Origin of the sequence: Pontibacter korlensis (genome assembly GCF_000973725.1) — a bacterium.
In the GTDB taxonomy this organism is placed as follows: Bacteria; Bacteroidota; Bacteroidia; order Cytophagales; family Hymenobacteraceae; genus Pontibacter; species Pontibacter korlensis.
Window position 1 is genome coordinate 807401 of sequence record NZ_CP009621.1, and the last position, 115343, is coordinate 922743.

The following is a 115343-nucleotide window of genomic DNA, read 5'->3' on the forward strand; positions in this document are numbered from 1 at the left end:
CTTTTAAAGTCCATGGTCGGGTATTTTTCTACATTAAAAAAATCCGGGCTCTTCAGGTGAGCGTCACGGTCTCCTACTCTGGTGTCAATAGAGGCTGTTTTTGCGGTCAGCTCCACCACAGCATCACTGAAATCCGGCTTAGCGGAGGTAATTTTTACATCGAAGTCATTGAACGTGCCCGACACATCGGCAATGCCCAGGTGGTTCACCGTAAAGCCAAGCTGCGAGTGGGCGTCATCGTTCGTCCATACCCCGTTCAGGGTAGTGAAAGCCGACAGAGAAAAGAATGCGAATACAATTACTAATAACTTTTTCATTTTTGAATTGATCTTGGGTTTGTGATTTACTTTATAGTGTTTGAATAACTTATTGGTGCAGGATCTTCCAGCCGGCGAGCCAGTTATAACCGTACTTCATGTTCAGTTGAATAAGCAGCAGCTGCATGCGCTCCAATGTGCCGCTTACAGCCAGCCCTCCCGCAACAATCGGATTGAAACCCGCTGTGCTAACCAGTTCAGCAACGGTTTGGACGGCCGCTTCATCCTCTCCAGCGACAAAGGCGTCGGCTTGCTTGCCATCTATGACAGGTGTAGAGAAGTCGGCAGCAAAGGTGGTGTTGAATGCTTTTACCACTTTGGAGTTGGGCAGCAGCTTTTGCAGTTCTTCTGCCGCACTGGAGTCAGGCGCTGTCACCAAGCCGTCATATGTATCATTAAGCGGGTTGGCGATACTAATGACGATCTTCTGGTTGGCAACTTCCCTTATCTTTTCGGCTACTTCTTGTTCTGCTGCATAGGGAACAGCGGCAATGATAATGTCTGCTTCCCAAGAAGCTTCTCTGGTGCAATCTATTGCTTCTACTTCCGCAGCTGGATTGTTTACTTTGATTTCGTCTACTACAGCCTGTACTTTGTCTAATTCGTTTGCACAAAGAAGTAGTCTATAGTTGCCCTTCGCAAGGCTTTTCGATATAGCGGAGCCCATGTTACCGGATGCTCCTATAATGGCTATTGTTTGCATTGTCTTCATTGTTTTAAAAATGAACAATACAAAGGTACAGCCATGAAAAGCCCTGCGCATTGCGCCTTGTCAAGAAAAACCCTTGACATTTGTCAATGACATGAAGGATGTTTTACCTGCGGTCGGCTATCTTCTTACGGACCCGACTCAGGGTTTCAGGTGTCAGCCCCATATAAGAGGCGATCATGTGCTGCGGCACGCGCTGGGCAATGTCGGGGTAGGTTTCTGTAAAACGGGTGTAGCGTTCTTCGGCCGGAAGACTGATATTGGAGGTCAGTCGCCGTTGCAAAGCAATGTAAGCACCTGTAATGAGTAGGCGCATGTACGTTTCGTATTTAGGTTGAGTTTTCAAAAGCTCTTCATGCGCAGCCCGGGTTATCAGCACCAGCACGGCATCTTCCAGGGCTTCTATGTTATAGGTGGCGGGCTCAGCGGTCAGGAAGCTGAACAGATCTGAGATTGTCCAGCCTTCTATGGCAAACTGTACAATGTGCTCGTTGTTATTCTCGTCTACAGTATAGGCGCGTAATGCCCCTTCCTCTACAAAGGCAATGGATTTGCACACATCTCCCTCCTGTAAGAGGTACTGCCTTTTGCGCAGCTTTTTAGGTGTCAGGTATGCCTTTATTTGCTCCTGCTCTTCTGGAGTTAGTGGCACTTTCTCGTTGAATTTCTGAAAGAACAATTCGTACATTGTTGAAAGACACAAAAGCGGCTTCTTATGCATTTCTACTCTAGAAGCCGCTTTTGTGCAGTGCTGCTTTAGTATGTGAAACTCATTTATTTTTATTTCGCTATCCTTACAACAGGCTTAAGTGTTTCACCAGATTTTGATGCTTCAAAAGCTGCGTTGATGTCCTCAAAGTCATAGAATTTGACCAGCTTGTCGAAGGGGAACTTCCCCTCTTTATAGTACTGAATTAATTTAGGGATGTGTATCTGGGGAATGGAATCCCCCTGTACCGTGCCCATCACTTTTTTCCCTTCCATCAATAAGTCATTTGTGAAGTTTAGCGTCACATCGCCTCCCATACCTACGATGGAAACTATCCCTGAAACGCGTAGCGCATGGATCGATTGAATGATGACCGAGGTGGCACCCGTTGTTTCAATTCCATAGTGGACACCTCCCTCTGTAATCCTCTTAATTTCTTTTACAACATCTACTTCCTTGCCGTTCAAGGCATGCGTTGCACCGAGTTCCAAAGCAAGGTCTAACCGGTTTTGGTGTAAATCGACAACAATAATATGCTTCAAACCCATGATTTTGGCTGCCATCACCGCACTCAAACCCACTGCTCCACCTCCATAAATAGCAATTGAGCTACCTGGCTCAGGACGCAGCGTATTCATGACCGTGCCACTCCCCGTCTGGATGCCGCAACCTAACGGTCCTAATAGCGCCAAATCAACGTCCTTATCCACTTTAACAACATTATTTTTATTGGCCACAGCATACGTTGCGAAAGAAGATTGCCCAAAAAAAGTGGAAAGTGCGTGATTATGTTGGTGGATATGATGAGAACCATCTTTAGATTTACCACCGAAATTGAGTTCTACCGTTCTCTGGCATAGATTCTGGTGCCCCGTCAGGCACTGGGAGCACTCGCCGCAATAGGAATAAGAAAGGACAACGTGGTCGCCAGGCTGTATGTTTGTAATGCCAGCGCCAACTTTCTCTACTATACCGGCCCCCTCATGTCCTAATACGACTGGGAACGGAGCCCCTCTTCCTCTGATAGATTCTGCGTCAGTATGGCAGATACCTGTAGCCACTATTTTTACCAGTACTTCATCAGGCCCGGGTTCTGTTAACTCTACTTCTTCAATTTTCAATGCTTCGCCTACATCATGTGCGACTGCTGCTTTAATTTTCATAGCTGCTAGTGTTAGTAATAAACATTAAAACTATAATAATGGGAGATAACTCTAATCCTCTATACTTCACACGTAATGACCTTCCTATTACTCAACCCAATTCCTACATCTCTTACGATAACGTTGCCTACATTAATAATACTTACCTCAAAAGCCTGGTTAAAGTATGACCGCATGTAGGTTTTGTTAAAATTCTGATGTGTTGCAAAGTTTTGAATCCAGCTAGCACAGCGGAGTCCGTATCTTTACTATACTGTAAAACCCGTGTAGTGCATACAGTCCAAAACTCAGATGGGCAGTTTGTTGTTTTAGAGACAAACCGTCTGCTCCAGCACTGTCTGAGCCGTTGCATAATTCCGTTGCTAAACAAAAGCCAACTGCAAAGGAAGAATGCTCCCGGCTTTTGTTCAGAACTTTAACCTGCTAAAAAATTTGTTGAGTGATATAGATCTGCAACGGTTCAGCCAATAATGGCTGGATGCTGGAGGCAAACTTCTGGAAATGCTCCGATTGGCTATGCGCCTGGAAGTCTTCTTCAGATTGAAATTCTTCCATCATAATGAAAACAGCTGGATCGGAAGTTGTACGATGTACCTCATAACGATGACAGCCTGGCTCAAGCCGGGTGGCGGAAACTAAGGGTTCAAATAGGGCCAAGAGGGTCTCAATGGCTTCGGATTGTATTTTGATGATTCCTATGATATAAAGCATTTGTTTTGTATTTAAATTAGTTAATAGAGTAGGTCATAGACGACCTATATATAAGAAAATATATTAAGTCGTATTTTGGTTATTCTGCAAGCCTGATTCCGGTAAACTGCCATTGATGCTGCGGATGGAAAAAATTACGGTAGCTCTTGCGGCTGTGCCCTGCTGACGTAGCGACGGAGGCGCCACGGAGTACCATTTGGTTTACCATGAATTTTCCATTATACTCCCCCACCGCACCGGCTGCTCTTCTGTAGCCTGGATAAGGTAGGTAAGCACTATTGGTCCACTCCCAGCGGTCTCCCCAGTTTAAATGATCTGCCGCTACTTCCCACTCTGCCTCAGTCGGCAACCGCATTCCTTTCCATGCTGCAAAAGCTGCAGCTTCAAAAAAGCTGATGTGGCATACAGGCTCTGAAGGTTGAACCTCCTGTAAACCTGAGATAGTATAGTGCATCCATTTCCCGTCTATATGGTGCCAGTACAGTGGGCCTGAAACGCCTTTACTCTTTACCCAATCCCATCCCTCAGCATGCCAGTATCTGAAGTTCTTATAGCCACCGTCCTCCATGAACTGCAGGTATTCCTCGTTTGTGACCAGATTGTTCGATATGTTGAATTCATGCAGGTATACTTTATGCCTGCCCAGCTCATTGTCGAAGCAAAATTCTGTACCACCGTAACCGATCTCATAAACACCAGCAGGAACGGTAGCAACCCCTGCCGTCACCTGTTGTACAGGCTTTTCAACTGTCTGAAGGCTGTAAGCGGGAAAGAGCGGGTTATGTCCTAAAATGTATTTGATATCTGTATAAAGTAACTCCTGGTGCTGCTGCTCATGATTTAGGCCAAGCACCAGCAGTTCTTTTACCTCAGGCCCAGGATCGTCCTTCAGAAAACCCTCCATGGCATTGTCCACGTAGCTTCGGTACCGATAAACTTCCTCTACGGTTGGCCGGCTTAGGTTTCCCCTGTCCGTTCGGATCACGCGGGCACCTATGGTTTCATAATAGCTGTTAAAAACATAGTTATAGGCGGGATCGAATTCCCTGTAGCAGTGGGCATAAGGCTTTAGGATGAATGTTTCAAAAAACCAGGTGGTGTGACCCAGGTGCCATTTGGGGGGGCTTACATCCACCACCGGCTGTACGACATAATCCTCCGCTTTTATTGGCTTGCATATATCTTCTGATACTTGCCGAACCTTTTTATAAACTTTTACTAAACTAAGTTCAGTCATTTTGCTCGATATATTGTTTTAAATCAGTGATGGTTGTAAGGTTCAGGGCCTGCGCCTGTCTTCTGCGCATCATCAAAGCATAGGTGTTATTGAATCCTATCGGATCCATCCAAATGAGCCCGTATCGTTTTTCAAATTGTTCCTGGACGTACTGAAAAACCTTCTCCTTGGCGACAATCAGCGAATCTACTTTTTGGGGATCCGGTTGTAAGATGACCTGTAATCCTGTTCCGGTGTACTCCGGATACAGATCGATTTGTTTATGAAGCAGGGCATCAAAGCATATTTTGGTGCCCCCAAGGCCAGTCTTTGTTTCAACGCCCAGATTAGTATAGCCTCTGATCAACATACTGTAGATCTCGGCAAGGATATACTGCTCGCCAAAGATTTTCGAACCAATCCGGATCATGCCTTGATTTCCTTTTTGAGGAGCCCGCCAAAGTTTTTTTGATACTAAGAAGTCTTTTGCCACCTTTCCCGGTGACTGCTTTAATATATCCACTCGGTAGTTTAGATCGGTCATGGTAGCATCATCAATCATGCCTGTCAGCAAGCCAAGCGTTTTCCTGAGCTCCGGGTAGCGTTGCAAAACCTCGGCGCGAACGACAGGGGCAGCGTAATACGGAGGGAATATCATCTTGTCATCTTGGAGGATCGCCAGATCATACGCCTTTAGCCGGCCATCAGTGCTGTAGCCACCGATAATATCCAGCTTGTTTTCAAAGAGTGCTTTGTACATCACCGCATCACTTATCACCACGGTTGGAACACTCAACTCGTATTCTGACTTTAACCCCAGATACCCGTCCGTCCGGCCCATGAATTCTGGCTCAAATCCCGCCAGCAGTTTATTTCCGGCAGAAGGCATCAGATAAGCAGCAGATACCATTATCGTGACTATAGAGAACACCAGAGCAGCTTTATGGATGCGGGCGGGTTGCAACAGCTGTACCTTTCCAAGTAGAAAATCAAAAAGAACAGCCAGCAGAGACGCAGGTATGGCTCCTGCCAAAATCATGTTGGTGTTATTAAGCGCAATGCCACCGAAAATAAATTCGCCCAAGCCTCCACCTGCAATATAGGCAGCAAGGGTCGCCACCCCAACGTTGATGACAGTAGCGGTTCTGATACCAGCCATGATAACAGGCAGGGACAAGGGCAGCTCCACCTTGAAAAGTATTTGTCTACTCGTCATACCCATGCCTTTGGCGGCATCTTTTACTGCCTCATCCACGCCTATGATCCCGACGTAGGTGTTTCTGATTATAGGTAATAATGCGTACAGGAAAAGGACGATGATAGCTGGTAGGGTGCCGATGCCCAGTAGAGGAATCATAAACCCCAGCAAGGCAATGCTGGGAATCGTCTGAAACATTCCTGCTATACCCAAAACGGTACCGGAAAGCGTTCTTCTTTTTGCAATCAGTACTCCCATTGGCAACCCAAGCAGCATAGCCAGCAGCAGGGATGCAAAGGTAAGGCCGATATGGGTAATGGTCTGGCTGAGAATTTCGTCACTCTGCAATAGGAAGAACCCCCATAAGCTTTGCTGTTGATCCATACTATTGGGCTTGTTTATATTGTTGCAGCAGGCGCGGAATATCGGGGAACATAATTTTTCTTCGCTCGCCGGTTACTTCGTTATAGACAGCTACTGCTTGTGCACCTCCTGATTCTGAAAGACGTTCCATGGCTTCCCAAAGGCTTTGGGTCCCCTTCACGGAATCCAGTTCTACCGAACCAACCGCCGTGTCTGTTGCTAGCATGTCCCAAACATCTGAGAGGCGAACGGCTTTTAACTCTAATGAAAACCGCTCCCGACCTATAAAACTTTGCACAAAATCATTTGCAGGTCGGAACACCAAATCTGCAGGCGTTCCATTTTGCATCACCCTGCCTTTATCCATCAGGCATATCCGGTCACCCAGTTCAAACGCTTCCTGTATATCGTGCGTAACCAGGACAACGGTCTTTTTATTGAGTTCATCTAATTCCCTGAACTCTTTGCGAACGCTGGCTCTGGTAATAGGGTCCAGTGCTCCGAAAGGCTCATCCATTAGTAGTATGGGCGGGTTGGCAGCCAAAGCTCTAGCCAAGCCAACGCGTTGTTGTTGCCCACCACTCAAGCTGGAGGGCAACGCGTCCCAATAGTTTGCTGGTGACAAATGAAGCTTTTCAAGCAGCAGCCTCGTACGCTCCTTTATAAGTTCTTGGCTCCAACCAAGCAACTGCGGTACAAGTGCAATATTCTCAGCCACTGTATAGTGTGGAAAAAGTCCATTGTTTTGCAGGACGTAGCCAATGGACCTACGAAGAAGTTCGGCAGGCTCAGAAAACACACTTTTACCGTTGATATACACCTCCCCGGATGATGCTTCAGTCAGGCGATTAATCATCCGCAGGGTGGTTGTTTTTCCGCAGCCACTCGTACCTAGCAAAACAAGGGTTTCACCTTCCTTTACCTCGAAGGATACATCCTGTACAGCAATGTTATGGTTATAATGTTTAGATAAACTCTCAACAACAAGCATAGCGCATTTGGGAATGGGTGACAATGATGGTATTCTAGACCTGTCGGAACCTAAGCCGTAGGCGCAGAACGGGCCGAATATATTCTAGTACAAATCGACACACTGCCAGATGGTATCAAGAAACCAGTTCCTGCTATCCGTAAAATAACCAATGGGCATGAAACCTGCCTGTTTTGCCATGGAAGTGATCTCTTCCGGATCATACTTCTGAGAGATTTCCATCGAGATGATTTCATCCTGCCGAAAGTCTATAGGCTGGCCGGCTACAAGCACCTCCTGGTCAGTTTTACTTACAAGATAACTTCTGCAGGCACCGGTAAGCGGATCGTAGGACTGGTAATGCACGAACTGGTCCAAGTCAAAATCACCATTAAGCTCCCGGTTGATGCGTTGTAGCAGGTTCAGGTTAAACCTGCTGGTAATACCCGCCCTGTCGTTGTAGGCATCCCAAATAACCTGAGGGTGCTTTTTCAAATCGAAGCCTATCAATACCAGATCGCCCGTCTTCAGGTGTGTCCGTAGCTTTTTGCAGAAAACAGCGGCCTCCCGAGGTTCCATATTCCCGATGTTAGCCCCAAGAAGCATGACCACCTTCCGCCTAGGCGACAGCCTAGCGGCAATACCAAGCCTATCAAAATACTCCCCTTCCAGGCATGTAATATCTAAGCCTTTAATTTCCGCTTTCAGCCTCTTTTCCAGCACTGACAGGATGTTGCCAGATATATCGATCGGCATGTAGGAGAAATCAACCTTCTGGTCTGAAAGGTACCTGAGCAGGTACTGTGACTTGGTGGCGTCACCGGCCCCCAGTTCAATCAGATCAAAGTCTCCGTTAACGGAAGTGATGGTTTGAGCTAGTTCCGCAGCCTTGCTTTGAAATATCTCCAGTTCGCAATCCGTCAGATAGTATTCCGGGCAAGCCATGATCTGCTGAAACAGCTTATCTCCTGCCTTGTCATAAAAGTATTTCGACGGAAGCCTTTTTGGCTTGCTATGCAATCCTTCAAATACCTCCTCACGAAATTTCTCCAAAAGGGTATCAGTCTGCGCTAGTGTATCTAGTGGGCAGTTAGTTGAATTCATGATGTATAGTATAGTTAGACTATTAGGCTTTAATCCCCGGTAAGGACCACAATCTTTCCGCCTGCTGAATTGCTTTCCATAAACTGATGTGCCGCTGCAATTTCACTGAGTGTAAACGATTTGCTGATACTCAGCTGAATGGTACCTGCTTCCACATCGCGGATAAACTGCTGAAAATTTTGCTCCTCTACCCGGATCTGACCGCTGTCGTAGATTGTGAGGTGTACAGTGGCGGGAATGTACTCCATGGGTGCGAAATCTGCCAACGACCACTGCTCGGATAGCATACCCGTCATGCATACCGTGCCACCCGGAGCAGTACATCGCAGCGAGTCTTTCAGGGTATAAGTGCCGACCAGCTCCAGCACCTTATCCACCCCTTCGGGATAAATGGCCTTTACTTTTTCTGCCAGGTTGCCGTCATCGATGAGCACATGGTCAGCACCATTGTGCAAGAGCAGCTCTGCTTTGACGGGTTTCCTTGTGGTAGCCAGAACGGTAAGACTGCTCTTTTTAGCCAGCTGTGTTGCCAGCATCCCGATAGAGGAAGTGCCCCCTCTTATTAGCAGCGATTCACCTTGTTTTACTTTCAGCGCCAGGTGCAGTGAGCCATAAACAGTCTGGAACATCTCCGGGATAGCCCCCAGCTGTTCCCAGCTTAAATGGCTTTCAAAGGGATATAACAGGGTCTGTGGAAGCACCACATACTCCGCGTAACTCCCGTCAAAATCCCTGCCCATGCCGCCCATAAAGGCAGCTACTTTCTGTCCTAGTTTGAATTTCCCTGCCGGGTCATGCTCCACCTCCCCCACACACTCGATCCCCAATACCCTCGGGAAACGAACGTTTGGCGATAAGCCCTTGCGCGTCATCAGCTCGGAGCGGTTCAGGCCGAAGGCTTTTACCTTCACCAATACCTGTTCAGCGCCTGGAGTCGGAATGGGTTTATCCTCCAACACGAAGTTACCGGGACCACCAGGACGATAAAGTAATGCAGCTTTCAATGCTTATAGCTTAAATTTTGATAGGTAGGGCTATTCCCCAGACCAGTTGTTTCTTGGTTGAGGCAACCGACAGGATTAATTGGCCTGAATCTTCAAATCTTTAAAAAATCCTTCTGTGCCAATATCCACCCAAAGGCCAATGGCTCCTGCAGTATTTTCTCCGTGCTTCAAATCATTCACAATAAGTGAGGGCTGCTTATTGTCGTTCAAGAAGAGTTTAGCTTGGTTTCCCTTCACTACAATTTTCATCTTAATCCATTCATTCAACCCCATGTCCGCATATGATTCATATTCTTCCGGAGATTCCTTTCTAAGCCGATCAAATTTGAAGTCAGGGTAAGCATAGTACTGAATGGAATGATTCCGCCTCACCTGTTCATCAGCCCTGCCATTGGTCGGGCGAATGTAAATACACTCAAATTTTGAGTTTTCTTCGTTAATCCTGAAAGCAATGCCTATGAACCCTCGTGCAAACTCAGGAGCATCCTCCAATAGCCGGCTCAGTACCTTCACTTCTATGGTTCCGTCCTTGAAGTCAGTTCCATTCACTTTGGTAAAGGTAGCTTCATCAAACTCTTTCACTGCAGTGTCCTTTACTACTTTCACTACCTTACTGCCGCCCAACGTTTCAAGTGACATCGACACATTAACCGGTTCAAGTTCATTTCTATCAAACTTGAGTCTCTGGGAAAATAAATTGGTGGAAATGAGTAGAAAGCAACTCACTATTACCGCTGTGATACGTCTCATTTATTAGCTTAAATCATTCTAGCACTCATGCATGCGCTTGGATGAAAGGTTTGAAATATTGAATAGCTTATATCAGCAGTAACTCCATTACTGCACCTCTACATTGTTAAAGATGTAGCGAAAGATTTTCCACTCCTCCTGCTCTTTACGGAGAACAAAGAAGTCCCGGCTTACATGGGTCAATTCCCCACCCGTCGCTACATCACCAGATCTTGTCTGAGCCACTGCTTCTATGAAGGCAAATTGACCATCAATGGCGATGTCCTGCACGTCAAACTCGATGTGAAATTGGCCCTTCTCCAGATAGCTTTTACTTCTTTTAGATAGCTCTGCAGATGTCAACGCCCTGAACCCATTGGGCAAAAAACGTCCGTCCTCGGTATAGAAAGTAGGAATGGAGGCCGCATCCGCTGAACTCAATGCTTTAGCGTAGCTAGTAATCAGGCTTTCAGCCGCTGTTTTTCCGTTTTGAGTATTCATATGTATGTTCTGATTTGAAATAAATGAAAGGAGACAAAGTTTTATTCATTCAAACAACTTAATGCTCTAGCGAAGGGTCAATGAGTCCTGCCCCAAACTGAGGGTTCACCTTCTTATAAAGTGTGGTTGGTTCAACTGTAAGAAATACCTCCAGCGTAGGCCCGGTAATAAGTTCAAGCAAATGTCCTCCGCGTACTGTGCCATCTTCAGTAGCCACATTAGCATGAATGTGAACTACTGGTTTGTCATTCAACACTGCGATGTTGCCATTCAAAGAAGATACTTCAGAGGGCTCGCTGATGGGTATGACTTTAAACATTTTTCGGTCGTAATCAAAAAAGCCGAACCTGGCAGATGTTGCATCACCTATAGCGTTAAAGTGAGCGGTCTTTACATTATACTTTTGGGCAAATTCAGTTAAGCCAGACCGTACTTCATCTCCCTTTGCAAATATCAAAACATAGTTTTGGGTCTGCCCATTGGTACTTAGTAGCCTGACTTTTACGCCAGGGGCTCTACCTGTTTCTACAGGTTGCGTTGGCGAGCTGTATTCTTGCGAATATGCAGTCATAGACATACCAAATACTGCCAGAACAGTGGCTAGTATACAGCTGAAAAAAACCGCTTTTATCATCATAAGTACTTTGCCTCTTACTGTTATTTGATTATGCGGTGGTCAGCAACGGTATGGAACCTTATTTTATCCCCTTCCAAAAAGAAGGTGTCTGTTCCCATCGGGATTGTCGCAATCTCTGAATCACTGGCCCAAGCTACATAACCAACGTTATGAGTAACAGTCATTTGCTTCATTTCAAAGGCCGAGCCTGTCGGTATGGTCACAAAATAATCTGCAAAAAACTGTCTGATAGCAGTTAATCCTTTCAGCGACCCGCTTGGTGTCAACACCTCTGATTCTTCGGTGTAGTCTTTCATAATCTCATCCAGATCATTGTTACCGAAAGCGGTGAGATGATGGACCAATACTTCCTTTGTTAATGCTTCGTTGATTTCCATTTGGAAAAAGTATTTAAGTGAGAAATATATGTTATGGTAAACTGTTGAGAAAGCTACTGCCTCAGGAAAGGCACCAAACTTGTCCATACAGCCGGGAAATTTATCAGAAAGACCGGGTGCGGGGCATTGGGTATTATGCTTAGCTGCGCCTTAGGTATCATTTCATATGCGGCAATGACAGTCTTCAATGGAGCGTTCTGGTCAAGTTCACCCGCCATCACTAAAACAGGGCAACGGATGGCACCCAATGTTTCCTTACCTATGTCAACCGAGTTGTAGTATTTATTCAGGGTTACTAACCATTCGTCGAACCTTTTCGGCTCAGGCATCAACGCAAGTTGCTGTTTAAAGTAGAGGCTATCCATGCTGAAAAGTACTTTTCGGGTATTGTCGAAGGTCCGAAAACCCTGTTTCCACTCCCCGGCACCAATAGCAATCAGCTTCTTCACTTTTTCTGGGTGCTTTGCAGCTAGATAATATCCGGTGTAAGCGCCATCGCTGAAACCCAGTACAGTTACACTATCTTTAGTTACCGCATTTATAATGGCATTTACATCCTCTGCCTTACGCTCGTAAGTAGGCATCTGCGAACCCATTCCAGATTTGCCATGTCCTCTTGTGGAGACCGCGATTACTTGATAGTTCCTGGACAGGCTATCTATGAACTGCCCCATCTCCATAGTAGAACCTACAATACCGCCATGCAGGACCACTAAGGGCTTTCCTTCGCCATACACTTCATAATAAATTTTTGCATCACCGGATTTCAAGTAGTGGCCTGCCTTAGGGTTGTTCCCGTAGGGTATGGCATTGGCTGGTGAAGCTTCAGCCTGCATGAAGTATCTTAGTTGCTGCGCCTGGCCTTGATTAAAGGCTGCATTAACTATGAATATCATGACCAGAAGAAGCCGTAGATTTAAGAATTCTTGCATTGATAAGTAATTTTAAAGCAATGCAAAGGTCCGACATATGAGGTAGTTAGACCAATAAACTATCTTAAGAAATACCCTTAAACTAGTTTAAGAGTAGCACTTTATGCTGTTAGAGAGATTAAAATAAAAAAAGCGTTTCAAGCTTTGCCCGAAACGCTTTTCTACAAAGTGTATCTGTGAAGTTTACAAATGGTTTAATAGTTGCCTCTACAGATAATTGTTAGATTAGACTTGGACGTTGATTTAAAATAACTTTTCAGATGGAGGGTTTACCCCTTCCAGGCGAAGGTAAATAGTAGTTTGTCCGCGATGGTGTGTCTGATGCTCGAAAAGCTTGTCAAGAGCAGTGCCTTTGCTCATATCGAAACTTCCAAACAGCTTTACATTTTCATTAAGTTGTGCTGGCTTGATTTTTTTGATCCCATCAATAACATAATCGTAGCCTTCCATCACCAGCTTAGTTACATTTGCTTTCGATTTATCCTTTGTGTTTTTTTCAAGATCAGTAACTGGACTTTTTACGCCAGTTACGGCAGCAGCAAAGTTATAATTTGCGTCTGTTAAATGGAGCATCTGCTCAGCAAATGAACGTATCTCAGGAGTAGGCTTCGAGTCGTAGCCTGATTCAGGCATAGCATCCAAGTACTCTTTCGTGTATGCCTTGGCTCTTTCCCATTCTTTTACCAATTCATCGGTTTTAGTTTGAGCTTGCGCAAAGTTAAAAATACTGAGCAGCAAGCATAAGGATGTTAAAAGGGTGATAGCTTTCATTGATTGTCTGTTTATTTAGGAAAGCAAAGTTGGCGCATAGAAACCATATGATGCCTTAAACTACTTTAAGAAAATTGCTTAAAGTAGTTTAAGGCATCATGATTTTTTGATTAGGCCTTTCCGGATGTTGCTAAGAAACTCTGGTGTGATGCCAAGGTAGGAAGCGATCTGCGTGTTGGGCAAACGATTGGCTAACTTAGGGTATTGCTCCAGGAAAGACAGGTAACGTTCTTCGGCTGTGGAGCTGATGCTTTGCAGCATCCTGTTTTGCAGCTCAATGTATTTCTGCTCAATAATAATCCGAAAGTTGCGGTCGAATTTATGGTAGCGGATGTAAAGGTGAAGCAAGTCTGCGTGCTTGATTTGCAGTATAACTGAGGGTTCAATAGCCTCTATATAGGCACTGCTTGGCTTTTCAGAGTAAAAGCTGCCTAAATCGGTTATCCAGTCATTTTCCGCCGCAAACTGCAAGTTATGCTCCTTGCTGGCTTGGTCCATTGCATACATTTTGAGGCAGCCTGAGACCACAAAGGTAAAGTGACGGCATACATCGCCCTGTTGCAGGACAAAGCCGCGCCGTTTTAACCTACGCTCAGTGAATCGCCTTGATAGTTCCTCGATTTCCTCTTCGTTTAGCGGGAAATAGTTCTTAAAGTATTTAATTAAGGATTTAAAAGAGGTATCCATACGGTTAGCGGTTCAAAAACGGTAGGAGCTGTAGAACAATACAAGCAACAAGTAATAATAGTTATAAAAGCATGAAAATATAGCTTAAAAAAGGAAAGTCATCTAATTCATCATAAAACAAAAGGGGCTGATGTACAACAAGTACACCAGCCCCGCCCCAATATTGTGTTAAGTGTTATTTCGTTTTGTTGTACATATAGCGGGCTATCTTCCACTGTCCATTTTCTTTTTCAAAGACAAAAAGCTCCCGATTTTCGTCTGCCACGTTTTGTCCGCTCGCTTTTATCACAAAAGAACCTTTAGAGATTGACCTTGCAAATGCCGTGTTGCCTTTTACTTCTACTCCCAGAATATCGAACTGGAGGGTATATTTGAAGTTGTCGAAAACATATTGGTAGGTGCCCTTCACTTGCTCAGCACCTTGTGCTGTCGGGGCGGCGTTTGCCATTAAGACCCCACTGTTTGTGTAAAGTGATATCACCTTGTTTACATCTGAGGCATTTAGCGCGTCCTGATAAGCAAAGATCAATTTTTCAATGGCTGCTTTTTCTGTAGCTACTGTTGTCTCCACCTTTCTGCTCTTGGGAGTGCTAGATTGACTGTTTGCTTCCAGTTGAGAAGCAAACAGTGAGGTTATAATGGCTGTTGTAATATAATGAATAAACCCTCTGCAGCACAACCAGACCATAAACGTCCGGTTGTGTTGCCTTTGGAGGTGAAGTGATGCAAAACAGCATCTTTTGCAGAGGAACGTTTGCATATGAAAGAAGCCCAACTGCTCACCATCCATTGTTGAGGTAGAAATTTTCAGTTAAACGAGCGCCTAAACTCCAAAGGCGACATTTCGGTTTTGCTTTTAAACAACTTATTGAACGATTGCGAACGTTCAAAACCCAGATTATAAGCAATTTCGGAAACCGATAAATTGGTTGTTGTTAGGTACTATTTTGCTTTTTCAATTAATTTTTCATGGATAAGTTGCTGTGCACCTTGTCCAGTAAGCGAACGCAAGATATCGCTTAGGTAGTTTGGGGATAAGTTAAGTAGGTTTGCCAAATACTCTACGGTAAGAATACCTTTTTGCAAGCCCGTTTCAGTATTAAAATATTCATTGACCAAGTGTTCGGTTTTTGCAAGCAAAGTATCATTTACTGCCTTCCGAGTAATGAACTGTCTTTCGTAAAACCGGTTGCTGTAATTGAGCAATAATTCTATGTGTGCAAGAATAACGCCTTGTGTATGGTGGTCTATGTGTTGAAATTCCTCTTCTATATTCCTGAAAATGGCAATCACACTACTTTCTTCTTTTTCCGAAAGATGCAACGCCTCGCTTACTGCATAGGAAAAGAAACCGTAGTTTTTAATGTTTCCGGCTAATTGGTGTTTAACTAAAAAATCCGGATGAAACATCAGCACATAACCGGATCCTGTAGTTTCGTTGAACTTATTGGATAACTCAGCTTCAACAGACTGCACTTGTTTAGGTGCTGTAAAAATCATCGTGCCACTGTCGAAATCATAGTATTTCTGACCATATTTCACTTTGGACTGAATATTCTTTTTCAGTGAAATCGTGTAAAAGTTTGTGGCAAACTTTTTCCATACCTCAGAATCTACTACGTGTAATTCTGAAATCTGCACCACACTAATTAGCGGATGCAGCGGCGGAGCAAGGGATAACAACCGATGGAACTCAGATAAGGAATCAATGGTTTGCATACTGCCTCAATGTCATAAAAATTATTACTTCGGCTATTTTAGTATTTTTGCCGCCAGAATGAAAAAGAATAGGGTGAAAGCCGCCACTTCTATTCCCAACCACAAAAACTGCTTGGTGAATAAACCATCCAGCACAAAACCCAATAGCCTTGCCATGATGATGCCAAACGTTAAAGCCGTTAATAATGCTGCTGCGACCAATCCCCACGATGTCCAGTTGTGATGGTAAATCAGGAAAATTCCAGAACCTATCAAGAATCCCCACTTTACTCTTTTTTCTATCATCTGATAAGCATCTATAGGGGCCGAAAATTTACCGAATAAATCGGGCTTAAAGGCTAAGGCGAATCCAGCAAGAAGCAAAATGACACCTGATACTTTTAAAATTGTGTTCATGATAAATCAATAAATTTAACGAATTATTCGCAGATGTCATTTTGCCTGCCATCAGCTGAACGGCTTAGAGATTTTCCTGAAAGAAAGGAATGATTTGTTTCAATGCTTCTTCGGTAGCTTCCGGACGGTCATACAAATCATAATGGCTTGCGCCTTTTACAATATGGATTTTCTTATTGGTAGACCTGGCTTTGTTATACAACTCGAACCCATCCCGATACGAACCGAAGCCACCCACCTTATCGCCCACAATCACCAATAACGGTTGCGTGAGAAAATACTCTGCCAGGTGGAAAGCATCGAAAAGAATAAGGTTGGACATACTTTTAAAGAGTAGTTTATTACAGGAGTTCGGATGTTGCCCACGGGCTGTTCTGTAATAGTCGATGGCTTCCAATAAATCCATTTCTTCCTTACCTACCCCTTTGGCTTCTTCGGCAGAATTGGGTATCCAATTGTTGATGAGTTTTTCAGCACCATTGGCTTCGGAAGTTCGTTGTAACGCAACTGCTTTAAGTGTTTCCTCCGGATTTCCTTCCCTGAAAGCCCTGCTCGGATTGGTTCCTACCACACTTGCAATGGCTTTGATTCTTTTCTCCGAAATGGAAGCATTTGCAGCATACCCGCCACCTGCACAAACACCCATTGCTCCGATACGGTTATTGTCAACATACGCCAATGTTGTGAGAAAGTCTACCGCACAGCGGATATCTTCGACACGTGTTGCAGGGTCTTCCAAAAATCTCGGTTCGCCACTGCTTTCACCTTGGAAAGAAGCATCAAAGGCTAAAGCAATAAACCCATTTTCAGCCAACTGGGCCGCATATAAGCCTGCGGTTTGTTCTTTCACACTACTTCCCGGATGTACACAAACAACGGCAGGATATTGCTGCGTGTCATCAAAGTTTTCCGGAAGGTGTAAATGCCCAGCTAAATCCCAGGTTCTGTTTTTAAATCTTACTTTCTGCATTATTATTTGATTTTAAAGTTAACAATGCAAAATTCCACAAACCCTAAAGAGGGCATGTTTCCATATTACGGTTAGTTGTATCTAGATTGGAGCAAAGGCGAGTATATTTAGCATGTATCTGTACTCAGTTTATTCAGAAGGTGCAGATCCCATTCGGATAGTTCGTGAAACTGATCAGCAAGCCGCAAGCTGGCATGCCGGGAGGCAGGCAGTGAAGGCGCCTGAGCATGGGAGAGCGAAGAGAGTGCACCTAGTGCTGCATAAGAGGCAGGGGGTAAGTAGGTACATCATTGCAAAACACCAGAAGGGTAGATGCCCCTTGTGAAGATGTAACAGGTTATGTGGAATGGTAAGCGTCAAAACCGGGGGCTGGAATAGGCTCGGTTTTGTTTTCCCAATCCAACGAGGAGGTTAAATCTTTATAATTGGTTATCCTTACCCCGAGCTAAAGTGAGGGTACAACTGGTGTAAACAGCAGCGCCTTCGATTCGTGCAATCCGCTGAATTACTGCCCCGTACCCTCAGTAGTATGAGAGGGTGGAGTACTATAAGCTTCAACTTGATTAGCAGCAGTGTTCGCACTCAAACTGTGCGATTAGTTATCCTTTTCCGATGTGTCAGCCCCCATTCGGCGATCGTATTCGTTAAATTTTTAAGGGTTGAGCCGTACTCCGTTATCTCATATTCAACCGTCACGGGCTGAGTATTTAATACAGTTCTTGTGATAAGTTGATTCATCTCCAGTTCTTTCAAATCTCGCGCCAACATTTTCCCCGATATGCCTCTTACTTCTCTTAGCAGATCAGAATACCGCATTTTTTCAAAACAAAGGCAGGCGATAATCGATACTTTCCACTTGCCATTGAGTAAGTCCATCACATCATGAATTGCCATGATAGTTTGACCACATTCCTTTATCGGTTCTACTTTTCTTTCCATAACATGTCACTTGGTTACTCGAATGTCACTATTACTTTTTGATGCTAAGTTACAAAAGGTAACCCTCTATCCTTAGCTTTGCTCTATAATTCTTAAAAAGAAATGAAATTAATAGATGATCTAAAATGGCGTTACGCCACAAAAAAATTCAGTAACAGAAAAGTGTCGAACGAAGATCTGGAAAGAATAATTGAGGCAATTCGTCTTTCCGCGTCCTCTATTGGAATCCAGCCCTACAGACTTCTTATTATTGATAACCCGTCATTGAAAAAAACGCTGGGCGAAGGTTCATTTAATTGGCAGATTGCCGATGCCTCTCACCTTCTGGTATTTGCTGCCTTTGATTCAATCAGCCAGGAGAATATTGATGCTTACATCCAGTTAATTGCCCAAGAGAGAGAAACACCAATCGCAGAATTGTCTGGTTTTAAAACCACGATCAGTAGCCACCTCCTGGCACAGACCGACCATGATAACTTTATTTGGTCCACTAAGCAAGCATACATTGGCTTAGGAACCGGAATGATCGCTGCTGCAGCATTAAAAATAGATGCCACACCAATGGAAGGTTTCGATGCTGAAAAATTTGATAAACTCCTAGAATTGAAAGAAAGGAAGCTCAAAAGTGTTGTCCTTCTCGCATTAAGCTATCGTGATGAAGAAAACGATTTCTTCGCCAACCTTAAAAAGGTAAGAATATCGAAACAAGAGTTTGCTATTGTGGTAAATTGATGCCTACAGGTTGTAAGGGCTAAACGTGTTTCATCCCGCAGTTTGTAGCAGGGAGCTGTAGGTCATTTTGTTGAAGAGATAAGCCAGTGCCAGCCTCCTGTTTAGGGTAACTGTCCTGTATACGAAAAGCCCTGGGGCGTCCCATTCGATAGGGCGGGGGGCACTGCTTGGCGGCAAGCATCGTTCTTTAGCTTAGGCTTCCTATTCCCTTAATACGCAAGCGGCTTCCGCGATTGCGGTCATTCTGGCTATTGGTGAGGAACCGCTGTTTATAGTGACACCGGAGATCGATAGACACAGACACTATGAGAAAAATACTTTCTTTGCTGACCCTTTTCGCGGCTTTCTCGTGCGGGGAGAGCCCTCCGTCTGAATCTGCGGCTGGAGCTGCCGGCAAAGGTGTGGCCGACACTACGGCAGAGACACCCGATACAGCTTCCAGCGCACCACAAAGGCTGGAGAGCCTGGAGGACCTCAGAAGGGAGTACAGTGACATAGCCTCCGGAGCAGAAAGCGGCGGTATGGACTCCACCTTTTTCGATTACAACTGCCGCGGTGAGAAAGCGGGAAGGGTTGTGTACCTCTCGGATGAAGGAGGATTACGGCTGATAAGGCACACCTACAGCGAATATAGCCATTTCTCGGCGAAAGACGAGTATTTCATGAAAGACGGCACCGTATTCTTTGTCCTTTACAGGCACGTGTCGTGGCACTTCGAAGGAGAGGGCGAAACCAGAGACGAAGTGACGGAAAAACGGTTCTACCTGATCGACGGCAAGCCCCTCAGGTGCCTGGAGAAGAAGTACTCTTTCACACTGCCCGCCTCCGCGGACAGGCGGGCGCAGAAGGCGGCAAACAGGGAGACGGACTGCTCCTCGGCGGAGGCCGTGCTGGACAGGTTCAGGTTGCTTGCCAGGTACGGGAGCGGGGAAAAGAGCCCCGACTGCCTTGGGGAGTAGGCCGCGCCTGCTGCGGCCTACTCCCTAACCAGGCGCTGCCTCCGCGGTGCTTTAGCCAAAAAGGGGAGCGGCCGCGGCATGAATGGCTGTAACCGCCTGGTTCTCCTGTGAATGTGTGCTTTATAGGGAAAAGGCGGCGCACCGCCCTCCGCTGAACCGCGGTGTGCGCGGATGTTACGGCACGGATCACGCAGTTGTCACGGAAAACACCTGTGAAACCGTCGGTGTGTTCGGCTGCATGTATTTTGCCTTCACATTGCGTTGAAACACATCGTGTTGTGGCGATACAGAGTTCCCAAGCACTGCATTTGCAGGTCTCTGGACGAAAAAGCGAAGCCCCGCGCACTCCCGCATCGGCAGGAACCGCAGGCACGCGCTGTACGCCAGCCAGAGGAGCATTCTAGGTGCAGACAGTCCGTGGCAGTTTGCAACAGGTTGTTTACAGTTTGTCACAGCCTTGAAAGGCAGCCATGCACAGGGAAAGGTTCGGTCGGGTATCTGGAAGCACGGTCTTCACGCCAGCGCCACACTCACCGCTAAACAGGTTGGCACGGCTTGCCCGCGGAACGTACCGGGTGCGGCGAAAGACAGGACATGCAGTTGCAGGTTATGTTAATTTGGAGCCGGATTTGAAGTGAGTTTCGCTGCTGGAGCTTAGAGGCTTTTTTTATGCGCTCCTGATGGCCGTGGTAACCTGGAGCTGTCAGTTAAATGACTGTCGAAACTCCAGAGGTGACATTTGGGTTTTCTTCTTAAAAAGTGTACTGAATGACTGGGCATACTCAAAGCCCAAAGCATAAGCGATTTCGCTCACCGATAGATTGGTAGTGGATAGTTTTTCCTTTGCCTTTTCGATCAACTTCTCGTGGATATGTTGCTGGGTGTTTTGTCCGGTATGCAGGCGCAAGAGATCGCTTAGGTAGTTTGGCGATAGGTTCATCCGTTCCGCAACACCCTGTACCGTTAACAGTCCCTGTTGCACGGTAGCATCGGAATTAAAATACTCCTCAACAAGAAGTTCAAATTTCGTAAGCAGTTGATGGTTGTGGTTCTTGCGGGTAATGAACTGTCGCTCGTAAAAGCGGTTGGAATAGTTAAGCAGCAACTCGATTTGTGACAGGATGATTCCTTGTGTGTGTTTATCGATATACTGGCATTCCTTGTCGATCTTGCTGAGTATAGTGATAAGATCATCTTCTTCTTCAGCGGAAAGGTGCAGCGCCTCGTGGACCGCGTAAGAAAAGAAACCGTAACTGTTGATAGTGCTTGCCAAGGGATGGGTAAGCAGAAAATCCGGATGGAAGATGAGCAGATGGCCCGACCCGCATTCCATATGCTGCAGATCCAGGTACTGCACCTGATTGGGTGCAGTAAAACTCAACACACCGTTATCGTAATCGTAGTGTTGCTGGCCATACCTTATTTTACCTTTGACTTCTCTTTTTAGGGCTACGCAGTAGAACCGGTTAATAAAACCTTTCCAAACCTTGTCTTCCAAGAAGACGCTTTCTGCCAGGTTTATGACACTCACCAGCGGATGGCGGGGTTCGGGCAAAGACAACAGCCGGTGAAATTCCGAGACAGAATTAATGGAGTTCATAACACTGCTTTAAACAAAACAATTTAAAAAATAACGGCTGCATTGTCAAAAAATGCAGCCGCGGAGAGTTAATCAGTCAATAAGCCCCATGCTAAATTCATCGTACGGTTTACCGGTATCAGTCCCTAACGGCACAATGCTTTCCAGACCATCTAGGTCTGCTCCGCTTAATTGAATAGCGGTGGCCGCTATATTCTGCTCCAGGTATTTTCTCCGTTTGGTGCCCGGAATGGGTAAAATGCCCTTGCTCATGATCCAGGCCAGCGCCAACTGGGAAGGGGTAACGTTCTTTTCTCTCGCTAAGGCCTCAATAGCCTTGACCAACTCTAGGTTTTTAGAGAAGTGGGCTTCCTGAAAGCGGGGGATCGCGCGGCGGAAATCATTCTCCGGAAGATCGTCAATGGCACGAATCTGTCCGGACAAAAACCCGCGGCCCAGCGGTGAATAGGCCACGAAACCTATGCCCAGATCATGTAGGGTTTGCAGGATTCCCCGCTCTTCCACTGTACGCTCAAATAACGAGTATTCACTTTGTACGGCCGTAATCGGGTGAACCGCATGCGCTCTTTTTACCGTTTCCGAGGAAACTTCTGATAAGCCGATATAGCCTACTTTCCCCTCTTTTACCAGCTCGCTCATGGCGGCAACCGTTTCTTCAACGGGGGTGTTTTTATCAAGCCGGTGCAGGTAATACAGGTCTATGTAATCGGTGTTAAGGTTTTTAAGGGAACGCTCCAACGCTTTTTTCACGTATTCCCTTTTGCCATTGATGGCCCAGGTTACCTTGTTGTCATCGTCTATTTCCCAACCGAACTTGGTGGCGATAATGTAGCTGCTGCGATTGCCCTTGATAGCTTTCGCGATAAGCCGCTCATTTTTGAATGGGCCGTACAAGTCTGCCGTGTCTAGGAAGTTGCCGCCTAATTCGAGGGACCGGTGGATGGTGGCGATGGCTTCCTGCTCGTCTGCCTCCCCGTACATGTTTGCCTCTTCAAAGCCGGTCATACCCATACACCCTAAACCGATACCTGGTACAACCAAACCCTGGCTTCCCAATGCTATTTTCTTTATCTCCATAATGCTGATTTTTATAGGTCAAAGATCGCTAAGGTTATACTACTAGCTGTATGCAAAGCCCTGAACCTTGTATGCAAATCAAGGGTTGTGTTAAATGTGGGGATGAATGAGATCTAACAACGCCAAAGGTGAGCTGCAAGAGTCAAAGGTGGGCTGGTTCGTGGCAAGCCTCGTGCACGGCCTCAAAGGGTTTTTTAATGCTGTTGGGTTAGCCTGTCTCGATCAAAAGAATCCATCCTCGGTTTTTAGTAGACAGCTGTTGGCCACTCCCAGTAAAGCTATACATTTGGAATTAGGCGCGGTCATACATAACTGTTATTTATAAGACATCAATGAGTACTAGATGAAGCTTGCTTTATCATCCTTATTTTGGAAGTCATTATTTAATCCCAAATTATAGAATTTGCTAAAAAGTAGAAGTTAACTTTTCTCGTTTTATACTTGAGGTTAGTGTTTAAAAGAAGTAAATTTGATTACGATAGACACCATGAATCTCGGAGAGGAGGAAAATTCGGGTGCCCGTTGCATTTGAGAGTGATATACAATTGATAGTTAATAAGTTATGTAGGGAGTTCGAATCCCTGCATCGCATTGTTAATGTACAATAATCAGGATGTAAGTGACATTCTCTGGTAATGTAAGAATAGGGTTACTACTTACTATAGCTTTCTTCACACCTAGTGCAAACTAATTAAACAATCAGTTTGCCGTATCCGCTGCGGCAGATCCCGGTCAGTCCAGTTCATCAATGTAATTACCTCATAATACCTAAAGTTCCTGCAGATAGGCTCATTATGAGTTATAAGACTATGCAGGTTCCCTGCTAATGCAGTCCCGGTCCTTCCTCTCCCAGATAAAAATGCTGGTGAAGAAGCCGGCTTCTTTCTTTTATAGGCATTCTTCAAATCGACTTCGCAAGCTAACCATCCCTTGCTGTTGATCACTGCTTGAATCGCTCTCTGAGCAGGCGCATATCCTCCCCTACTTTCACATCCAGAATCTTGGCGTACTGCTGGGTAGTCCTTAGGCTGGTGTGGCCAAGCATTTTAGAGACACTTTCCATTGGCACCCCGTTTAGAAGCGTCACAGTGGTGGCAAAGGTATGTCGGGCAATATGAAAGGTAATAGGTTTTTCAATCCCGCATACGTCAGCTATTTCCTTCAGGTAGGCATTCATCTTTTGGTTGCTGAGCACAGGTAGCAATCTGCCGTCATACAGGTATTGTGGGTGATCCTGGTAACGCTCCAGAATCTGCAGTGCCAACGGCAGCAGGGGGATGCGGGACGGTGTGTCCGTCTTCTGCCTGTTCTTGAAGATCCACTGCTCCCCGTCAACTCCCTTCCCAATATCCGCTCGCTTCAGCTGCTGCACGTCCACGTAGGCAAGGCCGGTATAGCAGCTGAACAGGAAGATGTCCCGCACCTGCATCAGGCGCTCGCTTACGAACTTCTTTTCCGCCATCGCGTTTAACTCCTCCTCTGTGAGGAACACCCGGTCCACCTTCCGTGTCTTGGCTTTATAATTCCGAAAGGGATCAACTTTCAGCCAGCCGCTCGAAAGGCAGATGCGGATTACTTTGCCAAAGTTCTTGATGTATTTAACAGCTGAATTGTTGTTGCACTTGCGAACGCTCCTGAGGTAGAAGTCATAGTCAGCGACGAAGGCATGGTCCACTTTCCCGATATCAATATCCTCCACCACATATTTCCAGCGCAGAAAGTTAGCCGTATGCTTTAGCGAGGTTTTGTAACGCTTTGACGTACCTTCTGAATATTCAGAGCCTATAAGAGCCTCAACCTTCCGGTTATGCTCCTTAAAGATCTCGATGAGCATTCTGGGCTTGTCCTCCTTGCCCAAAAATTTCATCTTAATTCTATCTGCCGTTATTGACTCGCCAGCCTCTATCAGCTGTCGGTGCGCCTCATACACCTTTGCCTGAAGTTTATCCAGGTACATGTTCAGGGATTTTATTTCCTCCCTGTTGCCGGAGGCACGGCCTGCGGCAACATTCCACCGGCCAGGTTGGCACTCTCTTCCCGTAGTAAGCTCAGCGCGCTTTCCCGTAACGGTAATCCGGATATAGATCGGAACAGGCCCGGAGGTATAGTTCTTGGGCTTCTTGAGATAGAACAGGAGACTGAAATTGATGCTCATAAAAGTGACTTTTAAGGTTGAACAAAGTTAGCTTTGCAGTCACTTCCAGACAAGATGCACATCAATTGAACATCCTGTATATCAATACCTTACAACTAAGCTGGTGAGTTAGTCCTGTCGTCTAAGTTACTCACCGAATCACTCACTTAAAATGTATGAAAAGGTGTGAAAACTTAGTGTGCCCAAAACAAAAACAGCCTGTAAACTATTGATTTACAGGCTGTTTGCAAGTTATGATAAAAAAAATGTGGAGATGCAGGGATTCGAACCCTGGTCCAGACAAGGAAACCGTCGTGCCTTCTACATGCTTAGGTTTATTCGGATTGTCGGGAGCTTGCAAGTATAAACCAAACTTATGCGCACTCCTTAGGTGCTTAAGTTTCGCCTGTGCATCACACCTCTACACAGACTAGTAAAACGAGTCGAAGCCTCGTATGTGCAAGCAGTTTTACGAAACCTGCACGAGACTATGGCAATTGCTTAATACCTAGATTAAGCAGCCATGGCGTAATTAGATTCGCCAGTTATTGTTCGAACGAATTTTTGACAGGTGGTACGTTCATCACCCGACATGCTTACACGCAATTTGCTCAAGCTGTCAATTCCGGTCATCCCCAATAAATTAAAGAACGGTGTTCTTGTTGTTTATACTTCAAGAAGTATGCCACAAATGTAGTAAAATTTTATGGCATCTCCCATCCGTATCATTTTAATAAACATAGGTGCACGCTTATAGGTTTCATTAGAAAACATAAAACTGATTGATTCAGTTACAGCTCCTGCACTACACCGAAACGCTTGTTTTTGAAATCTACCACCACTACATTATTAACAAAGTATGCGTTACCGGTCAAGCCAATAATGCCTTCTTTTTTGTAGAAGTTGTCGAAGCTTTTGCTGTTTAGGATGGAGTATACCTTAGTAGAGGGCAACTTTGTTTTACCCAGATATACATCTACCTTGGAAGGAGCCCCATATATAAATACCTTCTGCCCCCACGATGTTACCTCGAGGGAATCCTTTTGGGTTGAATCAGCATACTTGTACCAATTCTCCGTGCCAACAGACAAAGGAAACAAACTAGCTCCGGTGTCGAACATAACGTGGTGAGTTTCCCCGTCAATTGACAGAGGCACTTTAATCCGGTTATCGGTGCCTACTTTAGCATTCACGAAGGATGTTCTGGCTGCCAGATTCGCAGGAATAGTATCCTGAACTGAAAGACGCTGGTTAGGGTAATCTATGATAAGGTATTTACCTTTAGCCAAGCCGGCACCCACAGTACCAACATGCCTTGCCCTGGAGCTCTTGATAGAATCCATAGGAATCTCAGTGCCATAGTCCTTATATAAGGTTGCTTGCTGGCCGCGAAACACCACATCGCCAAGTTCCAAATCTAGACCTTTCAGCACAGGATTCTTCTTGTTGTTAACGGTAACAACTACAGTCGTATCCAGCTTCTCCAGCATCGAAGGGTATAGTTTAAAGTAATTCGACAAGTTCTTCTCGTACAATATGGCCGTACCTGTCGCGCCTAAGTCAAACTGTGCCTCAAACGCATGTGGAATACCTTCTAACTGTATTGGCACGTTGATGGCAAGTTTGTCAAACTGCTTTCCACTTACACTGTCGCTAACCCAGGTAAAGGGTATCCATGCCATGCTATTAGTTGTTGACTCAGCTGTTCTGTTAGCACCTACACATGCAGCAGCGATTACTGCCAGTATAAGCACTAAGGTAGCGTTACTCTTACTCATATCTTTGTTTTAAACTTTTACTTTGACGCTAGCTTCTGGCCTTTCAAATGTTTTAAGGCACGATCCAGCACAGGATCTTTTTTCTGGATGTAGTCTTGCAGGGTCATCTTCACATCTATGTCTGGCTTCACGCCGTAGCCAACAAATTCACGGCCGTCTGGATAAGTATCTTTCTTAGTACAGATTCTGGCCCCTCCTCCCCCAGGAAGATCAAACATAAAAGGCTGGCCGGTACTACCGAATGAGTTCTCGCCAATCTTTGTCATGTGCCTCTGGTTATCGGCATAAATCAGAAAGTCTTCGGCGGCAGAGGCAGTGTTGTGCCCGATAAGTATAGCAGTTGGCACAATCACTTTCTGGTCGGCGCTTACAGAATTTCGGGCGGGGTTGTAGTCGAAAGTATAGTATAGCTTGTCCTGGTAAGCCAGCAGCGATTTAGCTGCCCAGGCATCGCCTGCGGTATCTTTAGGATTTTCAATGAACCTACCCCAAGCCTTGTAGCTAGCCAGGTGCTGGCGAGTAGAGTTCTTAGAGCCATACAGCAGCGTATCAGGCGATAGGTATTCCAGAATCTCACGGCCTATGTCTGTAGAGCCGCCGCCATTGTAGCGCAGGTCAATGATCAGCGCTTTGGCTTTGCGCAGTTCCGGTAGCTTTGCCAGAAACATCTCATTTATCTTCGGATCATGGAATCCGTTCAGGGCAAGGTATGCAGTTTGATTCGGGTACCACTTCAGCTCCAGCAACTCACGCTTCTCCTGGCTTGGGTATACTTCCTGCTCCGTAGTTTCAGCATGTGTAAGGGTAAGCGCTGCTACTTTGCCTTTTGGTGTTCTGTATTTGATGTTGTACTGCTCGCCCTCAGGCCCTGCAAACATATAACGAATAGCAATGTCCATCAGCACATAATCTGTAGACGACGAGACATAAGGCAGCACAAACTGCTTCAGGTATTCTACTGTTGGCAGGCCGTTCACCTCAACTATCTCGCTGCCCACAGGCACTTCGTCTTTTATGCTCAGGTTAGTTTTGGTCACAATGGCTCTGTTGTCGATATTGCTCAGAAATATCCTGTACTTCCCGAACATATCATTATGCAGCTTTTCCTGTATTTTCTTCGGGAAGTAGATGTTGGTGTGGCCGTCGTTAAGTAAGGCACAGAATTTTTGCAGCTCCCGGTAATACTCGTAGTCGTTTTTTGTCTGCTGCACCTTTGTAATCGCCTCACGATAAGCATTGTCCCACTTGGTTCGATCCACCTTATCGAGGTACACAAAGTTGTAGTTTACTTCCTGCCAGAACTTTGAGAGCCCATATACTTTGTCGGCCGGTGTCAGGGTATTTGAAATTTGCGCCTGCGCAACAGTTGTTAACAGTACAAGCAGGCTTAAGAGGAGCTTTTTCATGTTTTAAGTAGATTCTTATTGGCTGTATCGATAAAATGCTGTGTATGCTTGGTTTGCTTCAGAGCTAGCTCTACCTGCAGTGTATTCTTCTATGTCCTTATCAGATTAGGCAGAATACACTGCAGGTAAAGCTTATTCGGCTCTGAGTGAGTTTACAGGGTTTGCCACTGCGGTTTTAATGGCATGGAAGCTAAGGGTAACGACGGCAATGATAATGGTAGAGACAAAGGCCATGGCAAAGATCCACCAGCTTAGCTCTGTGCGGTCGGCGTAGTCATTAAGCCAGCCGTTCATAAAGTACCATCCTAATGGCAGGGCAATCAGGTTAGCAATAAGCACCAGTTTCAGGAAGTCTTTGGAGAGCATGAACACGATGCTTGCCACGGAGGCTCCCAGCACTTTGCGGATACCAATTTCTTTGGTACGTTGCTCGGCAGTGAACAGGGCCAGGCCAAACAAACCAAGGCAGGAGATGAAGATGGCAATGCCGGCAAAGTATTTAGTAAGCTGCCCCATCATTACCTCTGTTCTGTACATCCGCTCGAAGTCCTCATCCAGGAAGTGATATTCAAACGGGAAAGCCGGATTATGCTTTTTCAGGATCTTCTCTATGGCAGACAAAATCTCTGTTGTCTCTCCAGAAGTTATCCGCACAAAGATGGTGTTAGCTTCTCCCGGGTTCAGCATCATTACAAGAGGCTGCATAGATTCATGCATGGAGGCTGTCTGGAAATTCTTTACCACACCGATGATGGTAGCACGCTCGCCTCCACCTGCCAGCCACTGCCCTACTGGCTCTTTTAGCTGCATAAGTCTAGCTGCCTCCTCATTAATCACCACCTTCGTTTCTTCTGCACCATACTTTTTGGAAAAGCTTCTGCCCTCCTTCATCTGCACATCCAAGGTCTCCAGGAAGTCATAGTCAGTTTTAAGTATACTGAACAGAATGTCAGAATTTGGCTCTTTCCCCTCCCACTCAATACTACCTGTTGAGTTACCCACCATCAAAGGGTTTTGGTTTGCAGCCGTAACACCAGTTATGCCCGGCACCTTTAGCAGCTCTTCCTTCATCACATCGTAACGCTTATGCAGTTCACCCTCCAACGGAAGCAGCACCACATTCTCCCTGTTCAGGCCTATGTTTTTAGTGCGGATATAGTGCAGTTGCAGGTATACTACCAGAGTACTAATAATCAGCAGCGCAGACAGTACAAACTGGAACACTACCAGGCCTTTTCTGAAAACCGACACGCGCTTGCTTGATTTGGTAGTTCCTTTTAAAACTACTGCAGGATTGAAAGATGATAAGAACAGGGCAGGGTAACTTCCAGACACAACACCTGTTACTACAGCTACACCTACAAGCAGCAGAAGCAGCGACGGATCAGTTAAGTCCAGGTTTATGAACTTACCCGTGAGCTCGTTAAACTGCGGTAAGAGTATACCTGTTAGGTTTACTGATAAGAAGAGCGCCAGAAAAGCCACCAGTACCGACTCGATCATAAACTGGCTGATAAGTGCTGGTTTGTTTGCTCCGATAGCCTTTCTAACCCCTACCTCTTTGGCACGCTTGGCCGACCGTGCGGTTGCCAGGTTCATAAAGTTGATGCAGGCAATGATAAGGATAAACATAGCCACCACCGTAAACAGTCGCACATGTTTAATGGCTCCTGTCCCCTCCTGACTTCCGTTGCGGAACTCGCCGTACAGGTACATCTCACTTACAGGCTGCACAAAAAGGTCTATGTTTGATTCTTTTTGATACTGTTTTATGACAGGCTTTATCTTCTCATTAAAAGCATCTATGTCGGTGCCTGGCTGCAGCTTTACGAAAGTTCTTAGTGCATTACTTTCCCACCCCTTCAGCCACTCACTTCCCGGGCTGTTTATCCAATCATCCACAGGCATCACGTAGTCAAACTGCATAGTAGAATTCTTGGGCACATCCTGCATCACTCCTGTTACCTTATAGCTCTTGCTGTTATTGATCTTGAAGAGCTTACCCATGGCTTCTTCAGGAGAATCGAAAAACTGATTGGCTACCGTTTCTGAAATCACCACCGAATTTGGCTGCTTCAGCACCTGTGAGGCATCACCGTACAACAGCGGAAAGGTAAAGACTTGAAAAAACTCTGGATCGGTGTACCTGCCATTAACCTTAAGCACCTTATCGTTATAGGCGAAGAGCTGCTTCCAATCCCAGGTAGTGGTTCGCACTGCCTGTACTACCTCCGGCAGGTCCCGCTCCAAGGCTTCTGCCAAAGGTCCCGGGGTAGCATCTACTGTCAGGTCATCTGCACCAGGGTAGCTTTGCACCTCCATTACCCGGTATAGAGTGTCTACATCTTCATGAAAACGGTTGATGCTTAGCTCATCCTTTACCCACAGCAGAATCAGGATACTACAGGTCATGCCCAGCGCCAGGCCGGAGATATTGATGAGCGAGAAGACCTTGTGACGCATCAGGTTGCGATAGGCCATTTTGAGGTAGTTCTTATACATAGTTTTAGGCTTTGTGGTGTGAATGTGTGGCTTAGAAAAATTTTCAAAAGTTTTTCCTACTGTACACAAGGCCTCTAAGAAATTAAGATGCCAAAAACACAAAACACTGTTTTTAAGCATTTTAAACAACACTCCTCCAGTTTAAGTGTACGCTTTCGATACACCTGCACGCAGTACACCTGTGCGCTTCCGGTACAAGTATAAACACAGCCTATACTTAGGCAGAGTATAGCAATTACGCTATTTTTATTTTTATCAGATAGAATGGTTATATTCGGTTCTTCAACCAGAACCTCCTTACCTATGGCCACTGTAAAGAATGCTCGCGTGCTGGTGGTAGACGACGAGACGGACGTGCTGTTCGCCCTGAAGATGCTGCTAAAAACCGAGGTAAAAGAAGTAGTTACCGAAAAGAACCCTGACCTCCTGCCCGGCCTGCTGGAGCGACAGAAGTTTGATGTCATTTTCCTGGACATGAACTTTAAGAGTGCCTTGAATACAGGAAATGAGGGACTGTTCTGGCTGCGGCAGATCCTGGACAGAGACAAGGATGCTTCGGTTATACTTATCACGGCCTATGGCGATGTGGAGCTGGCTGTGCGCTCTTTAAAGGAGGGCGCTACAGATTTTATTGTAAAGCCCTGGCACAACGAGAAGCTGCTGGAAACTCTGCACCAGACACTAGAGAAAAGACAGCAGAAGACAAAGGGCGGCAGTGCAGGCGTAGCTACTTCTAAGAATACCAGCACTACTATTCTGGGCCAATCGGAGGCAATAAAAGAGGTGTTGTACAAGATAGAAAAGATAGCACCTACCGAGGCCAATGTACTTATACTTGGCGAGAACGGTACCGGTAAAGAATTGGTGGCTAGGGCGCTGCATGAGAAGTCTTTTCGTGCCGGAAAGCCTTTTGTAAGTGTGGATATGGGCGCGCTGACCGACAGCCTGTTTGAGAGTGAGTTGTTCGGCTCCAAGAAGGGAGCCTTTACCGATGCCCGTGAAGATCGGGCCGGACGCTTTGAGGCTGCCAACGGAGGCACTTTGTTTCTGGATGAGATAGGTAATATCTCACCGGCCATGCAGGCAAAGCTGCTTACAGTGCTACAGAACCGTCAGGTAACCCCACTAGGCTCCAACACACCCGTACCTGTTGACATCCGCTTGATCTCGGCCACTAACGAGCCTATTTACGAGCTGGCTGCACGTAACCAGTTCCGCAAAGACTTGATCTACCGCATCAACACCGTAGAAATCACCCTGCCACCACTTCGCCAGCGCCACGGCGATGTAGAGCTGCTGGCGCGCCATTTTGCTGCTATCTACGCTCAGAAGAATCATAAACCAGTGCCTGAGTTTGCAGAAGCCACCCTTCAGAAGCTAAAGCAACACAGCTGGCCAGGCAACGTGCGCGAGCTGCAGCACGCCGTAGAGCGCGCCATTATACTTGCCGAGAATAACATACTGCAGCCACAGGACTTCAGCTTCTCACCTATGGAGATGGCTCCTTCGGCCCCTGCCGCTGCCTACATACCCGAAACACCTGTGCCGCTAAGCGAAATTGAGCGCGAAACCATAATCCGGGTGCTGGAGAAGAATAAAGGCAATATCTCCAGAACTGCAAAAGAGCTTGGCCTTACCCGCACCGCCTTATACCGCCGATTAAATAAGCATGACATTTAACCGCATCGAATTCGGGTTGCTGATCCGGTTTGTACTGTTGCTGGGCATGATGTACCTGACGGTGCACTACCTCACGCAGTTCACCTGGCTGCAGGTAGGCTCCGGTATACTTGTTATGCTGGCGCAGGTGTGGGAGTTGGCTATGTATGTTACCCGCAGTAATAATGAGCTTGCCAAGTTTCTGCAGGCTGTAAAGCAGCGCGACTTTTCACAACGCTTTAACGAGCACACCACCAACAGTTCTCTGCGGCAACTGCACAAAGCCTTCAACCTCATCAATGATACTTACAAGCAACTGCATATAGAGAAGGAGGCGCAGTTTCAGTATATGCAGACTATCCTGCAGATGATCGACACAGGCATTATGGCGGTGGATGAAGAAACTGGAGATGTGGAATGGGTGAATGAGGCTTTCAAAAGTATACTGCACCTGCCCTACCTGAAAAGTATGGACAGCCTGGAGCCACGTTACCCATTGCTCTATGAAGCAGTGCAAAGTATAAAGCCTGGGGAGAACAAGCTCCTAAAACTCAAGCTACAGGACGGGCAGACACAATTGCTGTTAACCGCCACTGCCTTCACCATGCAACAGCGCAACCTGCTGCTATTTGCTTTGAAGAATGTGAGCGCCACCGTAGATGCCACCGAAACAGAGGCTTGGCAAAAGCTACTGCGCGTGATGACGCACGAGATCATGAACTCTGTGGCTCCTATCGCCTCGCTGGCCGATACACTTGGCCGCCACCTGCACATGGAGCGCGAGAAGATAGAGCAGGAGCCTGAAGCAAAACCTGACCCTGAACTGCTGCAGGATACGGAAGAAGGCATTACCATCATCAAGAAGCGCAGCGAAGGATTGCTCCGCTTCGCGCACTTTTACCGCAACCTGAGCAAATCGCAGGAACTGATGCTGACCACGGTGTATGTGCAGGAGCTGTTTAAAAGTATAAACGGCCTGATGCGTCCTCAACTGGAAGAGCAGGGCGTGAAGCTCAGCTGCCAGGTAACGCCTCCTAACCTAACCTTGTACGGTGATGTGAACCTACTCGAACAGGTTCTTATCAACCTTATACTTAATGCCAAGCGCGCCGTACAAGGTCGTCCTGATCCGCAGGTTATACTTACTGCAGGCCACGAAAACGGCAAAACTGTTATTGAGGTACAGGATAACGGTACCGGTATCCCGGAGGAGCTTCTGGAGAATATATTCATCCCGTTCTTCACCTCACACAAAGATGGCTCGGGCATTGGCCTTAGCCTAGCAAAGCACATTATGCTGTTGCACAAGGGTAGCATACAAGTAGCCTCCGAGGTTGGCGTTGGCACTGTTTTTAAACTGTACTTCTAACTAAAGCCACCTTAGCTTTTAGCTACGTACAAATTACTCTTGGCCTTTTCAGTTATTCTGTTACAGCGTTGGATGTGGTTTTGTAATTTTACTTTAAGTAATACACTATATAGCTTTTCCCTGTTACGGTATAGATAATATCTATAAACTAAACCGTTTGAGATAGAGTATAAAACAATAGTACAAAGTAAAATCTAATCGGTAACGTGCTATGAACGAAAACAAGAATAACGGCTCTGCGACCTCAGGTAACGGCCAGAATGGTTCAGAAAATAAAAGAATGCTGACCACCCGCCAAGGCCACCCTGTAACTGACAACCAGAACATCCGCACTGTAGGCAACCGTGGTCCTGCTACCATGGAGAACTACCACTTCTTAGAAAAGATGTCGCACTTTGACCGTGAGCGCGTACCGGAACGAGTGGTACATGCCAGAGGTGCAGGTGCACATGGGGTGTTTCAGGCTTACGGTACGGTTGGCGATGATCCGGTTGAGAAGTATACCCGTGCAAAGGTTTTCAAAAAAGGAAAAGAGACACCAGTTTTTGTGCGCTTCTCGACAGTTGGACACCCGTCTGGCTCACCTGAGACGTTACGCGACCCCCGTGGCTTTGCTGTAAAGTTCTATACTGAAGACGGCAACTGGGACCTTGTAGGAAACAACCTGAAGATCTTCTTCATTCGGGATGCGATGAAGTTCCCGGACTTGATCCACTCTCAAAAGCCAGACCCGGTAACTAACATCCAGAGCGCTGAGCGTATTTTCGACTTTTTCTCAGGTACACCAGAGGCAACCCACATGGTTACATTCCTGTACTCGCCATGGGGTATTCCGGCTAACTACCGCCAGATGCAGGGCTCAGGTGTAAACACATATAAGTGGGTAAATGCAGACGGTGAAGCAGTACTGGTTAAATATCACTGGGAGCCAGTAAAGCAAGGCATCCGCAACCTTACTCAAAAAGAAGCACAAGCCATACAGGCCAAAAACTTTAACCACGCCACTCAGGACCTTTACGAGGCTATCGAAAGAGGCGACTTCCCAGAGTGGGAGCTTAACGTTCAGATCATGAGCGATGACGAGCACCCAGAGCTGGACTTTGACCCATTGGATGATACCAAGCTGTGGCCAAGAGAGCAGTTCCCTTGGCACCCGGTAGGCAAGATGACCCTGAACAGAAACCCAGTGGACTACTTTAACGAGGTTGAGCTATCAGCTTTCGGTACAGGTGTACTGGTAGATGGGCTTGATTTCTCGGATGATAAGATGTTGCAGGGCCGTACGTTCTCTTATTCTGATACACAGCGTTATCGTGTAGGTGCCAACTACCTACAGTTGCCAATAAACGCACCTAAAAAGCAGGTAGCAACGAACCAGCGTGGTGGACGAATGGCCTTTAAAACTGACTTTGCGGAAGGGCAGAACATTCACGTAAACTACGAGCCTTCTATTTTGGGTGGCCTGGAAGAAGCACCAAAAGCAGGTAAAGATCATACGCCACGTTATGAGGCAAACCTGGTGCGCCAGCACATCGACCGTACCAATCACTTTGGACAGGCTGGTGAAACGTACCGCAACTTTGAAGACTGGGAGCGTGATGAACTGATCATGAACCTGGGCAACGATTTAGCTAAGTGCGATAAGCGCATTCAGGATAAGATGCTGGAATACTTTACGCAGGCCGACGAAGATTATGGCCGACGTGTAAGAGAAAGCATCGACAGAGCTACGCAGGAGCTGATGAAGATGAAGCATGATAAAATTGCCGGTACGGATGGCCCTGAGGGCAACATAACCGGTGAGGAAGGGGTGCAGGAGGCCCAGGAAAAATCTCATCCTAGCAAACCATACTAAACAGCTATAAAGTATAAAATTCATACTTGCTGCGTAAAACCAAAGGCAGTTGCTAGTAGCGGCTGCCTTTGGTGCTTTTTAAAGTATAACAAAAAAGCCTGACTGCAGATATCGTTGCAGACAGGCTTTCTTAATCAGGTATCGCAGTATAAAGCTACTGTTACTTCATCAATAACATGGTGCCGGAACGGGTGGTACTACCATTGGTAATTCTATAGATGTACATGCCATTTTTCATGCCTGTGCCTTTGAAGCTGTGCTCATAGGTTACACCACGCTCCACCTCTCCTTCGAACAGTGTTTCTACCACACGGCCGGTAATATCATAAACCTTCAGCACTGTATGACCATCTTCCTGAGCCGTAAAGCGGATGTTAGTGCTCTCAGTGAACGGGTTAGGATAGCTCACAGCCACATCACTACCCATAGCGTCAAACTTGGCCGTACCAACTGATCCTGGCACATGGAAGGTAAAAGTTGCTGGCAAATCGAAGGCTTCTTCCTGGTCGAACCTGTTATAGCTCAAGCCTTGGTTGGCACTGTAACCTAGGCCTCTTCTGGCAAAAGCTTTCCAGATCAGTTCTTGGTTAGCTCCACCGTAATTAATTTGGTCAGCCATAAGTATAGCATCACGACCGTCTACAAAACCAGGGTAGCATGGCTGTAGTTTTAAGCCATCTATTACCAGTTGCATAGCTATGTTATTGCCGCCGTTGCCGTTGTACAGGTCCTCATCAAAGCCGTACTTCTCAATCAAATCCCAGGTCATCTCCCAAAGTATGGTAGACCAAACAAAGCCGACACCATGCGGAGCTGTTAAGCTCGGGTTATTAGTTGCATTGTAAGTATAGCTGTTAATACTGAAATCAGTAGAGTATGGCGCAGGTCTGATACCTCGCCCATTTGTTGGCTCACCTGATGCGTACGTACCCATGCCTCTTATTTTCTCACGGGTGTCGCCTTTCTTCATGGTCATCATCAGGCCAAACCAGTCACTCCAGCCTTCTCCCATTTGCTCAGTTGTATAAATCTGAGTACCCACACGAACCTGGGTTGGAAGGCATGAAGTGGTATTTGGTCCACCAGTAAGGCGGTTAGATATACCATGGCCATACTCATGCACGATGATACCGTTGTCGAAGTCTCCATCGATTTCTGGTCCCGAACCATCGTCTTTCAGGCTTACAATCACTTCCTGGTTGCTATCCAGCAAAGCTCTTATTTTAGCGCCTGCCTCATCTGTTATCATTAAAGAGGAGATAGTAATCAGACTCGGGTTTGTGGCTCCTACACCCATAGCAGTTGGAGTGCCCGGCGCATTATTTATTACTACAACCGCAATGGCTCCAGCATTTTGCGCATTCAATACTTTTACACCAAACTCACAGGAGCCTCTGTATACTACGGCTATGTTTCCGGCAATTGCGGCCGCATTAGAGATAGCCCCACAAGCCAAAAGACCATCAGCCAACACAAGCTTTCCGGTAATTGGCGTAGAGCTAAGTCTCGGACCAAAGGTTGCCTGTATCGCCAGATAGCTTCCTGCAATGGCAGCAGGCGATGTTACCCTGAACATATCCCCATCCGGGATACCACTCCAAAGGTACATCTGCATTCTCGGCCTGAAACCATCGACTGGAGTGGCGAAATTAGCGTTGTTGCGTGTAGTAGAAATATTTCTGCTGTCCTGAGCCTCTGCCATTACATGGTCTGCTCCTAAGCCGCCTTTATCAAAGTTAAATGACTGAAAGTTGCCACTTTCCTCATCAAAGCCATACTTGTACCATACATCGTGTATGATGTTGTTCCAGTAAAAGAGGTTCGTGATAGCTGCATCTTTATAGGCAGAAGGTTGCTGAGAAAAATCAACCGGATATTTGAACACACGTTCTGTTCCGCCATCTGGGCTATAGCCGTACATGTCTTCAGGGCCACCTATATAACCGGTATTGTCCGGATCTTCATACGCGTACACGTTATTGCCTCGGGTAATAGTATACTTGGTCTGGCCAGCAGTATGCCACCCAGTCGGGGAAGCAACACGATCTGCAGATTTGGCATTAACTGGTTTTCGGTTACCGTGGCTAGGGCTTTCTATAGGCATAGGGTACACTTCATAAAGACCAGGCGAGTTGCTGTTGTTCACCTGTTTCTCAGCAGACACATACGGAATTGCTTCTACCGCATCATTGTAAGGGGTTGCAGTAGTATGGCTATGGCCATCGTGCAGAAAGCTTCCGCCTGGGCCATTGTTCTCAAACTGGCAATGCACCACCATGTTATCTTTGTCTAAGAACTCACCAGTAACCGCATCTACCCTGATGTTCCACCAGTTTTCTGCATCCAGTTCATAAATAGACACCTCCCAGGCCAGCCTTAAGCTGCCATCTACCATAGGTTGGTAAACTAACCTTGCCGGAATCGACTCTAGGGAAATCCCACCGTTCGACAGAAGCACTTCTCTGTTACTAACGTCGCCTGTTTCCAGAATGGTTAGTGGTCCTTTAACAGTGGTGCCCAAGTGCCTGGCAGCAGCGGCAACTGCACCGGCAGCATCTAAGGCAGGCTGCTTGTTCTTGATCTTTTCTTCTATTTGGCTGTAGAAACGATTACCAACATGTATCACCTTACCGTCGCTGGTAACGGCCATGTTGGTAATAGCGCCATGAATTTCGATGCCCTGAAACTGCTGCTTAATGTAGAGGTGCTTTACACCGCTCTTTTTGCTATTCGATTCGCCGCTCAGCTTTAGGTCTGCAATGTCTTTTTCACTTACTTTATACTTGCTCTTGTTGCTTTTTAGATGCTCAAGAGCCACCTGTGGGACTGGTTTTTTCTCTGGCTTCCCACTCCGTTGTCCGTACGAAACAGTACTACCGAACAGCAAGGCTACAATAATAGCCAGCTGCGTGTAAACGCGTATAGTTTTGCCCATAAAAATTAGATTAATTTAATTTTTAATTAAATATATTTATGAGCATACGCCTTGCATTAAAATATAGTTATTTCTCTTAAACAGTATTTGAATATTATTTTTTACATTATTAAAAGCGTTTTAAATACATTTGTAAATATAAATATGCTAATATAATAGCACCGAGGCATCAAGTTTGATCAAAAGGGCTCTTTATAAATAAACCTCCACTTCTGTTTAGAACAGTTTTACTTCTGATGATAACCTATTTATAGAGAGTCATATATGTTTAACTAAATATTTATAACACATCATCACAGAAAAATGCTACAAATGCTTACTTTAGGGTTTTAAAATGGCTTTAAGTTTTACTTTCAACAGCTTTTTGAAAAGCCTATGAAGAAGCATTACCGTTCCGACAACAACTGCTTAAACTGCGGTGCCACCGTTACCGACAACTTCTGCTCCAAATGCGGACAGGAGAACCTGGAGCTACATGAGGATTTCTTCCACCTGGCTTTGCATAGCGTCGGGCACTACTTCCACTTCGAGTCTAAGTTCTTCAACAGTATTGTGCCGCTTTTCACAAAGCCCGGGTACCTTACTAAAGAATACTTTGCAGGCAAGCGGGCTGCGCACCTCAACCCGATCAGCATGTACATTTTCATCAGCATCTTGTTCTTTTTCCTGTTCACAGCCAACACAAACATCAACAAGAAAGACATCATCGAAGACAATGTGGCGGCAGAAAATACGCAGGAAGCAGCTGAGATAAAAAAAGAGCTGGGGGAGTTAAAGAACACCATCTCGAAGAAGGAGGCAGCCGGAACAGTATCTCCGACAGCCGCTAATTACACCTATACCATTCTGGATAAGGCCGAAGCATCGTTAGACACAGGCAGCACTACCCATAACGACGCGGTTATCTTTACTCAGCCTGTAGCCAAGGAAGCTGAAGGCAAAAGCGATTCAGATAAGCTAAGCCTGAATATTGGAGATGATAATGCGGTGGTTAAATCATTAGGGACAAAGTTCCAGGAAGTGATGGATGATGACCTGAGCAGCGAACTGTTCAAGAACAAACTGATAGGGCATTTGCCAAAGGTAATGTTTATACTCCTACCGCTGTTTGCCCTCATTCTGAAGCTGGTACACTGGCGCTCTTCAAAATACTATGTAGAGCACCTGATTTATTCCATACACGTGCATTCGTTCCTCTTCCTGTTTGCTTCTATCCTGATCTTATTGAGTTGGATACTACCGTTCCTGCCAGACTGGATCTTTAACCTTGGATACCTAGTGGCACTCTGGTACATCTACAGGTCCATGCGCAACATCTACAGGAGCACACGCTGGCGTACCGTATATAAGTTCTTTCTGCTGTTCTTTGCCTACAGTACCCTGCTTATAGTAAGCGGACTGATAGTTATTGTAGCAACACTTTATACCATCTAGTACTAACACTGCAAGTTCTACCATTAGAATAAAGAAAGCCCCAGGAGTTTAACCTCCTGGGGCTTTCTTTATTAGCATCTGCCTCTATGCTTCTTGTTGATGGTTATTTAGCCTGACTACTTTAAAAGGCAACGCTTAATCGCCGCTCAAAAGCTTACCCTTTACCCAGCTTACTGCTCCTGAAGCTTTATCAGCATACTTGTTTATGTCCTCTACCACCTCGCCTACATGGTGCTTTTCCCAAAGACTGCCGAAAGTCTTGCTTTTGGGCTTCTCTATGTTCAGGAACTTTTCCTCTCTCTGGGCAGCTTCGTTGCTCTCCATTTTAAATCCCTTCACTTCGGTGAGAACGTAATGCTTGTTGCTCAGCAGCACATAGAACTTCTTCGATTCAGCAGGTCTGATTTCATAGGTCGCAGAATCAATATCGGTGTAGAATATCAGCCTCTCCTTCTGCCCCGATACTTGTATGTGCAGCGAGTTCGGATTGTACTCTGGCTTTATTGTCCAAAGACCATTAACTAAAACACTACCTACACGCACGTTTACCTTGCTGGAGTTTGCCTTCAGTAGAGGTAAACCTTTGTAGGCACTTTGCCCCAAGACAGGGTTTGCCAACAGCATCAGAAACAGCAAAGCGCCTATGGCTACAGGCTTTAGAGTTTTCATGCTCAAAGAGAAAGGGTTACAGTATTAGTAGAAATAAAGAAGCGTAGGTAAGTTCTCCTGCTATTGTTATAAGTAACCCAAGTTGCGATTTAGCATTGGCATGTAAACGATGAAGCCACTCAGGCTTGTTAAGGAAAAAGTAACCACACTTACTTCCTTACTTGCCATGAATGACTTCACTATTACAATTTACTGTTTTGTTGATGATTACCTGCAAATAGCGGGCAAAAAAGCGGCGGCCAAGCGCAAGGCCAGCGATGCGGAGATAATCACAACGGCCCTGGTGTCGGCCCGCTACTTTGGCGGCAACCTGTCTGCGGCCAGCGGCTACATGCAGCAGCACCAGAAGTGCCGGATGCCGCACAAGAGCAACTTTAACCGGATGCTGCACCGACTGGGCGAAACGATCGCGGCCATCTTCCTGGCCCTGGGAGACTGCCTCAAGCAGCTCAACACCACTGGCGAGTATGTGATAGACAGCTTCCCGGTGGCCGTGTGCCGCAATATTCGCATTAACCGGTGCAGACTGCTGGAGGGTGAGGCCTACAGGGGCTACAATGTCTCTAAAAGGGAGTATTTCTACGGCTTCAAGGTGGAGGTCATCGCAACTGCCGGGGGCCTGCCGGTGAGTTACTTTATCGTGGCGGGAAGCGTGCACGATGGCAGAGCCCTGCAGGCCATGCACCTGGACCTGCCGCCGGAAAGCAGCCTGTACGGGGACAGCGCCTACACCAATTATGAGGTGGAGGACCTGCTGGCCGAATGCGAGCAGGTCAGCCTGCTTACTCAGCGGAAAAGCAACAGCAAGCGGAAAGACAGCCCGGCGATGGACTATATAAAAGCGGTGATGAGGAAGAGAATAGAGACAACTTTCAGTGAGATAGAGGCGGCCTTTCCCCGAACGATCCACGCCGTGACTCCGCAAGGATTTCTGCTAAAGATTGTCCTATTCCTCTTTGCTTACACCATCAATAAATGTATTTAATCGCAACTTGAGTTAAGTAGTACACCAGGATTATCTGCATAGTACTAAAACAACAAAGGATACAGCAATTTAAGGTTTATGTTTGAACATTTTCATATTAGGTGCATTTAAATTTATACTTTTCTGTTTACCCTAAAGGAGAAGGCAAACACCCCATAAACCTGACACGTGGATAAGTATCTGGAAAAGTACTGGATAAAAAGCTCTCCTAACTCCGCTTCGGATTGATTATCTTTGTAGTAATGGAAAATTTTGTAGTATCAGCTCGAAAATACCGTCCGACCACGTTCGACAGTGTGGTGGGGCAGCACCATATAACCAATACCCTTAAAAACGCCATCAGCAGCAAGCATTTGGCGCAGGCCTTTCTTTTCTGTGGTCCGCGTGGAGTGGGTAAAACTACCTGTGCGCGTATCCTGGCAAAAACCATTAACTGCCAGAATATCACCCCGGAGATAGAAGCCTGTAACGAGTGCGAGTCTTGCCGCAGTTTTAACACCAGCAGCTCGTTCAACATCCATGAGCTCGATGCTGCTTCTAATAACTCGGTAGAAGATATCCGTAACCTGGTGGAGCAAGTGCGTTACGCCCCACAGACAGGCAAGTATAAAATTTACATTATAGATGAGGTGCACATGCTCTCGAACCAGGCCTTCAACGCATTCCTGAAGACACTGGAGGAGCCACCTTCATATGCCATTTTTATTCTGGCTACCACTGAGCGCCACAAAATCATTCCTACTATACTTTCGCGTTGCCAGATTTTCGACTTTAACCGAATACGGATTGAGGACATGGTACGCCACCTGGGCAACATCGCCACCAAAGAAAGTATACAGGCCGAATCAGATGCCCTGCACCTGATCTCGCAGAAAGCGGATGGCGCCCTGCGTGATGCGTTGTCGATCTTCGACCAGATGGTTACCTTCTCGGGCAGCAATGTTACCTACAAGGCTACTGTCGAGAACCTGCACATACTTGATTACGATTACTACTTCCGGCTGACAGATCACCTGCTGGAGCAGAACCTGTCAGGCTCGCTGCTCCTGTTTGATGAGATTCTGAAGAACGGCTTTGATGCCCATAACTTCCTGATTGGCATTGGCGAGCATTTCCGAAGCCTGCTAGTGTGCAAAGACCCACAGACAGTACAGCTGTTAGAGGTATCTGACAACATCAAGGCCAAGTATGCAGAGCAATCGCAGAAGGCAAGCGTGTCGTTCCTGCTATCTGGGCTTAACCTGGTTAGCACCTGCGATACCAACTACAAGAGCAGCAAAAACCAGCGCCTGCACGTGGAACTGTGCCTGATGAAGATGGCGCACCTGAATGCAGCTCTGAGCTTTGCACAGCAAGGAGAAGTATCAAAAAAAGCTAAGGTAGCGGCTCCGGCACCAGCCGCTACCGGTTCTGTTGGTGCCACCACTGCACCTGCTGCAGCCGTACCGTCGGCGCAGATGCAGCCGCCTGCCCCGGCCAATGGTATCCCCTCAGAGGGATTACAACAGCCGCCAAAGCCACAGCAGGTAACACCAGATGCACACATAGCTCCGCCTAAGGCAGTGGTTGCGCCTCCGGCACCGGCACCTGCCGCTGACAAGCCCCGGACGGGACCTCAGCTGCCGCCGCAGAAGAAATTAGGTAAGTTGCCAAGCCTGAAAGATCTGCAAAACCCACAAGCAGCGGTAGCTGAAGTGGCAGTAGCCGAGGAAGAGGAAGAGACGAGCTATGGTGCTGTTGTACCTGTAGATGAGGCAAAGCTGAAAACGGTGTGGCATACTATTCTGCGCCGCAAGAAGGCTGAGAACATGATGGAGTTCACGCTTCTTAACCGCCAGTACCACATTGGGCCTGATAACGAAATTGTACTTCACCTGGAAAACCACGTGATGCTGGATCAGTTCACGGCACTCCGTCCGGACATACTTCGTGAACTGAAGCAACAGCTGGGTAACCGGAGTATAAAACTGCGAGCAGAGCTAATGGAAGTGCAGGACGAAGGGCGAAAGCTGTATACTTCTGCCGACAAGTTTAATTACCTGGCCGAAAAGTATCCGGTCCTCATCGACCTGAAGCAGCGGTTTGGCCTGGATGCAGATTTCTAATACTGATACTCTGTAAAACAAAAGCCCCTCCTTACCCATAGGAGGGGCTTTTGTTTTAGCTTTATATAAGCTAAGCTGCTATATTATTTAAAGAAATCACATTATCTTTATAAAAAACTTCAACATTAAAACTATGGCAATAAAAAGAGGTTCCTCTTTGCTATTGCTTGCGCTGGGCCTCACGTTCACGCAATGCAAGAACGAAGCATACCAAACGCAATCTACTACAGATGCCACGGCGGTAGCCACTACCACTCCTGCCGAAAAGGAATACTCCTACGAAATGGCACCTAACGACCCGCTGAATGCCCGCATTTATACTTTAGACAATGGACTGAAAGTATACCTGTCGGATTATGAGGAGGCACCGCGCATCCAGACTTTTATAGCAGTTCGCGCAGGCAGCAAGAATGACCCAACTGATGCTACTGGCCTGGCACACTACCTGGAGCACATGGTGTTTAAAGGCACTACTGAACTGGGCACAGCCAACTGGGAAAAGGAGAAGGCAGAGCTGGATAAAATTGAAGCGCTGTACGAGCAATACAGAAACACCCGCAACGAAGCTGCGCGCAAGAAGATCTATCACCAGATAGACTCGGTTTCCGGGGTTGCTGCTACTTACGCCATTGCTAATGAGTATGATAAGCTCCTAACGGCTATCGGTGCAAAAGGCACCAATGCTTATACTTGGGTAGACCAGACGGTTTATACGAATGACATACCAAGCAACCAACTGGAGCGTTGGCTGGAACTGGAGGCCGACCGTTTCCAGGAGATGGTGCCACGCCTGTTCCACACAGAACTTGAGGCTGTGTACGAGGAGAAAAACCGCACCCTCGACAGCGACGGTCGTAAGGTAGCTGAGGTGATTAACACAGAGCTCTTCCCGTCACACCAGTATGGTACTCAAACCACCATCGGTACCGTCGAGCACCTCAAGAACCCCTCTATCACAGCCATCAGAGAATATTTCGACAAGTATTATGTACCAAACAACATGGCCATTGCTATGTCCGGCGACATTGACTTTGACCAGACCATTCGCCTGATTGATAGGTACTGGGGAGGCATAGAGAAAAGCCAGGTACCAAACTTTACAGTAGCACAGGAGCAGCCGATCCAGAAGCCGATTGTGCGTGAGGTATTTGGTCCGGATGCGGAGAACGTATCTGTTGCTTTCCGCACGCCGGGTATAAACGAGCGTGAGGCACTGGTCGTGCAAATGATCAGCAACCTGCTTTACAACGGGCAGGCCGGCTTAGTAGACCTCAACCTGAACCAACAGCAGAAGGTACTGCAGGCCTATGCCTACGACACCCCAATGAAAGATTACGGCACCTTCCGTATGACAGGTATGCCACGCCAGGGCCAATCACTGGACCAGGTGCGCGACTTGTTACTACAACAGCTGGAGCTGATCAAGAAAGGATCTTTCGACGAGTCGCTGATACAGGCAGTGGTAAACAACGATAAGATCAACACCATGAAAGCTTACGAAGACAATAGCAACCGCGCAGATGCCTTCGTAACGGCCTTTATCTATGACATGCCGTGGGAGAAATTTGTAAGCCGACAGGATGAATTCGCTAGCATCACCAAACAGGAAGTGGTGGATGTGGCGAACAAGTATTTCCAAAATAACTATGTGCTGGTATATAAGCGCACGGGCAAAGATCCGAACGCACAGAAAGTAGAGAAGCCAGCCATTACGCCAGTAGCTGTTAACCGCGACGCGCAGTCAGACTATTACAAAGCTTTTATGGCCAAAGAGGTGCAGCCGCTGGAGCCTGTTTTCGTGGATTACCAGAAGGATATCACCGAAACCAAATTAAAGCAGAACATTCCGTTGCTGTATACCAAGAACAACGATAACGGCCTGTTCCAGCTCTACTACATCCTGGACATGGGCACCAATAACGACCAGAAGTTGGGTATGGCCGTGAACTACCTGAAGTACCTGGGCACTGACAAGTATACTGCCGAAGAGCTTCAGAAGGAGTTTTATAAGTTGGGTACTTCGTTCGACGTGTTCTCTTCGGGAGACCAGGTATACGTGAGCCTGACTGGCCTGGACGAGAACTTTGAACAGGGCCTGAACCTATTTGAAAGTGTGTTGGCCAATGCCAAGCCAAACCAGCAAGCCCTGAAAGACATGGTAGCTGGTATTCTGAAAGCTCGCGAGGACGCCAAGAAAAACAAAGGCGTTATTCTGCAGCAGGCAATGGTGAACTATGCCAAGTATGGAGCAAAGAACCCATTCAACACCCTGCTGAGCGAGAAGGAGCTAAAGGCTGTGAAGCCGCAGGAGCTGGTAAACATTATCAAGAGCATCCCTACTTACGAGCACCGCGTGCTGTACTACGGCCCACGTGAAACAGAAGCTCTGGTAGCCGTGCTAAACGAAGGACATAAAGTACCAGCCACCTTAAAACCGGTACCAAAAGAAGTAGTTTACCCAGAACTCGACATCAAAGAGCCAACCGTTTACTGGGCTGACTATAACATGGTGCAGGCCGAAATGCTGTTCCTGAGCAAGTCTGTGCCTTACAGCAAAGACATTATTCCGGTTGTAAGGCTGTACAATGAGTATATGGGCGGCATTGTGTTCCAGGACCTGCGTGAGTCTAAAGCACTGGCTTACTCTACCTACTCTTACTATGGCACTGCTTCTAAGAAAGACCGTGCAAACTACCTAATGTCGTACATCGGGGCGCAGGCTGATAAGCTATCAGAAGCAATGTCCGGTATGCAGGCACTTTTAACTGATATGCCACTAGCCGATGCTAACTTTGAGAATGCACGTGCCTCTTTGCGCAACAGCATTTCTACGGAACGCATCACCAAAGCAGGTGTTCTGTTCGACTACGAGCGTGCCAAGAAACTGGGCCTGAACTACGATATCCGTCAGGATGTATATCAAAGCGCCAACAGCATGACCTTTGACCAACTGAAGGAGTTTCAGCAAAAGTATGTGAAAGGCCAGCCGCAGGTTATACTTGTGATCGGCTCTAAAGACCGCCTGAACTTTGACGCACTGAAGAAGTATGGCAAAGTAAAGCAGCTGGATCTGAAAACGCTGTTTGGGTATTAGGCCAGATTTAGATCCTAAAGCAAAACAAAAGGGGCAGCCAAGTTATGGCTGCCCCTTTTGTTTTGCTTTGTAAAGAATTTACGCCACTGTTGGTCTTCTTAATTTCCTTGTTAGTCTAATTTTGAAAACCAATGTTGCTGTATTTACTCATATTGAGTATGTGCGAAAATGCTTGCATACAGGCATTAAAACTCAACTGTTTTGAATATGGAGAATAGTATGAATTACACCAGAGCAACACTTCTTTTTGTGTCTGGTATTATTTCTATTGCAGCCTTGCTCTTGATGGGCACAGAGAGAATGGGCTATGGCTTTCTGATCGGCTATGGTTATACAGCTCTGGCATGTGGTATGGTGGGAGCGCTCTTTACTTATCTAAAGAACCAGAAAGCGAAAAAGGGGAAGTAGCACCTGAATCCTCTTCCAAAGTTCTTAGGCAAAATAACCCTAACGAGCACATTTGGTTAATAAGCAGCTTTCGCCTTTACAGGCTACTGTTACTACTTAAATTCAACCAATCATCTTTGGTTAGCGATCGGAAGAAGCTGTTATCGGCCGTTACTAGGTCGGTGGCGAGCTTCGACTTGTTCTGCTGCAGTACCTGAATCTTCTCCTCTACAGTGTTAGGACAAATCAGTCGCACGGCTATCACTTTTTTCTCCTGCCCTATTCTGTAGCTTCGGTCTATAGCCTGATTCTCCACTGCAGGGTTCCACCATGGGTCCACGATAAACACGTAGTCGGCTGCAGTTAAATTAAGGCCTGTTCCACCGGCTTTCAGACTTACTAGGAACACACGTGTCTCTTCATCCGTCTGGAACTGATCTACTACCTCCCCTCTGTTCCGTGTGCTGCCTGTGAGGTAAGAGAACTTGATATTTTCCTTCACCAGCTCCTTTTTGATAAGGTCCAACATGCCCACAAACTGTGAAAACACCAGGATCTTGTGGTACCGCGACACGTTCTGAATCTGCTGCAGGAGTACCTGTATCTTAGCGGAGGTATCGGTAAAGAGCTTGGCATCTCCAGTGAGTAGGGGCGAGTTGCAGATTTGACGCAGTTTGGTGATACCCCTCAGCACATGCATCGGGTGCTTTGTCAGCTCCTCTTCTCCGCTAGCATTAATGTAGTCTCTCAATTCCTGCTCACAGGTATCGTATACCTTGCGCTGCTCCTCTCCCATCTCACAGTAAAGAACCATCTCCGTTTTGTCGGGTAGCTCCTTGGCAACCTCAGCCTTTGTTCTTCTCAGCACATACGGACCAATCTTCTCTTGCAAGGCTTGTGCGCTCCTCCTGTCCTTAAACTTGTCGATGGGCATGGAATAGGTGTTGCGGAAGTAGGTCCTGGTGCCCAGCAAGCCGGGGCAGGCAAAGGAAAGCTGCGCATAAATATCGAAGGTGTTGTTCTCAAAGGGCGTACCTGTCAGCACGATCCTGTTGTATGACTGCAGCAGGCAGGCAGCCTTGTAGCGCTGCGAGTTCGGGTTCTTGATATTCTGTGACTCATCCAGGAAAACATAGCCGAACCTATGCTTCTTCAGAAAGACAATATCGGAGAGCAGGGTATTGTAGGTGGTTATCACCACATTGTACTCATGAAAAGTATCTGTGGCCTTTGCTCTGTTCGGACCATGGTGTATGTGCAGTTGCAGCGACGGAGCAAACCTGTTTAACTCCGCCTGCCAGTTAGGTATAAGTGAAGTAGGCACAACCAGCAGATGAGTTTGCTTCTCCCGTTTTTCCCGCAGCAAGAGCATAAAGGCAATTACCTGCACTGTTTTACCCAAACCCATGTCGTCGGCGAGACAGCCCCCGAATTGCAGATCGTCTAAAAAGTTGAGCCAGCTGAGGCCCTGCAGCTGGTATGGCCGAAGTGTGGTCTGCAGCCCGGCTGGTACGGGTGCGGGGGCAATGTTCTCCACGTTGCTCAGCTGTGCCTGGTACCACCATAGCTCTTTGTGCACCTGCTCATCCAGCATATACTCTTCGAACAGTTCCGTAAGCACTGCATAATTAGTCTTAGGAATATGCAACTCCTCCTCTACCACCGTGCCAGTTTCGAAATATACCTGTAGCCGTTGGAGCCACTCTTCAGGAATGATGCCCATGGTGCCATCGTCGAGTTGCACGTACTTGCTCTTGTTTACGACCGCCTTCTTCAGCTGCCTGATTGACGCTTTTTTGCGGCCAAATTTTACCTGCACATTTACATTGAACCAGTTCAGGCCGCTGGCTACCTGAATGGCCACCGTAGCTTTGTATCGATTGAGCTTGTTGCCCTGCAAATCATTGAAACCGAGAATGGTAACGCCGTTGGCGGCAAGGTTATCGAAGGCGTCAAGAAACCACGTCTCATCCAGGAAACGTGTCTTGTGCAGGTAAAAGTAATCGAGCATATTTTCCAGCTGCTCCCAGAAGTGCGGGTGCTGCTGGATCAGCAACTTTGTAAAAGCCGCTTCTGCCTCTGTGTTGCGTGTCACATAGAAAGGCCTGCCCATGTTGTCCTGATCGTAGATCAGCTTATTCGACAGCAAAGGGATTTCTATTTCACCGTACCGCATGAACGGGTGCAGTAGCACGTAATTTTCCGACTCGATTAAGTATAGCACCTTTTCCGGAAGCTGATTAAAGCCTTTGCTCCTTAACTGAGCCTTGGTGGCAGGCTTCAGGTAGGTATGCTCTACGGGCACATGCGACTCCATTTTGGACAGCACCTGCTGCTGGAAGTGCAGAAAAGAGTCATGGGGCAGTTGGAGCTCGTTACTGTGCTTTTTAAAATAGGCGGCTACAGGAGGTAAGTGTGGGTTGGAGCACAGGTACCAGGCATCATCAGCTACCAGGAAATGATCATACCGGACACTGACGCGGCTAAGGGAAAAGTAGGAGCCGTCTATAAACAGATCGCTTGTTATGCTAAACACGTCGCTAGTCAGGCCGATGCGTACTTTAAAATTCATTTTCGGCTGACTGACCTGAACAGGTACAATGGAGCGTGGTGTTATTTTCTCGGAAACCTGGCTATCGTGCAGGTAAAAAGCATACTGAAGCGGGTTGCGCACAAGTGCCTTTAAACTGGCAGTATCAGCTGCTGACTTTTCATAGAAATTCTGAAAACGGGCAACAGCACTGTAGAACTTCATCTCCTCCGGCTGCTCGGTTCGCCACACCAGTTCGAGCGGGTTCAGTATCGTGAAAGGCGCCTTTAGCTCACCTGTGCTGCTCAGGCTGCAGGAAACGAGTTGGGCACTAAAAAGGTTATAGTAGCGGTGCCTGCCAATCACAATGATCGTTCTTGAATCGGCAGAATTCCCGGCTAGTTGTGGTTGAGAAGCAAGGTGTGCGGCAAACAGCAACCCAGGGTCGTCTGTGCTGTCGAAAGGTTCGAACGGTGGGTATTGCTCTTCCATTATTGCTTCTCAGGCAGCCGCTGTGCTTCAGGAACCGGCTATGCCTTAGCTTCAAAGGTAAGCAAATGAGAAATCAGACGTGAGATTTTAAGTATTTGATTTCGATTCATCTGCTTGTTTGCCACTTAACTGTGTAAGGAAGATGATATAAGAATTAATCAAAGAAAGAATGACTGACCTGACGTTTAACTCATTCTATTGAAAACAGAGGCGACTCAACATGGATTGGGAAGTATGGTTTAAGCAGCTTTCTTAGATTGAACTTTCCAGGCATCACCGGTGCCTTTCCGGATTACAACGTTCGTGTAAGGACACCCTCCTTTCACAAAGCGCCAGTAAAGGGCTACATGTACATTGATGGATCGCTCCAGCACCCATAATGGTGCGTACAAGGCATAGCGCGCAGGAATACACTTCTGTGCCCCATTCCTGCGCCCACGCAGAGCCAATCCTACCGCCACAGCTGAAGTTGCAAGTGCCAATAACCCCAGAAATTTACGCTTGCCAAACACTCCCAACAGCAGGTGCGCCGGCAACAGCGACGCAAACAAGGTTGTCTTCTTCTTCATCGCGAAGTCCTCGTAAGCTTGTCGAGGCCGCTGCTCCAGCCACTTATCCAGCGTGGGCGGCATACGCCTGATAAAAAAGTCAGTGGCATAGCGAAAGCGGGCATCGTGATTGCGAAAATGCCTGATCATTTCCTCATTTTCAAAAAGCACGTCACCATCGTAGGGGCCAGCCTTTTCAAAAATACTTTTGCGCACACCGTTGGTGCCGGGGTAGTCTCCTTCCGGAACTACCGCACGATTGATAAGCATACGGGCTGAGTCGATGCGGGACCACCAGGGTACAAGGCCAAAGTAGTTCTGCGGCTTTACTACGTCGTATCCCTCCAGATCCTCTGTCATTCGCCGGAGGTCTGAAGCAGTATAGCGTATGTCGTCGTCGGCAATGATGATTTTATCATGACTGGCAGCGTTTACTCCGGTCATAACGCCATTTACCTTGCCGTTGAGGTAGGTGTACTTATTATCTACCGCTATGTGGCGGCAATGCGTCCAGGCTGCTGCATGCCGACTAAAGACAGGTTCTGGCGAACCATCCACCACCAGCACCTCACAACCCTGCTCCGCCAGAAACCTCCAGTATTGCGCAAACTCCTCTATGGCTGCCCCGTCTGTAGAAGAGGCGCGAATGGGGCACAGGTAAGTACATTGCAGATCAGGCATAAGGCATTAATCTAGAAGCGCTGTCTTTTGTCTAGTATCATCCTCCAGAAATAATTTCATACTGGATGGGTTTAAAGGCATAATTGTTTGATTGCTCTGCAGAACATGCCGTCAGCCCAACTATCAAGTCCATTTCAGCCTCCAGCAACACGTAATCACCGGCTTTACTTTGCGGTGGCTCTACGGAGAGTGTTCCGTCGGGTGCGAACTGCACATTCATAAAAATGTTGAAGGCTTTAGGAATATTATCCGGGGCAATGTCAAATTTGCTTAGGTTGATGAGCAGGTTTTCGAAGCAACTGGGGTGGTAATCGGGGTTGTTATACATAATCTGAAAGGTCTCAGGACTACAAGGGGCCAGTAAGAAATCGTTACGGCCGTTGGTGTCCTCCAGTATCTCCATCATTTTCCGGCTACGGTTGCTCCAGAGGTGGTGCCCTTTCGTGATTAAAATAGTCTCCTCAAAGTCAAGTGTTTTGCCAGACGACAATTTCTCACGTGTGTCGTCTGCGTTAAACAGGACCATATCGCTTACCTGCTCACCCTATGGGTCTATTACCTTCAGTTTGTCTCCTTTCCGGAGCTTGAAGGCCGCTCCGGTCTGTTTTGCTATCGTGTTAATCATTATCTTTTCTTCTTTGATAATCAAATCCGGCAAGGAAAGGGCATTTCCAACTTTCATCTACCTGCCGGCCACTGTATTGAGGAGCTTCCAATCCCTCTCCGAAGTTACTCAACATAGGATTTATGGAACCTTCGTAGGCAATTTCGCGCTCCCTAATTACCTTCTGCATGTTTTCGTAAATACTCTTCTCGCGCAGCTGTTCAAACTGGCGGTGCAGGTTAAAAGCCAAGGCCGTATGCTCAAATCTTCTGGCTTTGCGGCTTGCATTGGGGTGCAAGCCTACCACAAAAAAAGCTGTGCCATTATAGCTGAAGCTGAAATCGTTGTCATCAGGATTGTTGCTTACTGTTGGATCCCAAAGCTGCAAGTGTTTTTCACTGTCGTGCAATTTCTGGAGCTGTAACCATAGCTTTTCCTCAAAATCGATTTCAGAAACTGCCTCGTCGGTGAACACGGCAATCAAGGTCATATATTCGCTCTCCGCAGATAGGGTTTCTGCAGTATAGCTTTTCAGGTCCTCTCCTAATTGGCGCGTAGTTTCGTCGGCACCCATACTACTATACACGCCTAAACGGTACTGATTTGAATTTATAGCGGCTTTGGCGCCTACACAAGGGTATTCAGTGTCGCTTATCTTTTCAACTATACTTGAATGAATTGCCCTGACCCGTTCATCCGGATAATCTTCCAATTCTTCGGGCAGAAAGTAACTTTGCTTTTTTATATTGCTTGTAGCCATTCCAGGATTTAGATTATTACTATCTGCTGGTCTTAATTTGCAGACAGTATGCCTCTATGTTACGGCAAAACAACGCATGCGGATAAGTACTGGAGGTCTTCCAGGTAAGCATCTGTTGGAACTAGCTACATGATATACAAGGTTAGCTATACCTTTTGTCTTTGCTTGTACTTCATTAGCAGCCATAAAGTATAAACAAGAAAGGCTGCCTGATCGCTCAGGCAGCCTTTCTTGTTTATACTTTATACTTCTGTTTAGAAGCTAGCTAGTATGCTGTTTAGCGTTTCGCTTGGACGCATGGCTTTGCTGGCTTTTTCTTCGTCTGGGTGGTAGTAACCTCCTAGCTCTACCGGCTTACCCTGTGCAGCGATTTGCTCATCAATGATCTTCTTCTCATTATCAGTCAGCTCTTTTGCAAACTTAGAGAATCTGTCTTTCAGCTCTTGGTTCTTAGACTGCTCGGCTAGTGCTTGTGCCCAGTACATGGCCAGGTAGAAGTGGCTACCACGGTTATCGATGCCACCTACTTTGCGGGAAGGAGACTTATCGTTCTCCAGGAACTTAGCGTTCGCCTGGTTCAGCGCCTCTGCCAGCACGGCAGCTTTCTCGTTGTTGGTTTTGTAAGCAAGATCTTCCAGCGACACAGCCAGTGCCAGGAACTCGCCCAATGAATCCCAACGCAGGTAGTTCTCTTCTACAAACTGCTGTACGTGCTTCGGAGCGGATCCACCGGCACCTGTTTCGAACAGGCCACCACCGTCCAGCAGCGGAACGATAGAAAGCATTTTAGCGCTTGTACCCAGCTCCAGGATTGGGAACAGGTCAGTCAGGTAGTCACGAAGTACGTTACCGGTTACAGAGATAGTATCCTGGCCAGCTTTAGCACGCTCGCAAGTATAACGCATGGCATCTACCGGAGACATGATCTTGATCTCAAGACCATTTGTATCGTGGTCCTGCAGGTAACGCTCTACTTTCTTGATCAGGTTAGTATCGTGTGCACGCTGCGGATCCAGCCAGAAGATAGCCGGAGTGTTGGTGATACGAGCTCTGGTAACAGCCAGCTTCACCCAGTCCTGGATAGGCAGGTCTTTCGTCTGGCAGGCTCTGAAGATATCTCCTTCGTCAACCTTCTGCTCCATCAATACATTGCCAGAAGCATCAACTATACGCACTGCACCGCTTTCTACAATCTGGAATGTTTTATCATGTGAACCATACTCTTCAGCCTTCTGAGCCATCAGACCAATGTTAGGCACAGTACCCATGGTAGTCGGGTCGAAGGCACCGTTCTCTTTGTGGAACTGGATTACCTCCTGATAGATGCCTGCATAGCTGCGGTCCGGAATAATGGCCTTTGTATCGTACTGCTTGCCATCTGGTCCCCACATTTTACCGGAAGAACGAATAGCAGCCGGCATAGAGGCATCAATAATAATATCGCTTGGCACGTGCAGGTTCGTGATGCCTTTATCAGAATCTACCATCGCCAATGCAGGACGCTGATCATACACCGCCTTGATGTCCGCCTCAATGTTTCTGCGCTCATCATCCGACAGGTTCTTGATCTTAGCATACACATCGCCCAGACCGTTGTTCGGATCTACGCCAAGCTCTTTGAAGGTATTGGCATGCTTTTCGAACACATCTTTGAAGAAAACAGTAACGGCATGGCCGAACATAATAGGGTCAGACACCTTCATCATGGTAGCCTTCAGGTGCAGCGACAGCAGTATATCCTGCTCTTTTGCATCATCAATTGCCTTCTCCAGGAACGAGCGAAGTGCTTTTCTGCTCATTACAGAAGAGTCCATTACTTCTCCCTCTTTCAGCGCCACTTTCTCTTTCAGAACCTTGGTGTTACCATTGGCATCAACAAACTCGATGCGTACATCCGTAGCATTTTCTACTACAACTGATTTCTCGCTGCCGTAGAAGTCGCCTTCGCTCATGTGGGCCACGTGCGTTTTAGAGTCTGAAGACCATGCACCCATTGAGTGCGGGTTCTTTTTAGCGTACTGCTTTACAGCATCAGCCACACGGCGATCAGAGTTACCTTCACGCAACACTGGGTTTACCGCACTACCCAACACTTTTGCGTAGCGCGCCTTTATTTCTTGCTCAGCATCATTTTTTGGTTCGCCCGGATAGTCAGGAATATCATAACCTTGCGCCTGCAGCTCCTTAATAGCCGCTGTAAGCTGCGGAATAGAAGCACTGATGTTTGGCAGCTTGATGATGTTTGCCTCTGGAGTTTTAGCCAACTCACCCAAGTAAGCCAGATCATCCGACTGCTTCTGCTCATCGGTCAGGTTCTCTGGGAAAGTAGCCAGTATACGGCCGGCCAGCGAGATATCTCTTGTCTCTACCTCAATACCTGCTGCTTTTGTGAACGTTTGAACAATTGGTAAAAAGGAGCGCGTAGCCAGCGCAGGGGCTTCATCGGTTATAGTATAAATGATTCTTGATGCTTTTGTCGTCATATCAATCTTTGAGTTTATGTTATCTACTTCCAACAGGGGAAGTAGATATAGGTTCTAATAGCAAATATAGTAGTCTTTTTGATATAGGCTAATCTGAAGCTCCCTTTCCTGCCATCCCTGCCAGTTACCTTTAGTAATCCCTCCTTTTTCAGGCCAAACCCTCATCAGACTCCAGAAAGATACCAAAAGTATAGTCTTACGTGCCTTCCGCCGGCAAAGGAGTATCAATATGTAAAAACTTACCTTTTGCTCCTGCTTACTTCCCTACCCCTAGGTCGGCTTTGACAGATTTTTTAACCTGCTTACGTAACAGCTACCTACTGCTTACGTCTTTGTTAGCTTGGATACTTACTAGCTCTTTACCACGATATGAGTACAATTTATACTTTCATAAGCATACAGTTGCTGCGCTACCTGCTTGTCTTCTTCTTTGCCAGCAACGCCACACCTTCTACAGCGCAGTTCAAGATCATGACCTTGGGCAACTCCATTACGCAAGGTAACCTGGAGCACCCGGGGTACAGGTATAGGCTCTGGCAAAAGCTTGTAGATGCTGATGTGGATGTAGAGTTTGTGGGCTCGCATGATACTAATTTTGGAGGAGATCCTGCCGTTAAAAACATAGTGTACAAAGGCCGCACCTACACCAACCGTAACGAGGGCCACTGGGGCTGGAGTGCCGATGAAATATTAAACGGCAAAGCCGGAGAGGGCAACCTAGTCCGGTGGCTACAAACTTATACTCCTGATATTGCACTTATTCACCTGGGCACAAACGACATGTTCAGGCAATGTGGCGATGGCAGCGACTGCTATGAGCAAACTATAGATGAGCTAAGGCAGGTGGTGCAACAGATAAGAGGAAAAAATCCAGCCGTAACAATTATACTGGCCCAGCTTATACCTGCCTACAGCCAAAAAGTAGGGCCAGCTATAGCCGATAACATTGTGGAGTTGAACAAGCGGATTCCGGGCCTGGTGCAAGAGCTGAATACAGCAGCATCACCGGTGATACTGGTAGATCAGTATTCCGGCTTCGATGCAACAGAAGGAGTTGATACTTGGGATGGTGTACATCCTAACGCCAGTGGTGAGGAGAAAATGGCACAGAAGTGGTTTGATGCAATGAATCTGTTGGTCACACCCCAGCCGGTAGAACTTTCTTTCTTCAAAGCCAGCCTCTCTACAAATAATGATGTGCAGCTAGAGTGGCAAACGGCCTCTGAGACGAATAATGCTTACTTCGAGATACAGCGCTCCACCGATGGCAACGAGTTTTCACCACAAGGAAAAGTAGCAGGTGCTGGCACTACCGTTACCATGCAGCATTATACTTTTACAGATACCCTTACCCCATCAGGACTGCTTTACTACAGGTTAAAGCAAGTAGACACTGATAGCACCAGCACCTTTTCTAAGGTTGTGCAGGTAGAAGCTCCAAAACAGGAGCAGGCTTTACGTGTATACCCTACCAGCAGCAGAGGCCACAGTATAGCTCTACACTTGCAGCACAAAAACACAACAGACGTGGCGAATGTGCATATCTACACCATCGACGGGAAACTGGTGCAAAAGGTAGAAAAGTTGAAAGGAAATAACGGGACTTATCGCACCCAGATAGCAACAAGTTTACTACAGGGAGCAGGTTTATACCTGGTGCGTGTAATGGCTGGTGATAAGCAATACTACTCTGAGTTTATAGTAGAGCGATAACTACAATGGCTCGTCCTGCTCCTGGAGTAGCTGAATCACCTCTTCATCGGTAGTTTGGGTAAACTCCTCATAAAACTGCCCTACGGCCTGGAAGAAGGGTGGCACAAGCAGACAGATGAACTCATCTACCAAGTTAGAGAAATACGCTGCGGCAGAAGGCGGCGCAACCGGCACAGCTACTACAATCTTTCGTGGTTGCTCTTTCTCTACCAGCTTAACCGTAGCCTCCAAGGTTTTGCCGGTGGCAATACCATCATCTACAATAATGGCAATGCGGTCCTGAAGCGGGATGTGCTGGCGGTCGCCCATAAAGAGCCTGTACTTTTGCTGTAAGTTTTGGCGGATGCGCTGCACCTCTTCCACAATATATTCCTCTGGCACCTCAGCCCGCTCATCCACCGTTACACTATCCATACTTACAGCCCCGATGGCAAACTCTTTATTTTGAGGGTGTCTTATTTTTTTGGAGAGTGTTACCTCCAGCGGCATGCCCAGCTTTTTGGCAATAGGTGCCGCCACAGGCACCCCTCCTCTGGGTATGGCCAGCACTACCCCCTGCTGCCCTCTGTACTTATCTAGTCGCTCAGCCAGCAACTGAGCAGCCTGCGCTCGGTTATGTATAAGCTGCCCATTCATTTTACTTCGGGTTTACGAACGTATCATCTGCCAATTCACATTACTCCAACCACTAAGGCTGGCTCTGGCGTAACGGCTGCTGCTTGTTTGGCTTCACATACTTGCGGAACCAGTCGGTGGCAAGTTGAGCTGCCATCTCCAGTGCGCCTGGCTCTTCAAACAAGTGGGTGGCATCCGGTACAATTTCTACATCCTTTATACACTGCATGGCATTTTGTGCCTGTATATTCATTTCCAGCACCGTCTCATCTTTACCCCCCACTATCAGCAGGGTTGGCACCTGCAGATCGGGAAGCACTGTATCTGCCAGGTCAGGGCGGCCACCACGGCTTACTACTGCTTTTACAATATCCGGGCCTTCAGCGGCGGCGGCTCCTATGGCAGAGGCAGCACCAGTGCTGGCACCAAAGTAGGCAATGTTGAAGTCCTGCGTACGAGGATCCTGCTGCACCCAGTAAGTGGTTTCGATCAGGCGCTGGGTAAGCTTAGGTATATCGAAGCGGTTCTTGGTCTCCTTGTCCTCTTCTTCTGTCAGGAGGTCGAACAACAAAGTAGCGAAACCTGATCGCTGCAAGTGTTCTGCCACAAAGCGGTTTCTGGTGCTAAGGCGGCTACTTCCGCTGCCGTGCGAGAAAATAATGAGTCCGAATGCATTCTCGGGTATAGCCAAATCACCAATAAGCGAAACACCCTGCACATCTATGCGGACGCTTTCGTTGAAAGTGTAGTTTATCATAGCTTGTTCGTATTGTTCAGTTCAGCTCTCTGGCTGCGTATTAAGAGTACGACCTGTTATTTTCAAAGTTCAGAAAGTATATATCTGAGAGCTGCCAACTGCGTATTTGTGTTTGTAGTAATACCTTAAATCATGCGTAATATTCTATCTATACTTTTTCTGATTGCTGCTTGCTTTGCCTGTGGGATAGATGGCCGTAACAGCAACCTGGGCGATGAGAGGATAAATTCGTTAGAGGCTGTGCAGGAGGAACCGCAACGTATGGGCCAGCCGGAAGAGCCAGACGCAGCCATGTTTGAAAAAGCATACCAGCAGTTTTTCAGCGCCTTACAAGCAGCCGATACAGCGGCACTGAACAATTTTATAGATGCTGCGCAAGGCTTCTGGCTGATAGAGCAACCTGGTGCCGTACCTGCTTATGCCCACTATGCAACAGTGCAGGAGGTAAAGTGGGAGTACCTGCAACAACCCTTTACAAGTATAAACCAGCAGGTAAAAGAATGCCAGCTACAGCAGCGCAAGGCTTTTCCTAAATTCGATTGTGCCGCTATGGATGGCGGAGCCTCAGGCTTTTCTGAAGACGGGTGCTTTTATACTTTCAATACTTCCAGCTTCAAAAATTCTGACATGTGGCAGTATGCCAGCCTAAGCGCACAGCAGGAGGAACAGGTACAAAAGCTACAGCAGCAGGTACAGGCAACCGTGCTGCACACGAACTCTGCTTTTCGTTTCCATTTTGGCTACAACAAAGGTCGTTGGCAACTCTTATTCGCCGACCTTCGCGTACCCTGCAGCGCGTAAGTGGAGTTTGAAAGTTGGAGAGGTAAGAGTTAAAAAGTTAACGGTTTATATGGCTATCACCGTATTGATAGCAAACCACCTATATACACTCAACTTTGTAACCTTCTAACTTTCTAACCTCACAAATTTAAACTATCTAACTATACCATGGCTTACTACAGACGCTTTGATGCACCTCCACCCGACCCTAAAGTGCTGCAAGAGCTAACTGAGCTGCAACGGCAAATGCAGGAGCGCATCATCATCCAGAAGCCGGACTTCAACCTGAAACTGATTGCAGGCTGTGACTCCTCTTTTATTGGAGAAGACACTATTCTATCTGCTTTTATACTTCTGACCTACCCTGAGCTGGAAGTAGTGGAGAAAGTATGGCACTATGGGCCAGTGGAGCTGCCGTACATTCCCGGTTTTTTGGCCTTCCGCGAGGCACCTAACCTGCTTAAAGCATACGAAAAGCTACAGCAGAAGCCAGACATGATCATGGTGGATGGCCATGGCATTTCGCACCCGCGCCGCTTGGGTATTGCCACTCACCTGAGCCTGCACCTGAACAAACCCACCATGGGCGTTGCCAAGAAAGTACTGGTTGGCAAGTATACAGAACCTGCAGCCACCAAAGGCTCTGTTTCTCCTTTGGTTTACAAGGATGAGGTTATAGCCAATGTGCTGCGGACAAAGGATAATATCAAGCCTGTTTTTGTTTCGCCTGGTCACCTGATGGATTTGGAGTCGGCTACAGAGATTGCACTGAACTGTGCCACCAAGTATAAACTACCAGAGCCAACGCGACTGGCGGATCACTATGCGGCGGTGTTTAAAAAGGAGGTGAAATAAAGTACCTTACTATTTACCGATCAGCAGGATAAATGTAGCTTTGCGGCCCATGTTATACAACCCAAGCTATATGAAACAATTTTACCTTTTCCTCACTTTCCTACTCACCATTTGCACCACAAATTTACTGGCCCAGCAAGATTCTACTGTCTCATTTGTAGCCTATTGGCATAAGGGCGAAACGCAGAAGTACAAGGTTATTAAAAAGCGGCTGGAGCACCGCAATGGCAAAGAAACCAAAAACGAAACCTCCTCTTACCTTACAAGCTTTACTGTACTGGACTCTACCGCTACTTCTTACCTGGTTGAGTGGAAGTATGAAAACACGCTTTTCAACAGTGCCCCCGAACTGTCGGCACAGATGGAGTCTCTTGGCGAGAAGTACCGCTACCTGACCATCAAGTATAAAACAGATGAAATGGGTACTTACCAGGGAATAGAGAACTGGAAAGAAGTAAGCAAAATGATGAGCGACGTTTTTGACCTGGTTATCAAGAACACAGAGGTAGCCAAAAAGCGTGATTTTGAGAAGGCTATGAAGCCATTCAAGACAATGTACAGCTCAAAAGAGGGCATCGAAAGCCTAGTACTGAAAGAGCTACAGAGCTTCCATGGCCCTTATGGTGCCGCTTTTAGCTTGGTAGACACAGTTTATTATGAAGACATGCTCCCTAATCTGTTTGGGGGAGATCCTATTAAAGCAAACGCCTCTGTTTACTTTAAGCCAATTGATTATGAAAACGGCACCTGCACCTTTATCAACGAGCTAAACCCTGACTCGGAAGATACCCGCAGAATGATTACTGATATGTTTGGCAAAGTAATAGCCTCAACATCTTTTAAAAGTGCTGCCGAAATGGAGCAGAAGATGGAAGAGCTGCGCAAAACCTTTGCTGAAATGAAAATGGAAATCCGCGACTACAATACCTATACTTTCGATCTGGAAAACACCTGGCCAACGCTGGTAACCACCAAACGCACTACCCTAATGGAGTCTCCGGGCGATGCAGGCTCCAGAGTAGACGAAGTGATTATCGAAAGAGTATATTAACGTGAACTCGGGAATTCACTAAGTAAAAATCAGTATTTCGTATAAACAAGAAGGCTAAGGGGCAGGTAGAAATAACAGCCATTATTTCACCTAACTCCTTCGCCTTATGTACTTTATCATCGATACTACCAAAGTCGTGGAAGTCTTCTGCGAAATTGATGATTTCTGCCTTCAGGTGAAGGAGTACCTTACTACCCATCCCTTACCCGAGGGACTCGCGCCGCGCCACCCGGCAGGCCGCAAGCCCTCCCTTTCGGAAAGCGAGGTGCTCACCATCCTCGTCCTTTACCACTTGTCGGGCTTCAAGTGCTTTGAGTACTACTATGAGCGCCTGGTGCTGGGAGAGCTGAGAAGCTATTTCCCCCGGGCCGTCTCGTATACACACTTCTTGGAACTGGCCAGGCAGGCGCTGCTGCACGCTTTTCTGCTGGCCCACTACCGAGCAGGCCTCTGGCAAAGAAGCGACCATTACGACATCGACTCCAAGAAGCTGCCTGTCTGCGACAACCGCCGCATCCACTCCCACAGGGTCTTTGCCGACATGGCTAGCCGGGGCAAGGGATCCACCGGCTGGTTCTACGGCCTCAAGCTGCACCTGGTCACCAACGAGCACAGTCAGCTGGTGCGCTTCCTGATCACTCCGGCTAACGTGGCCGACAATAACCCGAAGGTGCTCAGCTTCCTGCTCTCCGGGCTCAAAGGCAAGTGTTATGGCGATAAAGGCTATCTCACTTCCCTTTTCGAGGAGCTGCTCGAAGAGGGCTTGCACCTGGTGACCAAAGTGCGGCGCAACATGAAAAACATGCTCCTTACGCTACAGGATAAGCTGAACCTGCTCAAGCGGGGCAGCATCGAGGCCGTCAATGATATTCTGATGAGGAGTCTGTGACATCGACCACATCCGCCACCGAAATCCTTTGAACGCCCTAGCCCAGATTCTCTCCGGCCTTACCGCATACACATCTCTGGACCAGACAAGTAGCTTTAAGCCGGCTAGAATATATGCCTAATTCCCGAGTTCACGTTATACTAGTCTTCACACCACTAATAATTACAAAGCCTCACGACTTAGAAACGTGAGGCTTTTTCTTTTTCCGCACAACCCTTTTATGAAACCTCCTCACCATAAACCGATTTAGAAATAGCGCCTCCTCCTACAGCAACTAACTTGTGCATCTACAGCACTACTATAGGATCAGGCTATGATCAGGCACACCTACATTTCTCAAACATCGTGTGAGGGGAAAACTAAACGCTGCAAAGCTTAGCTGTTTTGCTGCCATTATGGCTCATTATTCCAACACCAACTGCTATTATCATGACATATTTACAGTTAAACCACCTAAAAGTACTACTGGCGTATCCTTTGTTATAAAGCTCGTAGAATTAAAACTAGGGAAAACAGGAGAAGAGACATGAACTTTAATAACTATACCATCAAAGCTCAGGAGGCCATTCAGAAGGCCACTGAGATAGCCGGCGGCAATCAGCAGCAGGCTATCGATACTGGGCATATTTTAAAAGCGATACTGGAGACAGACGAGAATGTTACCAACTTCCTGCTCCAGAAACTGAACATCAACGGTAACATCCTGCACAGCAAGCTGGATGAGACAGTAGCTGCTTACCCAAAAGTAAGCGGTGGCAGTCCATACCTGGCTAATGATGCCGCTGCAGCCTTGCAAAAAGCTACTTCATACTTGAAAGAGTTTGGCGATGAGTATGTTGCCATAGAGCACATGCTGCTGGGCCTGCTGGCTGGTCGCGACAAAGTAGCCGGCTTGATGAAGGATGTTGGTTTCAATGAGAAAGACCTCAAAAAAGCCATCAAAGAATTGCGCGGCGGCGCCAAGGTAACAGACCAGAACGCCGAGGCCAAGTATAACTCGCTGAAGCGCTATGCCCGCAATCTAAACGAGCTGGCCCGAAGCGGAAAAATTGACCCAGTAATTGGCCGTGACGAGGAGATACGTCGTGTGCTGCAGATCCTGAGCCGCCGCACCAAAAACAACCCTGTACTGTTGGGTGAGCCTGGTGTGGGTAAAACCGCCATTGTAGAGGGCTTGGCGCAGCGTATGGTGTCTGGTGACGTACCGGAAAACCTGAAAAACAAAACGCTGATGAGCCTGGATATGGGTCTGCTTGTGGCAGGTGCCAAGTATAAGGGTGAGTTCGAGGAGCGTCTGAAGGCGGTTATCAAAGAGGTTACGGATGCCGAGGGTGAGATCATCCTCTTCATCGACGAGATACATACTTTGATTGGAGCCGGTGCAGGCGGTGATAGTGCTATGGACGCAGCCAACCTGCTGAAACCAGCCCTGGCACGTGGTGAGTTACACGCTATTGGTGCCACTACCCTGAAAGAGTACCAGAAATATATCGAGAAAGATAAAGCACTGGAGCGTCGTTTCCAGGCCGTGATGGTGGATGAGCCAAGCGTGCCGGACGCTATCTCTATTCTTCGTGGTATCAAGGATAAGTATGAACTGCATCACGGCGTGCGCATTAAGGACGATGCCATCATTTCTGCGGTAGAGCTTTCGAACCGCTACATCTCCGACCGCTTCCTGCCAGATAAGGCGATAGACCTGATGGACGAGGCAGCGGCGAAATTACGCATTGAGATCGATTCATTGCCAGTGGAGCTAGACGAATTGCAGCGCCGTGTTATGCAGTTGGAGATTGAGCGTGAAGCTATCCGCCGTGAAAATGATAAGGACAAGGAAGCTGCGCTCTCTAAAGAGATTGCAGACCTTTCTGGCAAGCGCGATGATCTGAAAGCCAAGTGGCAGAATGAGAAGCAGATCATTGAAGGAATCCAGAAAGCAAAAGAGAACATTGAGAACTTCAAACTGGAGGCTGAACAAGCCGAGCGTGCAGGCGACTATGGCCGCGTAGCTGAGCTTCGTTACGGCAAGATACAGGAGGCTGAGGCACATCTGAAGCAACTGCAGGAGCAGGTGCGCGAGATGCAGGGTGAAAACCCAATGCTGAAAGAAGAGGTGAACTCTGAGGATATTGCCGAAGTGGTAGCTAAGTGGACTGGCATACCTGTAAGCAAAATGCTACAGAGCGACCGCGAGAAACTGTTGCACCTGGAGCAAGAGCTGGGCAAGCGTGTAGCCGGCCAGGAAGAAGCAATTGAGGCTATTTCGGATGCCGTGCGCAGGAGCCGTGCGGGTATGCAGGATCCGAAGCGCCCGATTGGTTCGTTCATCTTCCTGGGTACAACCGGTGTGGGTAAAACTGAGCTCGCCAAAGCGCTGGCCGACTACCTGTTCAACGACGATAACGCCATGGTGCGCATCGACATGAGCGAGTACCAGGAGCGCCATGCTGTGAGCCGCCTCATTGGTGCACCTCCAGGATATGTGGGTTACGATGAAGGTGGTCAGTTAACAGAAGCTATCCGACGCAAACCATACTCTGTAGTACTGCTCGACGAGATCGAGAAAGCGCACCCGGATGTGTTCAACATCCTGTTGCAGGTGCTCGATGACGGCCGATTGACAGACAGTAAAGGTCGCGTGGTGAACTTTAAAAATACCATCATCATCATGACGTCAAACATTGGTTCGCACATTATACAGGCTAATTTCGAAAAGATGACGCCGCTGAACCATGATGAGGTTATTGAGCAGACGAAAGAGGAAGTATTTGACCTGCTGAAGAAGTCGGTAAGGCCAGAGTTCCTAAACCGTATCGACGAGCTGGTAATGTTCCGTCCGCTGAGCCGTGGCGACATCCGCAAGATCGTCAGCATCCAGTTCCGTCATATACAGCATCGTTTGGAAGAGGCTGGCATACAGCTGATCGCCACCGACGAGGTACTGGACTATTTAGGCGAGCAGGGTTTCGATCCGCAGTTTGGTGCTCGTCCGCTGAAACGAGTTATTCAGCGCCAGGTACTTAATGAGCTATCAAAAGAGATACTCTCTGGTAAAATAAATAAAGATTCTGTAGTAGAAGCCGTGTTGGAAAACGGAGAAATCCTATTTAACAACGTGGATGTAGAGATACCTACAGGAAAGTAATTGAAGTTTAAAGTTTAGCAATACTAAAGCGGCATTTCTGATGAGGTGCCGCTTTATCTTTTTATACTGGTGCTATTTTTCGCTTTACCCATTCACTCAATTTTATTGCACTCTCCTTCATACTAACCGTCACAAAACCCTATATATAATGACTTACACTAAATAGTTATTGCACAACGATTACCTACCTTATAATTCTGCCGTATAAAACCCTAAATTTTAACCAATGAAAGCTATGAAAAAAGTCATATTTTATTTTGTTGCAGGATCCATGGTCGCTGCAACCGCATGTAGCAGCACAGGCTCTACTACTGCAGATAATACTTCGATGGAAACATCTGAAACAGTTACCGTTGCTGGTAGCACCGATAATGAGACAACTACAAATACAGGGACAACAGGCACTACTGGTACAACCGGCACCTCTACTACGCACACAGGTACAACTGGCACAACAGGTACCAACACGGGCACTACAGGCACGACAGGTGACACGAACAGACCAGGTACGATAGGAGCAACTGGAGCAGCAACTGCTACAACAGGCATGGATGCAGCTACAGAGGTTGACATGACCGCTTTGATGAACCTTGATGACGTTACCTTTTTGATGACTGCCGCCAGCAGCAACATGCTGGAAATTGAACTAGGCAAGATGGCTGCCGAGAGAGCCACTGACCCTCAGGTAAAAGAGTTCGCTCAGATGATGGTAGACCACCACACAAAGGCTAGCCAGCAAATGAAACCTATAGCCTCTCAGATGGGTGTAGAGTTACCTACTACACTTATGCCAATGCACCAGGCAATGGTAGACAAACTCTCTAAAAAAACGGGCACTGGCTTCGACGAAGACTATATGGATACTATGGAGCGTGCACATAAAATGGATGTAGCCATGTTTGAGGCGAAATCCAATAACGCCGAATCTGAACAAGTGAAGTCTTTTGCGGCTAAAACACTACCGCTATTGCAGTCTCACCATAAATCAGCAACCGAAATTGAAGACACTGTAGATTAAGTAAACCTAACTTTAGCAAAACAGTCCGCCAGGCAGGTGCCTGGCGGACTGTTTTTTTTTTGAAGGATATTGACTCTTGCCCCAACTGAATTATAGTATCTAAGTAGCACGTCAACAACAAGCTTTAGAAGTGTACACAAGATTGTACTTAAAAACAGGCTTATGCTTTAGCTATTACTAAAAATCTATATTTTGCAGGTGCTATACCCTAACGCCATGCGAAAGAGATTTTATACTTTCCTCCTGCTACTTGCCCTCACAATTTTTACCACCGAGGCAGCCAAAGTAGATACACTGGTTATTCAGAGCCCGTCCATGCAGAAAACGCTGAAAGCGGGCGTAGTGACACCAGACGGTCATCAGAAAAAAAAGAGCGGACCTTACCCGGTGCTGTACCTGCTGCACGGCTACAGCGGTAACTACAGTGACTGGTTGAAAACACCGCCACAGAAAAACCTGCTGCAGCAAATGGCAGACAAGTATCAAATCATCATCGTTACACCGGAAGGTGGTTTCAGCAGCTGGTACTTTGACAGCCCTACAGATAAAAGCAGCCAGTATGAAACTTACATTACAAAGGAACTGCGAGAGGAGCTGGACAGCAAGTATAAAACCATAGCCGATAAGCGCGGACGTTTTATCTCTGGCCTGAGTATGGGCGGGCATGGTGCTTTATACCTATCTGCGCGTAACCCTGAGCTATACTTAGCTGCTGGCAGCATGAGTGGCGCCTTGAACGTAGCAGGCATTGAGCACGAAAACCTGCTTAAAAGTATAGAGGCAGTGCTTGGTCCGAAGCAGGAGAACCAGGAGCTATTCCGGCAGAGTTCTGTTGTGCATATGGTGCCGCAGCTAAAAGCCAGTGGCGTTAAATTTATGATTGATTGTGGCGTGAATGATTTTCTGGTTGAAGATAACCGCGAACTGCACCGCCGCCTGGTGTATGAAAAGGTGCCTCACGACTATATTGAACGGCCCGGCGAGCATAACTGGGTGTACTGGGGCAACGCGCTGGAGTACCACCTGCTGTTCTTCCAGAAGGCGCGAGCTGAGGCCTTGGCACAATAATAAACTAGGTTCTCACAGGCGCTGCCTACATACCGGACACTAAACTACCTGGGCACAGGGCTTTACTAGCGGTTTAATGCTCGCCCGCTGAAGTGTATACCCCACACGACGCACTGAACGGACTGCCTGAAAAGGCCTGTGAGGCAAGGCCCATAAAAAAGCAGCGGTAGAGGCTGCAGGAAAAATGAGCAGGTACAGTTCTATAACCTGTATGTAGAAATTTTACTGGAAAGCAACTAAATATTAAAGACTTGCCATAAAAAGGCGGCACCTCATGAGGTGCCGCCTTTTTTGTTACTCGGGCTATTCCACCAACAACTTAATCTCTAAGAAAGGTAAGACGACGGCAAGAGTATTCATAAGAATCTGCACCAGGTAGTACAATATCATACTTCCGTTCAAGGCAAAACCATTCTATGTATTACCAGCACAAAAACTTGTATATGATTATTTTATTAAAAGTTTTAACAATGAACATGTAATTAAGTTATTGAAAATCAATGAATTAAATAAATAGTTTAAATAATATATCTATATAATGCAACGGCTTAATCTAAACCAAGTATAGCAAAACGAAAAATAGTCTTGCAAGAAACAGTTATATGTTATGCTAAAACTTTACTTTAACCTATTCAATTCATTCAGAATCTTCTCCATACTACTTCTTTTATCTGCACCTGTTTTTGCTCAGAACACGACTCAGGTTTTCTTTGAGCAATTCTCCGGAAATTCTTTCCCTAACGGATGGAAATCGATTAGCGATAGTGATACAAAGAGTGCTAGTGGTTATGAATGGCAGGTAGTACAAGGAGTAAATTCAAGAGAAGGCCAACCTCAGCAATCTGCCATGAATATTGAGAAGAAGAATCCGTCAGATGTTAAAAACATCAATGTTTGGGCTTTCACACCTGCCATAACTATGTACCCAGATGTCATTTATACCATTAGCTTTTACCATCAGAATAAGGCAAGTGGAACTGCATCATTCGAACTAGCTATCAATACTGCACAAGATTACTCTAATGCTACTATCATTGCCTCTGAGCCTTTGATTGACAAGAGCAGATGGGAAGAACATGAATATATAGTTACAGTAAATACTGAAGGGCAGTACTACCTAGGTATTGGCATTAAGCAGTTGAGCAATGACATAGATTTAAGCATAGACGAGATAAGAGTAACCGCTTCCAGCGGACCGTTAGAAGGCACCTACAATGTTGGTTTAGATGGCGATTTTGTAAAGCCTGAGATAGCCATCAGACATTTAGGAATAAGGGGTATATCTGGCGAAGTTATTTTTAATCACACAAACCCCACCTACTATATAGAAGACGGTAAAAAATTAACTATTGACTCATTCACGGGAGCTGGAAACTGGCCAGTTACATTTAAGTCTGCTACTCCAGGATCTGCCACTATTAAGGGTTCATCGGACAAAGAATCCCTCATATACCTGAACATGGTTGACAACATTCACTTCAGCGGATTTAAGATTCACAATAGCAGTGCTAAAACACCATGGGGAATAGCAATGGATAAGTCGAACAACTGCTCTGTAAGCGGGTGTACTATTTCGGCTGGTACAGAAACCGGCAACACCGGAGCCAGAGGTATAACCATCAACAGCGGCAGCAACATTAGGATCATCAACAACATGATTCATAGTATTCTGGGCACTGGAATAGACATAAGCAGCAGCATAACGGACAGTGGACTGGACAACCTTTATGGTGTTGTAATAGATGAAGGCGAAAACCACAAGCTTTATAACAACTCCATATCTATGACAGGCCAAAGATCAGTAACAGGGTCTGTCGCTGCTGCCTTGGCTGTGGCCTCAGGTACTACCGGTCTTGATGTACGAAATAACATCTTGGTCAACACACAAACAGCAAGCTCAGGAGCTTTAAGAACAACAAATTATGCTGTCTATTCTCTTGCTGACAGAGCTGCATTCAGCAACATAAACTACAATTTGTATTTTGTTGCTTCTTCCTCTACATCCACAGTTAATAGCCTAGGCTTTATACAAAACACCAACGCAGCAAGTTTGGCAGACTGGAAAGCAGCTACATTAATGGACGGCAGTTCTATGTTTGGGGAACCAGCATTTACTTCTAACACAAACTTAGCCATCAACCCATCAAGTCCGCGTAGTTGGTTTACAAATGGTACGGGAGTACAGATAGCTGCCGTACCTAAAGATATGCTAGATGTTAACAGAAGCATAAGTGTGGCAACAGGCGGCGTGGACATGGGCGCATTGGAGTTTATACCTACCGCCACAGCACCGGATATGGCGGTGAGTGGTGAAAGAGCGGCGGGTAAAAGGCAGGTTTTCTATTTTGCTGGCCGTGAGATGGCTGCCGTTACTTGGTCCCCTACCGCTACAAACATCCCCTCTAATTTCGCCATTAAGTATAAACCGGGGCAGTTTTTAAACAGCTATCCAATTGAGCACATGAACAGCTCTATGGAGATTCTTAACGGAGAGCAAAACAATGTTGCTACCTATTCTTATGATTTTGAGATGTACTATGATGAAGCTCTTTTGGGTAACCTTCAGGAGAACTCCTTAAATTTTACATTATCACAAAAAGATACTCCTGACTCAGAATGGGTGAGTCACAACGACATCGAGTATAACTTTGATGACAATAAGCTGATTAAAAGCAATGTAGAATCGGCTGCTCATTTTGTAGGCTCAGATTATAACCAACCAATGGGCACTCTTCCTGTAACCATCAAATCCTTCACAGCCAAAAGAAGTGGAATGTACACTATCGTAAACTGGGAAACAGGTATGGAGCTTAATAACAAAGGCTTTGAGATACAAACATCAACAGATGGTCACACCTTTACTGCACTAGACTTTGTGGAAGCTAAGAGCAGCAACAGTGCTCAAGGTAATAAGTACTCCTACACCGACATTCGCAATGGCAAAGCAGGAGTTATCTATTACAGACTAAAGCAAATAGACACCGACGGTACCTTTGAGTTGTTCGGCCCTAAAGCTGTAGATTTTGGTAAAGCCGGCATAAGTATGGTAGCATCCCCAAACCCATTTTCTTCCGAAATAGAACTGTCCATAGAAGCCGCTTCCAGCGATGCGTTATTGATCACAGTAGTGAACACAACGGGAAAAGAGGTTTTCAGAGAAAATGTACCGGTACAAAAGGGATTAAATAAGAAACGCTTACAGGCGCCCTCTTATTTACCTGCCGGCCTGTATGTTCTTTCGGCTATATGGAACGATCAGACACAAAGGGTAAAGCTAGTTAAGGAATAGCCGGGCAGGTGCAGGTACTTATAATTTTATGCGCTTCTTTATGAACACTTACTATGAGGTGAATTAGTATGACGGGAGCTTACTGTACATTACAGCACCCGTTCTTACTCATAGCAAACAGAAAAGGCTATCTTATATAAGATGCCTTTTCTGTTTGCTATAATCACTGTGGGCTCGTCTGCATGACCACTACAATGCCAAATCATCTTACTCTCCCTCCTGCACCCACTTCATGGCCTGTTCCCGCTCAGCAAGATCAAAGTAGCGCACACCTTTCTTCTTCACTGGGCTGATAAGCTTTGCCGCCCACTCCTGCCATTTCTTCTCTCCTACCATGGCGACACGGCCGTAATCAAGGCCATGAATCACATCGAACATACCATTCTCAATAGCTGCAACAGGCTGCACCCAGTCCACGTTCACCATCTCATAAAACAAGTGTGCCTCCTTATAGCGCTGCATCAGGTCGCGGAGCAAGTTCCTGTATTGGTCAAAGTCATCTACAGTCAATTCATCGCTTATCCGCACCGCTAACATATTATTGCGTGTCTCAGGCAAAATTTCTATCATAATGTTGCTTCTTTTCCGTTAATATTAACAATACTGTGCTTCTAGTATGGTGTTTGCATCTCCAACAGAATCCTTCACCGTTTACCTTCTACAACAGTTGCAATTTCGGCCTGGCTTACGTAAGTACTTTTATAGAAACGATTTCCGCTTCTACCTGTTTACCATCGGGTGCGCACACACCCTAATAATGAGCACATAGCTCTACAAACCCTTATTTATGAGATCACTCTTTACCACCATCGCCATATTTATACTTTGCTCCTTCTCTAGCTTTGCTCCTAAAGAGCAGCAGACAGCCTATTCTATTGTTGGAAGCTGGAGGCTGGTAGACATGCAAATTGGTGATGACAAAGAGGCAAAAGAGAAAAGCGACATTGAGAACACTCTGCACCAAAGTACCATGCGGCTTGTGTTTGAGGAGTCTGGGCAGTTTAGAATGGAGCTGGATACAGACGGCAGAGGCCTGAGCGGCGGCTACTACTACGATGCAGAAAGCCAAGTTCTCAGCATCCGCTACGGCACACATATAGATACCGCCCTGGTTACCTGGGACGGGAAAGACAGAATGATACACGCCACCCAAGATGGCACCACCACCACTACTATGGAGCGGGTGACAGAATAGAATGACGCTCCTAAACAGAAAAGGCCAGCTGTTGTAGCTGGCCTTTTCTGTTTAAAAGTATACTTTTATTTAAACACCAGGTTCACAGGCTTATGCACCTGCGCCTCATGGCCAGTAGCAGTCAGCTTACCTGTCGCTTTGTCCACTTTAAAGGTAGTGATATTATTAGAGCGCTCGTTCGCGATAAGCAGCACATTACCGGTAGGGTCTATGGTGAAATCGCGTGGCCAGTCGCCGCCGGTGCTTACGTGCTGCACAAGCGTTAGTTTGCCTGTGCCCTCTTCAATAGCATAGACCACTATGCTGTTATGGCCACGGTTAGAGCCATACAGAAACTTGCCATCCGGCGATACTTTAACAGCAGCAGGCTGATTGTTTTCTTTGAAATCAGCAGGCAGGGTTGGTAAAGTTTGAATTTCAGTGAAGGTGCCTTTTGCAGCATCGTAGGCAAGAGCCGTCATGGTAGAGTTTAACTCATGCAACAGGAATGCATACTCCCCGTTCGGGTGGAAGGCCAGGTGGCGCGGACCTGAGCCGGCCTCTGAAGCGTAGGCAACAAACGGATCGTTCTTCACCAGTTTTCCGTTCTCTACTTTGTAGCCAAATACTTTATCTGCACCCAGGTCTATAGCAAAGCTATACTTCCCGTCAGGCGACGGGGCTATATAGTGCGCGTGCGGCGCCTCCTGTCGTTGTTTGTTTAACCCGGTGCCTTTGTGCTGTACCGAAGTTGCCTCTCCTAGTTTTCCATCTTCCAACACTGGCAAAGCAACTACGTTACCTCCCATGTAATTGGCTACCAACACAGTGTTGTCGAATAGGGAGATATAGCATGGGGCACCTCCTTTAGATGATATCTTGTTCAGTAGCGTCAGGCTCTTATTTTCTTCTCCAACGGTAAAGGCACTTACAGCGCCGCTTTGCTCCCCTTCATATTCTGTTGTTTCATTTACAGCATATAAATGCTTGCCTGTATTATCCAAAGCTAAGTAAGAAGGATTTGCTCCGGCCTTGAAACCGCTTACACGCGTCAGTTCGCCTGTTTCTGAGTTCAGACTGTACAGGAAAATGCTTTCAGCATCCGGATCGGCATAGGTGCCTACATATACCAAGGCTGTATTCATAGTTTCAGGTTCTGAGGTTGTTGCAGTGGCTGTCTCCTGCTGCTCACCGGACGTGTTACATCCGGCTAAAGCCAATGAAAAAATAGTCAGGCCCAGCGCAGTTCTGCTTACCAGCTTTTGACGGATTAGGTTAGGGAGTTTTATCATAAGTCTTTTTAGATGATACCCTGTACGGGAAACATTGATCTGATCTTCTAAAATGTAACGTTAAAGGTATGAAAACTGAGCATAAATCAACCTTAATTATATAGGCAAAGGATGATATTACATGTCCTCCCTATTATGGACTGCAGCCTTGCCAAATGTTGCTCAAAGCACTTTCCGATTAGCCAACAGAAGTATAAACTAACTTTTCGATTCTGTGATAAGGGTAAGATCACTTTTACTCGCTAATTGTACATGAAACTTAGGATTTTACCACCTCACTTACCTGCCACGGCATTGCATGTTTAGCCGCAGATGTGTAATTTGCCACTTGCTTTACCCTTAACTAAATCAAATCACCGCGGTGTCATCTGTCTTCTATACCTATATTGAACTGGGTTTTCATCATATTTTTGATTTTAAAGCCTACGATCACATGCTTTTCCTGCTGGCCTTGAGTGCCATTTATACTTTGCAGGACTGGAAGAAGGTACTTGCCCTGGTGACAAGTTTTACTATCGGGCACAGCATAACACTGGCGCTGGCTACCTTTAACATCATCAAGTTCGATACAGCACTTATTGAGTTTCTGATACCAGTTACCATACTTTTTACCTGCATCACAAACTTCTTTAAGCTGAAGGGTGCTGCTACCAAACAGAGAACCATACTGTCGCTGCACAACCTGATGGCTGTGTTTTTTGGCCTGATCCATGGCATGGGCTTTTCTAACTTCCTGCGCCAGATGCTGGGCCGCAACGGTAATATTTGGCAACAGCTGCTAGCCTTTAACATCGGCATCGAGCTCGGGCAGCTCCTTATTGTAGGTATACTTCTGGTAGCAGGATTCTTGATCATGAACCTGTTCCGAGCCAAAAAACGCGACTGGATTATGGTGCTTTCCAGTGCAGCAGCAGGAATAGCATTGATATTGATGATGGAAACCAGTATATTTTAATGTGCAGCCATCACACCATTATTACTTAATCTTTACTAAACGATACTAATCTACCCTAACCAAAACCGCATGAGAAATATTTTAGCAGGTTTGGCCTTGGTTGGCTTAGTGGCAGGCCCTTTAGCGGTGCTGGCACAAGACACCAAGTTTGCCCAACTGGGGCAAGAGTTGCCAACCCCTAACACCTACCGTACTGCATCGGGTGCTCCTGGCCACCAATACTGGCAGCAGCGCGCCGACTACAATATTCAGGTAGAACTAGATGACGAGAAGCAGGCTGTCACCGGCTCCGAAACCATCACTTATACTAATAATTCGCCGGATGTACTGACGTACCTGTGGGTGCAACTGGATCAGAACATCTTTGAGCCAAACTCGATGAGCAACCTGACGGAGACGGCAGAGCTGAAGAAAGATGTATCGCTGCGTGCCGTAGAGTATATGACGCGCGAGAAGTTTGATGGCGGCTTTAAGATCAGCAAAGTAGCAGACCGTGGCGGAAAGGCGCTGAAGTATACCATCAACAACACGATGATGCGTATAGACCTGCCTTCACCACTGAAGCCCAACCAAAGCTTCACGTTCAACATCGACTGGAAGCACAATATCAACAACCAAAAAACGCTGGGCGGCCGTTCAGGCTACGAGTATTTCCCGGAGGATGATAACTACCTCTACGAAATGGCGCAGTGGTTCCCACGCATGGCTGTTTACGACGACGTGAATGGTTGGCAGCACAAGCAGTTCCTGGGTAGTGGCGAGTTCGCCCTCCCGTTCGGCGACTATAAAGTAAGCATTACTGTACCTGCCGACCATATTGTTGCTGCCACTGGCGAGCTTCAGAATGCCAGCCAGGTACTTTCTTCCACTCACCAGAAGCGTTGGGCGCAGGCTGCCAAGAGCGATAAGCCGGTGGTAATCGTAACGCAGGAAGAAGCTACTAAAGCTGAGAAAACCAAAGCGAAGAACAAGAAGACGTGGGTATACTCTGCTAAGGAGGTTCGCGACTTCGCCTGGGCCAGCTCCCGTAAGTTTATCTGGGATGCCATGAATGTAAAGGTGGCCGGCAAAAACGTGTTGGCAATGTCTTACTACCCTAAAGAGGCCAACCCGCTTTGGGGACAATATTCTACAGAGGCCGTTGCGCACACTTTAGAAGTGTACTCTAAGCACACCATCGACTATCCGTATCCTGTGGCAATTTCAGTACACGGTCCGGTAGGTGGTATGGAATACCCAATGCTTTCCTTCAACGGTTACCGCCCTGAGCCAGATGGCACATACTCTGACCGTATTAAGTATGGCTTGATTTCCGTGATCATCCACGAGGTGGGCCATAACTTCTTCCCGATGATCATCAACTCTGATGAGCGCCAGTGGACATGGATGGATGAAGGCCTGAACACTTTTATGCAGTACCTGGCAGAACAGGAGTGGGAGCGTAATTACCCATCTCGCCGTGGCGAGCCGCAAGACATTGTGGAGTACATGAAGAGCGCCAAAAATACGCAGGTGCCGATCATGACAAACTCTGAGTCGGTGCTGCAGTTTGGCAACAACGCCTACGGCAAGCCAGCCACTGCCCTGAATGTTTTACGTGAAACAGTAATGGGTCGTGAGCTGTTCGACTACGCCTTTAAAGAATACTCGAAGCGTTGGGCCTTTAAGCACCCGATGCCTGCTGACTTCTTCCGTACCATGGAGGATGCCTCTGGCGTAGACCTTGACTGGTTCTGGAGAGGTTGGTTCTATACTACCGACCACACCGACATTGCCATGACGGATGTGAAGTGGTATACGATCGACTCACAGGATCCGGCTTTTGTAAATGCACAGCTACGCGAGCAGCAGAACAAGGCACCTAAAACTCTGTCGCAGCAGCGCAACCTTACCGACATCAAGAAAACACGCGTAGAGCTGAGACCAGAACTGAACGACTTTTACAACAACTATGACCCTTTGGCTACCACTGCCGCTGATGAGCAGGCGTATCGCCAGTTCCTGACCCAGCTGACGCCAGAGCAGAAAGAGAAGCTGAACTCAGCCCTGAACTTCTACGAAGTTAGCTTTGAGAACTTGGGCGGTCTGGTTATGCCGCTAATCGTGCGTATGGCCTATGAGGATGGCTCTGAGGAAGTAGTAAACATTCCGTCAGAGATCTGGCGCTACAACAACGACCAAATCACTAAAGTGTTTATCACTGAGAAACCGGTAGTAAGTTTCGAACTAGACCCATACCTGCAAACCGCAGACACGGACCTGTCGAACAATGCCTTCCCGCGCAAGGTAACGCCTTCTCGTTTCGAAATATTCAAGCAGCAGAACAGCCGCATGAACCCGATGCAGCGTGAGCGCGCAACCAGCGGAAATAGCAACTCTAACAACAGCGGGCAGTAGTTTATACTTCAGCTATAAATAAAAAGCGCCTGCGGAGAATTTCTGCAGGCGCTTTTTATTTGTATTAGTTTAGTCTCCACCGTACCTATCAATGAATTTACGTTTAGCCCTGTCGCCGCGCCGCACAAACGGACGGATGATAAGGCGTGTGCCGTTCTCGTAAGTGAAGAACTTGTAGATCCAGTTACTCAGCACCACCAGTTTATTACGGAAACCTACCAGTGCCATTACGTGCACAAACAGCCAGATAAACCAGGCAAAGAAGCCTCCGAAGTGCAGGTTGCCCGGCAAGTCGGCTACAGCCCGGTTACGCCCTATAATGGCTAGCGAACCTTTGTCGTTGTACTTAAAAGGCTCCAATGGCTCCTTACGAACAATGCGCTTCAAGTTCTTAGCCAGCAGTTTTCCTTGCTGTATGGCAGGCTGCGCCACCCCCGGATGCCCTTTCGGAAACTCAGGTGTCTTCATGAAAGCAATATCACCGATAGCGAAGATATTGTCGTAGCCCAGCACCTGGTTATAGTCATTAACCAGTATGCGCCCACGCTCCACTGATGTCTCTGGCAGACCATCAATAAGTGCTCCGGACACACCAGCAGCCCAAATCAGTGTATTCGTTCTGATTTGCTCGCCGCTCTTTAAGGTTACCAGCTCACCATCGTAAGAGTCTACCAGCGTGTTAAGCCGCATATCTACTCCTAATTCCTTCAGGTATTTAAACGTTTTCTCGCTGGCCTTAGCCGACATAGGCGGCAGAACCCGGTCCATACCTTCCACCAGTATGATGTTCATCTGGCTAAAGTCTAGTCCAGGATAATCGGTTGGTAGTACGTGTGCCCTCATTTCAGCCAGTGCTCCGGCTAGTTCTACTCCCGTAGGTCCGCCGCCCACAATCACAAAGTTCATGAGCGTTTGGCGCATGGCGGGATCTTTGGTCATGTTGGCCTGTTCAAAGCACTGCAATACCTGGCTGCGCAGGTTCAGCGCTTCCGGTACCTGCTTCAGCGGGAAAGAGAACTTCTTGATCTGATCGTTGCCAAAGTAGTTCGGTTTTGTACCTGTGGCAATCACCAGATAATCATAACCAATTTCACCTATCAATGTGGTAACAGTGCGGGCCTCAGGGTTGATGCCGGTTACCTTTACCAGCCGGAAGTGGAAGTCCGGGTAATCGTCGGAGCCAAACATTTTACGGAGTGGCTCAGCAATAGAGTCAGGTTCCAACCCGCCTGTTGCCACCTGGTACAGCAAGGGCCAGAAGCCATGGTAGTTCTGCTTATCAAACATAACCACCTGAAAATCCTTGCACGAAAGTTTTTTAGCAAGGTTTATACCTCCGAAGCCTCCGCCAATGATAACCACACGTGGTTTGGTGGTATCGGGTATATTAAGGGAGAGTTGTTCCGGTTCAAGCATAGTATGGTCTGTATAGTATGATCTGTTTAGAGTAATGCTAATGTTCTGCTACACCTAGTGCTTTTATACTATCTGTATACGCATAACACTACATTGCCAACAAACGGATAGCAGGTTTCTTAGTTGCCAAACCTGCTTTTACTGCCTTTAAAAGGCGTAATTCACTCTATACTTATACTTGCTTGGAACGGTACAGAATTGTACAGCCAGAGAGGAAAGTTAATTGTCGTCGGTTCGTTTATAATCGCCGTTAAGCAGGGACCTGAGAAGCCCTGGTATAGCCATCATATTAACTGTGGGGGCCATGATACGATTCTGCTGATGCTGTATCTGCTGTTGTTGCCAGAATCGATAGTTCTGTGCATCGCTCATCGGGGTGATCCTGGCCAGTTCTTCCAACCTGCGCGGATCCAGGTTTTTAGTGATGATCGCTGTGCCCTTATCCGGAAGCCTTACATTGGCTACGGCTTCTTTAAAGTCCCGCTCGGTAGGCCACGGGAATACATCCACTGTAGGCAGTTCGGTAGGATCCTCCTGCATCTGCATAATAACGGAGTAACTCTGGCTCTCGTAGTTTTTAGGAATAATGAGGTACTGCGGCTTAAAACCTAAGGCGTTGAAAAGGACACTGTCTCCAGCCAGCACAGGCATAGAAAAATAGCCATACTCGTTGGTATAGGTACCGCGGTTCGTACCCGGCACGTATACACCTGCCCCAGCCACACCATACAGGCTATCGCCGGTAGCCACAAACCCTGACAGCTGCACTACACGTTGCCGGCTTTGTGCCTCTGCCTGCTCAGGCACCAACAGAAGGAGAAGCAGCGGAAGCCACAACCACTTCGGGAGTTTTGGCAGAGAGGTTTGAAGTATGGCGGGTAAGATCATAGGATACAATTATACTTATTAATTCTATTTTATAATAGCCACTTTTGGCTAATTTTGTTCATACCGCCCTCAGCCACGACCACTGCAGTATGAGACTTAAACATTTTAGCCTGGCCTTCGGACAACAGGTGCTAAAAGCCCTGGCCGATGAGTCGAGGCTCCGTATACTTCACCTGATCCTGCGTAACCGGGAAATGTGCACCTCAGACCTGGAGCAAGTTTTGGACTACACCCAGACAAAAACCTCTCGGCACCTGTCGTACCTGCGCAGTGCCGGGCTTGTAGTGCCGCGAAAGCTGGATCAGTGGGTGTACTATTCGCTTAAAGAAGAAACTGCCGACCTTGTAAACCAGATCTTCACTTATATGGAGCGCGACAGCATTCTGCAAAAGGATCTGGAAGTATATAACATCTTATACTCTAACCGCGAACTGGCCGTTACAAGGCTGCAGAACCGCCGCTGGACAGCATCCTGAATTGACTTAAGGTATAACTCCCGAACCATGGTTTTAGTATAGCAGTTCCTAACAAGCTCATTCTAATTCTTTTTGTACCTTACACAAACACTATGCTAAAGCATTTGTTTTGTAACAGAACTGATACTTATTTATGAAAACATACACCCATATTCTCTTCGACCTGGATCATACGCTGTGGGATTTTGAGAAGAACTCCGAAGAGACAATTTATACTTTGTATGATCAGTACGAATTAGCCAAGCATGGCAAGTTCGACTGCGACTCTTTTTACCGGAAGTATAAGTTCGTAAACACCCGCCTGTGGGATCTCTACAACAAAGGCAGGATAAATCAGAAAGAGCTGCGCGAAAGCCGCTTTGTAAAAACCCTTCTTGGCTTAGGCTTGGCAGAACACGAAATACCACAGGATATTTCAGAGGCTTACATCCAGATTTGCCCCACCAAAACAGCTGTTTTCCCTTATACCTATGAGGTGCTGGAGTACCTGCAGCCAAAGTACGGCCTTCACATCATAACGAATGGCTTTAAAGAAGTGCAGCACATTAAAATGGGTGCTTCCAAGCTCAATAGCTACTTTAAGGAAATCATTACATCGGAGTGCTGCGGCTACAAGAAGCCTGACCGCCGCATGTTTGAGCACCTGCTAGACCGCATTAATGTAAAACCAGAGGATTGCCTGATGATTGGCGACAACTACGAGTGTGATATTGAAGGTGCACGCGACGCTGGAATAGACCAGGTATACTTTAATCCTGAAAAGATAAAAGGGCGCAAGCGGCCAAAACCGACTTATGAAATCAGCTGCTTAAGTGAGCTGAAGAAAATACTCTAACATAAAAAGGGCGATGTTTTACCATCGCCCTTTTTATGTTAGCCTGTGAGCAAGCCTAGTCTTCAACGTCACCTTTTGTCTCAAGGGTTCTAAACTCGGCCTGAAGCACCTTAATCTTAGCTTTGTCATCCGCTCCCAACTGCTGCTCCACTGTGTTCTTTCTGGCATCCAGCTTTTCAAGAACAACCTTTGCGGCTTTCCAATCTTCATCATTCCAGGTATTCTGCTTAGCCCGCACGTTCTCCATAAAGGTAATGTAGGCGCTTCGCAGGTTTGCAGCGGTGATAGTAGTTATGTCAGCATAGCTCCCTAAAAGCTCCTGCTGTAGTTGTGGTTTGTTCTGGTCGTCTTGCACTCTAATTACCGCAGCCTCAGCTTTGGCTGTAGTATAGTTTGTAGCCTCAGCAACAAAGGAAAAGCCCATTGCTGCGGCTAGCATAATCTTAGCGTATTTTTTATTCGTATTTTTCATAGCATTAACTCTTTTATAAGCTACCGATCTACGATAGCAGGAGCCTTTTACGCAAAACAGTACAATCAAGGTTAAAGAAACATTGCAAAAAGTACTCTTATTTTGCTTCCTATTCCCACTTCCGCGCCTCATTACAAAACAAGCCTTCAAATTCAGTGCAATTTCTATCATTCCTAAAGCGTTTGTTTTGCCAAGCGAACTACTTAAGGTATAATCCAACCCAGGCTTATGTTAGCGTGCGAAATATTCCCTGTCCGTCATCACCTTGATAGCCTAGAGCCGTACCTAATAGCTGCATGCAACCTAGCGACATTAAGGTGCTAAGCTATGAACCCCTATAAATAAGTATGGCCTACAGACTGCGTACTGCAACCTGTAGGCCATATTCAGTTTAGCCTTACTACAGCTACCTGCTGTTTACATTGAACTTTGATTTTGTATGGTTATGGTTTGCCCTCCCCGCCCTGCGGTGTTGAAAACCCGCAGCTTCACTGCTCCAGTTGCCGCAATAGGGCCGGAGTAGGCTGGGCTGGTTTTAGTTGGCTCTGTACCGTCTGTTGTGTAGCGAATGGTAAAACCTGGGAACTGCACATTGGCTACTACCTTTCCGTCTATCACCTTTGCACCCGCAGTCGGTATTCTGTATTGGTATCCTCCTGCGTAGTAATCCAGCCGTGGTAGTTCTCTTTTGCCCACTACGTTTATAAACTCAGACCAGGCTTGGCTATAAAGCTTGTTGCTTTTTGCAGCGTCTTTTTCTTTGGCCCAGTCAGGGTCTTTGGCCCAGGCCCGCTCAGCCACGCCTAACAATTTGGGCAGCAATTTATACTCAAAGTCTTCGGTGGTTCTGTTTGTTTCAGACCACAGCGGTGCTTCGATGCCTACAATATTTGCCTTTCCTTTCTCAGTCAGTGCCTCCTTACTCTTGATGATGGATCTATCCAAAGGATTGCCCCTATCATCCTCCTTCAGGTTGCGAAGATAATCGTAAGGTATAAAGTAAAAAGGTTTATCAATGTCTACATAGCCTCCCCAGTATAACCCCGGCTCGCTAAAAGAAGGGTTATAGGCAAGGTCCAGGTAGAAGTGAGTCACTCCCGTCAGGATTACTTTATACCCGGCGTTCGCCATGCGATAAGCCAGGTCCTCAGCACCTGAGCCAGGGCTGTTCTTCCATACATTCACGTGGAAATTCTCATTTGCAAACTGCTGGTTAGGCACCCAGTTCACTTTTCCGTTTTTAACTTCTTTTCGCAATCCTATCTCCTCCCAGCCCGACAGGTACAGGCCACGCTCCTGCAGCATCTGGTTCACCTTGCCGAAGTAGTAATACCAAAGGTCGTCTGTGTTTTTAACCTCCGGATTCTGGCTGATAAGACGCTGTACAGAAGGCGATTTCTCCCACACACCTTCTGGCACCTCATCTCCTCCAAAGTGTATCGTGTGCAGCGGAGCTTCTGCCTCTTTATACATGCTCATAATTTCATCTACCACTGTCTCCAGGAAGTTATAGGTAGAAGGCAGCGACACATCCATAATATTGTCGCTCCAGCCTTGCACCGAGCGGTAAACCGACTTATCGTTCAGGTCGCGCAGCAGGTAGCGCTCCGCTTCCTCCTTTTTACCTTCGTCCATCAGTTTCATGTAGCGAGCATCCATGGCCTTAATGGCAGCTCTGGCATGCCCCGGAGTCTCAATCTCTGGTATTACCTCTATATGGCGGTCGCGCGCATACTTGAGAATCTCAATAAAGTCCTCCCTGCTGTAAAAGCCTGTTCCCGCTTTATTACTTGCATCTGGCCCGGAGCCATAAGAAGGTACAATGCTGCTTCTGCCATCGGTGGCGTGGGCTCGCGTGCCGCCAACAGCGGTAAGCTCAGGCAACGAACGAATTTCAAGACGCCAACCCTCATCCTCACTGAAATGGAAATGCAGCTTGTTCATTTTATAAAGGGCCATTACGTCCAATACCTTGAGCACTTCCGATTTAGGCTGGAAGTTGCGTGCCATGTCCATCATAAACCCTCTGTAACCAAAGCGAGGAGCATCCTTCACTTCTACGCCTGCCACTTCTACTGTAGCTGCCTTGCCCGCATATGCAGTAGCCGGCAGCATTGTTTTAAGCGACTGAATGCCGTAGAAGGCACCGGCAGGTGAGGAAGCAGTTATTTCTATCCGCTCCGGGTTTACACTTAGTGTATACTCCTCTGCCCCCATGCCGGGCTTTTTCCTAATATATATCGCCTTACCAGTAGCGCTACTCTGTATAGCAGGTTTCTGTCCTACTGCGGTAGCCAGTATCTCTGACAGGTGTTCTGCTTCTCTTCTAAAATCTGCATCAGCTACCACAGTTACCTTTGTATCTAAAGTAAACGGCTTCCCTTTTTCCTGGTAAGAAATCGGAGTTGGGAAAACTTTGGTAAGTGCTGTAGTCGGCAGGTCCTTTATAGTGGCATTATCCTCATAAATCTTCGCTGCTAACTGTTGCGTGGCCTCATCAAAGTGGTTTCCTGGCTCAATTTCCAGCGAAACAGGTATACCTTTTCCTGGTTCCGCATCATAAACAATATAGAACCCGCTAGGGAAGTTAGAGACATTCCGGACAGTGCGGCCCAATACCTCTATAGTACCCGATGCACCAGGCGCTATCTCCTCGAACTTAGGTCCTGGAGCCAAGTAGTGCAAGTCGCCGTTGAAGTGCTGTATGGTCGCAACCGTAGAATCAGCCGCTGTAAGTGCTCCTCCATTAAAATAAAGCTTCCAACCTTTGGCAGGCAATGTCTCTGTCCCATTATTGGTGATCGTTAAAACCGATCGGGATTGTGCCTTGTTCTGGTAATGATTGTCAGCCAGTTCCAACTTCAGGCTCAGGCCCTGTGCTTCTGCATTCGTTTCATTGGCGGCCGATATGGCAGCAGTGTCAGTGGATACTTGGGAGCAGCTCATAAGCATGGCCTGGGAGAGCAGCCATACCGCTACGGCTAGTTTTTTCATATCGTCTGTCTATATATAACCAAGTGGACAATTCGTTTCTTACTCGCTATCAAGTTATAAATAATTTTAAGATATAATAAAATAGGTATAGACTGATTTCAACAAGCCCCCGGTTGTACTAGACAAGAAGTATACTATCAGTACAAATACCACACATAAGTATACCAAGAGCAGGGATGCCTACGCCGGTCTAGGCTGTGGCTGTTGATAACGCAAAATCAAATTATAAGCTTACCTTTGTTCAGGTGCCCTCCGTAGGGTATATAAGTGATTTATCTAATTTCAAATCTGTAACTATAAAAAAATGGCAACCGGATTTTTTAGAGTACCAACACCAGTAAACGAAGCCGTTAAGTCTTACATTCCTGGCTCACCTGAAAAGGAAGAGCTTCTGCGTACTTATAAAGAGTTAAAGTCTCAGCAGTTAGATGTGCCTATGTACATCGGCGGCGAGAAAGTATATACAGATAACAAGCAGCCAATGCTGCAGCCTCACGACCACCAGCATATCCTGGGCCACTATAACTATGGCGATGCGTCACACGTGGAACAAGCTATAAATGCTGCACTAGCTGCGCGTGAGTCTTGGGCGAATATGAGCTGGGAGCACCGCGCCAGTATTTTTCTAAAAGCTGCCGACTTGTTAGCAGGTCCTTGGAGAGCTCGTTTAAATGCTGCCACCATGCTAGGCCAGTCGAAGAACGTTTACCAGGCTGAGATTGACTCTGCCTGTGAACTTATAGACTTCCTGCGCTTTAACGTGCACTACATGACGGAGATTTACCAGATGCAGCCTGAGTCGTCGCCGGGCGTTTGGAACCGCATGGAGCACCGCCCGCTGGAAGGCTTCGTTTTTGCCCTTACTCCTTTCAACTTTACCGCTATTGCCGGTAACCTGCCGTCTTCAGCAGCCATGATGGGTAACGTGGTAGTTTGGAAACCAGCTAACACACAAATCTACGCGGCACACATGATTATGGAGTTGTTCCGTGAGGCTGGCTTGCCAGATGGCGTAATTAACCTGGTTTATGTAGACGGTCCGGAAGCTGGTGACGTAATCTTCAACCACGCTGACTTCTCTGGCATCCACTTTACAGGCAGCACAGGAGTATTCCAGAACATCTGGAAGACCATTGGCAACAACATCCACAAGTATAAAACTTACCCACGTATTGTTGGCGAGACCGGTGGCAAGGACTTTATACTTGCTCACAAGTCTGCTAACGCCAAGGCACTGGCTACTGCCATTTCTCGTGGCGCGTTTGAGTACCAGGGCCAGAAATGCTCTGCGGCTTCACGTGCTTACATCCCTAGCAACCTATGGGAAGAGGTAAAAGGCTACGTGATTGAAGACCTGAAGACGTTTAAGATGGGAGCACCGGAAGATTTCGGTAACTTCATCAACGCTGTAATTGACGAGAAGTCTTTCGACAAGATTGCCAAGTACATAGACAATGCTAAAGAGAGCAATGAGATAGAAGTTATTGCTGGCGGTAACCACGATAAATCGAAAGGCTACTTTGTAGAGCCAACTGTGCTACTGTCGCACAACCCGACTTACATTACCATGTGCGAGGAGATCTTTGGACCAGTTATTACAATCTATGTGTATGACGAGGACAACTTCGAAGATACTATTGAATTGGTTAACGCCACTTCTCCATACGCCTTAACCGGAGCCATCTTTAGCCAGGACCGTTATATTATTGAGTATGCTACGAAGAAACTGAGCGACTCTGCCGGTAACTTCTACATCAACGATAAGCCAACCGGAGCCGTGGTAGGTCAGCAGCCATTTGGTGGTTCACGTGCATCAGGTACAAATGACAAAGCTGGTTCTATGCTAAACCTGCTGCGTTGGGTATCTGCACGCTCTATCAAAGAAACCTTTGTACCACCGGTAGATTACCGTTACCCGTTCCTGGGCGAGGATAAGTAAGCTACTTTTCAAGGAAGCAACTGTAACAGAGGCCATGTTCTTTAAAAGGACGTGGCCTTTTGCTTTACAAGTGTGTCAACATCATCCTCTTATTTAGAATCATTCAAAATTTCTTAAATAGGCCTCTACACCCCTTAAACAGCATGTATTGTAAATAGCGTATACTTTTGATTAATGGCAAAATTATACCTAATTTTGCTCTCTAATCTTAAGAAAGCAACACAGAGTTATGGAACCATCTGTAAATCAGTATGTACCGTCGGATTACTTGCCAATAATTATCCAGTTTGCGGCTGCACTTGGCTTCGTGATTTTTGCACTAGTGCTAACGCACTTGCTAGGTCCGAAAAGAACCAGTGAGGTTAAAGGTAAAGCATGGGAAAGTGGTATTGAGTCAGTAGGTGACGCTCGTACACCAATCTCTTACAAATACTTCATGACGGCTATCCTGTTTGTACTGTTCGATGTGGAGGTTATCTTTATGTATCCGTGGGCTGTGAACTTCAAAGCTTTTGGCTTTATCGGCTTTTTACAGATGCTCACGTTCATCACGCTGCTCATGGCAGGATTCTTCTACGTGATCAAGAAAGGTATTTTAGATTGGAAATAGGATATATTAAACTTTAAGAAGCGCTTTAGTGTTGCAAATACAGGCATTAATCGCCTGCATTTATAATAAATTATCCTTAAAATGAGCGATACGAATAAAGATATCATCATGGCTGAGGCCCCAGAGGGGATTTCCGGCGCCGGGTTCTTTGCCACTTCATTAGAAAAAGTAATTGGTTTAGCTCGCAAGCACTCGCTGTGGCCTTTACCGTTTGCCACATCTTGCTGTGGTATTGAGTACATGGCTACCATGGGCTCTCACTACGACATCTCTCGCTTCGGATCAGAGCGCCCAAGCTTCTCCCCACGCCAGGCAGACATCCTGATGGTGATGGGTACCATAGCCAAGAAAATGGGCCCTGTAGTAAAGCAGGTATATGAGCAGATGGCTGAGCCACGTTGGGTAATAGCAGTTGGTGCGTGTGCCTCTTCAGGAGGTATTTTTGACACCTATTCTGTGTTGCAGGGTATAGACCGTGTAGTACCGGTAGATGTTTATGTACCTGGCTGCCCTCCTCGCCCTGAGCAAATCCTGGACGGCCTGATGCGCGTGCAGGAACTGGCAGAAAGCGAATCGCTTCGCCGCCGCGACTCTCCGGAATATCAGGCACTCTTAGCCTCTTACAATATTAAATAAGCAGCATGGAGCTTACGCACGAAAACGTACTCGGCAAAATCATCAGCACGTTTGGGGAAGAGAACATCTGGGATGCATTTAACCCGGATGGCATTTTGACCATAACCACCAACCGCGAAACGATACATGACCTGATCAAGTACCTGCGCGACGATAAGGAGCTACAAATCAGCTTCCTGACCACGATGTGCGGTATTCATTTCCCAGGCCAGGGCGATAAAGAGCTGTGCTTGATGTACCAGCTACACAGCCTTCGCCACAACTATCGCATTCGCATTAAAGTGTTTATGCCAGCTTCGGACCCGGTAATGCCAACAATGACGGACCTTTATGCTACCGCCAACTGGATGGAGCGTGAAGCTTTCGACTTCTATGGCTTTAAGTTTACAGGTCACCCTAACCTGACCCGTATCCTGAACATCGAGGAGATGGAGTACCACCCAATGCTGAAGCAGTACCCGCTGGAAGACCAGACGAGGGAAGATAAGATAAACACGTACTTCGGACGCTAAGCCAGTTTTTATAGTTAGCAACAGCTATAGCTTACAGAAAAGGAAACCATAATGGCTACTGAAAATAAAACCGCCGAACTTACTGAACTAGAGCAGTTCCGCAAAGAGCACGGACTTGCGATTCATGAGGAGCGGCAGCTTACCACGCTGAACCTTGGCCCAACTCACCCGGCCACGCATGGTATCTTCCAGAACATCCTGCAGATGGATGGGGAAATCATTGTGGATGCGGTGCCTACTATCGGCTACATCCACCGTGCTTTCGAAAAGATTGCGGAGCGTAGACCTTTTTACCAGATCACGCCGCTTACCGACCGCATGAACTACTGCTCTGCCCCTATCAATAACATGGGGTATCATATGACGGTAGAGAAGCTATTGGGCATTACGGTGCCAAAGCGTGCGCAGTATATCCGCGTGATTATGATGGAGCTGGCGCGTATCTCTGATCACCTTATCTGTAACTCTATTCTGGGTGTAGACTCTGGTGCATTTACAGGCTTCCTGTACGTGATGCAGGAGCGTGAGCACATTTATGACATCTACGAAGAAGTTTGCGGCGCCCGTTTGACAACAAATATGGGCCGAATCGGAGGTATGGAGCGTGACCTGTCGCCGAAGGCTCTACACATGATCGATGAGTTTCTCAAGCGCTTCCCTAAAGTATGGGCAGAGTTTGAAAAAATGATGACGCGTAACCGCATCTTCATGGACAGAACAACCGGAGTGGGTGCCATTTCTGCAGAACGTGCCCTGAGCTACGGCTTCACAGGTCCTAACCTTCGCGCTGCCGGAGTGGATTATGATGTGCGCGTGATGAATCCATACTCGTCTTACGAAGATTTCGAGTTCGAAATTCCAGTAGGCTCCAAGGGTGATACTTACGACCGTTTCCTGGTGCGTAACGAAGAAGTATGGCAGAGCTTGAAAATTATCGAGCAGGCTTACAAAAACCTGCCGGAAGGCTCTTACCATGCTGATGCGCCACACTATTACCTGCCTCCAAAGCAAGCTGTATATACCAGCATGGAAGCGCTGATCTATCACTTTAAAATTGTGATGGGTGAGACAGACGCACCAGTTGGTGAAGTATACCACAGCGTGGAAGGTGGTAACGGAGAGCTAGGCTTCTATCTGATTAGTGACGGTGGCCGCACACCATACAGACTGCATTTCCGCCGCCCATGCTTTATTTACTACCAGGCTTACACCGAGATGATCAAAGGAGGCCAGCTTGCTGACGCCATTTTGACTCTGAGTAGCCTGAACGTAATTGCCGGCGAACTGGACGCATAATAGATATATAAATTACCATTTAACATTGGTCGCTGAAAGAAGATCGATGACAACTGAAAAATGGCAGAGACAATAAACGAAGTGAAATTTTCTGATGAGGCAATGGCCGAGATCCAGCGCTACATCAGCCATTACCCAGAGGGACGCCAGAAGTCTGCTATACTTCCAATTCTGCACATTGCGCAGGCGGAGTTTGGTGGCTGGGTTAGCCCGGAAGTGATGGACAAAGTAGCTGAGATCCTGAACATACAGCCGATCGAAGTATACGAGGTGGCTACATTCTACACCATGTTCAACCTGAAGCCGGTTGGTAAGCATGTGCTGGAAGTGTGCCGTACAGGCCCTTGCTGCCTGCGTGGTGCTGACCAGGTCATTGAGATGATTAAGCAGAAGCTGAACATAGAGGAAGGTGAGACTACTGCAGACGGTATGTTCACCCTGAAGCCAGTGGAATGCCTTGCTTCGTGCGGGACAGGTCCAATGCTGCAAGTGCGCGAACTTTTCTACGAGAATATCGACAGCGAAGAGAAGCTGAACGAGTTCTTGAAAATGATGCGCAACAAGGAGCACGAAACCCCAACCTGGAAGAAGTAATTCAAGGACTTTTTGACAAAGGACAAAGCGCTTTGAACAAGCTCTTTGTCCTTTGTCAAAAAGTCCTCTGTCAAGAATAGCAAACAGGCAGCCACAAGCATAAGAGCTGCTACTATAGATATCCTGCTACAATGGGACTTAAAATATTAACTGAGCATATAAACGTACCGGGCATCGAGACCCTGGAAGTATACCGTAAACACGGCGGCTACAGATCTGTAGAAAAAGCCTTGAAAACGATGACTCCGGATGAGGTGGTGGAAGAGGTGAAAACCTCTGGTCTACGTGGCCGTGGTGGTGCCGGCTTCCCGACAGGTATGAAGTGGAGCTTTTTGGCTAAACCAGAAGGTGTTCCGCGTTACCTTGTTTGCAACGCCGACGAATCTGAGCCAGGTACTTTCAAAGACCGTTGGTTCATGGAGCATAACCCGCATGCACTGATAGAGGGTATGATCACCTCCAGCTTTGCGTTGGGTGCCAACACATCTTATATCTACATCCGCGGCGAGTTGTTGTTCGTGCTACGCATCCTGGAGAAAGCTATCGCTGAGGCGTATGCAGCTGGTTTGCTAGGCAAAAATATACTTGGCTCTGGCTACGATCTGGATCTGCATGTAGCTCCGGGAGGTGGTGCCTATATCTGCGGGGAGGAAACAGCTCTGCTGGAATCTTTGGAAGGTAAGCGTGGTAATCCACGTAATAAGCCTCCGTTCCCAGCTGTGAAAGGCCTTTTCCAGTGCCCTACGGTGGTTAACAACGTGGAAACCATTTCTTCAGTGCCTTGGATTGTGAATAACGGTGGCGCTGAGTATGCCAAAATTGGTGTAGGCAGAAGCACAGGTACTAAACTGATCTCTGCCAGCGGTAACATCAATAACCCTGGTGTTTACGAGATCGAGCTAGGTGTGCCAGTAGAAGAATTCATCTACTCAGACCAGTATTGCGGAGGTATCTGGAAAGGTAAGCAACTGAAAGCTGTGGTGCCAGGAGGATCGTCAGTTCCAATTCTGCCTGCCAACCTGATTCTCAAAACAGCTGCCGGCGAAGACAGATTGATGTCTTACGAGTCGCTGTCAGACGGTGGTTTTGTGAGCGGCTCCATGTTGGGTTCGGGTGCCTTCATCGTGTTTGATGAAGACCAGTGCATCGTGCGTAACACGTGGAACTATGCCCGCTTCTATCACCACGAATCATGCGGCCAGTGCAGCCCTTGCCGCGAAGGTACAGGCTGGATGGAGAAAGTACTGCACCGCATCGAGTACGGCCACGGACATCAGCAGGACATTGACCTGTTGGTAAGCGTGTCGAAGCAGATAGAAGGTAACACCATCTGCCCACTGGGAGATGCTGCAGCATGGCCAGTAGCAAGTGCTATCCGCCACTTCCGCCACGAGTTCGAATGGCACATCAACAACCCAAAAGAGGCAACAACTCCGGGTGCAGTGTATAGAGGCCAGTTCGATACTGTTACAGCTTAATAAAAGTATAGCATTATCTTTTCTGTGATGGAGGGTAAAGCAGCTCATAACAAGAAGTTGCGCTACTTTATCCCACAACCATGGCAGAAGTGAAAAGAAGTATAAAATAGCTTAATCGTTTGTAGCCCTGCTCTCAAAATGAGCAAGCAACGAAAACGAACAACGATATTCAAAATGGCTAAAGTAACAATAGACGGCATTGAGATAGAGGTAGAAGACGGAACTACCATTCTGCAGGCCGCAAGAAAAATAGGAGGCAAAGTGGTACCGCCTGCCATGTGCTATTATGGTCCGCTAAAAGGCAGCGGTGGTAAGTGCCGTGTGTGCCTGGTAAAGGTAACACAAGGCTCTACAAGAGACCCTCGCCCTATGCCTAAACTAGTAGCATCTTGTATCACGCAGGTACAGGATGGCATGGTAGTAGAAAACACTACTAATGAGGAGGTACTGAATGCCCGCAAAGGCATTGTAGAAATGCTTCTCATTAATCACCCGCTGGATTGCCCGGTATGTGATCAGGCTGGTGAGTGTAGCCTACAAGACCTGTCTTATGAGCACGGTGTGAGCGCTCAACGCTATGAAGAAGAGCGTCGCTCGTTCAATAAAGTAGATCTTGGCCCTTACATACAGCTGCACATGACGCGTTGCATCCTGTGCTACCGCTGTGTATATACTGCCGACCAGATTACAGAAAAGCGTGTACACGGTGTACTAGGTCGTGGCGATGCTGCAGAAATCGGAACGTATATCGAAAATGTGATTGATAACGACTTCTCTGGTAACGTGATTGACGTGTGCCCTGTAGGTGCGCTAACAGACAAGACCTGGCGCTTTAAAAACCGCGTGTGGTTTACCAAGCCTTTGGACGCACACCGTGACTGCCCTACCTGCTCTGGTAAGGTAACACTGTGGACACGTGGCGAGGAAGTGTTGCGTGTAACTGCCCGTAAAGACCAGTACAACGAGGTAGAGGAATTTATCTGTAACACTTGCCGCTTCGACAAGAAAGAAGTTAGCGACTGGAATATAGAAGGACCGCGCCACATCGACAGAGGCTCAGTTATCTCGGCAAACCATTACGAGCTACCGGTTGTAAATGTGCCGATTGTTCCAAACCTGCCAACATCCACTAAGAAAAACCTGCCACAGGAATAAACAATGGAGTCTGTAGACCTACTATACAAAGCGATTTACATCTTAGCTATTTTCGGCATTACCCTGCTGATAGCAACCTACTCAACATACTTTGAGCGTAAAATAGCGGCTTTTATTCAAGACCGTGTGGGTCCTAACCGAGCTGGTCCTGCTGGTTTGCTGCAGCCTTTGGCCGATGCGGGTAAGCTCTTCTTCAAAGAAGACTTTATACCTGCCAAATCAAATAAGGCATTATTTATACTTGGCCCAGGTGTAGCCATGTTGGTTGCAACAATGTCTAGTGCAGTAATACCGTTTGGTGACCGGCTAATTGTGGGCGGACACGAGATTGTACTGCAGGCTATCGAGGTAAATATCGGCGTGCTGTACATTTTTGGTGTAGTGTCGCTGGGTGTATATGGTCTAATGATTGGTGGCTGGGCTTCTAACAACAAGTATTCGTTGCTTGGTGCGATTCGTGCGGCTTCTCAGAACATCAGCTACGAGTTGGCAATGGGTCTTTCCCTGATCGCCGTGCTGATGATGACAGGATCACTTTCGTTACGTGAAATAGCAGAGCAGCAGGCTGGCTTTAACTGGAACATCTGGTATCAGCCGCTCGGCTTTATCATCTTCCTAGTATGTGCCTTTGCAGAGTGTAACCGTACGCCATTCGACTTACCAGAGTCTGAGGCCGAGCTTATCGGTGGTTATCACACAGAGTACGGCTCTATGAAACTGGGTATGTACCTGTTCGCAGAGTATATCAACATCTTTGTGGCATCAGCTGTAATGTCTACGCTATACTTTGGTGCTTACAACTTCCCATTCATGGAAAACCTGCGCCAGGCTATCAGCGACCCAATTCTAGCCAATAACGTGGTAACACTGGTTGGAGTGGTTGCCATGTTCACCAAGATATTCCTGTTCATCTTCTTCTTTATGTGGGTACGCTGGACGCTGCCACGCTTCCGCTACGACCAACTGATGAAACTGGGCTGGAAAATTCTGATCCCATTGGCGATCCTGAACATCATCTTGACAGCTGGTGGAATTCTGCTGAAAGACTATTTATTTTAAACTATAGTACCGAAATTTGAATGTTGAGGTCGGGCTGTGCGTTGAGAAGTACTAACAGCCTGTACAACGATCAAAACTGATAAGAGATGGAACCACTATCAAATAGAAGAAAGCAAGTGGAAAAGAAGGAGATGACGTTCGCTGAGAGAGCGTATCTTCCTGCTATTGCACAAGGTCTTTCTATCACCCTGAAGCACTTCTTCAAAAAGAAAGCTACGATACAGTACCCGGAGCAGACGCGTGAGCGCAGCTCTGTTTGGCGTGGTTTGCACGTGTTAAAGCGTGACGAGGAAGGTCGCGAGCGCTGCACAGCCTGTGGCCTTTGCGCGGTTGCCTGCCCTGCTGAAGCTATCACTATGACAGCCGGGGAGCGTAAAGTTGGTGAGGAGAACCTGTACCGTGAGGAAAAGTATGCAGTTACCTATGAGGTAAATATGTTGCGTTGCATCTTCTGCGGCCTATGCGAAGAGGCTTGCCCGAAAGCAGCTATCTTCCTTCAGGATGATAAAATTGCTCCAGCCCGCTTTGAGCGCGACGAATTTATTTATGGCAAAGACCGCCTTGTTGAGCCACTAAAAACAACTGAAACAAAATAACCCGATGACGGAGAATCTGTTTTACTTCCTTGCTTCGTTAACGCTGCTTTGTGCCCTGATGGTAGTTCTGTCGAAAAACCCGGTACACAGCGTTCTGTTCCTGATCATCACGTTCTTTACTATATCAGGCCACTATGTATTGCTAAATGCGCAGTTCCTGGCAGCCGTGAACATCATAGTGTATGCAGGTGCCATCATGGTACTCTTCCTCTTTGTGATTATGTTCCTGAACATGAGTAAGAGCGGAGATAATAAAATCAAGACATCCACCATCAGTAAGTTTGCTGGTGCTATTGCAGGTGGCCTCCTGTTCCTTGTTTTAATTTCTGCTTTGAAGGATGCAACCGTAGTAGGTTATAATCCTGAAACCTACGATTCACAAATAGGTATGGTAGAGAACTTGGGCAAGGTACTGTTTACAGATTATCTGTTACCTTTTGAGCTTGCCTCCATATTGTTCCTGGTAGCAATGGTGGGTGCTGTAATGCTCGGTAAGAAAGAAGAAGGCGAAAGCCATTTCTAAGATTAGCTATATCTAAACTATCAAAAGGCCTGAATCACTTCAGGCCTTTTTTCATTCAGGACTCATCGAGCTCCATCTGTACCTCTAGCAACTCTGAGTGCCCCTGGTCATCATCTGACACAACAATTACTTTATAACTCTTCGGCTCCTCCCCTTTCATCACAACCAGAGATTCGGCCTTACCGCTATATGCCGAGCCGTCCGTATCTTTTAGCTGCGTAACTGAAGCTTTGTAAGGATTTAGAGCATCCATTGCCTGTGGTAAAGAATATAGATCAATAACACCAATAAAGCTGCCAAGCACCTCACCATCATCTATTGCATTTGGTGTATCCTCGACAGAGGCTGTGAAGTATAGCTTGCCTTCTAGAGAGTAAGCTCCAGAAAAGCTAGCGCTGCTCTGCCCTATTACGGGTAAATCGAAATGATATAAAGCTACTGAAGGCACCTCCCCCTCTAGCATGAGGAACCTCTTAAAATCATCTGTATCAAAACGCAGCAACGTGTTAGATCCAGCACCTAATGGCCGCTGAAGCAGGTAAGTATAGATATCATCCATAGCAAGTCCCTCCAGGTTTAGCTGCCCCTCACTTTCCAGATGCAGCACCTCTTTAAGAAAAGTATAGAACCGGCTAAGGTCCAGCTCCTGCACCTGCATGTTATCAGAGAGATTTATAAGGTAACCTTTGTTGCGAGTGTTACTGGCCCCAGAGCCAAGTAGAAGCAGCATCTGGTCTCTGCCATAGGTAAAATGGGCCATTCCTTCTAAATCAGGCTTCACGGCCTTCGGAATACGCCCTTCCACAACTGCAGTTGTATCGAATATGGCATGGCGATTCACCAGTATGAACTGCTCATCTACCTCATACAAGTAAGGCGTATCATCACCCAAAACGTAATATGCCCCCTGCACATACTCTAAGCCCGAAGCTGAAGGAAGTGACTCGTAAAACACTTTACTATCTGTGCGGGCTGAAATTCTAATCTCTTTCATCTTCTCAACAAAACTAGCAGAACTTGTAACAGCAGGCTCTCCGGACTTACAACCCTGGAGCACAAAAAAGACCAGTAAAAGGTGCAGAAGGTATCGGTGCATCATAGTTTATAAATCTAACTCACATAGCTACGCAAACACAGGTCAAAAGTATAAATCAGCTCCCTTGATGCCACCCGCAAAAGAAAATCAGGAAGTACGCCTGAAGCGCTTTAAGCCCAAGAAATAAACCTGTTAACACAACTAATCAGTAAGAATAAGAATAGGAAATATATTATGGTTTTTACAAAAATGGGGATAACTTTGCGACTTGATTTTTGGACAGTAATTTAAGAGAAATACGTTCAGCCACACAGAAAATGAACAACATACCTGAGGTTATCAGAACCATTCCACTAGATTATTACCTGTTTTTCAGCGCGGCTCTTTTTGTGATAGGTGTTATCGGGGTGCTTACACGCCGCAACGCTATCGTAATTTTTATGTGTGTGGAGCTGATGCTGAATGCTGTAAACCTCCTGCTGACAGCTCTTTCTGCCTACCGTGCAGATGCTAATGCACAGGTTTTTGTGTTCTTCATCATGGCAGTGGCAGCGGCTGAAGTTTGTGTCGGCCTGTCCATCATTGTGATGACCTACCGCAACATTCGCTCTACTGATGTACAACTGCTGAACTACCTGAAGTGGTAACAGCCATAAAACGCTGAATAGCTTAACAAACCCTTATAACAGATGCAAGAGATTGTAATGCCGATTAACAACCAGGGAATGGCACTGCTTTGTCTGCTTATTCCGTTGCTGCCGCTGGCAGGTTTTATCATCAACGGATTGGGCAACCGCGCCATAGCCAAAGGCCTGGTAAGCTTTATTGGTTGCAGCACAGTGCTGGCTTCTTTCCTCATCACTGTCTACCTGTTCCTCGATTTTACCGCTAACGGAAGCCGCGCCTATACAGTTGACTTCTACGACTGGATTTCAGTGGGCGACATGCAGATTGGCTTCTCCTTCCTGATAGATCAGCTGACGCTGCTCATGATGCTTATGGTAACAGGTATAGGCTTCTTTATCCATCTGTACTCTGCAGGTTACATGAGCCACGACGAAAACTTCGGAAAGTTCTTCGCCTTCATCAACCTATTCATGTTCTCGATGCTGTTGCTCGTAATGGGCTCTAACTACGTAATGATGTTCGTAGGTTGGGAAGGTGTAGGTCTTTGCTCTTACCTGCTGATCGGCTTCTGGAACAGAAACACTAACTACAACAATGCTGCTAAGAAGGCCTTCGTGATGAACCGTATCGGTGACCTTGGCTTCCTGCTGGGCATTTTCCTGATCTTTATCACGTTCGGTTCTGTATCTTACCCACAGGTGTTTGCCGAGGCGGCTCAGTATACAGGCGGTGTTGACTCCGGTGTACTGATCGCTATTACCCTGCTTCTGTTTGTTGGTGCCATGGGTAAGAGTGCTCAGATTCCACTGTTCACCTGGCTACCAGACGCAATGGCCGGTCCTACTCCAGTATCGGCCCTAATCCACGCGGCAACCATGGTGACAGCTGGTATTTACATGGTGCTTCGCTCTAACGTACTGTATGTACTGGCTCCTACAACACTTGAGATCATTGCTATCGTTGGTGTGGCTACCGCTGTATTAGCGGCTACAATTGGCCTCGCACAAAACGATATAAAGAAGGTACTGGCTTATTCAACCGTATCGCAGCTGGGTTATATGTTCCTGGCGCTGGGTGTAATGGCCTTCTCTTCTTCTATTTTCCATGTGCTTACTCACGCTTTCTTCAAAGCTCTTCTGTTCCTAGGTGCTGGTTCAGTAATCCACGCCATGAGCAATGAGCAAGACATCCGCTTTATGGGTGGCCTTCGCAAGTACTTGCCTATCACATTTGTGACCTTCCTGATCGGTACATTGGCAATTGCCGGTATACCTCCATTTGCTGGTTTCTTCTCTAAGGACGAACTTTTAGCACATGTTTGGGAGCATAGCAAAGTGTTGTGGGGCCTTGGAGTGCTGGCTTCTTTTATGACTTCTTTCTATATGTTCCGCCTGGTATTCCTGACTTTCTTCGGAACCTTCCGTGGCACAGAAGCACAGAGGTCTCACCTGCACGAGTCACCGTTCTCTATGACACTTCCGCTGATTGTTCTGGCTGTACTTTCTACTGTAGGTGGTTTCCTTGGTATTCCGCCAATTTTTGGAGAGAACATGCACATTCTGCAGGGCTATCTGGCACCAATCTATAATTTCGCGCGCGTAGCCAACCCGAGGGCGATGGAGCCAATGCACCTTGACCATGCTACAGAGTGGATGCTGATGGGAATCTCAGTAGCTGTAGCCATAGTGGCAGCTATTATTGCCTATGTTATGTACGTGAGCAAAAGAACTGTTCCGGTTCCGGAAGGAAGCAGACTTTCTCCGCTACACAACCTGATTTATAACAAATACTACATCGACGAGTTGTACGACACTATTGTAGTGCGCCCAATCATGTGGATGTCTGCTATCTTCCACCGTGTGCTGGATAATATGATAGTAGATGGTGTTGTAAACGGCTTTGGCAAACTGACTACCTACAGCAGCCGCACGTTGCGTTTCGCACAAAGCGGTGCAATTGGATTCTACCTGATGGTTATGGTGTTCAGCATCGTCCTGATTTTATTTTTAAACTTCTTTATCGGATAAGGTTCTTAGAAGATGATTACAGCTCTATTACTTTTCTGGCCTGCCCTTGCTGCCCTGCTGGTATTGCTTATTAAGGGACAGGGTGCCAAGAAAGTGGCTTTTATAGCAGCGCTCGTGGAGTTTGCGTTGTCACTTTTCGCCCTCTCATCGTTTGATACCCAGAGCGGTGCCATGCAGCACTCCCTTAACCTACCGTGGATTGAGAGCGGTATCGGCTTCAGTGTAGGTATGGACGGCATTAGCCTGCTGATGGTCCTGCTGACAACCTTCCTGGTACCGCTGATCGTGCTTTCGTCTTACAAGCACGAGTATAAGAACCCTAACGTATTCTACGCCCTCATCCTGTTTATGCAAACTGGCTTGATTGGCGTGTTTGTGGCAATGGATGCCTTCCTGTTCTACTTCATGTGGGAGGTGGCGCTTATTCCGATCTATTTTATTGCGGCAGTTTGGGGTGGTACGGACAGAATTCGCATTACATTTAAGTTCTTTGTGTATACCATCTTCGGCTCGCTTTTCATGCTGGCTGCTTTTGTGTACCTGTACCTGCAAACTCCAGGCACGCACTCTTCTGATGTAAACGCTTTCTACCAGCTAACACTTTCAAGCGAATCACAGAGCTGGATATTCTGGTTCCTGTTTATTGCCTTCGCTATTAAAATGCCGGTGTTCCCATTCCATACCTGGCAGCCGGATACCTATACAGAATCGCCTGCTCAGGCTACAATGTTACTATCTGGTATCATGCTGAAAATGGGCATTTATGGTGTACTTCGCTGGTTGCTGCCAGTTGTACCGTACGGAGTTAGCCAATGGGATGAGCTGGTGCTTATACTTGCCATTATCGGTATAGTATACGCCTCTATCATTGCTATTCGCCAGCGCGACCTGAAACGCCTGATTGCATACTCATCCATCGCTCACGTTGGTCTTATTGCTGCCGGTATTTTTACCCTTAACGAGCAAGGTCTGCAGGGTGGTGTTATCCAAATGCTGAGTCATGGTATCAACGTGGTAGGCCTGTTCTTCATCATCGACATTATTTTCAGCCGCACCAACACAAGAGAGATTACCAGCCTGGGTGGTATAACACAAAACGCCAAAGGCTTGTCGATCTTCTTTATGATACTATTGCTAGGTTCTGTGGCGCTGCCGCTTACAAACGGTTTTGTGGGCGAATTCCTGCTACTTTCAGGTGTGTTCCAATACAACGCCTGGTTTGGAGGTGTGGCTGGTCTTACCATTATACTTGGTGCAGTTTATATGCTGCGCATGTTCCAGGGCGTTATGTTCGGCACTAAGTCTGAGCTGACAGAGCATTTTACAGACCTGACATTTTATGAGAAGGCGGTACTGATTCCGTTGGTAGTGATGGTATTCTGGATTGGTTTGTTCCCGAACACCTTCCTGGATATTTCAGAACCTGCAGTAAACAACCTTCTGAGCATCATTAACCGCTAAGCGGCAAAAGTGAATAAAGAGTTTTAGAGAAATACGACGACATGACTTCGATCATACTTCTATCCGTTTTTGGTATCATTAATCTTTTCGTAGGCTTTGCTAAGTCAAAGAAGGTACTGCTACCACTAGCACTTATTTTTCTGGCAGTAGTTTTTGCCGTTAACCTGTTAGACTGGAACGGTACGCAGAGCTACTTCAACAACATGCTAACGGTAGATAACTATGCAGTTGCCTTTACAGGCATCATGACGCTCTCTACCATTCTGATGTTGCCATTCTCTCAGCGTTACATCGATAAGAACGACTCCAACCTTGCTGAGTACTACTCACTGCTGCTGTTTTCTTTGGTAGGTACCGTAATGATGGTATCTTACGAAAACCTGATCATGCTCTTCATTGGAATTGAGATTCTTTCAATTGCCATGTACGTTTTGGCTGGTAGTGACAAAGCCAGCCTACGTTCCAACGAAGCAGCTCTGAAGTACTTCCTGATGGGTTCCTTCTTTACAGGTGTTATGCTTTTTGGTATCGTGATGATTTATGGAGCTACAGGCACATTCAACATTACAGAGATCGGGGCAGCACAATCTGGTATTGGTACGGATGGTGTGATGGATACCATGTTCATCTTGGGTATTTTGGTGCTTATTATAGGTATCTCTTTCAAGATATCGGCTGCTCCGTTCCACTTCTGGGCTCCTGATGTTTATGACGGTACTCCTACCTTCTTCACTGCATTTATGTCTACTGTAGTGAAAACGGCTGGTGTAGCTGCTTTCTACAAGCTTATGTCGGCTGCCTTCGCAGCTTCTTACTCTACCTGGTTCCCGACTATGGTAGCCATTACTGTACTGACACTAGTAGTTGGCAACATAGGAGCAGTAGTACAGACAAGCTTTAAGCGTATGATGGCTTATTCCAGCATCTCGCATGCTGGTTACCTACTGATGGCGCTGGTAGCCTTCAATCAAGCTTCAGACTCTTCTATCCTGTTTTACTCAGCAGCTTATGCCACCGCTACTATTGCCGCCTTTGGTGTACTGAAAATAGTACAGGACCAGCGAGGCAGCGCCTTATATGAAGCCTTTAATGGCTTGGGTAGAACAAACCCACTGTTGGCCTTCACCATGACAGTTTCGATGCTTTCCTTAGCTGGTATACCGCTTACAGCAGGCTTCTTTGGTAAGTTCTTTGTGTTTTCTGCTCTACTGCAGAACCCTGATATGCTGTGGCTGGTAGTGCTGGCTGTGATCTTAGCTGCCGTTGGTATCTACTACTACTTCCGTGTAGTGATCGCGATGTACATGCAACCAGCAGCAAACTATGAGAAGCTTGAAGTTGGCAGCTTTGCCTCTTTCACATTGATCTTTATCACTGTTCTGACCATTCTGCTAGGTATAGCTCCAGCCTTGGTTAGTGACCTGATCTAGCATTAGTATATATCATACCTGAAAAAGAGGGTCTGCCTTAACTAAGGCAGACCCTCTTTTTTGTGCTTCCTATAAGCCGTTCTAAATATGCTGCACTAACGCTAACGGCGGCACATTAAGGCATTCTATAGACTCTTCTTTCATTTCCTATTGCTCCAAACATGCGCTCATGAGCGACTCAAAACCGATAAAGTAACTCTTACACGTCAGTGAGGATGTTTAGGAGAAGAGACTATTAAAGAGCCCTTTTAACACGCTTTCCAGAGATGAGTTATGGATAAAGCTTAGTTTATGCTCAATCTGGCTTTCGTGCCTCAAGGCTTTGCTTGGGTTGATGTTTTAAAACTAGAGTAGCAGAATTCATCTGCTACACATTAAAGTATAACTTCTGCAAAGTACACCAACACTGCTACACACATACCTATCCACAGCACTTTTCCACATATCCACAGCTTTAAATCGAATTTTGCTCGAAAAAGTGTATAAGTAGGCACCTATTTGTGGAATCCACAGACTTATCAACAGTATCAACAACAAAAGCTCTAGGATAGGTAAAAAACAGAGGGCCTGCCACTAGATTAAGCGGCAGGCCCTTTTTTATCTGTGGAAAACAACTGTTACTTATGCGGCAGGTTTTTCATGTTTATGTGTAATTCATCAAGCTGAACATCAGAGATTGGTGATGGAGCATCTATCATTACATCGCGACCAGAATTGTTCTTAGGGAAGGCAATGTAGTCGCGGATAGAATCGGAGCCACCGAAAAGTGAGCACAGACGGTCAAAGCCAAAAGCAATACCTCCATGTGGAGGTGCACCATACTCAAAGGCACTCATCAGGAAGCCAAATTGTGCTTCTGCCTCTGCTTTAGAAAAGCCCAGCAAGCGGAACATCTGCTCTTGTAAACGACGGTCATGAATACGAATGGAGCCCCCCCCTACTTCTACACCATTGATCACCATGTCATAGGCATTAGCACGTATATCACCAGGACGATCGTCTATCAAATCAATATCTTCAGGCTTAGGAGAAGTAAATGGATGGTGCATCGCGTGGTAGCGATTTGCCTCCTCATCCCACTCCAGCAGCGGGAAGTCTACTACCCACAGCGGTGCAAATACATTCTTATCGCGCAGTCCGAGGCGTGTTCCCATCTCCAGGCGCAGCTCGTTCAAAGCCTTACGAGTTTTATCGGCACCACCGGCAAGCACTAAAATCAGATCTCCGGGCTTTGCGTGGAAGGCTGCAGCCCAGGCTTGCAGATCTTCTGCAGTATAAAACTTATCTACCGAAGATTTTATACTTCCATCTTCATTTACTCGGGCGTAAACCAGACCAGTGGCTCCTATCTGCGGACGCTTCACAAAATCAGTCAGCTCATCTACCTGCTTGCGGGTATAGCTAGCTGCACCTGTGGCACAAATACCTACCACCAGCTCAGCATCATCAAACACTTTAAAACCTTTATTCTTAACCAGCGGGTTAAGCTCCACAAATCGCATGTCAAAACGAATGTCCGGTTTGTCTGAGCCATAGTACTTCATGGCATCGGCATACGTCATGCGTGGCAGCTTATTAATGTGAATGTCCTTCACCTTCTCGAACAGGTGCTTGATAAATCCTTCGAAATTATTTAGGATATCTTCCTGAGACACGAAAGACATCTCGCAGTCAATCTGAGTAAATTCGGGCTGGCGATCAGCGCGCAAGTCTTCGTCGCGGAAGCACTTCACGATCTGGAAATATTTATCAAAGCCAGACACCATCAGTAGCTGCTTGAATGTCTGTGGTGACTGTGGTAAGGCGTAGAACTCACCTGGGTTCATACGGCTAGGCACTACAAAGTCGCGGGCACCTTCCGGCGTAGACTTAATCAGGTACGGAGTTTCTACTTCTATGAAATTACGAGCATCCAGGTAAGCACGAGTTTCACGCATCATGCGGTGGCGAAGCTCCAGGTTACGGCGCACCGGCGTACGACGCAGGTCCAGGTAACGGTACTTCATGCGCAGGTCATCACCGCCGTCTGTCTCATCCTCAATCAGGAACGGTGGCAGCTTGGCAGGGTTCAGCACAACAATTTTAGAAACATGGATCTCTATGGCACCAGTAGGAATCTTGTCGTTCTTAGAGTAACGTTCCACTACTCTTCCAACCACCTTCACTACATACTCACGGCCCAGATTACGAGCTTGCTCCATCAGGTTGGCAGGCGTAATGCCTTCTTCCATCGTAAGCTGCGTAATACCGTAACGGTCGCGCAGGTCTACCCATAGCATGCCGCCTTTATCGCGGAGGCGCTGTACCCAACCTGTTAATATTACCTCTTCTCCAACGTTGTCCAGGCGAAGCTCGCCGCAAGTATGTGTTCGAAACATAGTATGATCTACTGTATAGTTTATTGCAAATGTAATAATCTAAATCTTGGTTTACTTTATATGCTGCAAAGATGTTAGTCCAGCATATCGCGCATAGCCTCCACATTGTTCACCTGTATGGCGTGAGGCTTCATGTTAATCATGCGGGCAATGCGCGAGCGCGACTTACCGCCAAACAACGCTACCTGCAGCCCCTGCTCCTTTGCCCGCTCAACGTGCTCAGCTGTTACATCACGGCCATTGGCACAGATGCCCTGCAGCTCATGAATCCTAGCCTCCTGCAGCGCCTGCTCAAAGTTGCCGCCCGTGTCTATCATTAGTTGTGCCTGAGGTTCCACTTCACGAAATGCTTTTAAAAACTGAGGGTTAGGTGATATAAAAGTAATCCTCTGCAGTGGATAGTTATACTTTCGCAGCAGCGACATCAGTGTCTGTGCATAGTATGAATGCCGCTCCGGGTTGTGGTTCCGCAGATCGAGGTGCAGGTAGGGCAGCTCCGGATAAGTTGCGAAACGCTTCAGCAAAGCCTCCAGTGTAATGATCTCCTCGTCATGGAAGAGGTCATAAAATAACCCTCCGCTATATTTCAGCCCCACTACTTCCTCTGCCTGTAGATTATCTATGATACCCTCGGCATGGGTGCTGCTTTCCAGCGTTACGTCATGGTAAAGTATGGGCACGCCGTCCTGGCTCAGTTGCACGTCTACTTCTACGCCATCAGCGTTATGCTCCTCCATCGCCTTTACAATGGAGGCCATACTATTAGAAGGCAGCGGGTTAAACGGATTGAATGGAGAGAAAAAACCGGAGCCTGCGTGGCCCAATAGCAACACATCTTTATGCTGCAGTTCATCGTGGCGGTACATCAGCCATGCGCCTACAGTCATTGCCAAAACCAAAAAGGCAAGTATAAATAGCTTCACTTTTGACGACACGCGCCGCCCTAATGTTTGATGTATATGAGCCACTTACTAAAATATCATATTAAAAAGCGAAGGTAATACAGATTCGTTATAATTACCGTTAAATTTGCAGCCGCACAAGATTACCCTCATGCAGAATTCAACGAAAACAACTGTAGCTAAAGCCTTTACCGCCGATGCAAGCACGCTGGGCCAGCCACAGGAGCGTTACCTTATCCCAATTTCCACCATACTTATCATAGCACTGGCCATACGTTTAGTGGCTGCTTTTTTCTCTAGAGGGTTTGCCTTCAGCGATGACCATTTTGATGTGATTACAATTGCCCAGGGCTGGCTGGATGGATTCCCACTGTGGCTAAACGAGCCAATGCCGCCGCGCCATAGTATGTTTTATGTGCTCATTCACTACGGCTTGTTTTACATACTTGAGACCATAGGCATTTTTAGCCCGGATGTGAAGATGACAGTCGTGCGCCTTGTACATGGCCTGTACTCTCTGCTGATAGTATACTTTGGTTATAGGCTAACGGAGCGTCTCTCCAACAGGGCCAATGCCCGACTGGTTGGGCTCATGCTGGCACTGGTATGGTTTATGCCGTTTATGAGCGTGCGTAATCTTGTAGAGATGGTGTGTATCCCACCTTACCTGGCAGCCTTTTACCTGATGGTGAAGGCTGAGCAAACAGAGCGTAAACGCGTGCTGCCATACTTCTGGACAGGAGTTTTGTTTGCAATGGCCTTTGTATTCCGTTACCATACTGTGCTGTTCGGAGCTGGGGCTGGCCTGGTGCTGCTTTACCAACACAAGTGGCGTGAAGCTATAGCTGTTCTACTAGGTTTTATTGTGGCTGCCTTTCTGGTACAGGGCGTGATAGACATTGTTTTCTTCGACTATCCTTTCCATTCTATAGTTGCATACTACCAGTATAACTCCGCGCACGCCAACGATTTTAGCTCCGGACCTGTGTACCGCTTTGCTTTGACCATACTTGGTTTCTTGGTGCCTCCGGTTAGTGCTTTCCTGGTAGTAGGTTATGCACGTACGGCTAAGCTTACACCTGCCCTTTTTTGGGGAGGGCTGATCTTTTTCGTGGCACACTCACTGTTTCCTAATAAACAGGAACGCTTTATACTGCCGCTACTACCCTTAATTATGGTGCTTGGTGTAATTGGCTGGCAACAGTTTGTACGCAACTCTGCTTTCTGGCAAAACCGACGCAAGTTACTTGCTTTTAGCTGGGGGTTCTTTTGGGTGCTGAACCTGCTGGCTACTGTAGGTATGGCCTTTACCTATACTAAAAAGAGCCGCGTAGCCCCACTGGTGTATCTGTCGGAGAAAGCGAACTTTGATGGGGTGGTGCTGGAGTTTGGCAACCACAGTGTAAAGAAACCACCACTCTTCTACCTCGGCCGCCCAGCCGCTGTATACGACGGTTATATTATAGACGACGACATGGTGTGGGAAGAATACCTACAGGGGCAAAAGCAGCTGCCAAGTAACTTTGTGATGGCTTATACGCTGAACGAAGAAAAAACTCCGGAGGAGCTGCAAAAGGAAATTACGGCCTCTGCTTATAAACCAGATTATGTAGTGGTAGTTGGCATCGACGACATGGAAGAACGCATGGAACGCTTACATCAGGTGTTTCCTGCCCTTACACTGGAGTATACCATCAACCCATCATTGTATGATCAGCTTCTGCACCTGCTAAACCCACGTGTGCACAAGGATGAACATGTACAAATCTACAAAGTCGATTAACGAAAAAGCCCTCCGTGTAAGGAGGGCTTTTTCGTTATATTTAGCTAATAATTGGCTTGACACCTCTTTTAGAATAGTCTCCAGCTCTTTTGTGCGGTTCTCAGTCAGCTCGGTTTTACAGGTATAGAGCATAAGCGGCATTATAGAACCACCTTCATAAAACTGTTCGTACAAGCCGCAGTGGTTATCCCGCACTACCAGCCAGCTCTTTTGAGCTTTTATAAGTAGAGCCTTGGCATCTGTGTCTAATCTTATGATTACCTCCCTGTATACTCTGTTCAGGTCCTCATCCGCTTCCTTATGCTTCTGTGCGGCACACCTGTTCATCTCCACTTGTGTCTGTACGTTATCATAATCAGGCTTTTCTTTGTGCTGGGCACACGCGTTAAAACCTATGGGTAATAAGCATAATAGCAAGAGAAGCCGACTATACATTCAAGCTTACCTGGTAAAGGTATAGAGGTAGTTTATGAAGAAGTTCCAGAAGAAGACCAGCACTATTGCGCAGAATTTGGCTATGTAAAAGTTAATGCCAGTCCTGTTTGTGAGCAGGTAAATAATGAGGTTGTTAAGTATCAAACCTATCAGAGCAGCTGCCAAAAATTTAGAATACTGCCAACCAATTTCAGGGTCTGCACTATGAAAGGTCCAGATGCGGTTGAGGTAATAGTTACTGGCACTGGCTAAAAGAAAACCCAGACTATTAGCTATATACTTGTTCCAGCGCAACTTCTCCTTTACCAGATAAGTTACCCCGAAATCCAGTAACAGACCTGAAAAGCCGACTACACCAAACTTGAGGAACTTGAAGAAGAGGCTCTGTAAACTTTCTGACATCTGGTTGCTTTGTTGTACATCTGCACTGGCTATAGCTCAGGCGCTACAAAAGTAATATACTTACTGCAGGCTAACAACCTTACTTTCACAGTCTACTCCTATACATTCTCCATCCCCACTCAAACAAGAAGCATGCTGGTGTTGATTATCCATAAAAAATCAGCCACACATTACAAGTGTGGCTGACACTGGTATACTCTGTTGTGCTTATTTGAACAGCCCGCCAAGTCCTTTGCCCAGTTTATCTTTTAAGCCTCCACCTATCAGACCACCTAGCAGATCTCCTTCACTTATGTTGCCTGCGCTGGCCTGCCCGCCTATCTTCTGCATAATAAACTTGATGGCAAATGGCGCCACCTGTTTTGCAACGCTTTCAGGTATACCCAGGCGGGTAGTCAGGTCTGAGACATACTTGTTAATGATGCTGTTTGTAGCACTGCTATCATCAGGTGCCTTCCTCCCTTTAAGTACATCCATTAGCCCGCCCATTTCTCCGCTGCTGGCACGCTGCTTTAGCTCGCCCACCACGTTATCCTTGGCCAGATCCACTGATTTGTTAGCCGTGTCGGGCTGTAGGTTAAACTTGCTTTGCAGCTCCCCAGTAAGCTGCCCTTTCAATCCGTTTATCAGGTTTTCGATCATAGTCTTATTGAATTTTGTTGATGCTTATACTTTGGCAGCGGCTACTCATTCAAGCTTCGCCTGCAATAGCCACATTCGAAATGCCGGCACCTTTTAGCGCCTTTGCCTGTTTATTATAACGGACTAGCCTCCACATAAGATATTTTTTAGGACAGCCCCACCACTTCAGTGCAATTATGCCTCAATGTTGGCAGAATTATTGCTTAATAAGTGGCAACAGGTCCTTTTTCCCCAATATTTAATAGCTTTGCCGATACAAACACATGAACATGCGATACATAGCCTTTTTAGCCATTATTCTGATAGCCGGAGCCACCTTTGCCCAATCTAAACTGAAGAAGACACAGATTAGCAAAGAAGTGAGTGTAATGCTGCCACAGGATTTTATGCCGATGCCCGATGATGGCATTGCCCGTAAATATCCTGCTGCCACCAAGCCGCTTGCTGTGTATACCAGCCCTAATGGCCAGATTGACTTTAGTGTAACGCAGAAACGCTCGCAGTTTAAGGAGGAAGACCTGAACATGTTGCGTGAGTTCTATAAAGCAAACCTGTTGGAGACCTTTACCCAAGTGGATTTTATTCGACAGGAGGTAACACAGGTGAAAGGAAAGGATTATCTGGTATTTGAGTTTGTCAGCAAGCTTGCCGACGAGCGTGGCTCTTCTACCTTGGCACCAGTACAGAAGTATAGCATCGTGCAGTACACCATAAAAGGCAATCAGCTGTATATTTTTACAATGCATGTACCTTTCTCGCTGAAGAACGATTGGCAGGGAAGAGCGAGAGAGGTAATGAATTCTATCAATATAAAATAACCGAACCACTACTACCTATCTATCTACTACGTAAAAAGCCCCTCCATTTTGGAGGGGCTTTTTTTATGGTTTGTTCGTTGAAAAGCTTTACTCCGCCTTCCGGGACCTGAGGCTTAGTAAATAGCTCATAGTCAGGCTTAAGCTTTGGCTTTTGGAGATACGGTTATATAAATCTCTGCTGAATATATCGTTCAGGCTGTGCGTAAACCTTCCTTCCAACTGAAATGTGCCTATAGCTGTCCTTTGTTCAAAGCCTATCCCCAGGCACAACCCATAGATAAACTCATTGTCTATGTCTCTGTACCTATACATCTTTACTTCATCCCCCTCCAGTTCGCCATTAGGGTCCGCCACATCGGAACTTACTTCATCTTTTATAAGAAAGGAAGCCGTAGGACCAAGGTTTACTATAAACCTGGAGTTTCGTGCGCCAAAAGATAGGTGCGTCATAAAAGGCAGTTCTACAAAGGTTAAGCGGCGCGTATAGGAGGTGTCTGGGGCAACCACTTCTGTCCAGCCTCTTTGCACAAGGTTTGCTTCAACCTGTACCCCAAGCTTTGACTGTGAGAGGTGCTTGAGTACCAAGCCTCCTGTATAGCCTAACAGCATTTCCTGGTCTATGGAAGGATCAAAGCCGAACCCTGAGTAAGTTACCCCTCCTTTAAGCCCTAAGAATGTTTCTGGTACAAACTTATCTTGAGCTTTTGCATTGAAAGCCACAAAGGCTAATAAAAGGAAGAACAAGGTCTTTTTCATAGCTAAGGTTATTACAGGTGACACACTCCAACTAAGGGAACAGCTTTGCTTTACTATACAACCACTTGTTACTCAATATAAAGAATTTCTTCCGTATTAACTTATATTGATAGGCTTAACTTAAAGGCCTATCTCCGCTTCTACTAAGCAGGTATCAGTCTAACCAATTCCACTGAACTTGCATTTTAGGCGCTGCATGACCATCTTTACTCTATGGCAACAGATTTTTTATCCATCCACAGCGATGAGTATTTTATGGAACAGGCATACCGCCAGGCGCAGTATGCTTATGAGGAGGGCGAGATTCCGATAGGGGCTGTGGTAGTGGCAAACAAGCGAATAATTGCCAAAGCCTATAACCAGACTGAGAAGCTGAATGATGTAACTGCTCACGCCGAAATGCTGGCTTTGACTGCTGCTGCTGAGTACTTAGGCAATAAGTACCTGCACGACTGTACCCTTTATGTTACGGTAGAACCATGTGTAATGTGTGCAGGAGCCAGCTATTGGGCACAACTAAAACGTGTAGTTTTCGGAACATCTGAGCCTAAGCGCGGTTATAGACGCGTAGGCAATCTGCTGCATCCAAAAACAGAAATGGTAAGCGGCATTATGGCGCAGGAATGTGCTGACCTGATGGCCTCGTTCTTTGCGACTAAAAGAAATTAACTAACTTTGATACCGCCACGTAAGCTTTAACCAAAGTGTAAAAACGTAATTTTTCAACATAAAACTTGTATAAAACTATGGCTTTCGAACTTCCGAAACTACCTTACGCCTACGACGCACTGGAGCCGCACATCGATGCGCGCACTATGGAAATCCATCATACAAAACACCACCAGGCATATACTACTAACCTGAACAATGCTATTCAGGGCACTGATCTGGAAGGTAAGTCTATCGAAGAAATCTTGACAAGCATTGATGGCAAGAATGGTGCTGTGCGTAACAACGGCGGTGGCTTTTATAACCACAACCTTTTCTGGACTATCCTTTCTCCAAACGGTGGTGGCCAGCCATCTGGCGAGTTAGCTGATGCTATCAACTCTGCCTTCGGTTCTTTTGACCAGTTTAAGGAGAAGTTCAATGCTGCTGCAGCTACCCGTTTCGGTTCTGGCTGGGCTTGGCTATGCGTAAATGGTGGCAAGCTGGAAGTATGCTCTACTCCTAACCAAGATAACCCACTAATGTCGTTCGCTGACGGCTGCGGTGGCCAGCCAATTCTTGGCCTGGACGTGTGGGAGCACGCGTACTACCTGAACTACCAGAACCGTCGCCCAGACTATATCAGCGCTTTCTGGAACGTGGTAAACTGGGAGGAAGTAACTCGCCGTTATAACGAAGCGAAGTAAGGTATACTATCCTTAGTATCAATAAAAAAGCCCTGCCTATTCCGGCAGGGCTTTTTGTTTTACCACGTACTTGTTATAAAGAATAACCCCTGTCGCAACACATAGCCACGGCAGGGGTTATTTGTTAATTTTAACTTATAGCTGTTAGTTTTGGGCTACCTGCTGCCTTGCGTTATAAGCTGCCACACCAGCATCCAGGAACTCCACAAACTTCTCTACACTGCGCTCATAGGCGATAGGCTTAACCAGTACATTCTCGTTTTCATCCATCAGCACATAGTATGGCTGGGCATTCACATTAAATTTGGATATCTGATAGTCTGCATACTTTTTACCGATGGTCTTCTTCTCTTTGCCATCGTAACTGCTCGTGTACCACTCGCTTTCTGGCAACTCCGTGCGGTCATCTACATAGAGGGCGGCAATTACATAGTCTTCGCGCAGGCGCTTCAGCACCTCAGGGTCTGACCATATGCTTTGCTCCATCTCGCGGCAGTTTACACAACCATGGCCGGTAAAGTCGATAAAGATTGGTTTACCCTGCTCAGCGGCACATTTCTTAGCCTGCTCCAAGTCAAAGTAACCTTGCAGCCCGTGCGGCAAATGCAGAAAGTCGGCATACTTTGGAGGCTCACAGTTATCAGTTGTGTTGGCAGCTACCACTGCGGTACCTCCTCCACCCTGTCGGGCAATAGTATTCAGGTCGAAGTCCTGCGTAGATTGCGGTGGCAGGTAACCAGCCAATGCCTTAAGCGGAGCACCGAACAAACCTGGTATCAGGTATACTACAAACCCGAAGGTAACAATAGCAAAAAAGAGGCGCGGCACACTGATATACTTCAGGTCAGAATCATGAGAGAACTTGAGCTTGCCCAACAGGTAGAAGCCCATCAACGTGAAGATCACGATCCAAAGCGCCAGGTATACCTCACGATCCAAGATGCCCCAATGATATACCTGATCGGCTACGCTCAGAAATTTAAGCGCCAGTGCCAACTCAATAAAGCCCAGCACTACCTTTACCGAGTTAAGCCAGCCACCTGATTTCGGCAGTCCGCTCAGCCACGACGGGAAAACGGCAAACAGTGTAAAAGGCAAGGCAAAGGCCAGTGAGAAACCAAACATCCCTACAATCGGGCGGATAGTTTCGCCTCCGGCGGAGGCTACCAGTATACTTCCCACGATAGGGCCGGTGCAGGAGAAAGAAACCAGCGCCAGCGTAAAGGCCATAAAGAACACGCCAATCCAGCCGCCTTTATCTGCCTGAGAGTCCACCTTGGTAAGCCATGAGCTTGGCAGGGTAATCTCAAACATTCCAAAAAAGGACATGGCGAAGACCAGAAAGATCAGGAAGAAAAGAATGTTAGGCAGCCAGTGTGTGCTTATAAAGTTAGCTCCATCGGCACCGAAGAGCCTGGCTACAATAGTACCGATAAGGGTATAAATTGCGATGATGGATAGACCATACACAAGAGCCTTCAGGATACCCTGAGCCCGGCTGCCTCCACTACTGGTGAAGAAGCTTACTGTCATGGGTACCATCGGGAATACGCAAGGTGTTAGCAGCGCTACCAGCCCTGAACCAAAAGCCACCAGCATAAACGCCCATAATCCTTCACCACCTCCCTGAACAGGCTCTTCATCGGGTATGGCAGAAATAACAGGAGCAGCAGCTGTATCCGCAGTAGCTTTTGCTACCTCAGTTGTTTGACCTGTATCTGCTGCAGAAAGCGCTGCGTCAGAAGGCACTACTTCGGTGGCACCAGGCAGGGCGGCAGTCTGTCCATTTTCTTTTTGCGGCTCATTTTTTACTTCCTGTTGAGTCTCAGAGGCCGGAGCAGGCTTAGCTGCAGGTGCAGCACTTCCGGTTACATTTACCTGCTTGTTTGTGAAGGTGAACTCATCGTCGAAAGGAATACAGCGGCCGTCCACATCAGTACAAACTTGATACTCATAACTTCCTTTTACCTGCAAATTCGGCTGCAGCACCCGAATCTTCTGGCGGAATTGGGCTGTGCCAATAAAGTAAGTATATTCTCCTTCCCACAGGTCATCATACTTCTTCTTAGGGTTGACAGGCTTTATCTTGCCTACCAGCTCGTACGATGGGTGTTTCTGAAACGTGAAGGTGGTAACCATTGGCCCCAGGTCCGGATCGAAGTCAGAAGAGTATAAGTACCAGTCTTTATCAATTTTGACATTGAAGATCAGTTCTACCTCTTCGCCAACGGCCACTTGCTTTTTGGAGACATCGTAGCTCCAGGTGGCAGGCTTCAGTACCTGTGCCTGCGCCACTAGGGCCACCATAAACAGCAGCAACGTAGCCAGAAGCTGCTTAAGGGGAATATTTTTAATCATTGCGTAGTGCATTTTATTATGCCAGGAGGAGCTTATTAACTGGCTCCGATTAGGATCATTTTCAATTTTAACGTTACAAAAGTAGGCATTTTTAGCATGAGGCGGCACCTGCTCTTTCTGTAGTTTGCTAAACAACAACTCTGCCTATCCTAATGTTAGCTCTGCCACTCTATAATACAGTCGTCGAGACTAAATACTATTCAAGCATAAGCACATAACAATTTAAAGCGCCATTTTGTGCTCCAAAAAAGTTTATCTCTTTAAACTTTAGGTGTGTCCTCTCCACTAAGGCAGAAAAATGAGTGCCTGCAGCCCCTAAGATAGCCCTATAGCCGGTGTTGCCCGTAAAATATAGCGGACACAACATATACACATGTAAAAGGAGCACGTATTTTACTATTTTTACAGCTTGCCGACACACAACGGCAAAAGACACGCACTATGATTTTTGATATTCTCTTAACGATATTCCTTGTATTGCTTAATGGCTTCTTTGTGGCTGCAGAGTTTGCCATTGTAAAGGTGAGGGCATCGCAAATCGAGTTACGGGCACAGGCCGGAAATGCCATGGCAAAACTGGCGCAGCACATGCTCACCCACCTCGACGCCTACCTTTCAGCCACACAGCTGGGAATTACCTTAGCCTCATTGGGTCTCGGTTGGATTGGGGAGAGCGTGGTAGCGCAGATCGTGATCAACATTATGGAAGCGTTTGGTTTTGAGGGAAGTGAGGCGCTGGCACATACTATTGCTTTGCCTATTTCCTTTGCTATCATCACGGTGCTACACATTGTGTTTGGTGAGCTAGCCCCAAAATCGTTGGCTATACAGCGCTCTGAGTCTACTACCCTGGCTATAGCTTACCCGCTGCGTTTCTTTTACATTCTGTTTAGCCCGTTTATCTGGTTATTGAACGGCTTAGCCAACATGGTGCTGCGCGCCATGGGCATCCAGCCTATGCATGGAGCGGAGGTGCACACAGCAGAGGAGCTTCGCCTGCTTTTTGAGCAAAGTGTGGAAGGAGGCGCCATCCAGGATGCCCACCACGAGCTGATCGAGAATGTATTCCTTTTTAACGAGCGCATGGTAAAGCAGATCCTGGTGCCGCGTACTAAAATGGTGGCTATTGATGTCAATATTCCGGAGCAAGAGCTTATGGAGGTGATCTTTAACGAAGGATACTCCCGTCTGCCCGTTTATAGTGGCAACATGGACAATATCGTGGGTATACTTTACGTGAAGGATATCCTGAGCATTATGCGCCTGGGCCAGCCGATTGTGATCGAAGACCTTATGCGCCCTGCGTATTTTGTGCCAGAAACCAAGAAGATTAACCTGCTGCTGAAACAGTTTCAGCGCCGCCACTTGCACATGGCTATTGCTACCGATGAGTTTGGCGGTGTTTCGGGCATCGTAACCATAGAGGATATTATTGAGGAATTAGTGGGCGAGATTCAGGATGAGTACGATGAAGAAGCTCCACTGGTAGAGCGCATCAGCGACTTTGAGTATAAAGTAAATGGTGCCTCTGCCGTGTCTGACGCCAACGACTTCCTGCCTTACCCACTGCCAGAGGGCGAAGATTATGAAACAGTTGGCGGGCTCCTGAATGTAATTTATGGCCAGATTCCGGAGAACCTGAACGAAACCACCACCTTAAACCAGTATGATGTGCGCATTCTGGAGAAGTCTGACCGCCGTGTGGACTGGGTGCTGCTAACAGTACGAGAAGAAGGCCGGGAGGCAACTAGCTAAGGTATGAAGCGACACGAAAGCCTTATACCGATCTCCAGACAACACCACGGTGGCCTACTAACGGCCAGGCTGTTACAACATGGCGCGCCTCCTTATAAAGACATGCCTACTACTCCTGCTACTAAGCGCGACTATGTGCTGGATTTTCTAAAGGAGCACCTGCTCCCCCACTTCAAACTCGAAGAGCAGACTGTTTTTATACTTGCAGCGGATACCTCAGAAGAATTAAGGCAACAAGCAATTCATTTGCAGAGCGAACACCGGAAACTAGAGCAGTTCATACTTGCGCTGCCAAAGGCTACGGATGCAGAATTACCAGTTAAGCTAGATGAGGTGGGAAAAATGCTGGAGCAACACATACGGCAAGAGGAGCGTGTTTTCTTTGAGGCACTACAGCAGGAACTGCCTGAAGAGAAGTTGCAGGAACTGCAGCAGCAAGTGCTGGAGCAGTTAGGAGAGTAATCTACCCTTTGCCTCGCTTATACTTGGCAAAAGCACCAGCTTGTGCTTTTGCCTGCCCCTGCTTTCGCGGCTTGGGTTAAGCTATCCTTTAAAGCTGCTGTTAATCCTCCAGTCTTACGAGCGGTTCGTTTCACCTCTGCCTATGGTGCGATCAAGGCCGCGGGGCCTCGTCCTTGGGCATCGCGCTGGGAGCTTTTCTTTGCTTGCTGTCGCTTTGCAATCCTTGCAGGACCGAAAAGCTCGCATAGGCGCTCAACCCAATGACTGGGGAATATTTCGATAGCTGAGGCTGGCGGAGCTTGAAATTACTCCCGCTATCTTGGGGAAGGGTGGAGTATGATGAGTTTCCCTCCTTTGATTATCGAAAACGAGAGTTCAAAGGTAGCGAGTGCAGCTTTGAAAAGTAGGAGCCAATTAGCAAGGGGGACTAAGCTATCCTCCCCCCCTTGCTAAAAAGAGCAGTGAGGTTTAGCCTCTGCGGCTTTACTCTTTTCCGCTAAACCAGCCACTGTACATCACATAATTATTGGATGTTCTGGTTAAGCCTTCTACCTGCTCTGCACTTAGCTGTTTTACCTTTTTAGCAGGTATGCCTGCGTAAATCCAGCCCGATTCGCAGATAGTATTCTCCAGCACAATGGCTCCAGCTGCTATTATACAGTTTGGGTGCACAACAGCATTATCCATTACGATGGCTCCCATGCCTATCAATACATTATCGTGTACAGTACAGCCATGTACTATGGCATTATGACCAATAGAAACGTTACTACCAATAGCAGTACCCGCTCGCTCATAAGTACAGTGAATCACAGCACCATCTTGTATGTTGGTTCTGTCGCCTATTCGGATGCTGTTGACGTCACCGCGGACAACAGCATTGAACCATATTGAACACTCATTGCCCATTACCACATCACCAACGATGGTAGCATTTTCGGCAATCCAGCACCCATCACCCATTTGTGGCTTTACGCCCTTAACCGGAAGTATAACTGGCATATGTTAAGTTAAAAAGTTTAAGAATGAGAAAGTAAAAAGTGATCTTTTGACACAAAATCAAATATCACATGAGCCTTTTCCAGGTGCCCTTCAGGTAATTATACTTTAAAGTGCTGGGCAAGGCTTTCCAGAAGTACTTGCTTAGCTCCACGGCAAAGCTCGGCTGCATATAGCAGTTAATGGTACAGCCTTCACAGGCAGGTAGCCTTCCCTCCTGCCGCTTCAACTCCTCTATTTCCTGGCTACGGTACAAGTCATACAACCGCCCTTCTATTGGGTAGCTCTTTGCGCCGAGGTGGTAACAAGGCAGCACCAACTCGTTCTCCGGTGAAATAAC

96 protein-coding genes, 1 other RNA gene and 3 pseudogenes (2 of these 100 running past the window's edge) are annotated in these 115343 nt (G+C 46.9%); 45 read left to right on the top strand and 55 right to left on the bottom strand.

Annotation, left to right across the window (positions count from 1 at the left end; genetic code table 11):
- From PKOR_RS03255 to PKOR_RS03365, 23 genes and pseudogenes are all read right to left on the bottom strand, one after another.
- On the bottom strand, positions 1-317 hold the 5' portion of the coding sequence (locus PKOR_RS03255) for a YceI family protein (RefSeq protein ID WP_046309108.1). Its footprint begins 256 nt before the window's first position; the window shows 317 of its 573 coding nt (coding positions 1-317); its start codon is at positions 315-317; its stop codon lies off the left edge, out of view.
- Between the two features lie 49 nt (positions 318-366).
- Positions 367-1029: an NADPH-dependent F420 reductase gene (locus tag PKOR_RS03260; protein ID WP_046309109.1), complete on the bottom strand. Its 663-nt coding sequence runs from the start codon at positions 1027-1029 to the stop codon at positions 367-369.
- A 103-nt stretch (positions 1030-1132) separates the two neighbouring features.
- Positions 1133-1714: a Crp/Fnr family transcriptional regulator gene (locus tag PKOR_RS03265; protein WP_046309110.1), complete on the bottom strand. Its 582-nt coding sequence runs from the start codon at positions 1712-1714 to the stop codon at positions 1133-1135.
- Positions 1715-1806: 92 nt separating this feature from the next.
- The gene (locus PKOR_RS03270; RefSeq protein ID WP_046309111.1) at positions 1807-2898 is read right to left on the bottom strand and encodes an NAD(P)-dependent alcohol dehydrogenase; all 1092 of its coding nucleotides are present in this window, start codon (positions 2896-2898) and stop codon (positions 1807-1809) included.
- 423 nt (positions 2899-3321) lie between these two features.
- Positions 3322-3609 carry a putative quinol monooxygenase gene (locus PKOR_RS03275; RefSeq protein ID WP_046309112.1) on the bottom strand — a complete coding sequence of 96 codons (288 nt, stop codon included), beginning with the start codon at positions 3607-3609 and terminating at the stop codon, positions 3322-3324.
- Between the two features lie 79 nt (positions 3610-3688).
- Positions 3689-4846, bottom strand: a complete 1158-nt coding sequence (gene egtB, locus PKOR_RS03280) for an ergothioneine biosynthesis protein EgtB (protein WP_046309113.1) — start codon at positions 4844-4846, stop codon at positions 3689-3691.
- Positions 4839-6407, bottom strand: coding sequence for an ABC transporter permease/substrate-binding protein (locus PKOR_RS03285; protein ID WP_046309114.1), 1569 nt, complete (start codon positions 6405-6407; stop codon positions 4839-4841). Before PKOR_RS03285 ends, egtB begins: the two co-directional genes overlap by 8 nt.
- Before the next feature lies 1 nt (position 6408).
- Positions 6409-7377 carry an ABC transporter ATP-binding protein gene (locus PKOR_RS03290; protein ID WP_046309115.1) on the bottom strand — a complete coding sequence of 323 codons (969 nt, stop codon included), beginning with the start codon at positions 7375-7377 and terminating at the stop codon, positions 6409-6411.
- Positions 7378-7461: 84 nt separating this feature from the next.
- Positions 7462-8460: an L-histidine N(alpha)-methyltransferase gene (gene egtD, locus PKOR_RS03295; protein WP_046309116.1), complete on the bottom strand. Its 999-nt coding sequence runs from the start codon at positions 8458-8460 to the stop codon at positions 7462-7464.
- 29 nt (positions 8461-8489) lie between these two features.
- Complete coding sequence (locus tag PKOR_RS03300; protein WP_046309117.1) at positions 8490-9464, bottom strand: zinc-binding alcohol dehydrogenase family protein; 975 nt, start codon at positions 9462-9464, stop codon at positions 8490-8492.
- Positions 9465-9539: 75 nt separating this feature from the next.
- Positions 9540-10103 (bottom strand): 3-keto-alpha-glucoside-1,2-lyase-like domain-containing protein, encoded by a 564-nt coding sequence (locus tag PKOR_RS03305; protein WP_084694713.1) that lies wholly within the window; start codon positions 10101-10103, stop codon positions 9540-9542.
- 198 nt (positions 10104-10301) lie between these two features.
- Positions 10302-10694 (bottom strand): YybH family protein, encoded by a 393-nt coding sequence (locus PKOR_RS03310; protein ID WP_046309118.1) that lies wholly within the window; start codon positions 10692-10694, stop codon positions 10302-10304.
- A gap of 58 nt (positions 10695-10752) precedes the next feature.
- Complete coding sequence (locus PKOR_RS03315; RefSeq protein WP_071843200.1) at positions 10753-11151, bottom strand: PPC domain-containing DNA-binding protein; 399 nt, start codon at positions 11149-11151, stop codon at positions 10753-10755.
- 200 nt (positions 11152-11351) lie between these two features.
- The gene (locus PKOR_RS03320; RefSeq protein WP_046309119.1) at positions 11352-11708 is read right to left on the bottom strand and encodes a nuclear transport factor 2 family protein; all 357 of its coding nucleotides are present in this window, start codon (positions 11706-11708) and stop codon (positions 11352-11354) included.
- 53 nt (positions 11709-11761) lie between these two features.
- Positions 11762-12604 carry an alpha/beta fold hydrolase gene (locus tag PKOR_RS03325; protein WP_235337202.1) on the bottom strand — a complete coding sequence of 281 codons (843 nt, stop codon included), beginning with the start codon at positions 12602-12604 and terminating at the stop codon, positions 11762-11764.
- Between the two features lie 279 nt (positions 12605-12883).
- The gene (locus PKOR_RS03330) at positions 12884-13411 is read right to left on the bottom strand and encodes a DinB family protein (protein WP_046309121.1); all 528 of its coding nucleotides are present in this window, start codon (positions 13409-13411) and stop codon (positions 12884-12886) included.
- A gap of 96 nt (positions 13412-13507) precedes the next feature.
- On the bottom strand, positions 13508-14098 hold the full coding sequence (locus PKOR_RS03335) for a Crp/Fnr family transcriptional regulator (RefSeq protein WP_046309122.1): 591 nt from the start codon (positions 14096-14098) through the stop codon (positions 13508-13510).
- 175 nt (positions 14099-14273) lie between these two features.
- Positions 14274-14888, bottom strand: coding sequence for a YybH family protein (locus tag PKOR_RS24345; protein WP_084694714.1), 615 nt, complete (start codon positions 14886-14888; stop codon positions 14274-14276).
- A 17-nt stretch (positions 14889-14905) separates the two neighbouring features.
- Positions 14906-15025 (bottom strand): annotated as a pseudogene (locus PKOR_RS25975) (helix-turn-helix domain-containing protein); the annotation flags it as partial.
- 15 nt (positions 15026-15040) lie between these two features.
- Positions 15041-15817, bottom strand: coding sequence for a helix-turn-helix domain-containing protein (locus PKOR_RS03345; RefSeq protein ID WP_338047511.1), 777 nt, complete (start codon positions 15815-15817; stop codon positions 15041-15043).
- Positions 15818-15850: 33 nt separating this feature from the next.
- Positions 15851-16213, bottom strand: coding sequence for a hypothetical protein (locus PKOR_RS03350; protein ID WP_046309123.1), 363 nt, complete (start codon positions 16211-16213; stop codon positions 15851-15853).
- Positions 16214-16277: 64 nt separating this feature from the next.
- Entirely contained in the window at positions 16278-17183 is a 906-nt protein-coding gene (locus PKOR_RS03355; protein WP_200897421.1) for an alpha/beta hydrolase, read from the bottom strand.
- Between the two features lie 582 nt (positions 17184-17765).
- Positions 17766-18122 (bottom strand): winged helix-turn-helix transcriptional regulator, encoded by a 357-nt coding sequence (locus PKOR_RS03365; RefSeq protein WP_046309127.1) that lies wholly within the window; start codon positions 18120-18122, stop codon positions 17766-17768.
- 102 nt (positions 18123-18224) lie between these two features.
- On the opposite strand from PKOR_RS03365, the gene PKOR_RS03370 reads away from it, so the two are divergent.
- Both PKOR_RS03370 and PKOR_RS03375 read left to right on the top strand, forming a co-directional pair.
- Complete coding sequence (locus PKOR_RS03370; RefSeq protein WP_046309128.1) at positions 18225-18854, top strand: NAD(P)H-dependent oxidoreductase; 630 nt, start codon at positions 18225-18227, stop codon at positions 18852-18854.
- Between the two features lie 305 nt (positions 18855-19159).
- A complete protein-coding gene (locus tag PKOR_RS03375; protein ID WP_046309129.1) occupies positions 19160-19813 on the top strand; it encodes a hypothetical protein in 654 nt (217 codons plus the stop codon).
- Between the two features lie 703 nt (positions 19814-20516).
- On the opposite strand, the gene PKOR_RS03380 is transcribed toward PKOR_RS03375, so the two are convergent.
- The 7 genes from PKOR_RS03380 to PKOR_RS03410 all read right to left on the bottom strand — a co-directional run bounded on the left by PKOR_RS03380 (position 20517) and on the right by PKOR_RS03410 (position 30310).
- Positions 20517-21413, bottom strand: coding sequence for a helix-turn-helix domain-containing protein (locus PKOR_RS03380; protein ID WP_046309130.1), 897 nt, complete (start codon positions 21411-21413; stop codon positions 20517-20519).
- A 72-nt stretch (positions 21414-21485) separates the two neighbouring features.
- On the bottom strand, positions 21486-22490 hold the full coding sequence (locus PKOR_RS03385; RefSeq protein WP_046309132.1) for an aldo/keto reductase: 1005 nt from the start codon (positions 22488-22490) through the stop codon (positions 21486-21488).
- Between the two features lie 940 nt (positions 22491-23430).
- Positions 23431-24645: a site-specific integrase gene (locus tag PKOR_RS03395; protein ID WP_046309134.1), complete on the bottom strand. Its 1215-nt coding sequence runs from the start codon at positions 24643-24645 to the stop codon at positions 23431-23433.
- A gap of 245 nt (positions 24646-24890) precedes the next feature.
- Positions 24891-25261: a transfer-messenger RNA gene (gene ssrA / locus PKOR_RS23990) on the bottom strand.
- Between the two features lie 154 nt (positions 25262-25415).
- Positions 25416-26402, bottom strand: a complete 987-nt coding sequence (locus PKOR_RS03400; protein ID WP_052738704.1) for a hypothetical protein — start codon at positions 26400-26402, stop codon at positions 25416-25418.
- Positions 26403-26419: 17 nt separating this feature from the next.
- Entirely contained in the window at positions 26420-27808 is a 1389-nt protein-coding gene (locus tag PKOR_RS03405) for a S41 family peptidase (RefSeq protein WP_046309136.1), read from the bottom strand.
- A gap of 132 nt (positions 27809-27940) precedes the next feature.
- Positions 27941-30310, bottom strand: a complete 2370-nt coding sequence (locus PKOR_RS03410) for an ABC transporter permease (RefSeq protein WP_046314032.1) — start codon at positions 30308-30310, stop codon at positions 27941-27943.
- Between the two features lie 303 nt (positions 30311-30613).
- On the opposite strand from PKOR_RS03410, the gene PKOR_RS03415 reads away from it, so the two are divergent.
- The 3 genes from PKOR_RS03415 (at position 30614) to PKOR_RS03425 (ending at position 35193) form a co-directional block, all read left to right on the top strand.
- Positions 30614-31990, top strand: a complete 1377-nt coding sequence (locus PKOR_RS03415) for a sigma-54-dependent transcriptional regulator (protein WP_046309138.1) — start codon at positions 30614-30616, stop codon at positions 31988-31990.
- Positions 31980-33338, top strand: coding sequence for a sensor histidine kinase (locus PKOR_RS03420; RefSeq protein WP_046309140.1), 1359 nt, complete (start codon positions 31980-31982; stop codon positions 33336-33338). Before PKOR_RS03415 ends, PKOR_RS03420 begins: the two co-directional genes overlap by 11 nt.
- A 211-nt stretch (positions 33339-33549) precedes the next feature.
- The gene (locus tag PKOR_RS03425) at positions 33550-35193 is read left to right on the top strand and encodes a catalase (protein WP_084694715.1); all 1644 of its coding nucleotides are present in this window, start codon (positions 33550-33552) and stop codon (positions 35191-35193) included.
- 160 nt (positions 35194-35353) lie between these two features.
- On the opposite strand, the gene PKOR_RS03430 is transcribed toward PKOR_RS03425, so the two are convergent.
- Complete coding sequence (locus PKOR_RS03430) at positions 35354-38128, bottom strand: T9SS-dependent M36 family metallopeptidase (protein ID WP_046309141.1); 2775 nt, start codon at positions 38126-38128, stop codon at positions 35354-35356.
- Between the two features lie 375 nt (positions 38129-38503).
- Here PKOR_RS03430 and PKOR_RS03435 point away from each other — a divergent pair, with 375 nt between their 5' ends.
- A complete protein-coding gene (locus tag PKOR_RS03435) occupies positions 38504-39562 on the top strand; it encodes a DUF3667 domain-containing protein (protein WP_046309142.1) in 1059 nt (352 codons plus the stop codon).
- 135 nt (positions 39563-39697) lie between these two features.
- On the opposite strand, the gene PKOR_RS03440 is transcribed toward PKOR_RS03435, so the two are convergent.
- Positions 39698-40231 carry a hypothetical protein gene (locus tag PKOR_RS03440; protein ID WP_046309144.1) on the bottom strand — a complete coding sequence of 178 codons (534 nt, stop codon included), beginning with the start codon at positions 40229-40231 and terminating at the stop codon, positions 39698-39700.
- A gap of 166 nt (positions 40232-40397) precedes the next feature.
- On the opposite strand from PKOR_RS03440, the gene PKOR_RS03445 reads away from it, so the two are divergent.
- The 4 genes from PKOR_RS03445 to PKOR_RS03460 all read left to right on the top strand — a co-directional run bounded on the left by PKOR_RS03445 (position 40398) and on the right by PKOR_RS03460 (position 46823).
- Positions 40398-41216 (top strand): IS982 family transposase, encoded by an 819-nt coding sequence (locus PKOR_RS03445; RefSeq protein ID WP_046314034.1) that lies wholly within the window; start codon positions 40398-40400, stop codon positions 41214-41216.
- A gap of 242 nt (positions 41217-41458) precedes the next feature.
- Complete coding sequence (locus PKOR_RS03450; RefSeq protein ID WP_046314035.1) at positions 41459-43321, top strand: DNA polymerase III subunit gamma/tau; 1863 nt, start codon at positions 41459-41461, stop codon at positions 43319-43321.
- Between the two features lie 133 nt (positions 43322-43454).
- Complete coding sequence (locus PKOR_RS03455) at positions 43455-46415, top strand: M16 family metallopeptidase (RefSeq protein ID WP_235337214.1); 2961 nt, start codon at positions 43455-43457, stop codon at positions 46413-46415.
- 219 nt (positions 46416-46634) lie between these two features.
- Positions 46635-46823 carry a hypothetical protein gene (locus PKOR_RS03460; RefSeq protein ID WP_148561623.1) on the top strand — a complete coding sequence of 63 codons (189 nt, stop codon included), beginning with the start codon at positions 46635-46637 and terminating at the stop codon, positions 46821-46823.
- Between the two features lie 76 nt (positions 46824-46899).
- Here the strand turns inward: PKOR_RS03460 and PKOR_RS03465 are convergent, their stop codons facing one another.
- The 5 genes and pseudogenes from PKOR_RS03465 to PKOR_RS03485 all read right to left on the bottom strand — a co-directional run bounded on the left by PKOR_RS03465 (position 46900) and on the right by PKOR_RS03485 (position 54900).
- A complete protein-coding gene (locus PKOR_RS03465) occupies positions 46900-49824 on the bottom strand; it encodes a DEAD/DEAH box helicase (protein ID WP_046309146.1) in 2925 nt (974 codons plus the stop codon).
- A 239-nt stretch (positions 49825-50063) separates the two neighbouring features.
- The gene (locus PKOR_RS03470; RefSeq protein WP_046309147.1) at positions 50064-51053 is read right to left on the bottom strand and encodes a glycosyltransferase family 2 protein; all 990 of its coding nucleotides are present in this window, start codon (positions 51051-51053) and stop codon (positions 50064-50066) included.
- Between the two features lie 37 nt (positions 51054-51090).
- Positions 51091-51585: pseudogene (locus tag PKOR_RS03475) on the bottom strand (DUF1989 domain-containing protein); the annotation flags it as partial.
- 85 nt (positions 51586-51670) lie between these two features.
- Entirely contained in the window at positions 51671-52417 is a 747-nt protein-coding gene (gntA, locus tag PKOR_RS03480; RefSeq protein ID WP_052738705.1) for a guanitoxin biosynthesis heme-dependent pre-guanitoxin N-hydroxylase GntA, read from the bottom strand.
- A gap of 254 nt (positions 52418-52671) precedes the next feature.
- Entirely contained in the window at positions 52672-54900 is a 2229-nt protein-coding gene (locus tag PKOR_RS03485) for an NADP-dependent isocitrate dehydrogenase (protein ID WP_046309149.1), read from the bottom strand.
- 369 nt (positions 54901-55269) lie between these two features.
- Here PKOR_RS03485 and PKOR_RS03490 point away from each other — a divergent pair, with 369 nt between their 5' ends.
- Positions 55270-56613: a GDSL-type esterase/lipase family protein gene (locus tag PKOR_RS03490; protein WP_052738706.1), complete on the top strand. Its 1344-nt coding sequence runs from the start codon at positions 55270-55272 to the stop codon at positions 56611-56613.
- On the opposite strand, the gene PKOR_RS03495 is transcribed toward PKOR_RS03490, so the two are convergent.
- Both PKOR_RS03495 and PKOR_RS03500 read right to left on the bottom strand, forming a co-directional pair.
- Positions 56614-57249 carry a phosphoribosyltransferase gene (locus PKOR_RS03495; protein WP_046309150.1) on the bottom strand — a complete coding sequence of 212 codons (636 nt, stop codon included), beginning with the start codon at positions 57247-57249 and terminating at the stop codon, positions 56614-56616. It abuts the gene before it with no gap.
- A 52-nt stretch (positions 57250-57301) separates the two neighbouring features.
- Positions 57302-57985, bottom strand: coding sequence for a dienelactone hydrolase family protein (locus PKOR_RS03500; RefSeq protein ID WP_046309151.1), 684 nt, complete (start codon positions 57983-57985; stop codon positions 57302-57304).
- Between the two features lie 132 nt (positions 57986-58117).
- Here PKOR_RS03500 and PKOR_RS03505 point away from each other — a divergent pair, with 132 nt between their 5' ends.
- The 8 genes and pseudogenes from PKOR_RS03505 (at position 58118) to PKOR_RS23330 (ending at position 70080) form a co-directional block, all read left to right on the top strand.
- Positions 58118-58786 carry a hypothetical protein gene (locus PKOR_RS03505; protein ID WP_052738707.1) on the top strand — a complete coding sequence of 223 codons (669 nt, stop codon included), beginning with the start codon at positions 58118-58120 and terminating at the stop codon, positions 58784-58786.
- Positions 58787-58933: 147 nt separating this feature from the next.
- Positions 58934-59620 carry a deoxyribonuclease V gene (gene nfi / locus PKOR_RS03510; protein WP_046309152.1) on the top strand — a complete coding sequence of 229 codons (687 nt, stop codon included), beginning with the start codon at positions 58934-58936 and terminating at the stop codon, positions 59618-59620.
- Positions 59621-59690: 70 nt separating this feature from the next.
- Positions 59691-60671, top strand: coding sequence for a hypothetical protein (locus tag PKOR_RS03515; protein ID WP_148561624.1), 981 nt, complete (start codon positions 59691-59693; stop codon positions 60669-60671).
- Positions 60672-60777: 106 nt separating this feature from the next.
- Positions 60778-61681 (top strand): annotated as a pseudogene (locus PKOR_RS03520) (IS982 family transposase).
- Positions 61682-62086: 405 nt separating this feature from the next.
- Complete coding sequence (gene clpB, locus PKOR_RS03525) at positions 62087-64705, top strand: ATP-dependent chaperone ClpB (protein WP_046309154.1); 2619 nt, start codon at positions 62087-62089, stop codon at positions 64703-64705.
- Positions 64706-64940: 235 nt separating this feature from the next.
- Positions 64941-65723: a DUF4142 domain-containing protein gene (locus tag PKOR_RS24965; protein ID WP_158453736.1), complete on the top strand. Its 783-nt coding sequence runs from the start codon at positions 64941-64943 to the stop codon at positions 65721-65723.
- Positions 65724-65939: 216 nt separating this feature from the next.
- A complete protein-coding gene (locus tag PKOR_RS03535) occupies positions 65940-66791 on the top strand; it encodes an alpha/beta hydrolase (RefSeq protein ID WP_046314041.1) in 852 nt (283 codons plus the stop codon).
- Between the two features lie 607 nt (positions 66792-67398).
- On the top strand, positions 67399-70080 hold the full coding sequence (locus tag PKOR_RS23330; RefSeq protein ID WP_052738709.1) for a T9SS type A sorting domain-containing protein: 2682 nt from the start codon (positions 67399-67401) through the stop codon (positions 70078-70080).
- Positions 70081-70287: 207 nt separating this feature from the next.
- Here PKOR_RS23330 and PKOR_RS03545 read toward each other — a convergent pair whose 3' ends face one another.
- Positions 70288-70650 carry a SpoIIAA family protein gene (locus tag PKOR_RS03545; RefSeq protein WP_046309155.1) on the bottom strand — a complete coding sequence of 121 codons (363 nt, stop codon included), beginning with the start codon at positions 70648-70650 and terminating at the stop codon, positions 70288-70290.
- A 217-nt stretch (positions 70651-70867) separates the two neighbouring features.
- Between PKOR_RS03545 and PKOR_RS03550 the strand changes: the two genes are divergently transcribed.
- Complete coding sequence (locus PKOR_RS03550; RefSeq protein ID WP_046309157.1) at positions 70868-71275, top strand: DUF5004 domain-containing protein; 408 nt, start codon at positions 70868-70870, stop codon at positions 71273-71275.
- Between the two features lie 65 nt (positions 71276-71340).
- Here the strand turns inward: PKOR_RS03550 and PKOR_RS03555 are convergent, their stop codons facing one another.
- The gene (locus tag PKOR_RS03555; RefSeq protein WP_052738710.1) at positions 71341-72546 is read right to left on the bottom strand and encodes a lactonase family protein; all 1206 of its coding nucleotides are present in this window, start codon (positions 72544-72546) and stop codon (positions 71341-71343) included.
- 361 nt (positions 72547-72907) lie between these two features.
- On the opposite strand from PKOR_RS03555, the gene PKOR_RS03560 reads away from it, so the two are divergent.
- Together PKOR_RS03560 and PKOR_RS03565 are read left to right on the top strand one after the other, a co-directional pair.
- Entirely contained in the window at positions 72908-73501 is a 594-nt protein-coding gene (locus tag PKOR_RS03560) for a HupE/UreJ family protein (RefSeq protein ID WP_046309158.1), read from the top strand.
- Positions 73502-73570: 69 nt separating this feature from the next.
- Positions 73571-75898 carry a M1 family metallopeptidase gene (locus PKOR_RS03565; protein WP_046309159.1) on the top strand — a complete coding sequence of 776 codons (2328 nt, stop codon included), beginning with the start codon at positions 73571-73573 and terminating at the stop codon, positions 75896-75898.
- A gap of 69 nt (positions 75899-75967) precedes the next feature.
- Here PKOR_RS03565 and PKOR_RS03570 read toward each other — a convergent pair whose 3' ends face one another.
- Both PKOR_RS03570 and PKOR_RS03575 read right to left on the bottom strand, forming a co-directional pair.
- A complete protein-coding gene (locus PKOR_RS03570; protein ID WP_046309160.1) occupies positions 75968-77314 on the bottom strand; it encodes an NAD(P)/FAD-dependent oxidoreductase in 1347 nt (448 codons plus the stop codon).
- A 219-nt stretch (positions 77315-77533) separates the two neighbouring features.
- Entirely contained in the window at positions 77534-78202 is a 669-nt protein-coding gene (locus PKOR_RS03575) for a carboxypeptidase-like regulatory domain-containing protein (protein WP_148561626.1), read from the bottom strand.
- An 89-nt stretch (positions 78203-78291) separates the two neighbouring features.
- On the opposite strand from PKOR_RS03575, the gene PKOR_RS03580 reads away from it, so the two are divergent.
- Together PKOR_RS03580 and PKOR_RS03585 are read left to right on the top strand one after the other, a co-directional pair.
- Positions 78292-78678, top strand: coding sequence for an ArsR/SmtB family transcription factor (locus PKOR_RS03580; protein WP_046309162.1), 387 nt, complete (start codon positions 78292-78294; stop codon positions 78676-78678).
- A 133-nt stretch (positions 78679-78811) separates the two neighbouring features.
- Positions 78812-79513 carry a YjjG family noncanonical pyrimidine nucleotidase gene (locus PKOR_RS03585; RefSeq protein ID WP_046309163.1) on the top strand — a complete coding sequence of 234 codons (702 nt, stop codon included), beginning with the start codon at positions 78812-78814 and terminating at the stop codon, positions 79511-79513.
- A gap of 55 nt (positions 79514-79568) precedes the next feature.
- Here PKOR_RS03585 and PKOR_RS23335 read toward each other — a convergent pair whose 3' ends face one another.
- A complete protein-coding gene (locus tag PKOR_RS23335; protein ID WP_148561627.1) occupies positions 79569-79985 on the bottom strand; it encodes a hypothetical protein in 417 nt (138 codons plus the stop codon).
- A gap of 417 nt (positions 79986-80402) precedes the next feature.
- A complete protein-coding gene (locus PKOR_RS03595; RefSeq protein ID WP_046309164.1) occupies positions 80403-82979 on the bottom strand; it encodes a family 20 glycosylhydrolase in 2577 nt (858 codons plus the stop codon).
- Positions 82980-83283: 304 nt separating this feature from the next.
- Here PKOR_RS03595 and pruA point away from each other — a divergent pair, with 304 nt between their 5' ends.
- The 11 genes from pruA to PKOR_RS03650 all read left to right on the top strand — a co-directional run bounded on the left by pruA (position 83284) and on the right by PKOR_RS03650 (position 93377).
- The gene (gene pruA, locus PKOR_RS03600) at positions 83284-84918 is read left to right on the top strand and encodes an L-glutamate gamma-semialdehyde dehydrogenase (RefSeq protein WP_046309165.1); all 1635 of its coding nucleotides are present in this window, start codon (positions 83284-83286) and stop codon (positions 84916-84918) included.
- Positions 84919-85147: 229 nt separating this feature from the next.
- Complete coding sequence (locus tag PKOR_RS03605) at positions 85148-85528, top strand: NADH-quinone oxidoreductase subunit A (protein WP_046309166.1); 381 nt, start codon at positions 85148-85150, stop codon at positions 85526-85528.
- An 81-nt stretch (positions 85529-85609) separates the two neighbouring features.
- Positions 85610-86164, top strand: coding sequence for an NADH-quinone oxidoreductase subunit B (locus tag PKOR_RS03610; protein WP_046309167.1), 555 nt, complete (start codon positions 85610-85612; stop codon positions 86162-86164).
- A gap of 5 nt (positions 86165-86169) precedes the next feature.
- Positions 86170-86676: an NADH-quinone oxidoreductase subunit C gene (locus tag PKOR_RS03615; RefSeq protein ID WP_046309168.1), complete on the top strand. Its 507-nt coding sequence runs from the start codon at positions 86170-86172 to the stop codon at positions 86674-86676.
- Positions 86677-86727: 51 nt separating this feature from the next.
- On the top strand, positions 86728-87972 hold the full coding sequence (nuoD, locus tag PKOR_RS03620) for an NADH dehydrogenase (quinone) subunit D (RefSeq protein ID WP_046309170.1): 1245 nt from the start codon (positions 86728-86730) through the stop codon (positions 87970-87972).
- 60 nt (positions 87973-88032) lie between these two features.
- On the top strand, positions 88033-88566 hold the full coding sequence (locus PKOR_RS03625) for an NADH-quinone oxidoreductase subunit NuoE family protein (protein ID WP_046309171.1): 534 nt from the start codon (positions 88033-88035) through the stop codon (positions 88564-88566).
- 131 nt (positions 88567-88697) lie between these two features.
- A complete protein-coding gene (gene nuoF, locus PKOR_RS03630; protein WP_046309173.1) occupies positions 88698-90044 on the top strand; it encodes an NADH-quinone oxidoreductase subunit NuoF in 1347 nt (448 codons plus the stop codon).
- A gap of 174 nt (positions 90045-90218) precedes the next feature.
- Positions 90219-91199, top strand: a complete 981-nt coding sequence (locus PKOR_RS03635; RefSeq protein ID WP_200897422.1) for an NADH-quinone oxidoreductase subunit G — start codon at positions 90219-90221, stop codon at positions 91197-91199.
- A gap of 3 nt (positions 91200-91202) precedes the next feature.
- Complete coding sequence (nuoH, locus tag PKOR_RS03640; protein ID WP_046309175.1) at positions 91203-92258, top strand: NADH-quinone oxidoreductase subunit NuoH; 1056 nt, start codon at positions 91203-91205, stop codon at positions 92256-92258.
- Between the two features lie 86 nt (positions 92259-92344).
- Positions 92345-92854, top strand: coding sequence for a NuoI/complex I 23 kDa subunit family protein (locus tag PKOR_RS03645; protein WP_046309177.1), 510 nt, complete (start codon positions 92345-92347; stop codon positions 92852-92854).
- 4 nt (positions 92855-92858) lie between these two features.
- Positions 92859-93377, top strand: a complete 519-nt coding sequence (locus PKOR_RS03650) for an NADH-quinone oxidoreductase subunit J family protein (RefSeq protein ID WP_046309178.1) — start codon at positions 92859-92861, stop codon at positions 93375-93377.
- Between the two features lie 55 nt (positions 93378-93432).
- On the opposite strand, the gene PKOR_RS03655 is transcribed toward PKOR_RS03650, so the two are convergent.
- Entirely contained in the window at positions 93433-94371 is a 939-nt protein-coding gene (locus PKOR_RS03655) for a DUF6929 family protein (protein WP_046314046.1), read from the bottom strand.
- Between the two features lie 359 nt (positions 94372-94730).
- Here PKOR_RS03655 and nuoK point away from each other — a divergent pair, with 359 nt between their 5' ends.
- The 4 genes from nuoK to PKOR_RS03675 are packed head-to-tail and all read left to right on the top strand — an operon-like array spanning position 94731 to position 99958.
- The gene (gene nuoK, locus PKOR_RS03660; RefSeq protein WP_046309179.1) at positions 94731-95060 is read left to right on the top strand and encodes an NADH-quinone oxidoreductase subunit NuoK; all 330 of its coding nucleotides are present in this window, start codon (positions 94731-94733) and stop codon (positions 95058-95060) included.
- 42 nt (positions 95061-95102) lie between these two features.
- Positions 95103-97067 carry an NADH-quinone oxidoreductase subunit L gene (nuoL, locus tag PKOR_RS03665; protein ID WP_084694716.1) on the top strand — a complete coding sequence of 655 codons (1965 nt, stop codon included), beginning with the start codon at positions 95103-95105 and terminating at the stop codon, positions 97065-97067.
- A 12-nt stretch (positions 97068-97079) separates the two neighbouring features.
- A complete protein-coding gene (locus tag PKOR_RS03670) occupies positions 97080-98528 on the top strand; it encodes a complex I subunit 4 family protein (protein ID WP_046309180.1) in 1449 nt (482 codons plus the stop codon).
- A gap of 41 nt (positions 98529-98569) precedes the next feature.
- Complete coding sequence (locus tag PKOR_RS03675) at positions 98570-99958, top strand: NADH-quinone oxidoreductase subunit N (RefSeq protein WP_046309181.1); 1389 nt, start codon at positions 98570-98572, stop codon at positions 99956-99958.
- 617 nt (positions 99959-100575) lie between these two features.
- Here PKOR_RS03675 and aspS read toward each other — a convergent pair.
- Together aspS and PKOR_RS03685 are read right to left on the bottom strand one after the other, a co-directional pair.
- Positions 100576-102336 (bottom strand): aspartate--tRNA ligase, encoded by a 1761-nt coding sequence (gene aspS / locus PKOR_RS03680; protein ID WP_046309183.1) that lies wholly within the window; start codon positions 102334-102336, stop codon positions 100576-100578.
- Between the two features lie 74 nt (positions 102337-102410).
- The gene (locus PKOR_RS03685; RefSeq protein ID WP_046309184.1) at positions 102411-103304 is read right to left on the bottom strand and encodes a glycerophosphodiester phosphodiesterase; all 894 of its coding nucleotides are present in this window, start codon (positions 103302-103304) and stop codon (positions 102411-102413) included.
- 85 nt (positions 103305-103389) lie between these two features.
- On the opposite strand from PKOR_RS03685, the gene PKOR_RS03690 reads away from it, so the two are divergent.
- Positions 103390-105021 carry a glycosyltransferase family 39 protein gene (locus tag PKOR_RS03690; RefSeq protein WP_046314048.1) on the top strand — a complete coding sequence of 544 codons (1632 nt, stop codon included), beginning with the start codon at positions 103390-103392 and terminating at the stop codon, positions 105019-105021.
- Here the strand turns inward: PKOR_RS03690 and PKOR_RS03695 are convergent.
- From PKOR_RS03695 to PKOR_RS03705, 3 genes are all read right to left on the bottom strand, one after another.
- Positions 104968-105456: a lysozyme inhibitor LprI family protein gene (locus tag PKOR_RS03695; RefSeq protein ID WP_084694718.1), complete on the bottom strand. Its 489-nt coding sequence runs from the start codon at positions 105454-105456 to the stop codon at positions 104968-104970. The two genes, PKOR_RS03690 and PKOR_RS03695, sit on opposite strands and share 54 nt — an antisense overlap.
- Positions 105457-105462: 6 nt before the next feature.
- Complete coding sequence (locus tag PKOR_RS03700; protein WP_046309186.1) at positions 105463-105858, bottom strand: GtrA family protein; 396 nt, start codon at positions 105856-105858, stop codon at positions 105463-105465.
- 207 nt (positions 105859-106065) lie between these two features.
- The gene (locus PKOR_RS03705) at positions 106066-106500 is read right to left on the bottom strand and encodes a hypothetical protein (protein WP_046309187.1); all 435 of its coding nucleotides are present in this window, start codon (positions 106498-106500) and stop codon (positions 106066-106068) included.
- 263 nt (positions 106501-106763) lie between these two features.
- Between PKOR_RS03705 and PKOR_RS03710 the strand changes: the two genes are divergently transcribed.
- The gene (locus tag PKOR_RS03710; protein WP_046309188.1) at positions 106764-107318 is read left to right on the top strand and encodes a hypothetical protein; all 555 of its coding nucleotides are present in this window, start codon (positions 106764-106766) and stop codon (positions 107316-107318) included.
- An 87-nt stretch (positions 107319-107405) separates the two neighbouring features.
- Here the strand turns inward: PKOR_RS03710 and PKOR_RS03715 are convergent, their stop codons facing one another.
- On the bottom strand, positions 107406-108074 hold the full coding sequence (locus PKOR_RS03715; protein WP_046309190.1) for a porin family protein: 669 nt from the start codon (positions 108072-108074) through the stop codon (positions 107406-107408).
- A 213-nt stretch (positions 108075-108287) separates the two neighbouring features.
- On the opposite strand from PKOR_RS03715, the gene PKOR_RS03720 reads away from it, so the two are divergent.
- Complete coding sequence (locus PKOR_RS03720) at positions 108288-108743, top strand: nucleoside deaminase (RefSeq protein ID WP_235337219.1); 456 nt, start codon at positions 108288-108290, stop codon at positions 108741-108743.
- A gap of 77 nt (positions 108744-108820) precedes the next feature.
- Positions 108821-109429, top strand: coding sequence for a superoxide dismutase (locus PKOR_RS03725; RefSeq protein WP_046309192.1), 609 nt, complete (start codon positions 108821-108823; stop codon positions 109427-109429).
- Positions 109430-109573: 144 nt separating this feature from the next.
- Here PKOR_RS03725 and PKOR_RS03730 read toward each other — a convergent pair whose 3' ends face one another.
- The gene (locus PKOR_RS03730) at positions 109574-111787 is read right to left on the bottom strand and encodes a protein-disulfide reductase DsbD family protein (protein WP_046314052.1); all 2214 of its coding nucleotides are present in this window, start codon (positions 111785-111787) and stop codon (positions 109574-109576) included.
- 441 nt (positions 111788-112228) lie between these two features.
- Here PKOR_RS03730 and PKOR_RS03735 point away from each other — a divergent pair, with 441 nt between their 5' ends.
- A complete protein-coding gene (locus tag PKOR_RS03735; protein ID WP_046309193.1) occupies positions 112229-113542 on the top strand; it encodes a hemolysin family protein in 1314 nt (437 codons plus the stop codon).
- A gap of 3 nt (positions 113543-113545) precedes the next feature.
- Positions 113546-114004, top strand: coding sequence for a hemerythrin domain-containing protein (locus tag PKOR_RS03740; RefSeq protein WP_084694719.1), 459 nt, complete (start codon positions 113546-113548; stop codon positions 114002-114004).
- A 483-nt stretch (positions 114005-114487) separates the two neighbouring features.
- Here PKOR_RS03740 and PKOR_RS03745 read toward each other — a convergent pair whose 3' ends face one another.
- Both PKOR_RS03745 and PKOR_RS03750 read right to left on the bottom strand, forming a co-directional pair.
- Positions 114488-115006, bottom strand: coding sequence for a gamma carbonic anhydrase family protein (locus tag PKOR_RS03745; RefSeq protein ID WP_046309195.1), 519 nt, complete (start codon positions 115004-115006; stop codon positions 114488-114490).
- 64 nt (positions 115007-115070) lie between these two features.
- Positions 115071-115343, bottom strand: partial view of a radical SAM protein gene (locus tag PKOR_RS03750; RefSeq protein WP_046309197.1) — the final stretch only. Its footprint extends 705 nt past the window's final position; the window shows 273 of its 978 coding nt (coding positions 706-978); its start codon lies beyond the right edge, outside the window — the gene reads right to left on this strand; the stop codon is at positions 115071-115073.

What these genes read in the sequence shown, in the direction of transcription:
- PKOR_RS03715 (WP_046309190.1), bottom strand. Translation starts at nt 108,074, where the DNA reads ATGAAAAAGACCTTGTTCTTCCTTTTATTAGCCTTTGTGGCTTTCAAT.
- PKOR_RS03495 (WP_046309150.1), bottom strand. Translation starts at nt 57,249, where the DNA reads ATGAATGGGCAGCTTATACATAACCGAGCGCAGGCTGCTCAGTTGCTG.
- PKOR_RS03320 (WP_046309119.1), bottom strand. Translation starts at nt 11,708, where the DNA reads ATGGAAATCAACGAAGCATTAACAAAGGAAGTATTGGTCCATCATCTC.
- PKOR_RS03455 (WP_235337214.1), top strand. Translation starts at nt 43,455, where the DNA reads ATGGCAATAAAAAGAGGTTCCTCTTTGCTATTGCTTGCGCTGGGCCTC.
- PKOR_RS03330 (WP_046309121.1), bottom strand. Translation starts at nt 13,411, where the DNA reads ATGAAAGCTATCACCCTTTTAACATCCTTATGCTTGCTGCTCAGTATT.
- PKOR_RS03410 (WP_046314032.1), bottom strand. Translation starts at nt 30,310, where the DNA reads ATGTATAAGAACTACCTCAAAATGGCCTATCGCAACCTGATGCGTCAC.
- pruA (WP_046309165.1), top strand. Translation starts at nt 83,284, where the DNA reads ATGGCAACCGGATTTTTTAGAGTACCAACACCAGTAAACGAAGCCGTT.
- PKOR_RS03325 (WP_235337202.1), bottom strand. Translation starts at nt 12,604, where the DNA reads ATGATATTCATAGTTAATGCAGCCTTTAATCAAGGCCAGGCGCAGCAA.
- gntA (WP_052738705.1), bottom strand. Translation starts at nt 52,417, where the DNA reads ATGGCTACAAGCAATATAAAAAAGCAAAGTTACTTTCTGCCCGAAGAA.
- nuoH (WP_046309175.1), top strand. Translation starts at nt 91,203, where the DNA reads ATGGAGTCTGTAGACCTACTATACAAAGCGATTTACATCTTAGCTATT.
- PKOR_RS03515 (WP_148561624.1), top strand. Translation starts at nt 59,691, where the DNA reads ATGAAACAATTTTACCTTTTCCTCACTTTCCTACTCACCATTTGCACC.
- PKOR_RS03605 (WP_046309166.1), top strand. Translation starts at nt 85,148, where the DNA reads ATGGAACCATCTGTAAATCAGTATGTACCGTCGGATTACTTGCCAATA.
- PKOR_RS03675 (WP_046309181.1), top strand. Translation starts at nt 98,570, where the DNA reads ATGACTTCGATCATACTTCTATCCGTTTTTGGTATCATTAATCTTTTC.
- PKOR_RS03565 (WP_046309159.1), top strand. Translation starts at nt 73,571, where the DNA reads ATGAGAAATATTTTAGCAGGTTTGGCCTTGGTTGGCTTAGTGGCAGGC.
- PKOR_RS03400 (WP_052738704.1), bottom strand. Translation starts at nt 26,402, where the DNA reads ATGAGTAAGAGTAACGCTACCTTAGTGCTTATACTGGCAGTAATCGCT.
- PKOR_RS03555 (WP_052738710.1), bottom strand. Translation starts at nt 72,546, where the DNA reads ATGATAAAACTCCCTAACCTAATCCGTCAAAAGCTGGTAAGCAGAACT.
- PKOR_RS03415 (WP_046309138.1), top strand. Translation starts at nt 30,614, where the DNA reads ATGGCCACTGTAAAGAATGCTCGCGTGCTGGTGGTAGACGACGAGACG.
- nfi (WP_046309152.1), top strand. Translation starts at nt 58,934, where the DNA reads ATGGCTTACTACAGACGCTTTGATGCACCTCCACCCGACCCTAAAGTG.
- nuoK (WP_046309179.1), top strand. Translation starts at nt 94,731, where the DNA reads ATGAACAACATACCTGAGGTTATCAGAACCATTCCACTAGATTATTAC.
- PKOR_RS03335 (WP_046309122.1), bottom strand. Translation starts at nt 14,098, where the DNA reads ATGGATACCTCTTTTAAATCCTTAATTAAATACTTTAAGAACTATTTC.
- PKOR_RS03655 (WP_046314046.1), bottom strand. Translation starts at nt 94,371, where the DNA reads ATGAAAGAGATTAGAATTTCAGCCCGCACAGATAGTAAAGTGTTTTAC.
- PKOR_RS03405 (WP_046309136.1), bottom strand. Translation starts at nt 27,808, where the DNA reads ATGAAAAAGCTCCTCTTAAGCCTGCTTGTACTGTTAACAACTGTTGCG.
- PKOR_RS03485 (WP_046309149.1), bottom strand. Translation starts at nt 54,900, where the DNA reads ATGACGACAAAAGCATCAAGAATCATTTATACTATAACCGATGAAGCC.
- PKOR_RS03395 (WP_046309134.1), bottom strand. Translation starts at nt 24,645, where the DNA reads ATGAGCATCAATTTCAGTCTCCTGTTCTATCTCAAGAAGCCCAAGAAC.
- PKOR_RS03365 (WP_046309127.1), bottom strand. Translation starts at nt 18,122, where the DNA reads ATGGAAAGAAAAGTAGAACCGATAAAGGAATGTGGTCAAACTATCATG.
- PKOR_RS03490 (WP_052738706.1), top strand. Translation starts at nt 55,270, where the DNA reads ATGAGTACAATTTATACTTTCATAAGCATACAGTTGCTGCGCTACCTG.
- PKOR_RS03535 (WP_046314041.1), top strand. Translation starts at nt 65,940, where the DNA reads ATGCGAAAGAGATTTTATACTTTCCTCCTGCTACTTGCCCTCACAATT.
- PKOR_RS03465 (WP_046309146.1), bottom strand. Translation starts at nt 49,824, where the DNA reads ATGGAAGAGCAATACCCACCGTTCGAACCTTTCGACAGCACAGACGAC.
- PKOR_RS03610 (WP_046309167.1), top strand. Translation starts at nt 85,610, where the DNA reads ATGAGCGATACGAATAAAGATATCATCATGGCTGAGGCCCCAGAGGGG.
- PKOR_RS03450 (WP_046314035.1), top strand. Translation starts at nt 41,459, where the DNA reads ATGGAAAATTTTGTAGTATCAGCTCGAAAATACCGTCCGACCACGTTC.
- PKOR_RS03345 (WP_338047511.1), bottom strand. Translation starts at nt 15,817, where the DNA reads ATGCAAACCATTGATTCCTTATCTGAGTTCCATCGGTTGTTATCCCTT.
- PKOR_RS03380 (WP_046309130.1), bottom strand. Translation starts at nt 21,413, where the DNA reads ATGAACTCCATTAATTCTGTCTCGGAATTTCACCGGCTGTTGTCTTTG.
- PKOR_RS03435 (WP_046309142.1), top strand. Translation starts at nt 38,504, where the DNA reads ATGAAGAAGCATTACCGTTCCGACAACAACTGCTTAAACTGCGGTGCC.
- PKOR_RS03735 (WP_046309193.1), top strand. Translation starts at nt 112,229, where the DNA reads ATGATTTTTGATATTCTCTTAACGATATTCCTTGTATTGCTTAATGGC.
- PKOR_RS03460 (WP_148561623.1), top strand. Translation starts at nt 46,635, where the DNA reads ATGAATTACACCAGAGCAACACTTCTTTTTGTGTCTGGTATTATTTCT.
- PKOR_RS03355 (WP_200897421.1), bottom strand. Translation starts at nt 17,183, where the DNA reads ATGCAGAAAGTAAGATTTAAAAACAGAACCTGGGATTTAGCTGGGCAT.
- PKOR_RS03285 (WP_046309114.1), bottom strand. Translation starts at nt 6,407, where the DNA reads ATGGATCAACAGCAAAGCTTATGGGGGTTCTTCCTATTGCAGAGTGAC.
- PKOR_RS24345 (WP_084694714.1), bottom strand. Translation starts at nt 14,888, where the DNA reads ATGGATGGTGAGCAGTTGGGCTTCTTTCATATGCAAACGTTCCTCTGC.
- PKOR_RS03505 (WP_052738707.1), top strand. Translation starts at nt 58,118, where the DNA reads ATGCGTAATATTCTATCTATACTTTTTCTGATTGCTGCTTGCTTTGCC.
- PKOR_RS03420 (WP_046309140.1), top strand. Translation starts at nt 31,980, where the DNA reads ATGACATTTAACCGCATCGAATTCGGGTTGCTGATCCGGTTTGTACTG.
- PKOR_RS03310 (WP_046309118.1), bottom strand. Translation starts at nt 10,694, where the DNA reads ATGAATACTCAAAACGGAAAAACAGCGGCTGAAAGCCTGATTACTAGC.
- PKOR_RS03595 (WP_046309164.1), bottom strand. Translation starts at nt 82,979, where the DNA reads ATGAAAAAACTAGCCGTAGCGGTATGGCTGCTCTCCCAGGCCATGCTT.
- PKOR_RS03425 (WP_084694715.1), top strand. Translation starts at nt 33,550, where the DNA reads ATGAACGAAAACAAGAATAACGGCTCTGCGACCTCAGGTAACGGCCAG.
- PKOR_RS03670 (WP_046309180.1), top strand. Translation starts at nt 97,080, where the DNA reads ATGATTACAGCTCTATTACTTTTCTGGCCTGCCCTTGCTGCCCTGCTG.
- PKOR_RS03705 (WP_046309187.1), bottom strand. Translation starts at nt 106,500, where the DNA reads ATGATCGAAAACCTGATAAACGGATTGAAAGGGCAGCTTACTGGGGAG.
- PKOR_RS03695 (WP_084694718.1), bottom strand. Translation starts at nt 105,456, where the DNA reads ATGTATAGTCGGCTTCTCTTGCTATTATGCTTATTACCCATAGGTTTT.
- PKOR_RS03700 (WP_046309186.1), bottom strand. Translation starts at nt 105,858, where the DNA reads ATGTCAGAAAGTTTACAGAGCCTCTTCTTCAAGTTCCTCAAGTTTGGT.
- PKOR_RS03550 (WP_046309157.1), top strand. Translation starts at nt 70,868, where the DNA reads ATGAGATCACTCTTTACCACCATCGCCATATTTATACTTTGCTCCTTC.
- PKOR_RS03270 (WP_046309111.1), bottom strand. Translation starts at nt 2,898, where the DNA reads ATGAAAATTAAAGCAGCAGTCGCACATGATGTAGGCGAAGCATTGAAA.
- nuoF (WP_046309173.1), top strand. Translation starts at nt 88,698, where the DNA reads ATGGGACTTAAAATATTAACTGAGCATATAAACGTACCGGGCATCGAG.
- PKOR_RS03580 (WP_046309162.1), top strand. Translation starts at nt 78,292, where the DNA reads ATGAGACTTAAACATTTTAGCCTGGCCTTCGGACAACAGGTGCTAAAA.
- PKOR_RS03470 (WP_046309147.1), bottom strand. Translation starts at nt 51,053, where the DNA reads ATGCCTGATCTGCAATGTACTTACCTGTGCCCCATTCGCGCCTCTTCT.
- PKOR_RS03430 (WP_046309141.1), bottom strand. Translation starts at nt 38,128, where the DNA reads ATGGGCAAAACTATACGCGTTTACACGCAGCTGGCTATTATTGTAGCC.
- PKOR_RS23335 (WP_148561627.1), bottom strand. Translation starts at nt 79,985, where the DNA reads ATGAAAAATACGAATAAAAAATACGCTAAGATTATGCTAGCCGCAGCA.
- PKOR_RS03375 (WP_046309129.1), top strand. Translation starts at nt 19,160, where the DNA reads ATGAGAAAAATACTTTCTTTGCTGACCCTTTTCGCGGCTTTCTCGTGC.
- PKOR_RS24965 (WP_158453736.1), top strand. Translation starts at nt 64,941, where the DNA reads ATGAAAAAAGTCATATTTTATTTTGTTGCAGGATCCATGGTCGCTGCA.
- PKOR_RS03720 (WP_235337219.1), top strand. Translation starts at nt 108,288, where the DNA reads ATGGCAACAGATTTTTTATCCATCCACAGCGATGAGTATTTTATGGAA.
- PKOR_RS03370 (WP_046309128.1), top strand. Translation starts at nt 18,225, where the DNA reads ATGAAATTAATAGATGATCTAAAATGGCGTTACGCCACAAAAAAATTC.
- PKOR_RS03570 (WP_046309160.1), bottom strand. Translation starts at nt 77,314, where the DNA reads ATGCTTGAACCGGAACAACTCTCCCTTAATATACCCGATACCACCAAA.
- nuoD (WP_046309170.1), top strand. Translation starts at nt 86,728, where the DNA reads ATGGCTACTGAAAATAAAACCGCCGAACTTACTGAACTAGAGCAGTTC.
- PKOR_RS03290 (WP_046309115.1), bottom strand. Translation starts at nt 7,377, where the DNA reads ATGCTTGTTGTTGAGAGTTTATCTAAACATTATAACCATAACATTGCT.
- PKOR_RS03500 (WP_046309151.1), bottom strand. Translation starts at nt 57,985, where the DNA reads ATGATAAACTACACTTTCAACGAAAGCGTCCGCATAGATGTGCAGGGT.
- PKOR_RS03710 (WP_046309188.1), top strand. Translation starts at nt 106,764, where the DNA reads ATGAACATGCGATACATAGCCTTTTTAGCCATTATTCTGATAGCCGGA.
- PKOR_RS03730 (WP_046314052.1), bottom strand. Translation starts at nt 111,787, where the DNA reads ATGATTAAAAATATTCCCCTTAAGCAGCTTCTGGCTACGTTGCTGCTG.
- PKOR_RS03385 (WP_046309132.1), bottom strand. Translation starts at nt 22,490, where the DNA reads ATGGAGATAAAGAAAATAGCATTGGGAAGCCAGGGTTTGGTTGTACCA.
- PKOR_RS03585 (WP_046309163.1), top strand. Translation starts at nt 78,812, where the DNA reads ATGAAAACATACACCCATATTCTCTTCGACCTGGATCATACGCTGTGG.
- PKOR_RS03440 (WP_046309144.1), bottom strand. Translation starts at nt 40,231, where the DNA reads ATGAAAACTCTAAAGCCTGTAGCCATAGGCGCTTTGCTGTTTCTGATG.
- PKOR_RS03740 (WP_084694719.1), top strand. Translation starts at nt 113,546, where the DNA reads ATGAAGCGACACGAAAGCCTTATACCGATCTCCAGACAACACCACGGT.
- PKOR_RS03650 (WP_046309178.1), top strand. Translation starts at nt 92,859, where the DNA reads ATGACGGAGAATCTGTTTTACTTCCTTGCTTCGTTAACGCTGCTTTGT.
- PKOR_RS03725 (WP_046309192.1), top strand. Translation starts at nt 108,821, where the DNA reads ATGGCTTTCGAACTTCCGAAACTACCTTACGCCTACGACGCACTGGAG.
- nuoL (WP_084694716.1), top strand. Translation starts at nt 95,103, where the DNA reads ATGCAAGAGATTGTAATGCCGATTAACAACCAGGGAATGGCACTGCTT.
- PKOR_RS03445 (WP_046314034.1), top strand. Translation starts at nt 40,398, where the DNA reads ATGAATGACTTCACTATTACAATTTACTGTTTTGTTGATGATTACCTG.
- PKOR_RS03625 (WP_046309171.1), top strand. Translation starts at nt 88,033, where the DNA reads ATGGCAGAGACAATAAACGAAGTGAAATTTTCTGATGAGGCAATGGCC.
- clpB (WP_046309154.1), top strand. Translation starts at nt 62,087, where the DNA reads ATGAACTTTAATAACTATACCATCAAAGCTCAGGAGGCCATTCAGAAG.
- PKOR_RS03745 (WP_046309195.1), bottom strand. Translation starts at nt 115,006, where the DNA reads ATGCCAGTTATACTTCCGGTTAAGGGCGTAAAGCCACAAATGGGTGAT.
- PKOR_RS03575 (WP_148561626.1), bottom strand. Translation starts at nt 78,202, where the DNA reads ATGATCTTACCCGCCATACTTCAAACCTCTCTGCCAAAACTCCCGAAG.
- PKOR_RS03260 (WP_046309109.1), bottom strand. Translation starts at nt 1,029, where the DNA reads ATGAAGACAATGCAAACAATAGCCATTATAGGAGCATCCGGTAACATG.
- PKOR_RS03275 (WP_046309112.1), bottom strand. Translation starts at nt 3,609, where the DNA reads ATGCTTTATATCATAGGAATCATCAAAATACAATCCGAAGCCATTGAG.
- PKOR_RS03645 (WP_046309177.1), top strand. Translation starts at nt 92,345, where the DNA reads ATGGAACCACTATCAAATAGAAGAAAGCAAGTGGAAAAGAAGGAGATG.
- egtD (WP_046309116.1), bottom strand. Translation starts at nt 8,460, where the DNA reads ATGAATTCAACTAACTGCCCACTAGATACACTAGCGCAGACTGATACC.
- PKOR_RS03265 (WP_046309110.1), bottom strand. Translation starts at nt 1,714, where the DNA reads ATGTACGAATTGTTCTTTCAGAAATTCAACGAGAAAGTGCCACTAACT.
- PKOR_RS03350 (WP_046309123.1), bottom strand. Translation starts at nt 16,213, where the DNA reads ATGAACACAATTTTAAAAGTATCAGGTGTCATTTTGCTTCTTGCTGGA.
- egtB (WP_046309113.1), bottom strand. Translation starts at nt 4,846, where the DNA reads ATGACTGAACTTAGTTTAGTAAAAGTTTATAAAAAGGTTCGGCAAGTA.
- aspS (WP_046309183.1), bottom strand. Translation starts at nt 102,336, where the DNA reads ATGTTTCGAACACATACTTGCGGCGAGCTTCGCCTGGACAACGTTGGA.
- PKOR_RS03615 (WP_046309168.1), top strand. Translation starts at nt 86,170, where the DNA reads ATGGAGCTTACGCACGAAAACGTACTCGGCAAAATCATCAGCACGTTT.
- PKOR_RS03690 (WP_046314048.1), top strand. Translation starts at nt 103,390, where the DNA reads ATGCAGAATTCAACGAAAACAACTGTAGCTAAAGCCTTTACCGCCGAT.
- PKOR_RS03305 (WP_084694713.1), bottom strand. Translation starts at nt 10,103, where the DNA reads ATGTCACTTGAAACGTTGGGCGGCAGTAAGGTAGTGAAAGTAGTAAAG.
- PKOR_RS23330 (WP_052738709.1), top strand. Translation starts at nt 67,399, where the DNA reads ATGCTAAAACTTTACTTTAACCTATTCAATTCATTCAGAATCTTCTCC.
- PKOR_RS03635 (WP_200897422.1), top strand. Translation starts at nt 90,219, where the DNA reads ATGGCTAAAGTAACAATAGACGGCATTGAGATAGAGGTAGAAGACGGA.
- PKOR_RS03545 (WP_046309155.1), bottom strand. Translation starts at nt 70,650, where the DNA reads ATGATAGAAATTTTGCCTGAGACACGCAATAATATGTTAGCGGTGCGG.